Annotated in this window: 109 protein-coding genes, 1 tRNA gene, 4 pseudogenes and 1 riboswitch (2 of these 115 running past the window's edge); of the genes and pseudogenes, 27 read left to right on the top strand and 87 right to left on the bottom strand. The window is 41.1% G+C overall.

Annotated features, from left to right (window positions below; all coding sequences use genetic code 11):
- Window positions 1-404, top strand: the 3' portion of a protein-coding gene (locus tag B6A27_RS06165) for an ABC transporter ATP-binding protein (RefSeq protein ID WP_044742077.1). 403 nt of this gene lie to the left of the window's left edge; 404 of the gene's 807 nt are visible here — the last part of the coding sequence; its start codon lies beyond the left edge, outside the window; its stop codon occupies window positions 402-404.
- 560 nt (window positions 405-964) lie between these two features.
- On the opposite strand, the gene B6A27_RS06160 is transcribed toward B6A27_RS06165, so the two are convergent.
- The 5 genes from B6A27_RS06160 to B6A27_RS06140 all read right to left on the bottom strand — a co-directional run bounded on the left by B6A27_RS06160 (window position 965) and on the right by B6A27_RS06140 (window position 5,595).
- Complete coding sequence (locus tag B6A27_RS06160) at window positions 965-1,735, bottom strand: DUF817 domain-containing protein (RefSeq protein ID WP_044742119.1); 771 nt, start codon at window positions 1,733-1,735, stop codon at window positions 965-967.
- Window positions 1,736-1,868: 133 nt separating this feature from the next.
- Window positions 1,869-2,090 carry a helix-turn-helix domain-containing protein gene (locus tag B6A27_RS06155; RefSeq protein WP_044742076.1) on the bottom strand — a complete coding sequence of 74 codons (222 nt, stop codon included), beginning with the start codon at window positions 2,088-2,090 and terminating at the stop codon, window positions 1,869-1,871.
- Between the two features lie 10 nt (window positions 2,091-2,100).
- Entirely contained in the window at window positions 2,101-2,580 is a 480-nt protein-coding gene (locus tag B6A27_RS06150) for a DUF2975 domain-containing protein (protein ID WP_044742075.1), read from the bottom strand.
- A gap of 271 nt (window positions 2,581-2,851) precedes the next feature.
- Window positions 2,852-4,489, bottom strand: a complete 1,638-nt coding sequence (locus B6A27_RS06145) for a nucleoside recognition domain-containing protein (RefSeq protein ID WP_161491033.1) — start codon at window positions 4,487-4,489, stop codon at window positions 2,852-2,854.
- Window positions 4,483-5,595 carry an NAD(P)/FAD-dependent oxidoreductase gene (locus tag B6A27_RS06140; protein ID WP_080860776.1) on the bottom strand — a complete coding sequence of 371 codons (1,113 nt, stop codon included), beginning with the start codon at window positions 5,593-5,595 and terminating at the stop codon, window positions 4,483-4,485. The genes B6A27_RS06145 and B6A27_RS06140 overlap by 7 nt, the downstream gene beginning before the upstream one ends.
- Window positions 5,596-6,110: 515 nt before the next feature.
- On the opposite strand from B6A27_RS06140, the pseudogene B6A27_RS06135 reads away from it, so the two are divergent.
- A pseudogene (locus B6A27_RS06135) lies at window positions 6,111-6,731 on the top strand (IS256 family transposase); the annotation flags it as partial.
- 637 nt (window positions 6,732-7,368) lie between these two features.
- Here the strand turns inward: B6A27_RS06135 and B6A27_RS06130 are convergent.
- A complete protein-coding gene (locus tag B6A27_RS06130) occupies window positions 7,369-8,892 on the bottom strand; it encodes a hypothetical protein (protein WP_080860774.1) in 1,524 nt (507 codons plus the stop codon).
- Between the two features lie 120 nt (window positions 8,893-9,012).
- Window positions 9,013-9,489, bottom strand: coding sequence for a GNAT family N-acetyltransferase (locus B6A27_RS06125; protein ID WP_044741682.1), 477 nt, complete (start codon window positions 9,487-9,489; stop codon window positions 9,013-9,015).
- Window positions 9,490-9,694: 205 nt separating this feature from the next.
- On the opposite strand from B6A27_RS06125, the gene B6A27_RS19215 reads away from it, so the two are divergent.
- The 6 genes from B6A27_RS19215 (at window position 9,695) to B6A27_RS06105 (ending at window position 14,058) form a co-directional block, all read left to right on the top strand.
- The gene (locus B6A27_RS19215; RefSeq protein WP_255375072.1) at window positions 9,695-9,829 is read left to right on the top strand and encodes a hypothetical protein; all 135 of its coding nucleotides are present in this window, start codon (window positions 9,695-9,697) and stop codon (window positions 9,827-9,829) included.
- A gap of 78 nt (window positions 9,830-9,907) precedes the next feature.
- Window positions 9,908-10,498 (top strand): hypothetical protein, encoded by a 591-nt coding sequence (locus tag B6A27_RS19050; protein ID WP_236631803.1) that lies wholly within the window; start codon window positions 9,908-9,910, stop codon window positions 10,496-10,498.
- Window positions 10,458-11,054 carry a SagB/ThcOx family dehydrogenase gene (locus B6A27_RS19045; RefSeq protein ID WP_236631802.1) on the top strand — a complete coding sequence of 199 codons (597 nt, stop codon included), beginning with the start codon at window positions 10,458-10,460 and terminating at the stop codon, window positions 11,052-11,054. The genes B6A27_RS19050 and B6A27_RS19045 overlap by 41 nt, the downstream gene beginning before the upstream one ends.
- A 23-nt stretch (window positions 11,055-11,077) precedes the next feature.
- On the top strand, window positions 11,078-12,250 hold the full coding sequence (locus B6A27_RS06115; protein ID WP_080860771.1) for a SagB/ThcOx family dehydrogenase: 1,173 nt from the start codon (window positions 11,078-11,080) through the stop codon (window positions 12,248-12,250).
- A 12-nt stretch (window positions 12,251-12,262) separates the two neighbouring features.
- Entirely contained in the window at window positions 12,263-13,534 is a 1,272-nt protein-coding gene (locus tag B6A27_RS06110) for an MFS transporter (RefSeq protein ID WP_080860769.1), read from the top strand.
- A 152-nt stretch (window positions 13,535-13,686) separates the two neighbouring features.
- The gene (locus tag B6A27_RS06105) at window positions 13,687-14,058 is read left to right on the top strand and encodes a thiol-disulfide oxidoreductase DCC family protein (RefSeq protein ID WP_080860767.1); all 372 of its coding nucleotides are present in this window, start codon (window positions 13,687-13,689) and stop codon (window positions 14,056-14,058) included.
- A 115-nt stretch (window positions 14,059-14,173) separates the two neighbouring features.
- Here B6A27_RS06105 and B6A27_RS18610 read toward each other — a convergent pair whose 3' ends face one another.
- From B6A27_RS18610 to B6A27_RS06095, 3 genes are all read right to left on the bottom strand, one after another.
- Window positions 14,174-14,344 carry a hypothetical protein gene (locus B6A27_RS18610; RefSeq protein WP_161491032.1) on the bottom strand — a complete coding sequence of 57 codons (171 nt, stop codon included), beginning with the start codon at window positions 14,342-14,344 and terminating at the stop codon, window positions 14,174-14,176.
- Window positions 14,345-14,431: 87 nt separating this feature from the next.
- Window positions 14,432-15,736, bottom strand: a complete 1,305-nt coding sequence (locus B6A27_RS06100) for a competence protein CoiA family protein (protein WP_080860765.1) — start codon at window positions 15,734-15,736, stop codon at window positions 14,432-14,434.
- Between the two features lie 119 nt (window positions 15,737-15,855).
- Window positions 15,856-16,164, bottom strand: coding sequence for a hypothetical protein (locus B6A27_RS06095; protein ID WP_139788072.1), 309 nt, complete (start codon window positions 16,162-16,164; stop codon window positions 15,856-15,858).
- A gap of 1,356 nt (window positions 16,165-17,520) precedes the next feature.
- On the opposite strand from B6A27_RS06095, the gene B6A27_RS06085 reads away from it, so the two are divergent.
- Window positions 17,521-17,994: a VanZ family protein gene (locus B6A27_RS06085; RefSeq protein ID WP_080860757.1), complete on the top strand. Its 474-nt coding sequence runs from the start codon at window positions 17,521-17,523 to the stop codon at window positions 17,992-17,994.
- A gap of 300 nt (window positions 17,995-18,294) precedes the next feature.
- Here the strand turns inward: B6A27_RS06085 and fumC are convergent, their stop codons facing one another.
- Window positions 18,295-19,683 carry a class II fumarate hydratase gene (gene fumC, locus B6A27_RS06080; RefSeq protein ID WP_080860754.1) on the bottom strand — a complete coding sequence of 463 codons (1,389 nt, stop codon included), beginning with the start codon at window positions 19,681-19,683 and terminating at the stop codon, window positions 18,295-18,297.
- Window positions 19,684-19,835: 152 nt separating this feature from the next.
- On the opposite strand from fumC, the pseudogene B6A27_RS06075 reads away from it, so the two are divergent.
- A pseudogene (locus tag B6A27_RS06075) lies at window positions 19,836-20,356 on the top strand (alpha/beta hydrolase); the annotation flags it as partial.
- Between the two features lie 58 nt (window positions 20,357-20,414).
- On the opposite strand, the gene B6A27_RS06070 reads toward B6A27_RS06075, so the two are convergent.
- From B6A27_RS06070 to B6A27_RS05985, 16 genes are all read right to left on the bottom strand, one after another.
- Window positions 20,415-21,275, bottom strand: a complete 861-nt coding sequence (locus tag B6A27_RS06070) for a fructosamine kinase family protein (RefSeq protein ID WP_369815560.1) — start codon at window positions 21,273-21,275, stop codon at window positions 20,415-20,417.
- Between the two features lie 28 nt (window positions 21,276-21,303).
- Window positions 21,304-21,849 carry a hypothetical protein gene (locus B6A27_RS06065; protein ID WP_080860752.1) on the bottom strand — a complete coding sequence of 182 codons (546 nt, stop codon included), beginning with the start codon at window positions 21,847-21,849 and terminating at the stop codon, window positions 21,304-21,306.
- A 725-nt stretch (window positions 21,850-22,574) separates the two neighbouring features.
- A complete protein-coding gene (locus B6A27_RS06055) occupies window positions 22,575-23,906 on the bottom strand; it encodes a PTS galactitol transporter subunit IIC (protein ID WP_080860748.1) in 1,332 nt (443 codons plus the stop codon).
- Between the two features lie 21 nt (window positions 23,907-23,927).
- On the bottom strand, window positions 23,928-24,203 hold the full coding sequence (locus B6A27_RS06050) for a PTS sugar transporter subunit IIB (RefSeq protein WP_044741673.1): 276 nt from the start codon (window positions 24,201-24,203) through the stop codon (window positions 23,928-23,930).
- A 35-nt stretch (window positions 24,204-24,238) separates the two neighbouring features.
- Window positions 24,239-24,706, bottom strand: coding sequence for a PTS sugar transporter subunit IIA (locus B6A27_RS06045; RefSeq protein WP_080860746.1), 468 nt, complete (start codon window positions 24,704-24,706; stop codon window positions 24,239-24,241).
- A 902-nt stretch (window positions 24,707-25,608) separates the two neighbouring features.
- Window positions 25,609-26,556, bottom strand: coding sequence for a sugar-binding transcriptional regulator (locus B6A27_RS06035; protein WP_080860742.1), 948 nt, complete (start codon window positions 26,554-26,556; stop codon window positions 25,609-25,611).
- A gap of 301 nt (window positions 26,557-26,857) precedes the next feature.
- A complete protein-coding gene (gene lpdA, locus B6A27_RS06030; RefSeq protein ID WP_080860740.1) occupies window positions 26,858-28,240 on the bottom strand; it encodes a dihydrolipoyl dehydrogenase in 1,383 nt (460 codons plus the stop codon).
- A gap of 14 nt (window positions 28,241-28,254) precedes the next feature.
- A complete protein-coding gene (locus B6A27_RS06025; protein WP_080860738.1) occupies window positions 28,255-29,574 on the bottom strand; it encodes a dihydrolipoamide acetyltransferase family protein in 1,320 nt (439 codons plus the stop codon).
- Between the two features lie 17 nt (window positions 29,575-29,591).
- On the bottom strand, window positions 29,592-30,575 hold the full coding sequence (locus B6A27_RS06020) for an alpha-ketoacid dehydrogenase subunit beta (protein WP_080860736.1): 984 nt from the start codon (window positions 30,573-30,575) through the stop codon (window positions 29,592-29,594).
- A gap of 15 nt (window positions 30,576-30,590) precedes the next feature.
- Complete coding sequence (gene pdhA / locus B6A27_RS06015) at window positions 30,591-31,571, bottom strand: pyruvate dehydrogenase (acetyl-transferring) E1 component subunit alpha (protein ID WP_044741667.1); 981 nt, start codon at window positions 31,569-31,571, stop codon at window positions 30,591-30,593.
- Window positions 31,572-31,871: 300 nt separating this feature from the next.
- A complete protein-coding gene (locus B6A27_RS06010) occupies window positions 31,872-32,801 on the bottom strand; it encodes a sugar-binding transcriptional regulator (RefSeq protein WP_231883425.1) in 930 nt (309 codons plus the stop codon).
- A gap of 62 nt (window positions 32,802-32,863) precedes the next feature.
- Window positions 32,864-33,223 (bottom strand): PTS glucitol/sorbitol transporter subunit IIA, encoded by a 360-nt coding sequence (locus B6A27_RS06005; protein WP_080860730.1) that lies wholly within the window; start codon window positions 33,221-33,223, stop codon window positions 32,864-32,866.
- 20 nt (window positions 33,224-33,243) lie between these two features.
- Entirely contained in the window at window positions 33,244-34,275 is a 1,032-nt protein-coding gene (srlE, locus tag B6A27_RS06000) for a PTS glucitol/sorbitol transporter subunit IIB (RefSeq protein WP_080860728.1), read from the bottom strand.
- 52 nt (window positions 34,276-34,327) lie between these two features.
- Window positions 34,328-34,855: a PTS glucitol/sorbitol transporter subunit IIC gene (gene srlA / locus B6A27_RS05995; RefSeq protein WP_044741664.1), complete on the bottom strand. Its 528-nt coding sequence runs from the start codon at window positions 34,853-34,855 to the stop codon at window positions 34,328-34,330.
- A 25-nt stretch (window positions 34,856-34,880) separates the two neighbouring features.
- Window positions 34,881-35,306, bottom strand: coding sequence for a transcriptional regulator GutM (locus tag B6A27_RS05990; protein WP_236631801.1), 426 nt, complete (start codon window positions 35,304-35,306; stop codon window positions 34,881-34,883).
- Window positions 35,307-35,342: 36 nt separating this feature from the next.
- Window positions 35,343-36,590 (bottom strand): NAD(P)H-dependent oxidoreductase, encoded by a 1,248-nt coding sequence (locus tag B6A27_RS05985; protein ID WP_080860726.1) that lies wholly within the window; start codon window positions 36,588-36,590, stop codon window positions 35,343-35,345.
- A gap of 320 nt (window positions 36,591-36,910) precedes the next feature.
- On the opposite strand from B6A27_RS05985, the gene B6A27_RS05980 reads away from it, so the two are divergent.
- A complete protein-coding gene (locus B6A27_RS05980) occupies window positions 36,911-37,258 on the top strand; it encodes a hypothetical protein (protein ID WP_044741662.1) in 348 nt (115 codons plus the stop codon).
- 709 nt (window positions 37,259-37,967) lie between these two features.
- On the opposite strand, the gene B6A27_RS05970 is transcribed toward B6A27_RS05980, so the two are convergent.
- The 13 genes from B6A27_RS05970 to B6A27_RS05915 all read right to left on the bottom strand — a co-directional run bounded on the left by B6A27_RS05970 (window position 37,968) and on the right by B6A27_RS05915 (window position 49,414).
- Window positions 37,968-38,717: an HNH endonuclease gene (locus tag B6A27_RS05970; RefSeq protein WP_080860724.1), complete on the bottom strand. Its 750-nt coding sequence runs from the start codon at window positions 38,715-38,717 to the stop codon at window positions 37,968-37,970.
- 88 nt (window positions 38,718-38,805) lie between these two features.
- A complete protein-coding gene (locus B6A27_RS18605) occupies window positions 38,806-38,955 on the bottom strand; it encodes a hypothetical protein (RefSeq protein WP_156450539.1) in 150 nt (49 codons plus the stop codon).
- 278 nt (window positions 38,956-39,233) lie between these two features.
- Window positions 39,234-39,356, bottom strand: coding sequence for a transposase (locus B6A27_RS05965; protein ID WP_159719482.1), 123 nt, complete (start codon window positions 39,354-39,356; stop codon window positions 39,234-39,236).
- Between the two features lie 457 nt (window positions 39,357-39,813).
- On the bottom strand, window positions 39,814-40,560 hold the full coding sequence (locus B6A27_RS05960; protein ID WP_044746811.1) for an SIS domain-containing protein: 747 nt from the start codon (window positions 40,558-40,560) through the stop codon (window positions 39,814-39,816).
- A complete protein-coding gene (locus tag B6A27_RS05955; RefSeq protein ID WP_080860705.1) occupies window positions 40,557-41,282 on the bottom strand; it encodes a KDGP aldolase in 726 nt (241 codons plus the stop codon). The genes B6A27_RS05960 and B6A27_RS05955 overlap by 4 nt, the downstream gene beginning before the upstream one ends.
- Window positions 41,269-42,000: a creatininase family protein gene (locus B6A27_RS05950; RefSeq protein ID WP_080860703.1), complete on the bottom strand. Its 732-nt coding sequence runs from the start codon at window positions 41,998-42,000 to the stop codon at window positions 41,269-41,271. Before B6A27_RS05950 ends, B6A27_RS05955 begins: the two co-directional genes overlap by 14 nt.
- A gap of 20 nt (window positions 42,001-42,020) precedes the next feature.
- Window positions 42,021-43,013, bottom strand: coding sequence for a phosphotriesterase family protein (locus B6A27_RS05945; RefSeq protein WP_080860702.1), 993 nt, complete (start codon window positions 43,011-43,013; stop codon window positions 42,021-42,023).
- 136 nt (window positions 43,014-43,149) lie between these two features.
- Window positions 43,150-44,448, bottom strand: coding sequence for a PTS ascorbate transporter subunit IIC (locus B6A27_RS05940; RefSeq protein ID WP_080860700.1), 1,299 nt, complete (start codon window positions 44,446-44,448; stop codon window positions 43,150-43,152).
- Between the two features lie 27 nt (window positions 44,449-44,475).
- Window positions 44,476-44,739, bottom strand: coding sequence for a PTS sugar transporter subunit IIB (locus tag B6A27_RS05935; RefSeq protein ID WP_080860698.1), 264 nt, complete (start codon window positions 44,737-44,739; stop codon window positions 44,476-44,478).
- 26 nt (window positions 44,740-44,765) lie between these two features.
- Window positions 44,766-45,197, bottom strand: a complete 432-nt coding sequence (locus B6A27_RS05930) for a PTS sugar transporter subunit IIA (RefSeq protein ID WP_080860696.1) — start codon at window positions 45,195-45,197, stop codon at window positions 44,766-44,768.
- A gap of 26 nt (window positions 45,198-45,223) precedes the next feature.
- Complete coding sequence (locus B6A27_RS05925) at window positions 45,224-47,332, bottom strand: BglG family transcription antiterminator (protein WP_236631800.1); 2,109 nt, start codon at window positions 47,330-47,332, stop codon at window positions 45,224-45,226.
- A gap of 189 nt (window positions 47,333-47,521) precedes the next feature.
- Window positions 47,522-48,466 carry a pre-toxin TG domain-containing protein gene (locus B6A27_RS05920; protein ID WP_236631805.1) on the bottom strand — a complete coding sequence of 315 codons (945 nt, stop codon included), beginning with the start codon at window positions 48,464-48,466 and terminating at the stop codon, window positions 47,522-47,524.
- Between the two features lie 534 nt (window positions 48,467-49,000).
- A complete protein-coding gene (locus B6A27_RS05915) occupies window positions 49,001-49,414 on the bottom strand; it encodes a MerR family transcriptional regulator (RefSeq protein WP_080860694.1) in 414 nt (137 codons plus the stop codon).
- Window positions 49,415-49,561: 147 nt separating this feature from the next.
- On the opposite strand from B6A27_RS05915, the pseudogene B6A27_RS05910 reads away from it, so the two are divergent.
- A pseudogene (locus tag B6A27_RS05910) lies at window positions 49,562-50,423 on the top strand (aldo/keto reductase).
- A gap of 258 nt (window positions 50,424-50,681) precedes the next feature.
- On the opposite strand, the gene B6A27_RS05905 reads toward B6A27_RS05910, so the two are convergent.
- The 14 genes from B6A27_RS05905 to B6A27_RS05835 all read right to left on the bottom strand — a co-directional run bounded on the left by B6A27_RS05905 (window position 50,682) and on the right by B6A27_RS05835 (window position 69,390).
- Entirely contained in the window at window positions 50,682-51,548 is an 867-nt protein-coding gene (locus B6A27_RS05905; protein ID WP_080860693.1) for an RAMP superfamily CRISPR-associated protein, read from the bottom strand.
- Window positions 51,538-51,936, bottom strand: coding sequence for a hypothetical protein (locus tag B6A27_RS05900; protein WP_080860692.1), 399 nt, complete (start codon window positions 51,934-51,936; stop codon window positions 51,538-51,540). Before B6A27_RS05900 ends, B6A27_RS05905 begins: the two co-directional genes overlap by 11 nt.
- Window positions 51,923-52,972, bottom strand: coding sequence for a type III-B CRISPR module RAMP protein Cmr4 (gene cmr4, locus B6A27_RS05895; RefSeq protein ID WP_080860691.1), 1,050 nt, complete (start codon window positions 52,970-52,972; stop codon window positions 51,923-51,925). The genes B6A27_RS05900 and cmr4 overlap by 14 nt, the downstream gene beginning before the upstream one ends.
- 15 nt (window positions 52,973-52,987) lie before the next feature.
- On the bottom strand, window positions 52,988-56,311 hold the full coding sequence (locus tag B6A27_RS05890; RefSeq protein ID WP_080860690.1) for a CRISPR-associated protein Csx11: 3,324 nt from the start codon (window positions 56,309-56,311) through the stop codon (window positions 52,988-52,990).
- On the bottom strand, window positions 56,308-57,345 hold the full coding sequence (locus tag B6A27_RS05885; protein WP_080860689.1) for an RAMP superfamily CRISPR-associated protein: 1,038 nt from the start codon (window positions 57,343-57,345) through the stop codon (window positions 56,308-56,310). The genes B6A27_RS05890 and B6A27_RS05885 overlap by 4 nt, the downstream gene beginning before the upstream one ends.
- Window positions 57,346-57,472: 127 nt before the next feature.
- On the bottom strand, window positions 57,473-58,309 hold the full coding sequence (locus tag B6A27_RS05880) for an alpha/beta hydrolase (RefSeq protein ID WP_236631799.1): 837 nt from the start codon (window positions 58,307-58,309) through the stop codon (window positions 57,473-57,475).
- Window positions 58,310-58,650: 341 nt separating this feature from the next.
- On the bottom strand, window positions 58,651-59,781 hold the full coding sequence (gene cmr1, locus B6A27_RS05870; RefSeq protein WP_080860686.1) for a type III-B CRISPR module RAMP protein Cmr1: 1,131 nt from the start codon (window positions 59,779-59,781) through the stop codon (window positions 58,651-58,653).
- Window positions 59,782-60,299: 518 nt separating this feature from the next.
- Window positions 60,300-60,533, bottom strand: a complete 234-nt coding sequence (locus B6A27_RS05865; protein WP_139788071.1) for a hypothetical protein — start codon at window positions 60,531-60,533, stop codon at window positions 60,300-60,302.
- Between the two features lie 132 nt (window positions 60,534-60,665).
- Window positions 60,666-61,175, bottom strand: a complete 510-nt coding sequence (locus B6A27_RS05860) for a DUF4411 family protein (RefSeq protein ID WP_080860677.1) — start codon at window positions 61,173-61,175, stop codon at window positions 60,666-60,668.
- Window positions 61,172-62,323 (bottom strand): ImmA/IrrE family metallo-endopeptidase, encoded by a 1,152-nt coding sequence (locus B6A27_RS05855; RefSeq protein ID WP_080860676.1) that lies wholly within the window; start codon window positions 62,321-62,323, stop codon window positions 61,172-61,174. Before B6A27_RS05855 ends, B6A27_RS05860 begins: the two co-directional genes overlap by 4 nt.
- A 124-nt stretch (window positions 62,324-62,447) precedes the next feature.
- On the bottom strand, window positions 62,448-65,498 hold the full coding sequence (locus B6A27_RS05850; RefSeq protein ID WP_080860674.1) for a type III restriction-modification system endonuclease: 3,051 nt from the start codon (window positions 65,496-65,498) through the stop codon (window positions 62,448-62,450).
- Between the two features lie 15 nt (window positions 65,499-65,513).
- Window positions 65,514-67,376, bottom strand: a complete 1,863-nt coding sequence (locus B6A27_RS05845) for a site-specific DNA-methyltransferase (RefSeq protein ID WP_236631798.1) — start codon at window positions 67,374-67,376, stop codon at window positions 65,514-65,516.
- A 276-nt stretch (window positions 67,377-67,652) separates the two neighbouring features.
- Window positions 67,653-68,012, bottom strand: a complete 360-nt coding sequence (locus B6A27_RS05840; RefSeq protein ID WP_236631797.1) for a DUF4145 domain-containing protein — start codon at window positions 68,010-68,012, stop codon at window positions 67,653-67,655.
- Window positions 68,013-68,310: 298 nt separating this feature from the next.
- Window positions 68,311-69,390 carry a PDDEXK family nuclease gene (locus B6A27_RS05835; RefSeq protein WP_066149349.1) on the bottom strand — a complete coding sequence of 360 codons (1,080 nt, stop codon included), beginning with the start codon at window positions 69,388-69,390 and terminating at the stop codon, window positions 68,311-68,313.
- Window positions 69,391-69,594: 204 nt separating this feature from the next.
- Here B6A27_RS05835 and B6A27_RS05830 point away from each other — a divergent pair, with 204 nt between their 5' ends.
- A complete protein-coding gene (locus tag B6A27_RS05830; protein WP_080860673.1) occupies window positions 69,595-71,019 on the top strand; it encodes an ISL3 family transposase in 1,425 nt (474 codons plus the stop codon).
- Window positions 71,020-71,254: 235 nt separating this feature from the next.
- Here the strand turns inward: B6A27_RS05830 and B6A27_RS05825 are convergent, their stop codons facing one another.
- From B6A27_RS05825 to B6A27_RS05795, 6 genes and pseudogenes are all read right to left on the bottom strand, one after another.
- A complete protein-coding gene (locus B6A27_RS05825) occupies window positions 71,255-74,677 on the bottom strand; it encodes an ATP-binding protein (RefSeq protein WP_080860671.1) in 3,423 nt (1,140 codons plus the stop codon).
- Window positions 74,678-75,439: 762 nt separating this feature from the next.
- Window positions 75,440-76,586, bottom strand: a pseudogene (locus B6A27_RS05820) (IS3 family transposase).
- Between the two features lie 184 nt (window positions 76,587-76,770).
- Window positions 76,771-77,355 carry a PIN domain-containing protein gene (locus tag B6A27_RS05815; RefSeq protein WP_080860669.1) on the bottom strand — a complete coding sequence of 195 codons (585 nt, stop codon included), beginning with the start codon at window positions 77,353-77,355 and terminating at the stop codon, window positions 76,771-76,773.
- Between the two features lie 2 nt (window positions 77,356-77,357).
- Window positions 77,358-78,116 (bottom strand): ImmA/IrrE family metallo-endopeptidase, encoded by a 759-nt coding sequence (locus B6A27_RS05810; RefSeq protein WP_080860667.1) that lies wholly within the window; start codon window positions 78,114-78,116, stop codon window positions 77,358-77,360.
- Window positions 78,113-78,523, bottom strand: a complete 411-nt coding sequence (locus B6A27_RS05805) for a helix-turn-helix domain-containing protein (protein WP_161491031.1) — start codon at window positions 78,521-78,523, stop codon at window positions 78,113-78,115. Before B6A27_RS05805 ends, B6A27_RS05810 begins: the two co-directional genes overlap by 4 nt.
- Window positions 78,524-79,106: 583 nt before the next feature.
- A tRNA-Val gene (locus B6A27_RS05795) sits at window positions 79,107-79,179 on the bottom strand.
- A 218-nt stretch (window positions 79,180-79,397) separates the two neighbouring features.
- Between B6A27_RS05795 and B6A27_RS05790 the strand changes: the two genes are divergently transcribed.
- Window positions 79,398-79,934, top strand: coding sequence for an HD domain-containing protein (locus B6A27_RS05790; RefSeq protein WP_066148381.1), 537 nt, complete (start codon window positions 79,398-79,400; stop codon window positions 79,932-79,934).
- 137 nt (window positions 79,935-80,071) lie between these two features.
- Here the strand turns inward: B6A27_RS05790 and B6A27_RS05785 are convergent, their stop codons facing one another.
- Window positions 80,072-81,127 carry a polysaccharide pyruvyl transferase family protein gene (locus B6A27_RS05785; protein ID WP_080860664.1) on the bottom strand — a complete coding sequence of 352 codons (1,056 nt, stop codon included), beginning with the start codon at window positions 81,125-81,127 and terminating at the stop codon, window positions 80,072-80,074.
- A 324-nt stretch (window positions 81,128-81,451) separates the two neighbouring features.
- Here B6A27_RS05785 and B6A27_RS05780 point away from each other — a divergent pair, with 324 nt between their 5' ends.
- Window positions 81,452-82,354: a LysR family transcriptional regulator gene (locus tag B6A27_RS05780; protein WP_080860662.1), complete on the top strand. Its 903-nt coding sequence runs from the start codon at window positions 81,452-81,454 to the stop codon at window positions 82,352-82,354.
- Window positions 82,355-82,456: 102 nt separating this feature from the next.
- Here the strand turns inward: B6A27_RS05780 and B6A27_RS05775 are convergent, their stop codons facing one another.
- The 6 genes from B6A27_RS05775 to B6A27_RS05750 form a co-directional block, all read right to left on the bottom strand.
- Window positions 82,457-83,464 (bottom strand): YeiH family protein, encoded by a 1,008-nt coding sequence (locus B6A27_RS05775; protein WP_080860811.1) that lies wholly within the window; start codon window positions 83,462-83,464, stop codon window positions 82,457-82,459.
- 332 nt (window positions 83,465-83,796) lie between these two features.
- The gene (metC, locus tag B6A27_RS05770) at window positions 83,797-84,978 is read right to left on the bottom strand and encodes a cystathionine beta-lyase (protein ID WP_080860660.1); all 1,182 of its coding nucleotides are present in this window, start codon (window positions 84,976-84,978) and stop codon (window positions 83,797-83,799) included.
- A gap of 4 nt (window positions 84,979-84,982) precedes the next feature.
- Window positions 84,983-86,086, bottom strand: coding sequence for a methionine biosynthesis PLP-dependent protein (locus B6A27_RS05765; protein ID WP_080860659.1), 1,104 nt, complete (start codon window positions 86,084-86,086; stop codon window positions 84,983-84,985).
- Between the two features lie 79 nt (window positions 86,087-86,165).
- Window positions 86,166-86,273: riboswitch (SAM riboswitch) on the bottom strand.
- Window positions 86,274-86,344: 71 nt separating this feature from the next.
- Window positions 86,345-87,121, bottom strand: coding sequence for a 3-hydroxybutyrate dehydrogenase (locus B6A27_RS05760; RefSeq protein ID WP_080860658.1), 777 nt, complete (start codon window positions 87,119-87,121; stop codon window positions 86,345-86,347).
- 17 nt (window positions 87,122-87,138) lie between these two features.
- Window positions 87,139-88,458 (bottom strand): GntP family permease, encoded by a 1,320-nt coding sequence (locus tag B6A27_RS05755; RefSeq protein WP_201722546.1) that lies wholly within the window; start codon window positions 88,456-88,458, stop codon window positions 87,139-87,141.
- Between the two features lie 460 nt (window positions 88,459-88,918).
- Window positions 88,919-90,271 (bottom strand): sigma-54 interaction domain-containing protein, encoded by a 1,353-nt coding sequence (locus tag B6A27_RS05750; protein WP_080860807.1) that lies wholly within the window; start codon window positions 90,269-90,271, stop codon window positions 88,919-88,921.
- Between the two features lie 350 nt (window positions 90,272-90,621).
- Here B6A27_RS05750 and B6A27_RS05745 point away from each other — a divergent pair, with 350 nt between their 5' ends.
- The 3 genes from B6A27_RS05745 (at window position 90,622) to B6A27_RS05735 (ending at window position 92,376) form a co-directional block, all read left to right on the top strand.
- The gene (locus B6A27_RS05745; RefSeq protein WP_080860656.1) at window positions 90,622-91,350 is read left to right on the top strand and encodes an alpha/beta hydrolase; all 729 of its coding nucleotides are present in this window, start codon (window positions 90,622-90,624) and stop codon (window positions 91,348-91,350) included.
- Window positions 91,351-91,424: 74 nt separating this feature from the next.
- Complete coding sequence (locus tag B6A27_RS05740) at window positions 91,425-91,943, top strand: YjcG family protein (RefSeq protein ID WP_044744185.1); 519 nt, start codon at window positions 91,425-91,427, stop codon at window positions 91,941-91,943.
- A gap of 1 nt (window position 91,944) precedes the next feature.
- Window positions 91,945-92,376, top strand: a complete 432-nt coding sequence (locus B6A27_RS05735; protein WP_066148344.1) for a GNAT family N-acetyltransferase — start codon at window positions 91,945-91,947, stop codon at window positions 92,374-92,376.
- A 208-nt stretch (window positions 92,377-92,584) separates the two neighbouring features.
- On the opposite strand, the gene B6A27_RS05730 is transcribed toward B6A27_RS05735, so the two are convergent.
- Together B6A27_RS05730 and B6A27_RS05725 are read right to left on the bottom strand one after the other, a co-directional pair.
- Window positions 92,585-93,496: an MBL fold metallo-hydrolase gene (locus B6A27_RS05730; protein ID WP_044744183.1), complete on the bottom strand. Its 912-nt coding sequence runs from the start codon at window positions 93,494-93,496 to the stop codon at window positions 92,585-92,587.
- 14 nt (window positions 93,497-93,510) lie between these two features.
- A complete protein-coding gene (locus B6A27_RS05725; RefSeq protein ID WP_080860654.1) occupies window positions 93,511-93,753 on the bottom strand; it encodes a hypothetical protein in 243 nt (80 codons plus the stop codon).
- Window positions 93,754-93,872: 119 nt separating this feature from the next.
- Here B6A27_RS05725 and B6A27_RS05720 point away from each other — a divergent pair, with 119 nt between their 5' ends.
- Complete coding sequence (locus B6A27_RS05720) at window positions 93,873-96,080, top strand: UvrD-helicase domain-containing protein (protein ID WP_080860651.1); 2,208 nt, start codon at window positions 93,873-93,875, stop codon at window positions 96,078-96,080.
- A gap of 14 nt (window positions 96,081-96,094) precedes the next feature.
- Here B6A27_RS05720 and spoVIF read toward each other — a convergent pair whose 3' ends face one another.
- The 3 genes from spoVIF to B6A27_RS05705 all read right to left on the bottom strand — a co-directional run bounded on the left by spoVIF (window position 96,095) and on the right by B6A27_RS05705 (window position 96,914).
- On the bottom strand, window positions 96,095-96,355 hold the full coding sequence (spoVIF, locus tag B6A27_RS05715; protein ID WP_044744180.1) for a sporulation-specific transcription regulator SpoVIF: 261 nt from the start codon (window positions 96,353-96,355) through the stop codon (window positions 96,095-96,097).
- A 114-nt stretch (window positions 96,356-96,469) separates the two neighbouring features.
- Window positions 96,470-96,607: a YjcZ family sporulation protein gene (locus tag B6A27_RS05710; protein WP_080860649.1), complete on the bottom strand. Its 138-nt coding sequence runs from the start codon at window positions 96,605-96,607 to the stop codon at window positions 96,470-96,472.
- Between the two features lie 67 nt (window positions 96,608-96,674).
- On the bottom strand, window positions 96,675-96,914 hold the full coding sequence (locus B6A27_RS05705) for a hypothetical protein (RefSeq protein ID WP_080860643.1): 240 nt from the start codon (window positions 96,912-96,914) through the stop codon (window positions 96,675-96,677).
- A gap of 317 nt (window positions 96,915-97,231) precedes the next feature.
- Between B6A27_RS05705 and B6A27_RS05700 the strand changes: the two genes are divergently transcribed.
- Window positions 97,232-97,576, top strand: a complete 345-nt coding sequence (locus B6A27_RS05700; protein WP_304440073.1) for a thioredoxin family protein — start codon at window positions 97,232-97,234, stop codon at window positions 97,574-97,576.
- A 152-nt stretch (window positions 97,577-97,728) separates the two neighbouring features.
- Here B6A27_RS05700 and B6A27_RS18790 read toward each other — a convergent pair whose 3' ends face one another.
- The 11 genes from B6A27_RS18790 to B6A27_RS05650 all read right to left on the bottom strand — a co-directional run bounded on the left by B6A27_RS18790 (window position 97,729) and on the right by B6A27_RS05650 (window position 103,000).
- The gene (locus tag B6A27_RS18790; protein ID WP_172798647.1) at window positions 97,729-97,896 is read right to left on the bottom strand and encodes a hypothetical protein; all 168 of its coding nucleotides are present in this window, start codon (window positions 97,894-97,896) and stop codon (window positions 97,729-97,731) included.
- Between the two features lie 15 nt (window positions 97,897-97,911).
- Entirely contained in the window at window positions 97,912-98,772 is an 861-nt protein-coding gene (locus B6A27_RS05695; RefSeq protein WP_066148340.1) for a DUF421 domain-containing protein, read from the bottom strand.
- Between the two features lie 12 nt (window positions 98,773-98,784).
- Entirely contained in the window at window positions 98,785-98,991 is a 207-nt protein-coding gene (locus tag B6A27_RS05690) for a DUF1657 domain-containing protein (protein ID WP_044744176.1), read from the bottom strand.
- Window positions 98,992-99,002: 11 nt separating this feature from the next.
- Window positions 99,003-99,359, bottom strand: coding sequence for a stage V sporulation protein AE (spoVAE, locus tag B6A27_RS05685; RefSeq protein WP_044744175.1), 357 nt, complete (start codon window positions 99,357-99,359; stop codon window positions 99,003-99,005).
- A complete protein-coding gene (gene spoVAD, locus B6A27_RS05680) occupies window positions 99,356-100,372 on the bottom strand; it encodes a stage V sporulation protein AD (RefSeq protein ID WP_080860640.1) in 1,017 nt (338 codons plus the stop codon). Before spoVAD ends, spoVAE begins: the two co-directional genes overlap by 4 nt.
- Window positions 100,369-100,851 carry a stage V sporulation protein AC gene (gene spoVAC, locus B6A27_RS05675; protein WP_066148336.1) on the bottom strand — a complete coding sequence of 161 codons (483 nt, stop codon included), beginning with the start codon at window positions 100,849-100,851 and terminating at the stop codon, window positions 100,369-100,371. Before spoVAC ends, spoVAD begins: the two co-directional genes overlap by 4 nt.
- A gap of 18 nt (window positions 100,852-100,869) precedes the next feature.
- Complete coding sequence (locus tag B6A27_RS05670; RefSeq protein WP_080860638.1) at window positions 100,870-101,340, bottom strand: YhcN/YlaJ family sporulation lipoprotein; 471 nt, start codon at window positions 101,338-101,340, stop codon at window positions 100,870-100,872.
- Window positions 101,341-101,460: 120 nt separating this feature from the next.
- The gene (locus tag B6A27_RS05665; protein WP_044744172.1) at window positions 101,461-101,664 is read right to left on the bottom strand and encodes a DUF1657 domain-containing protein; all 204 of its coding nucleotides are present in this window, start codon (window positions 101,662-101,664) and stop codon (window positions 101,461-101,463) included.
- Window positions 101,665-101,784: 120 nt separating this feature from the next.
- A complete protein-coding gene (locus B6A27_RS05660) occupies window positions 101,785-101,988 on the bottom strand; it encodes a phage holin family protein (protein WP_044744171.1) in 204 nt (67 codons plus the stop codon).
- 30 nt (window positions 101,989-102,018) lie between these two features.
- Window positions 102,019-102,237, bottom strand: coding sequence for a hypothetical protein (locus B6A27_RS05655; protein WP_080860637.1), 219 nt, complete (start codon window positions 102,235-102,237; stop codon window positions 102,019-102,021).
- 310 nt (window positions 102,238-102,547) lie between these two features.
- Complete coding sequence (locus B6A27_RS05650) at window positions 102,548-103,000, bottom strand: GAS domain-containing protein (RefSeq protein ID WP_236631796.1); 453 nt, start codon at window positions 102,998-103,000, stop codon at window positions 102,548-102,550.
- Between the two features lie 202 nt (window positions 103,001-103,202).
- Here B6A27_RS05650 and B6A27_RS05645 point away from each other — a divergent pair, with 202 nt between their 5' ends.
- The 6 genes from B6A27_RS05645 to B6A27_RS05620 all read left to right on the top strand — a co-directional run bounded on the left by B6A27_RS05645 (window position 103,203) and on the right by B6A27_RS05620 (window position 109,427).
- A complete protein-coding gene (locus B6A27_RS05645) occupies window positions 103,203-103,919 on the top strand; it encodes a BMQ_0737 family morphogenetic spore coat protein (protein ID WP_044744169.1) in 717 nt (238 codons plus the stop codon).
- Window positions 103,920-104,237: 318 nt separating this feature from the next.
- Complete coding sequence (locus tag B6A27_RS05640) at window positions 104,238-105,023, top strand: hypothetical protein (protein ID WP_080860635.1); 786 nt, start codon at window positions 104,238-104,240, stop codon at window positions 105,021-105,023.
- A 163-nt stretch (window positions 105,024-105,186) separates the two neighbouring features.
- Entirely contained in the window at window positions 105,187-105,510 is a 324-nt protein-coding gene (locus tag B6A27_RS05635; RefSeq protein ID WP_052660982.1) for a hypothetical protein, read from the top strand.
- Window positions 105,511-106,036: 526 nt separating this feature from the next.
- A complete protein-coding gene (locus B6A27_RS05630; RefSeq protein WP_080860633.1) occupies window positions 106,037-107,326 on the top strand; it encodes a UDP-glucose dehydrogenase family protein in 1,290 nt (429 codons plus the stop codon).
- Window positions 107,323-108,279 (top strand): NAD-dependent epimerase/dehydratase family protein, encoded by a 957-nt coding sequence (locus tag B6A27_RS05625; RefSeq protein ID WP_080860632.1) that lies wholly within the window; start codon window positions 107,323-107,325, stop codon window positions 108,277-108,279. The genes B6A27_RS05630 and B6A27_RS05625 overlap by 4 nt, the downstream gene beginning before the upstream one ends.
- Window positions 108,276-109,427 (top strand): glycosyltransferase family 4 protein, encoded by a 1,152-nt coding sequence (locus tag B6A27_RS05620; protein ID WP_080860631.1) that lies wholly within the window; start codon window positions 108,276-108,278, stop codon window positions 109,425-109,427. The genes B6A27_RS05625 and B6A27_RS05620 overlap by 4 nt, the downstream gene beginning before the upstream one ends.
- Before the next feature lie 130 nt (window positions 109,428-109,557).
- On the opposite strand, the gene B6A27_RS05615 is transcribed toward B6A27_RS05620, so the two are convergent.
- From B6A27_RS05615 to fabI, 4 genes are all read right to left on the bottom strand, one after another.
- Window positions 109,558-111,087 (bottom strand): glycosyltransferase family 4 protein, encoded by a 1,530-nt coding sequence (locus tag B6A27_RS05615; protein WP_080860630.1) that lies wholly within the window; start codon window positions 111,085-111,087, stop codon window positions 109,558-109,560.
- Entirely contained in the window at window positions 111,084-112,184 is a 1,101-nt protein-coding gene (locus tag B6A27_RS05610; RefSeq protein WP_080860629.1) for a CotS family spore coat protein, read from the bottom strand. The genes B6A27_RS05615 and B6A27_RS05610 overlap by 4 nt, the downstream gene beginning before the upstream one ends.
- A 705-nt stretch (window positions 112,185-112,889) precedes the next feature.
- Entirely contained in the window at window positions 112,890-113,288 is a 399-nt protein-coding gene (locus B6A27_RS05605; protein WP_066148322.1) for a CotO family spore coat protein, read from the bottom strand.
- 615 nt (window positions 113,289-113,903) lie between these two features.
- Complete coding sequence (fabI, locus tag B6A27_RS05595) at window positions 113,904-114,680, bottom strand: enoyl-ACP reductase FabI (RefSeq protein WP_080860628.1); 777 nt, start codon at window positions 114,678-114,680, stop codon at window positions 113,904-113,906.
- 223 nt (window positions 114,681-114,903) lie between these two features.
- Between fabI and B6A27_RS05590 the strand changes: the two genes are divergently transcribed.
- Window positions 114,904-115,343, top strand: partial view of an FtsW/RodA/SpoVE family cell cycle protein gene (locus B6A27_RS05590; RefSeq protein WP_044745753.1) — the beginning only. It continues 736 nt past the right edge of the window; only the first 440 of its 1,176 coding nucleotides appear in the window; it begins with the start codon at window positions 114,904-114,906; the stop codon falls past the right edge of the window.

The following is a 115,343-nucleotide window of genomic DNA, read 5'->3' as shown; positions in this document are numbered from 1 at the left end:
TCGCCAATCATCCTATTGATGAACTTTCAGGCGGTCAAAGACAGCGCGTCTGGATTGCTATGGCTCTTGCACAACAACCGGACATTTTGCTTCTCGACGAACCAACAACATTCCTAGATATTACCTATCAAATCGAAATTCTCGACTTGCTTACTGACTTAAACCGAAAACATGGAACAACGATTGTCATGGTCCTTCACGACATCAATTTATCTGCACGCTATGCCGATCATATTTTTGCGCTCCACAAGGGCAGGCTTGTGGCCGAAGGGGAGCCATCTAAAGTGCTTACGAGCACATTGATCAAAGAAATCTTCGGCCTCGATTGTACAGTAATCGAAGACCCTCTTTCAGGCTCACCAATGGTGGTGCCGAAAGGTCGACATCATGTTCATGTCCATTAGTAGGCGTTCCCCTGTCTTAAGGGGAACGCCTACTATTGTCTAATACATTCTATCGAGAAGTCTGCCTCCTCTTAACAGAATATGAGCAGAAGAAATTCCATTAACAGCAATCACTACATGAAACAAACAGATTGTCAACATCATAACTTGGAATTGCTTATCTAATTTCCATCAATATAAAAAAGCAAAAACCCTAGTATCATAATAGTTGACTAGAAAAATTACGGTAAGGATTTCCGCTATGCATCATCTATCGAATTAATCCTGCCATTCTCGTCTCTTTGGATTTTCTATGCTCTCTGGATGAAGCTTCATCATTTTCTCGTCAATCGTTCCACTTGACACAACGGCATGTTTAAATAGAAAAATTTCTCCACCACTCTGCACAAATAAACTAGTGAATAGAAGCAATCGGTATGAGACAGCTAAAATTCATATTTTAGCGTAAATGCTAATCTCTCAAGTTACCTCTAAATGTCATAAGAATGAACGTTGATCGTTGGAAAAGGAAAGGATTCGTTTCGATCACATATAATTTCAAGTTTCGCGAGGACAAGCCTCTATTCTGATGGAAGATTTTCCTTCACTTGCTTTAACGTCGCTACGATCAAAAAGCTCACAATCACTAGTAAGAACCAAGAACTCACCTTTCCAAGATGAACAAGACTCCATGCCTCGGCCTGATTTGGATATTGCCAAGCTCCAAAAAACGTTGCGATATTTTCAGCGATCCATATAAAAAATCCGATAAGCACAAAGGAAAGGACGATCGGCATGCGGTAACGAGTGCCGCCAACCTCGTACGTGACCCATGATGGCCAAAAAACGATCATGACAAGTCCTGACAGCCACCAACGAACGTCCATCCAATAATGATGAGTGAAAAAATTCAAATAAATCGCGGCAGCAAGAGGCACAACGACGAAAAACGGCGGCCATTTAACGAGCTCCACCTTCAGCCTCCTCCACGCCTGACAAAGATAGCTCGCTACACTTGCGTACATAAATCCGCTATATAAAGGCACTCCGAAAAATTTAGAATATCCTTCCCCTGGATAAGACCATGAACCCATATGCACCTTGAAAAGTTCAAGAGCAAGGCCGATAAGGTGGAACAATGTGATCACCTTTAGTTCATCCATTGTTTCAAGCCTAGAACGCACCATCCACCACTGCATCAGAAGGCAAATAATGAGCAGCCAGTCATATCGCGGCAGAAAGGGAAGCGGCACGATTTTTGTAAAGGCCAAAGAGGCAAAAATCACAACGGGAAACAAACATGATAGGGCCTGCTCCCAACCGAAACGCACGAGTTGTTTGCATGCTCTCATAATTTGTGCCTTTATCATTTTTTTCTGGGTATCCTTTTGAATGGTTAAATTCATGAGCGACTCCTTTTTGATGAATTTGAATCATCGAAATGCTCCTCTTCCTTTCCACTTCACGTTACATAGTTCTATGAGCCTAATCTTGACTCTCTTCATCACTTCGGTATTCTAAAATATCTCCTGGCTGACATTCTAATGCCTTGCAAATCGCCTCTAAAGTGGAGAAACGAATCGCTTTCGCCTTTCCGTTTTTCAATATGGAGAGATTCGCCATTGTGATCCCAACTTTCTCCGAAAGTTCTGTAACGCTCATTTTTCTTTTCGCCAGCATAACATCAAGATTGATTATAATTGGCATATTGTCCACCTCAGATCGTTAAATCATTTTCTGATTTGATATCGATAGCCGTTTTTAAAAGTTTTTGCAGAACGGCAGCAAAAACGGCAATCACCATTGATGCAAAAGGAACCACCAATCCGATCAAGATGACACCTGGAGCGTCATCTTTCTCCGCAAAGAGATAGAAAAGCGGTAAGACGAGCACATGCAAACTGCTGATGGTGATGGCACAGTATTTGATTTTTTTCAAAGCGATGACAGATAACTCGGAAAAAGCTTCATTTTTGTCAATGTAGCGTAAAAGATTAAAAGCCTGATACAAAGCAAAGTAAAACGGTACCGCGGATGCATAAAAAACAATGAAAACGAGATATTTAATAGAAGCAAATTCCGGAAGCAATTTTGCTGCAACATTCCCTAGCACAGGTACCAAAAAGATGCACAAAGCAAGAACTGGAATCCCTATAAGAATAACAACAATCTTTAAAAAGAGAGTTTCTGGTTTCATAAAAAGCACCTCGCTTATTTATTGTCGATTTAATTTTAATAGATTTTTTATCGTTTTTCAATAAATTATTATCGTTTATTATTATTTTTTTGCTGCAAAAAAATATACTTCTTTGTTCAAAACAGACACAAAAAAGCATTTCTCATTATTATAGAGAAATGCTCTGTCACTTTTATATCCAAGCCTCCAGCTTCCCTGCGCTTTTTGCTTATTAATCTTTGGACTTCCTTAGATCTTTTATGATTTGCTTCTTCGAATGGCATCCAGTATTTTATTGGAACAACAGCGAAAGCAGCAGGGCGGACGTAAGAGATGTGACCATCTGCTTCCCGGATAATAACAGGGCCTCTTTCACCCCTAATTCCTTTGCAACCGTCCATAAAGTAACCGCGCACGCACTTAAAGTAGAAGCAAGATAAACGCTAAGAAATAATTGAAATGTCGACATCTCCGTTAACAGCAGCTGGTTCCCTTCATTAAACAATAAAATGCCATCTTTACGAATCATCGAAAAAACAAGGCCAACAGCGGCTTCATGCGGCAAATTCAGCCATTGAACAAGCGGCGCAAACACTCCAACCGCTTTTTTCATCCATCCGAACACGTCCATCAATCCAGCAATTAGGCAAATCGTAAAAAAGATTGGCATCGCCTGTGTTAGAAATTGTGAGACCGTTGCACGAACCCGGTATAATACTCCTGACCATGTTGGCAGCTGAATAAATGTCCGATGCGGGCGGATCATCCCTATATGCGCGAATGCCTGCCGATGCCATATTCTCGTATGAAGTGCTCCAACAAGAAAAACAGTAAATAAATACGGCAAAAATAAAGACGGCTTTTGTGCGCTATGAAAAATGGAAATCGTTGCACCAATTTGATAACTGCAAGCCGAACCAAACGAAATAAGAGAAACACACGATTTTCGTGTGCACGCACTGCATAATCTGCTCTGTTGAACGGCCACCACATTGCATCCAAATCCAGTTAATACTGGTATAAGATCTTGGCCATTTAATCCGATTTTTCGCAAATATGGATCAAGGGCATCCATGATCCGATCTTTAATCCCTGTTTCGTCCGTGATCGCCATCATAACACTTAACAAAAACACAACGGGAAACGCCCATAAAAAGGAATACGCTCCCAACGTAAGCAATCCATAATCTCCAACAAGTAACGCTTCAACCAGTCTCCCTTTCCCTTCAAGAGCCTGAATAACTCCAGCTAACGCCGCTTCTAAATACGGCTGTCCCCACTCTGCGATTTTATAGGCGATATAAACCGGAAAGAGAAACATCATCAAAATCGCCGCTACTGAAGCGAGAGGCCCTACGACGGGGCGTTCAAATAAAAGCGAAACAGGCTCTTGTTTAGGCAAACGAAGCGCCTGTAATAGCTTCATATCCTCTTCTGTCCATTTTCTTCCTTGCATAAACGGCGGAAGCGTACCATCAGTCTCCTTCCTTCCTTTTGTCAAAAAGATCGGGAATTTGTATTGCTTTTGGGCGTTTTCTAATACTGCTTTCGCTTGTTCATTCATTTTATCTACAAATGTAACGGCAATGGAGACGTCCATTTGATCGATAGAAACAATGGACAATAGTTCTTCTAATTCCTCTTGAAAATGGGTGCCCCGTATAATAAGCATCACATGATGGGCTTTTTCCACTTCTTTTTCCAGTTGCCGCTTGCCAAGCTCATCTCCTCTGCGCAATCCCGGTGTATCGACAATCTCCCATCCATCCAAGCAACGAAGGGGATGGGAACGAATCGTATACGTCGTTCCCTTCACATTGGTTTCTTCACCAATGCCAAACTGCGTCCATCTTGAAAATAACGTTGTCTTTCCAACGGATTCAAGCCCGATGAGCAAAAGCCGTTTTCGTTTCGCTTGTTCGGCTAGCACTCGCATTTCACCTCACAACAAGACAAGTCCGTTAAATACATTTGATTGTTGGCGTAGTGAGTGAATATTTCTTCATCATGAGACAGTCTGAAACGGTCAACCAATTGTTTGGCCACAACAGCAAAACGCTGCCGAAATTTATAAATAAAGCAGAAAATCGCCTGATCGTGAGCAACACTTGGCCCAATTAAAAATAAATTCGGCGTAATGGTCGATTCATCATGAACCGTCAGTTTCGGTTTTCCATTTTCCCCCCATTCAAACAACGGACGAATTTGTTCCGCACCTGAACGAAATCCTGTGGCTAGAATCGGTTGGAGTTGAGTCAGCATTTGCTTGCCATTCGAAAGAAATAGCGTATAACCGTTGTTATCCTTATAAATCTTTTCCACTTTTGTCTTTTCGATAACGGTTAGCCGCTTGGTGCGCTCGGCTATTCGCAAGCGCTCCCATGTATATGGGGCCAGCGACAAACTCGGGTCCGCTTCTTTTTTTCCATTTAGCTCTTGAGCTGAGATCACGGTCACCTCATTGCCATAAGCCACTAAATTCACAGCCGCATCCATCCCGCTTTCATAACCGCCAATGACCACATAGTGACCTTTTTCAAGCTTTCTCCAACTATCAATATATCGGTTATGTAACGCATGTTCCGCCCCCGGGAATGGACGTACATTTGGAAACTGAAATTCCCCCGTCGCCCAAATGACAGCATCTGCTTCATAATCGCCTTCATTTGTTTTTAAAACAAAGCGGTCTCCCCTTTTCTCAACGCTAGTCACATTTACTTCTTCTCGAATCGGCAAATCATAATGTTCAGCCAATAAATCAAGATATAGTGCATAATCTTCGCCGCTTAGCCGCTCTTTTCGCAGTGTGAATGCAGGCGATGTTGTCGGGGAAACAGCATTTAAATCTAATGCGCCAAATCCTTGTCCTGTAAATGACGGAGTAATAAAGCGCATTTCCTTCGGCCATTGCATAAATGACGAACCAATGCGATCGCGCTCTAAAATCCCGAAATTCTTAATTCCTAATTGCTTGAATAATATCCCCATTCCAATCCCAGCAGGTCCCGCCCCTATGATTAGAATAAAAGGGTTCATTTCCTCTTCACCTCTCGATAATAGTAATCATTACGTTTTATAAACTATACCACACAAAAAGGAATTTGTGAATTCTATAGAATGGAATACATCAAAACATTGTGGGTATTAATTTCATATTTTTTCACAAACGTTCAATAAGGATTCGTCTGTATAGTCCCCCATCCTTGTGCGATTCTTTTAGCGATGATAGACGAATCATCCAAACAGCCCTTTTTATGAAGTTCTTTCTAAAAGCTTCCTTCCTCGTCCAGCATTCATCTTTTCCCATTCCAGACTTCAATATATATACTCCCCAGTTTGTCTTTGCATTTACAAGCGAAGTATGTTTAAATATTATTTAAATCGTAATGATTACTATTTTCGTTTTATTTTCTTATCTTTTAAGAGTGTTATCAAAATCAGGACGGAGAATTTAAAAAAGAATTTTTAATAACGGGGAGGAAAATGACTAATGAATCAAAAAATACCTGTAACTGTTTTAAGCGGCTACTTTTTATTTTGCACTAAACAGTCGAGATACGGTAGAAAAAGAGGTCATTTATGTCGTGTTAGGTGTAAACGAAGAAGGGTTTCGTGAAATTCTTGATTTCTTTGTGGGAGGACAGGAAAGCGCCCATGTATGGCAGGAGATTCTTCAACAACTATACAACAGAGGCGTCAAGGAAGTCCTTCTAGGCGTATTCGATGGACTACCGGGTTTAGAGGAAGCCTTTAAGACGGTTTATCCGAAAGCCGATGTGCAGCGCTGTGTCGTTCACAAAGTACGTAATACCTTAAATCGTATTCGGAAAAAAGATCAATTTGAAGTGGCAGAGGATCTCAAACTGATTTATCGCGCACCGAATAAGGAGATGGCGTTACAGATGTTTCAACAGTTTGAGTCGAAATGGTCCAGCAAGTATCCGAGAGAAGTTCAATCTTGGGCCAATGAGCTGGATGTCCTCCTCACCTTTATGGGCTATCCAAGCAGTATTCGAAGTGTGATTTACACGACCCATGCCATCGAACGAACGATCAAGGAGATTCGGAAACGTGTCAAACCGATGAACAGTTTGAGCAGTTTAGAAACCGCTGAAAAAGTCGTGTATTTGACCATTCAAGATTTTAATGAGAAATGGGCAGGGCGAAAGTGACGAGGATTTGCTGAAGCACAGGAGGCGCTTCAACGAATGTTTGAAGAACGTTACAATTAACCAAATACTGTAAATGTCAAACCAATAAAATAAGGGGATTCTCCCTTTTTGTGCAAAAAAACTGAATATTCTGTCGTTTTCGTGAAGGAAACTAGTCCCCTATCCATTCCAAATCCATTTCAGAGATACCCTATCTATGTTGCATTACACAAAATTCTTGACGGTACCTAGTATTCTAACTAAATTATACCAATTTTTTAATCTATCCGTCTATAAATATTCGTTAAACTATAGTTTCGCGCAAATTTAACTATATAAAAAGAAATAAATTACAAAACAACCGACTGCTCCCCCTATATTGGTAGCAGCCGGTATATATGTGTTCCCAACAACCTTTGTAATCTTCTCTTCAATTTCCTCCTTGATATTTACTGTTTGTACCCCCTCATCGCTTAAATCTCAAAGTTCTAGTTAGATTTAGAACAATGATAATTGTTCGATTTCTTCCTTTCGCACTGTTGTACTTCTTCTTTAGGTTTTTCTGATTCATAAACCTCTTGTTGAGATGTATTATGGTGTCGTTGGTAGGCGCTGCAATAGTTTTTGACTTCACTATTCTTGTCATCATAATAGCAAGTCAGCTCATTAATCTGTCCTGTAGTTCACCGTATTGCTCTAATCGCATGCTTTCGGATCTTTGTTGCGGGTCACCAGATCCTCGAACTTCCTGCGTGCCTAGCGGCACGGAGGCAATCACTACACTACCCGAGTCGGTACGGCAAACTAGTTCTATGCGGTCATACCGCTCCCAGTCTGGGATCGCGTTCTTGACAATCAACGCGACCTCATGCAGCAGGCGGGTCGCTGGGTATTCCGGGCCACACACGCCTAATTCTACGCGGTCTGCTGCTTTCGCCGCCAAATCGGCAATCGCGGTAGCGCGAACCACCTTGGTGTATTGGGGCCAGCGGACAAACTTGGCCACCTTGTTCTCGAGCATCAGTTGGAACAGCCGGTGCTTCTTGCCACTGTCAGTCGACCGAACTAGGATGTCCTCCATGACTTCCACAGGCAACCACGCCCAGTGCTGGTTTCGTTGAGCACGTACGGCGCGCTCGTACAGTTCGGACTCGGAGGGTACTCGCACGGCGCCATTCGTCAGGCCATTAGAGTACATTGGCACCGTGGTGAACGGCCACTCCTCAGACTGTCGTATTAGCACCGTGATTAGGACCACGCACGCGAGCATTCCCACGGCGGTGAACAAGCCCCCCAAGGAGACAGCGGAGGTGGTGCTCGAATGGTCGGTCAGGCTCGGCACAATCAGAAGCAGGTAGCACCACATTTGTACCAAGTACATGGGACGCATCACGCACAGGATGCCGATATGCAACCAAATCCAGCATACGACCAACGGAACCCGCCACGATGGAACGAAGATCGCGACCGGGGCCGACAGTTCGATTAGCACGGTCAGAGATGCTAACACCCGGCATAGCACCGGGCTACCCACCAGTAGTCTGGTCATGAAGGGCCAGCGGGACGGCGAGTACTTAATATAGAACCGCAATGCGGCGCCATTTAACCACCCGAGGCCACCGTAGAGGAGCTTGGACACACCGCCGGCGAACATAGTGTAAGATAGGAATAATAGCAGCAATTTCGGGGCAAACCCTGAGATGAACGCCGATTGATCGGGCACCAGCAGCGGCCAGTTCACGTACTGGGCTAGCAGACCGTCTAGCGAGAAGTCGTAGGACACCGAGAAGCATATGGCTAGCAACGCGTACAGCGCCGAGTGCTTCGAGTGGTGGGCGCCTAGCGCACCAGCATTTACCATATGCAAGAATGCGAAACCCAGGAACGTCAGTACACCAGTGACCGGCTGGACGAACCCGGCCGCGGCCGCTACCCACATTGCGATTGTCAGCTTGGCCACAACTGACAGCACGCGGGGACTAACCCAGCGGAGGCCCAGCAGCCGCATCGCCAAGACCGGGGTGTAAAAGGCACGCTCGGTGCTGCCCATAATCTTCGCCGCCTGTAGCGGCGACGGAAAGTCAACGATACACAGCACAAGCAAGCCAGTGTAGAAGACCGCCCGCAGCACCCCGGACACCGGTGCCATCTCGAACAGCCACCAATGCGTGACAATGTTCATCGCTATACCCCCCAAGGATAAATCCTCTCCATTGGCATATTATTAAGAATTCCTGAACCCATAAAAAGAAAGCCTTTCTCAAGTGCTAAAGTCTAGTAAAATCGAGATACGAGTTAGTTTTCATTTGCTTCTGAGATATTTTTTCATTTTAATGCTTGTTGGAATATACCCCATCTTGGTATATAACTGATATGCACGTTTGTTGTGCCCGAAAACATGTAACCCGATTGAACTTACATTCATCGAGGCAAGGTCAGTTTCAAATGCAATAAGTGACTGCTTTCCATATCCTTTGCCTTGAAATTCTTCGTATATCTTAATGCTGTATATAAAAGCTGATTTCTCGCCATTATTTTCTTTGACTTCATACCAAATCGTGCCTATTGCGCCTACTACTTCGTGATGCAATGAACACAAAAAATGACCATTCGTATGAATCCCTTTAGATAATAGTTCATTTGTTTCTTTGATCGCTCGTCCAATCGATTCTGATGGTGTCCATCTGCCTTCCTTTACATTTTCTTCGGCATACTCTCTGACTGTCTCTTCGAAGAACCTTTTATATTGTTCTTCGTTCATTCGAACCAAAGTTATCATGGATATTCCTCCTAGATTAATTCCTGTCGGCCAAAATAGACTATGGTGTCGGCTTCAAATGCAGATTTACACAGCAATTTAGTGGAAAATTATTACTAATATTAACTTAATATTATCATATTTCTAATAATTTTCAAATTTCGAACTTGACTAAATTGCTGATCAAATTTAATATAAACTTAAGTAATGTAAGGAGATGGAAAAATTGGATAATGAATCAAAAGATAATTCAGTAAAAAATAATACAGTAAAAGAAGAAACAGTTATTACAGTAAAAGAAGAAACATTTATTTTTGAAGAACAGGAAGCACTGATACCTATTATGCACCCGGCCGACTAAGAATTGGCATGAGCGGAACCATCTGAAACTCAATCAGGTGGTTCTTACTTTTATTCTGTTGGGAAAGGGTTTGAGAAAATGTCACGATTGAACCGTTATTATTTAGCACCTGATTTAGTCATTACTTATCCTGATGGACAACCGCACTTGCATCTACCTTCTGTAAAACGCACTTTTAAAGTTGATTGGAAGGTATGCGAGATTATCTCCATGTTTTCGAGTGAAGACACAAGCTTACAACCGATTTTTTCAGAATCAATGGTAACAAGTATTGTCGAGCACTTGGTCAAAAATGGAATTCTCATCGAAAAGGAAACAGATTACAATTTGACCATTGAGCAAATCGTAGCGGAATGGCAAGATTGGGATGAATCATCTTGGTTCCTTCATCTACAAACAAAAGATACAAAATTTGAAACCACTGAAGAAGGTAGATTGAAAAATGTTGAAGAATTCAGAAAAAAATCATCTCCTGCACCACAATATTTCAAGTGCAACTGCGCAACATCTAGCATCAAACTACCGACTCCTAGTAAACTTTTAGATCAAACTTTGGTCAATTCTTTTATGAAACGTAGATCCTGTCGACGTTTTTCTGAAGAACCAATTTCACTACAAAACTTAGCCGATGTTCTATTTTACACTGGGGGGGATTCTTTTCACAAATGACACACACTCCTATGGAATCGTAGCCAAAAAGCCCTCTCCCTCTCCGGGTGGACGACATTCAATAGAGTTATATCCGATTGTGAATGCATGTGAAGGTTTACGAAGTGGTGTGTACCATTACTGTCAAAAACACCACGCTTTACATCTTATTGAGACAGAAGAAGACGTGAAGCCATTTCTATACGATGTCCTATATGGGCAAGATTATTTCCTGAATGCCGCAGTTACAGTTTTTTATACAAGTGTTATAGATCATTTAAAATGGAAATATAATACTAGTAGAGCCTATCGGCTCATGCATCTAGAAACAGGCCATTACGCGCAAAACTTTTTACTTACCTGTACTGCTCTTGGTTTGGGTAGTTTTGTTACTGCAGCTTTCAAGGATAGTGCTATAGAAGAGAAATTGGGGGTTTGTGGGGTTCATGAAGTTGCGATGTACGTCTCCGGTATGGGCCATATTGTGTTTGATAAGACTACGCGATCAGATATTGAATATGGACAAGTACTGCCTGAAGGAATCGAGATTCGTCTCCCTATAGGAGACCATAGCTAACGAAAAGGGGGAAAAAGGAGTCAATGGAAGATATTTATAAATACAAACTAACATCAGACTTGGTTATTACTTACGTCAACAGGAAGCCTCAATTGAGGATACCCTCGCAACATCGTCGTTTCGAAGTTGACTCGAAAGTCATGAGTGTCGTCTCTGCACTCACAGGGAACTCAGAAGAGACTTTACATAGGCTAGAGAAGACCATTTCCAAAAACACAATACAAGCTATTGTTAATAAGTTGATTGATGTCGGTGTTCTCATTTCCGCGAACGAACAAAAACAATCACGAACCTCAGAAATAGTTATGGAATGGGCAGAGTGGGGAGAATCCACTTGGTTTGTCCATCTGGAAAGCCGTGATGCCAATTATAAGTCGTCCGATGAAGTGGGTGAGGAATTTATGGAATCTTCCGGACCACATCCTCCTACATATAAATGTAACTGTGAAAAATCAAATATCACTTTGCCTAAACCTAGCACCTTATCAAACATGACCCTTTCCGATGCTTTAACACTTCGAAGAACCTATCGAAACTTTTTGCCGGAATCAATCAAGCTACAAGAACTTTCCGATCTTCTGTATTATACAGGCGGAATCCTCTTCACAAATTCGACTCGGTTCTTTGGACGAGTTGCAAAGAAGGCCGCTCCTTCGCCTGGAGGTCGGCATGCAACGGAATTATATCCAGTCATAAATAATTGTGAAAGTCTGGAAAGAGGCATTTATCATTATTGTCAAAAACATCACGCCCTGCATCTTCTTTCTAAGATGGATGATGTTAAATCATTTTTGGATGAAGCATTGTATGGCCAAGACTACTTTCTGGATGCATCCGTTACAATTTTTTATACAAGTGTTATAGATCGAATTAAATGGAAATACAAAGGCGCACGCATTTATCGACTTATGCATTATGAAACCGCTCACTACGCGCAAAACTTTTTGTTAGCGGGAACAGCACATAATTTAGGCGTTTTCATGACGGCAGCTTTTAAGGAAAGTTTAGTAGAATCAAAACTCGGTATTGACGGAGTACATGAAGTGGCCATGTATGTAACAGGAGCTGGACAAAAAGATGAAATAGGTCCATATGCTCGCGCCGGCATTGAGCTAAGTGAAAACGTACCGGCAGATTTTAAAATTGTCCTGCCAAAAGCTCTTTCTTCTACAGCTGAGCAAAAGATACTAGGGTAAGGTGGAGATGGCATGAAGTTCCTAGTTTCTCAATATTCGAAAATAAAGAAAGTAGTTCATTCACAACCTTGGAGTGCGCCCTTTCTAGGGGCATTGTTTCTAGATTCGTTCGGATCGGGGTTAACCATGCCATTTTTAGTTCTTTTTTTTCTAAAGACGAGTGGTCTTTCGTTGGAGCAAGTAGGTCAAATGCTATCGATTAGTGCATTGGCTGGATTACTTGCCATACCTGTCTGCGGTATGATAGTGGATCGATTAGGTGCAAAGCCTGCTGCTCTTGCAAGTTTTTGGTTACGAGGAATCGGAACTCTTGGATATTTGATATTCCATAATATTTGGGGATTGACAATCGCAGCGACTATTGTTACCTGGGGACAGCGGGCATGGCCAGTTGTGAACCAAACGATCATCTCACAACTTGTCCCCAGCGAGGATCGAACGATGTGGTTTGGAAGTTCTCGAAGTTTACGGAATTTGGGGAATTCTTTAGGAATGCTCATAGGTACAGGTATCATAGCAATATTTAATACACCATTTGCTTATGGGACGTTAATATTCATAGATGCATTCAGTTTTCTTATTGCAGCCGTGTTGATTGCAAAAATTCCATTGCGCAACCAATCAATTATAAAAAAAGAACCGATTTCCAAAAAAGTTTGGGCTATTCGTTTTTCATACGACTCAAACTTAATGCGTTTTTTGGTAGCAGTTGCTCCGATGACCTTTATGTACGTCGCTTTAGGTTTCGCAATGCCTGCTTTTATAAGGGAGATAAGTCCAGACCTTAGCTGGATTTCTGGTGTGTTATTTACAGTAAATAGCCTTTCCGTTATTGTCCTTCAGGTTCCGCTGTTGTTTTTTACACATCGCTTGAACGATTTGCAAAAAATAATCGTCGGTTCGGTTGTTTTAGGCTTATCTTATATCATTTTCTTAGGAAGTACATTTTTAGTATCTGCACACTTGAACTTTTTTGTTCCACTTCTTTTCGTCGGAATTCTTCTCTTTAGTTGTGGAGAACAACTTTTTTATCCAGCGTCTGCAACAATTGTGGGAGAAATTAGTCCGGCTGAGAAAAGAGGGAAAAGCATTTCGAGCTATCAGCTTCTCTATGGAATCAGTAACGCGATCGGTCCCTTCATTGTAGGATATTTATTAACAAGAAATATTCCCCTTTCTTGGTCGTTTTTTGTGGTGCTTGCTTTTGTTGGAGTATTCCTACAGTGTATGTTATTACCCAATATAATTGGACAATCGCGTTCTCGTGAATCAACAATATTATAGGTATAAAAAATGCTAAAAATAACGAGACGTAAAGCGTGATAAGTGTATTTGAATATTCAAATCCTTTCAAAATTAATTAATTTGATGATTTTGATATCACCCCTTATTATAAACATAAGATTTGAAAATTTTACAAAAAGGAGTAGCATAAGGTGAGTAAAATCTTAGTATTGTATGATAGCTGGTGTCCAATCTGTATGAGAGTTAAAGAAAATATTCATAAGCTGGATTGGTTTAACCTTATTGAACTAAAGAGTATTAGAGAAGAAAATAATCTAAATATACCTATCACTGACCTTGAAAAAGAAATGTATTGTATAAACGTAGAAACAGGAAAAATCACAAAAGGTATTGACGCAATCGCTTCTATTTCAGCAAGACTTCCGTTGATGATGTTATTTTGGTTACCTTTAAAATTATCAAGCTACTTTGTTTTTGGTCATAAACTCTACAATTATATAGCTAAAACCAGAAGAATTATTCCGGTTAATAACTGTGATGGAGACACCTGCAATATAAAATAAAGTGAAGTGACCCCTGTCAAGTAGACAGGAATAAAAAAGAACATTTAAGCAAGGGGCTGACCCAAAACGCATTCGCGTTTTGGGTCAGCCCCTAATAGGGTTTGGCTGTGTTTGATTAAACATTTAAGTCTTTCCCTACTTCTTTAGAAATGTAGAGGAGAAACTCTCTGATCGGGTATATCACTAATTTTTCGCTTTGATTAAATGTTACATTGTTCTTTTTTAAATAATCAAGCAGCTGCGGCAAGGTCATTTCATGTCGATAAACAGCATTAAATTTATACAAAACGATTTCTTTCCATTTTCGGGGATTCCCGTTAATATACGTTTCTCCGGCTATCTTATAGTTTAGAATTTTTTCTTTTTGCTCTTCTCATTTTTTCATTGCGACCTTTTCCTCCGTTGTCATGTCGGATGGTTCGGGATACGTATTCACCGTATGGTGTTGAAGAATATGTTGTCGAGCGGATTGGATGAGCAACTCTGCTTTTCTCTTCATATAAGAGCTATTAAGAGCTTTAAATCGCCTTGATAAGTCCTCATCCATTTCTTCCTGGCTTCTAATTTTATTGTTGGTCGATGCTTGTCCCCACTCTTTTATTCTTTCTTCCATGGTTTGAATATGTTCGTATATCGCCTCTTGCAACCGTTCTTCCGCTTCACTTCGGTGTTTTTCTTCAAAAAGTGATTTTTCTTTCAGTTTCCGTTCTTCTTCCGCTAATATTTGATAGTATTTAGCTAATAATTCCTCTTTAAGAAGGACCATTTGTTTATTTTCCTCGTGAGAATACAGTTGAAACGTTTCCATATCGGGTGTAATACTTAATGCCTGTTCTAAGCTAATCTCCAAAGGAGTGGTTAATACAAAAGCATGTCTTTGATTCGTCATCAAAAAACGTAAAATTTTACAGGTTCGATCCTCTGGATTCACATACACAATGCTTCGCGTGTCAAACGGTTCATATTTACTTGGTTGTTGCAATAACAGGTCGAGTAAATGAGGATCTAAATCTAACAAAAATAGGTTCCAATCGATATCTTGCGGCCGCTTTTCTATGATGTGTAACTCTGATTCTACAAATGTAGTATAAGCTGAAACCTTTGGATTAAAAGCTAACCACACTTCATCTACAAGGAAAAATGGTCTGATTCCCTGTGACTGATACGTTTCCTTACGTTTAGCAATGTGAGTAGCATAGCCTTTGCTCCCTTTAAAGCCAGTGAAATAGTCAATTGCCCATATTTTTTCTTGATTAGGAAAGGTTAAGATAAAATCCGGTATAAATGATAACGTTCCTTTATAGTGGTAGCCGTCTTGAACAGTGATGCCATAAGGCTTTAACTGTCCTTCTAGGAGTGTTCGTAGGATGGTCTTCCCCAGTTCATGTCTCTTGATATTCTCGTATTTTTCTTTTTGTTTCTTGTATTTGCGGTAATTCTCGCTATAGGAACATTCACTGCCGTCTTTATGACGAAAGTGAACACTGCGATCGAGCGGGAGAACCATTTCAACCGGTTTCCCGCAACAAACACAAGTAAACGCTTCTTTTTTAGAAAATAGGCGATAATCGTGATTTAACTGTTGAATGATTTGTTTCTTATCGAGTCCATTGGTACTGAGTTGATGAAATTCATAGCAAATATTAACCAATCGACCATGAAACCAAGCCGACTCCATTTTACTCGCCTCACTTTACTTTTCTTCTCTATATTCCGCTAATGGTCACTTTCATCCTTTTCCCTTCTGTTCGAAAAGTGTACGGTACACCTTTTTAAAAAAGTTATCTATTGATTTTCCTACTCTATATGTATTGCAAGCCCATTAATTTCTCTATTCCCTTTACGGATTAACACTACCTGTAAGAACACCTTGAATAAAGCGTCATCCCATGTTCCTAGTGCATCCATAAGATTGAAGTCGTTATGTCTATTAAATAAATTCGTTGCAAGATCAACCAATTTACGGTAACCGCTAGAAAGTTGGTAGTATGCTTCGCTCCGAATTTCCTTCCCTTCTTCATCCACTTCTACTTCACAGTCGATTACTTGATACTCTTGCCCTGTTTCCTCATCTGTTTCAAAATATGAGGTATCTTTATATTTCACTGTCCATAGAAAAGGATAAGTTTTTAAAAAGCTGTCACTAATGCAACGATTATAAATGTCTGGAAGTGCTAATATATAAGCGACAACATGGTATTCCTTATCGTTCCGTGCGTGTGGATACACTTCGGATACTAAATATTCATAGTTTGATTTATGCGGTTCGTTAAGAAAGTACGTAAAACCACCTCTTGTTTAATTATTTTTTATTTCTTTCAATAAATTAGGGATTCAGATTTTCGATTCCCCTTTTTTGTATGTTTATTATTGGTGCATAATTCTTCTAACAGGCGTTCAATGTATTCTGGCACATCGCAGTTATTCTCGAATGTTAGGTCTTTTAACTGTTGGTGCAAGTGTTCATCTAGATGAATCAAAACCGACTTTCTGTTATTGGATATTTTTATAATTCGTTCATTTTTGTATAGCTTCCCTGATGATGTATAAAATTTTGTGTCAAGCATTTGGCTAGACCAAAAGAAAAAGGAAACTTCCATAGCCTAATGATTGACATAACCAATAGCGAAAGAAAAAGAATCACATTCGGTGCTAAGCAGGCGGCAACGGTGGAGGCAGTTACCGCCCCTCCTCCATTTTTTTTCACCATATGGAGAGGCAGTTCTCTTTTGTATCTTGTCTTCCTCATCTCTATCCCAAAAGCGCGATCGCCCCTAGTATAGGATGACTGCCAAAAACAATGGGACGAATCGTCCCATTGTTTTTTCAATAGCGGAACGGTGCTTTAACCGCCTAGTGATAGATGATTTCGAAAATTGTCTTTATCTTATGGTAACGTAAGGCATGTTTTAGATTAGGAAAGCCAATGAACGAATTCCTCCTGCAGCTCTTCAATCACCGAAATGCTGACATCGAAAAGGTTGATCATCAGAGGGGAAAGCTTCCTCCACGCTCGTTTACAAATATCGAAGGACATGTAAAGATACCGCCTAAACCAATATGAAAAATATTACTATAAAGTAAAATTGAACAAAAATATATACAATATATTTCTTTTTTATAGTATAAAATTTATATAGAAATAAAAATACCTATACAGTACCTAGAGGAAAGAAAATAGCGATATTAAAAAATGGTTTCTGCAGTTGCTGGGCTAGTATTTGTTCCGCTTTCTACTTTTGCTGCACTATCTATTTAAATTAGACGATGGGGTTGATTATGCATAACTGGATTAGCTGCCTGACCACCCCTCTTGATTTATCTTGAAAGGAAAGAGTTTATGATTACTATTAAACCTATATATTTTATTCTAGCTACCATTTTATTTGTGGTCGTTCAGGCATTTATGGTCAGAAGAAAAAAGGAGTTTAATTTTTTTAGCATATTGGCAAATATATTTTTGTGAACTACTGTCTGTACGTTATGTTCTTACTCTTTTTCCCTATTTATATTGATCCGAAAGCAATAGATACAAGTCAACCGATCGCTCATAATATTAATATAATTCCCTTCGCTTCGTTAATCGATATGGCCATATTCGCTATCAAACACGGCTATTATATGTCTTTAGTTACAAACATTATGGGAAACACTTTGCTGCTTTTCCCATTGTCCTTTTACTTGACAGTCCTCTGGGATCGGCTTAAAAGCGTGAAAACAGCATTTATTTCCTCCATTTCCATTCCTATTTTAATCGAATTGATTCAATTAATTGAAAACATTTTTCAAGGGACTGGAAGAAAAGTAGATATTGATGATGTCATGCTAAATGGAATCGGCTTTTTTATCGGATACCGGATTGCTGTTCAACTTTATTCACCACTTAAAGAGATCCTTTCACAATCGAGTATCCGTTTAAAAAAACATCATTTATAACTTCAGCGATTTACTATGCAAAATTTTGAACCCCATCCGAGCGTTGCAACAAAAGCTGGAATCATTCTGTTTTGTTTTTTGGGGATATGGTGATCATTTTATATTAGCTGATCGCCATTCTAAGCATGGATAAATGGAGCGGCTTTTATTATGGAAAATAAAAGCAATAAGTTGATTGAGTTTTTTAGCTTGCTCATGGCCTAAAAAGACCATGAGCGAGCTTTCATAAGTTAAATTGGCGCGAACGCGATAAAATAAGTGAGGCTTGGACTTTTAAGACGTTAGAAAGCTACTTTTTGATCACTCTTTTGGATGAATCATCTCTTCAGGACGAACATATTGATCGAATTGCTCCTCCGTTAGCAGCCCTAATTCAATGGCCGCTTGTTTAAGGGACAAGTTATGTTTATGGGCATGTTTGGCGATTTTCGCCGCATTTTCGTAGCCAATGTGAGGATTCAAGGCTGTTACTAACATTAAAGACTGATTCAAGTATTCTTGTATCACTTTTTCGTTTGGCTGAATGCCGACGGCGCAATTCGTATTAAAGGAATCCATCGCATCGGCTAACAGACGGACGGATTGCAAGAAATTATAAGCAATGACCGGTTTAAAAACATTTAATTCAAAATTCCCTTGACTTGCGGCAAAACCAAGCGCCGCATCATTTCCCATCACTTGAACCGCTACCATGGTGAGTGCTTCACTTTGTGTAGGGTTTACTTTTCCAGGCATGATCGAGCTGCCCGGTTCGTTTTCAGGGATGGCAATTTCCCCGATTCCGCAACGAGGGCCGCTTGCCAACCAACGAACGTCATTTGCGATTTTCATTAAATCGGCAGCTAAAGCTTTTAAAGCACCGTGGGCATAGGTGATTTCATCATGGCTTGTTAAAGCATGGAACTTATTGATTGACGAAGTGAACGTTTCTTTTGTATAAGCCGAAATCTCTTCGGCAACCATCTCGCCAAACTTTGGATGAGCATTAATTCCTGTTCCTACAGCCGTTCCCCCAACCGCCAAGGCTTTCATCTTTTCAGTAGATTCCATAATCATCTCTTTGGAACGCTGCAGCATATATGCCCAGCCGCTAATTTCTTGCCCGAGTGTAAGCGGGGTGGCATCTTGGAGATGAGTACGACCGATTTTTACAATATGTTGAAACTCTTTTTCTTTCGCAACGAACGTTGTATGTAAGCGCTCTAATGCCGGAAGCAAAGTGTCTTTGATCGCAAGGACACTCGCAATATGCATGGCTGTCGGAAAGGTATCGTTTGAGCTTTGGCTCATGTTGACATGGTCATTCGGATGAATCTTTTCATCCATTCCTTGTTCTTTTAACCAGGCATTTCCGCGATTCGCTACCACTTCATTCACGTTCATATTCGACTGCGTTCCACTACCGGTTTGCCAAACGACAAGCGGAAAATGGTCATCTAATTTCCCAGCTAAAATTTCATCGCAAGCAAAAACGATCGCCTCTTTTCTAGGTTTGCTTAGTTTTCCTAGTTTTTCATTAACGATGGCGGCACTTCTCTTTAGCACGGCGAAAGCGCGAATTAATTCGATTGGCATTTTTTCTGTTCCAATTTTAAAATTATTCTTACTTCTTTGTGTTTGGGCTCCCCACCATTTATCCGCTGGAACTTTCACTTCACCCATTGTGTCTCTTTCTATCCGATATTCCATCGATCGAATTCCTCCCATATATTGATGATTTCTATGTTTACTATAAAGGAAATGAGCCTCTGGTTTCAAATGATTAAGATGTAGCTTACAAAACAATTTGACAAATAGGGAATAATCCGTCAATATTACTCTGAATTTGAGATATCTTAATTAACGAACAAGCTCTCCTGCCATTAGCTGAGCATATCGATCCACAAGCGAACATACTCAGTGTTGGAGGAAATGTTTTAGAAAACGGAATGCCGCGATTTTTTAAGCGCTTGGCGGAAGGAGTTTTTGATGAGGCCGATTTGATTAAGCGGACGAAAGAACGAAACGACTTTTTAGATGAAGCAGAGGCAAACTATCAATTGAACCGCGGAAATATCGTGGCATTTGGATATTCCAACGGAGCTAATATAGCAGGAAGTTTATTGTTTCATTTTAAAGGGACTTTAAAAGGGGTCTTGCTGCATCATCCAATGATGCCAAGAAGAGGAAACAAACTTCCTGATTTAACCGGTACGTCCGTATTTATTGCCGCGGGTGTGAATGATCCGCTCTGCCTCCGGTCAGAAACGGAGGAACTAGAAGGCAAAGGCCAAGGTAACCATTCATTGGATGAACACCGGCCCATCAGCTTACATGGCAAGAAGTCCGGCAGGCTGCTGAATGGGTATCAACATACGGTTAAGCAATAAATAAGAAAGGTAGAATGAAATCGTTGACGAAATGTTGTTAGGTGAACACGGTTAAACATAACGGTTAACGATTCTTTCTACCGCATTTACATAGCTTTTTCCAAACAAATTGAGATGAACAAGCAGATAAAATAATTGATAAAGTTCTTTACGATCTTCATAATCTTTGGATAAAGGATTTACTTCTTGATAAGCATGATAAAAGCCGGCTGGAAACCCGCCAAATAATTCGGTAAAGGCGAGCTCAAATTCATCATGTCCATAAAAAACAGAAGGATCGATGAGATACGGTTCGCCATTTTCCCCCGCCATCCAATTTCCGCTCCATAAATCTCCATGAAGCAAAGAGGCTTTTGGTTTTTCTGGTATCCATTGCTCTAACTCTTGCATCAGCTTATTTAATTTTTTGAAAATCGAAAGGGGTAACAATCCCTTTTCTTCAGCAAGACGAATTTGAGGTTGCAGCCTGCATGTTCGATAATAATCGATCCATGAATCCAACCATTGATTCGGTTGCGGCAGCTTTCCAATGTAACCATTGTTCGCAAAACCAAATTTTTCTCCTGTATGGTTGTGCATGAGGGCGAGCAGATTTCCAAGTTTTTCGGCGGCTTGTTCAGTTTTCTTCCCGGATATCCATTCTAAAATTAAACAGCCAATTTCGCCATCTTCATAAACATGAAACACGTTTGGAACAGAAATCGTCTTCGTTAAGCGAATCGTATCTAATCCGCTTTTTTCAGAATGAAAAAAGCGTGGAGGCGGCGCTGCTTGAATTTTTATGAAATAGGAGCCGGAAGCTGTCCGAATGTAAAAAGATTCATTGATATCGCCGCCATAAACTTGTTTCCATGTAACGATTTCGCTTGTATCGAAATACGTTTGGATGGCTTTGGATAACATAGAATGCATATGGACCATATCCTTTGCTATTCACGATTTATCCTTCTTCAGGCTTTTTTCTTGGAAAGATAAAATAGGAGATCGAGATGAGAAAATCGACGATGAGCACAATTGTCCAAACTTTTGCAATTTGAACGAGGGCAGCCGTTCGTTCGATATCGTCAATCAACCAATCAATCATTCCTATCATACCACAACCGATCATATAAGATAAAACATGCCGAATCCAGCCTTTAAAATAATGCTTTGCATAGTCGAGACCGTAACGCTTCACTGGTTTTGGCCCTGTTTTTGCCACGTAATATTGAAATCGCTCATCCGCCCAGCGTACCATGCTTTTCCCGAAAGCGATCGAAACGCCAATGTATACGGCAGCCAAACCGTGGGCAATGGTGGCTGTTGCCCCGCGATATAAATCAAAACTCGTAGCGATAAGTAAAACGAGATCGACGATAGGTGACATCGCTAATAGATAGATTCCTAGCTTTTGTTGCTTAAAAACATATCTTGCAAATAGGCCGGCAATAATGAATACCCAAAATCCGATTTCACAGGCAATAATGAACCATGCGATCCAATTCATCTGTTTCTCCTTTTTAATACAATCGTACTAAAAAAGTACAGATTAAGCAAATGGTTTGAAGACCATGACAGGAAGCCTTCTCCATTTTCATAAAAAAACGTTTGGAACACATGAACCAACAAATGTGCGAAGAACGCGATAAAAAACGAGATCGACTGCTCCATCAACATACATTCGGAATCAATAGCCTTTTTGATGAAGAAGAAAAGGTGATCTCCAGAAGAGAAAATGAGCGCTTACATGCAGAACATCTATTTATTGCAGCTTCCTCACCTTCGCCCCGTTAAGAGGCGGGAGAGTTCTCGACGAATGAGGCTACAATCATTTGAAAAGAAACCAATATTAAATTGAGAGATTGGATTACAGAGGGTTTACTGATAAAAGGCATAAAAAAATAGCTTTCCCCCAAGAATGTTGCTCACTGTCACTTTTGAAATGGGGTACAGAAAGTTTTCCACCCCGCATCATCCGTTCAGCACATATGTCTTTCAATCCATTGTCCGTCTGCTTATAGGTTCCTTCGCTATCCATTCATTTGTTATCATATGTAACTGCTTTTTGATGAGCTGTTGCAAAACGTTCTATGCTGATTGTTTTTTAATTGAGTAGCAACATAGAAACCGCCAAAACATTCCGCAAAAAAAACTTCAACTTCGAAACTGAATCGTTTGGAAGTTGAAGCTGCATGTTTTCGTTTGCTGTAAAAAGCAAAGGATGAACCCCATTTATGATTCGTTTGTTTTATTGGGCCTTTTATTGATGTAATAAGCGGTTGCTAGAGCAATTAATGCAATGATAATCAAGCCAATGTACCCTAGCTTTGCCCCGAATAAGAAGATCGCAGTCGTTGGAACCGCCCCGTCAACAAGCGAGGATATGGAGTTCGCTCCTTCTGGAAAAGAAAAACCTACGTTTTTTGCTGCTTGTGTGAAAAGAGGGGAAATATAGGTTGCTAGCAATAAACCAAACCCTAATGCAATCGTGCTTGCTACCACGGTTCGAATAACATTTCCCCGGAAAATCGGAACCATCATACTGACAATGAATGGAATTGTCGCCAAGTCACCGAATGGCAATACTTTGTTGCCAGGTACAATAATGGCTAGTAATAAGACAATCGGCACCATGATCAAAGATGAGGCGATTGCTGCTGGATGTCCTACTGCCAAAGCACTGTCCATCCCTATAAATACTTCGCGGCCAGGAAATTTTGATTTTACAAATTCGCTGGCAGATTCTGAAACGGGCGCAAGTCCCTCCATTAAAATGGAGACCATCCGCGGTAAAAGAAGCATAACAGCTGCAGTCGATACTCCTAAATTCAACACTTCTTTTGCATTCCATCCTGCTAAAATACCGATAATAAGACCTAATATCAGCCCTAATACTGTCGATTCACCTAAAATTCCTAATCTTTTTTGAATCGATTCAGGATCAGCTTTTAAATTTTTAAACCCGGGAATCATGTTGAAGAGCTTTTCTAAAGGCCAAGCAAACAAAATATACGGTGTAGACGTTCCATGGGGAAAAGAAATGTTTGGATAGCCATAAAATTTCTCTACATGTTTTTGTGACATATCAGCAAGGACTAAGAGGACAATGGCATGTACAGAGGCGGTTACAATTCCCATCGCAAAGCTGTCGGTCATAATGCTGACGAGCGCACCTGTGAAGGCAATATGCCATAAATTCCACAAATCAATATTCAGCGTTTTTGTCAAGCCTACAATGAGTAAAATGAAATTGACAATTAATCCGATAGGGATTGCCAAGGCACCTACAGTTGATCCGAAGGCAATGGCAGAAGTAGCTGGCCAACCCACATCAATAATACTTAAATCAATCCCTAGCCTTTCAACCATATCTTTTGCGGCAGGTCCTAAATTATCCACGAGCAAGCCGATAATTAAATTCACACCGATAAAACCAATTCCGACGGTTAAACCTGCCCGAAAGGCACGCCCCGGTTTCATTTTTAAAACAAGACCGAATAAAAAAATGATGACAGGCAATACGACTGTAGGGCCTAAATCAACAATCTTTTGGATGAAATCCATATACTCCCATCCCCTCATTGATTATTTTAATGCTTCTAATATATCGTTAAATACCTTTTCCTTTCCTATTCCTGTTAGTAAAGGAACGGCATTAACAACCTTTGTTTTAATGCTTGGCGGAACAACGGTTGTCGATATGATGACATCATAATCATTTCCGGTTGATAAAATATCCGAAACTTTTGATTGATAAAGCTGAACATCGATTTGTTTTTCTGCAAAAAATTCCTTTAGCTTATTGATCACCATTGTTGATGTTGCAACTCCAGTTCCACAAATGACAAGCACCTTTTTCATTTTTATTCCTCCCTTAATCATCATTTTTTTTATTTTCAAAATATTTCAGTTTCTAAATAGGTAGCGATTTCTTTCTCGTTTTTCATGTCTTTTAAAACAAGCAATTTTTCTTCTTTTTGAAAAAATTCCATTAAACGTTGCAGGAGTTCGATTTGTTTTTTGCCATCGTTCATCGCAAGCATCAAAATAATAGATACATGTACTTTATCATCAGGACTTCCCATTACAGAGAACTCTACAGGTTTCTTTAAGATGGCAACTCCTATGCCCGTTCGAGCAACATGGTAAGCATCTGTGTGCGGAATGGCAACACCGATTGAAACTAATGGCAATCCAGTCGGAAATTCGGCTTCCCTTTCTAAAACAGCATGCTTAAAGGTATCCTTAACAAAACCTTGTTTATATAAAGCATCCGAGAGTTGAGAAAGAATGTCATGTTGATCATACGCTTCGACATTTAACAACACACAATTTTCGTGAATGATTTTTTCAATCGAATTCATGAACCTTCCCCCTAATTAGGTTGAAACACAATTACGTAAAAAATGATAATTCTGACTTTTTACATTTGTTCTGTTTAGTTAATTTTGTTTTAATTATATTTGTAATCGCTTTCTCATGTCAATACATAAAACCAAATTCACAGTTGAAATGTTAAAAAAACGATAGATTCGTATGTTGACATCGAACAGCTTTTTGCTGATATCAATAGGACTCGCTTGTTTCGCTTCACTCATAAGGGCAATAGCTCTTTTCCTCACGACAGAATGCCAGTCTGATCGCAAAATTTTGGGTGCCTTTTGAACATGGCGATGACAGCTTTTTTCAAGCAAGCTGCTACAATCGTTTTCCAACAGATACCATGATTGCCCGGAAGCTTTGTCGTAAAGCCGAAACACTAATGGAAAGGCTTGTTTCATCATATGAACCATGAGCCGGCAAGCAGATGTCTCAGACGAACGAATAAACCATATGCGAGCAATGGAAGCCGCCTCCTTCGATCATGAGATCAAGCGATATCGTCGCTCAAGAAGGTCTTTATTTAGGCTTGACCATTGAGACAACGGAACATCCCCTATTGCCTTTTCCTACAGAAGAATGGTTTCATCCCACAGATTTTGGCTCATTGTCGCCCAATGTTTCGGATAAAAGCTGAGCGGATGAAGCCCCCCGTTAGCGTTCCGGCCATTCCTTCATCAATGATACGGTTGTGATCCCTCATCATCCATGTTGAGTAATAGAGTCTCAGCCCTTCTATCTGTAAAAACTTGATGAATCATTAGTAAGCTGAAGCCTGATACATGAACCTCCTCAATCGTTTGGTCAAATCTCTACTTTATGAAGGTTTTTTGTAAATGTATATTAATGAATGGACCCAAGTAAAAATGGTTTTCCATGAAATTTTTCACCAATTTTCAACAATCGCTGCAGCAGTCTGCTCATCAATAATTAAAACATTGATGAAGCCTCCGTTCAGTGCTCCTTTTATACTTTCAAGTTTATGAATTCCTTCAACAACCGCTATCACTCGGTTCACCTTTTTTAATTCGCTTAAGGAAACGCCAATCACTTTATTGGTGAATGAATTGATAATGACATTACCAGATTCATCAAAAAATCGAAATCCGATATCACCCACGACACCCAGCTTACGCAAATAGTGCAGATCATCATCCTCCAAGTAACCTAGCTTACGCAAGGTGGAGGATTTATGCGGATTGCCGATTCCAATGATAGCTACATCGATATTCCGACCTTCTTCAAGCACGGCTTCGATATCTGGCATGGATAACAATCTTTCCCTTAATTCTTCTGTCTCAACAATGGCTGGAGCATATAAATAAAGACAGGTACAGCTCATTTTTTTAGCCAATTCGTGGGCAAGCTGGTTTGCATGAATTTCCACGAATTTTCTTCCCATCCCTCCTTCAAGCGGAACAATTTTTAACTCTTCTTTGCGAATATACGGAAATTCTTTCACTAGTTCTGCAAGCGTCGTTCCCCATGAAATCCCTAACCTTTTCACCGACTTTAAATTTTTAGAGAGATAATAAGCGCCCGCACGCGCTACAGCCCGCTTCACCATATCAGGCGTCAATCCTACTGTCGGTACGACAACCGCATCCTTCAATCCGTAATGCTTCTCCAATTTTTGCTCCAATTCAACAGTATGGGCACTTTCATCTTTAATAAATATTTCTACGATTCCTACTTCTTTCGCGCGCTGCAGCATTTTGGAAATAATCGGTCTTGACACTCCTATTTTTTTCGCGATTTGTTCTTGCGTCCACCCCTCCATATAATACAATGTAGCCACTTTAACAAGCTGCCTTCTTTCTTCCCACTCTAACATTTCCTCACCTCTTCTTTTTTCATACCATTTCAGGTGTGTTGATACCCCAATAAAACCCCATTGACATTGCTTGATTCCTAGCTCAATCATTCCACATTTTTCATAAAGTAATGGATTATCAACACTTGCGATGTCATTTGCTCTATCTGATTACTTACATAATTCTATAATAAACATATCATCAGATGAATAAAAAGCTTTTATGTTCCATTTACTTTTTTAAAAACAAAAAATAAGAGCTTATTTACATTTTGTTCGATCCATAGAACAATTGTAAATAAGCTCTTTTTACATCCCGCTATTATTTTTTACTTTTATCTATAATGTTTTTTGCGATGTCAAAAAATGATTCAGAAATCGTTGGATGCGGGTGAATCATACGGGCCATTTCTTCGACCGTGCCTTCTAGAAATATGAAAGAAGACGCTTCGGAAATCATTTCCGTTACGTGAGGGCCGACCATGGTGACGCCGATGATTTCTCCATATTTCATGTCATAGACGATTTTGACAAATCCTGATGTGTCGCCGGAAATCAACGCTTTCCCATTTCCGGCAAGATCGAATGTTTCCGTCTTCACCGCAAGCCCTTTCCGTTTCGCCTCTTCTTCCGTCCATCCGACGCTGGCCACTTCCGGAAGTGTAAAAATGCAGCGCGGAACCACTTGATTGTCCATTTTCCGCTCGTACCCTGCTGCGTTTGAAGCAGCAACGATCCCTTCCATATAGGCGGCATGCGCCAGCTGGTACCCCCCTATGACATCGCCTACAGCATAAATGTTGGAAGCGCTCGTCTCCATTTTTTCATTTACTTGAATAAAAGGTCCGTTTTGCTCCAGGTTTAACCCCTGAACCGCAGATAAATTAGGCTTCCTGCCAACGCTTACGAAAAGCGCCTCTCCTTCGACCAACACGGATTCGCCTTTTTCATTGAGACATTCCGTCATGATTTTGTCTCCATTTTTTTGCACACGTGTCACTTTCGCATTTGTTAACGTTCGTACTCCTTTTTTTTGCAGCGATTGAGCAAGCGCTTTGGAGGCGTCCGCATCTTCGGTCGAGATCATCCGTCCAGCCATTTCAATAATGGTCACTCGTGTTTTAAAACGAGAAAAAACCGTCGCCAGCTCCACGCCAATCACGCCGCCGCCAATAATGGTGAGGGAGCTTGGGATGTTGTCGATTTCAAAAATGGTATCGCTTGTATAAAAAGAAACATCGTTTAGCCCGGCGATCGGAGGAATGGAGGGAGATGAGCCGGTCGCCACAATGATTTTATCCGCTTGAACACGTTCCTCTTTTTGATCTGCAATCAATTGAACCGTATTTCCTTCTTCTAAAAAGCCTTCTGCCTGATATACGTCAATTTTTCCTTGCCTTAACAAAAGCGCAATCCCTTGGCGGAGACGGGAAATGACATCATCTTTCCGCTTTTTCATCTTGTCTAAGGAAATCGTGAGGTTACCCGTTTGAATGCCCCATTCTTTGGACAACTCAATGGATTCTATAATTTCAGCGTTTTTCAACCATGTTTTAGAAGGAATGCAGCCTCTATTTAAACAGGTGCCGCCTAAAAACTCCTTTTCCACCAGCATGACTTTTTTTCCAAGACGAGCAGCATGAAGAGCCGCCATATAGCCTCCCGGACCGCCGCCGATGACCGCGATATCATACGATTGTGCCAAATGGAACCTCCTCCTTATAAAATCATTTCATACGGGTTTTCGAGAATGCGTTTGACTTCAGCTAAAAATTCCGCCGCGGGCGCGCCATCGATGACGCGGTGATCAAAAGACAAGCTGACGGTCATGATTGGGCGGATGGCGATGTTCCCATTGACAACCACAGGTTTTTCTTGGATTCTGCCTACGCCTAAAATCGCGATTTCCGGCTGATTAATAATCGGGGTGAATGCATCAATCGGATACATGCCTAAATTGCTAATCGTAAAAGTAGAGCCTTTCAGCTCATCGGGCCGGAGTTTTTGTTCCCTCGCGCGCTTGCTTAAATCTTTTGCTTCCGCGCAAATGGCCGCCAGCCCTTTCTGTTCCACTTGTTTAATGACCGGCACTATTAAACCGTCTTTGACCGCAACGGCTACTCCAACATTGACATTCTTTTTATAAATGATTTCATCATGCTCCAAATGGACGTTTACTTCAGGGAAGCGTGATAAAGCCGTACCAACCGCTTTGATGAGAATGTCCGTATACGTTAAACGAAATCCTGTTTGTGTTTCGACAGTCGGAAGGAGGGCTGTTCTCATTTCGCTTGCTTTTGTCATATCCACATCGCTGGTTAATGTAACGTGGGGAGCGGTAAAGGCGCTTTGTACCATGCGGTCGGCCACCACTTTCCGCAATCCAGATAGCTTCTTCCGGACTTCATGCTGCTCCTGCTTTTGTCCTGACGTTTGAGCTGGAACGGCATGGATCACATCCCGGCTCATCACCTTGCCGCCTGCTCCTGATCCTTGAAGCGTCTTCCAATCGATATTCTCACGTTCGGCCATTTTTCTTGCCAGCGGCGATGCTTTTGGCTGTTCCTTTTCAGTTTCTAAATATTGCTGCACATCTTTCAGGTGGATGCGGCCTTTGGGACCGCTTCCCGAAATCGTTGGCAAATCGACTCCCGCTTCTTTGGCTAAGCGTCTGGCGGCAGGTGTGGCTCGTACCTTTCCATTCTCATTGCTTTTCCCTTCGACAGCGTCCTCGCTTATTGCAGACGGTTCCGCCGTCGCTCCTCCCGATAAAGTCGGCGGCTCTTCGGGAACGGTCTCTCCCCGTTCGCCGATATAACCAATCACTTGATTGACCGGGACTTGATCATCGGCTTGGAAATATTTTTTCAACAGGATTCCTCTGTCATAGGCCTCCACTTCGATATTGATTTTATCGGTCATAATTTCAAAGAGCGGTTCGCCGATATCAACAGGTTCACCTTCTTCTTTCAACCATTGAAGGAGTGTGCCGACTTCCATCGTACTGCTCAGCTTCGGCATAAAAATTTCTTTGGCCATCGGTTCTTCCCCCCTTTTTATTTAAATTGGACCGTTTCTTTTACGGCTTTGATAATATCTGGTACTTGCGGGACAGCCGCTTTTTCTAAATTCGGGTTATAAGGAATCGGAACAGGCAGCCCGCCAAGCCGTTTAATAGGGGCGTCGAGATAATCGAGAGCCTCGCTCTCTGCAATGATGCTTGCGATTTCACCGCCATATCCTCCACGTTTGACCGCTTCGTGGACAACGACCACTCGTCCTGTCTTTTTCACCGATTCGACGATCGTCTCTTCATCAAGCGGGACAAGTGTTCTCGGATCGACAATTTCGACGTCAATCCCTTCCTTTTCAAGCTCTTTTGCCGCTTCTAATGCCTTATGCACCATCATCGCTGTGGCAACAATGGTTACGTCCTTTCCTTCCCGTTTCATGTCTGCTTTTCCTAATGGAATGGAGTATGGTTCTTCTGGAACGTGGCTTTTCGTTTTGTAAAGGAGCTTATGTTCGTAGAAAATCACGGGATTATCATCATCAATCGCCGCCTTCAACAATCCTTTGGCATCATAAGCGGTTGACGGCTGTACGACCTTTAGCCCGGGAATATGAGCCATCCATGCTTCTAGGCTTTGGGAATGTTGGGCAGCTGCGCCTGTACCTGATCCAGCAGGAGTTCTTACCACCATCGGAACCTTCCCTTTTCCTCCGTACATGTATCGGAGTTTTGCCGCTTGGTTCACAAGCTGATCCATCGCGATCGTGATAAAATCGGAAAATTGCAGCTCCAAAATCGGCCGCATCCCTGTCAACGCTGATCCGACGGCCGCACCGGCAATAGCTGCTTCCGAAATCGGCGTATTTCTCACACGTTCCGGTCCAAATTCTTCAATCATTCCTCGCGTGACACCAAATGCGCCGCCGTAAACCCCGATATCCTCTCCTAATAAATAAACATCTTGATTTTTTCTCATTTCCTGACTCATCGCTTCGCGAACGGCTTCTAAATACGTGATCTCTCGCATCGCTTTTCTCCCCCTTTACGCATAAACGTCTTCCAACAATGTATCGAGCGACGGTTCTGGACTTTTTTCGGCAAACGCAACAGCGTCTTCAATTTCCCGGAACGCTTCTTCGCGCAGCTGTTCGGCCTTTTCTTCTGTTAATACTCCTTTTTCCATCAAGTACTCTTTGAATCTTTTGATCGGATCTTTTTTTCTCCATTCTTGTTCTTCTTCGCGAGTGCGATATTTTTTGGCGTCGCTTTTGGAGTGGCCCTTCCATCGATAGGTTTTGGCTTCAATCAGTACAGGCCCCTTTCCTGATCTGGCATATTCAACCGCTTCATAAACGGCATTCATCACTTCCAGCATGTCATTTCCGTCGATGACCTTGCCGGGAATGCCGTAAGCCTGTGCCCGATCGGCGATATGTTCAATATTGAACATATCTTTGACAGACCCGCTCATTCCATATTGATTGTTCTCGCATATGAACACAACGGGAAGATCCCAAATGGAAGCAAGGTTTAGGGATTCATGGAAGCTTCCTTCATTGGCTGCACCATCTCCGAAAAAGCACAAGACAACATAGCCTTCGTTTTTCATCCTGGAAGTTAATGCCGCGCCGACGGCCAACGGGATGCCGCCGCCGACAATTCCGTTTGCGCCAAGGTTTCCTTTTTCCACGTCGGCAATGTGCATAGAGCCGCCTTTTCCTTTACAGTATCCGGTCACTTTGCCAAACAGTTCGGCCATCATTTTATCGACGGATGCCCCTTTCGCAATGCAATGACCGTGGCCTCGATGCGTGCTCGTAATTTTATCTTTCTCTTGCAAAACCGCAATGGATCCAGCTGCCGTCGCTTCTTGTCCGACGCAAAGGTGTGTCGTTCCATGAATCATCCCCTTAGCAAAAAATTGGTCCACCTTCTCATCAAAATATCGAATGAGCCACATTTGTTTATACAATTCAACTAATTTTTCATCTGTTATAAATGCTGGAAGTGCATGATTGCTCATTTTTACACTCTCCCTTTACATTTGTTCTTTATATTTACTTTTGTAATAAATATAAAGTTTTTTCTGAAAATAGTCAAGGAATATCTACGTGAGTTTTACTAGAAATTTCAAAATAGAAAACGTATTTGAGCTTGTTTTTTCGCGCTGAAAAAATCAGGAGATCTGTTATCATATTTCGTGCAAAAAAAAAAAAAGCGGCTGTCATGTTTGCAGTTACGACAGCACAGCTACTGAGCAAAGATGAAAAGCATATAAAATTGATGTGTTGGACACCCTCGTGTTTTACACAGAGGATACGTTTTAGGACCCGAGCATTTCTGCTGTTTTTTCATCTGTGATCAGCACATTGATTAATTTCCCATTTAAAACGGCTTTAATGGCTTCGACTTTTTCCACCCCCGCTGCTACTCCGATCACAAACGGGATTTTTTTTAATTTTTTAATGTCGAAAGAAATAATTTTATCATTCCAGCTATTCGAAGGAGCATTTCCATTTTCATCGATAAATTTATAGCAAATATCACCGACCGCATCGAGTTCATTAAAATATTGCCGATACTTTTTGCCAATCTCTGATCTCGTAATGGTGGAGTGTTTAGGTGAACCGCCGATTCCCACAAGGATGATATCCGCTTTTTCAGCAAGTTCAAAAACACTTTGTATCGATGATTGGGACATAAACAATTCCTTATCTTTTTTACTGTCGGCTATTACCGGAGCATGAAGGAATTTATAATGGGCTTTTAATTTTTCGGCAAACATAGAAACAAGAACATTGGCATGGATATCTACCCGTTCATCTCCCATGCCTCCTACGATCGGAACAAAGGTGGTAGAGGCATAAGGGAGCTTGGCTGACAGCTGCTTTGCTACGGAGAGCAAGGTGGTGCCAGAAGAAACTCCGACAATTTGCCCATTTTTCAAGATCCTTAATAAATAACGGCTTGCATATGTTCCAATACTGTCTAAATCTGTGCCATTTCCCAGGTTAGGAACGCAAATGACCTCCCGAAGCCCATACTTTTTCTCAATCCTTGCTTCTATATTCATAAAAGGATGGTGTGAGCCGTCATGAATTTTTATTTCCACAATTCCTGCTTCTCTCGCCTTTGATAAATATTTTGAGATTAATGATCGACTTACACCGAACACTTTGGCGATTTCTGATTGGGTCGCTCCTTCCAAGTAATACATATGGGATATTTTCACAAGCAGCCTTCTATCTTCCAACAGTCCCCCTTCTTTCTATCAAAAATTAGACTGTATTTTGTTATAATCAACGAAAGAATTGGTTATTTCTCAAAGCGAATTTCTTTCCCGACTTCGAGCGATGGGAAGGCGAAAGGCTCAACAAAAACCGCTCCAGGAAGCACATGTTCATTCGGCGCGGAGAAATAGATAGAAATATGGCCCAGTTCTTTTAAATTTTTGTTTGCTGCTGATCCGACCGCCGTGATGGAATATTCTTGATCGTTCCAAATGATTTTTCCGCCTTCAACTAGAGGTTCATCTGGCACTTCACCGGCAAATTCGTGAATAACCGATATCTCTCTTAGCTCTGGAGGAGCGTGAAGTCCAAAGAGAATTAATAGGTTTTCTTCTTTAAATGATGAGACGAGTGCGCCGATTTCACGAATAATGGTTTTTGACATCTTTTATCCTCCTTGAATGATTAATACATGCCAATGCTTGCGGCATATGCGATTAAAACGGCAAGCACTCCCGTGATTAAGCGGCTGTACAAGACCGCTGGCACGCCGTATTGAATCGTTTCCGGCTTTGCTTCGCCAAGAGACAGACCGACAGGGACAAAATCCGCACCCACCTGGCCATTAATAGCGAATAGAGCCGGCAAAGCAAATTGCGGCGGAATATGGCCTGCTGCAATTTGGCTTCCAATTAACACCCCAACGACTTGCGCAATCACCGCTCCGGGACCTAATACCGGCGACAGAATCGGAATGGTGCATACGATAACAATGATGATCAATCCCCATAAAGAACTGGCGAGAGGAGAAAGAGTATTGGCAATCACATCACCGATTCCCGTATAATTGATGATGCCGATTAACATACTGACAAAAGCCATAAATGGAATAATATTTTTAATCAGCATATCAACAGAATCGCGGCCCGCCTGATAAAAAGTGCCGGTTACTTTTCCTATTCCCCTTGAAAACCTCATAAATAGATTTTCATTATGCTCACGGGATTCTTTTTTCACTTGTTCATATTGAGAGCGAAAGGCTTCCTTATCCTTCACATCGAATGCCGGTCTTTCTTCCAAGTTTTCTGCTTCCAAAGCATCCGCCTGAACCGCTTGTTCTTCTGCTTCATCCGCTAGATAAATGTCCTTCACGGTAACGCCTGATACAAAAATATCTTCTGTAATGTGTTTCGCTAACGGACCAGAAGGAGAAGACGGAAGAATATCAACGGTCGGGATTCTTTTCATTGGATACAGGCCGATTCTCGCTGTTCCGCCGCAATCAATCACCACGCACATTATTTCATCTTCTGGAACGGAATGTTTAAAGCCATCTATCGCTTCCGTGCCAGTTAACTCTGCTATTCTCGCTGCTACAGGATGGATGCCGCCGCCCGTAATCGATACAACTTTTTGTTTTTTTCCTTGCGGCTCAATGCGCAAGCCTTTTCCCCAGCCGCCTGAACCTTTGGCAACAAAAACAGCTTGTTTTGACATCATTTCTCCTCCTCTTAAACATATTTGAATTCGCTTTCATCTTTGCCCTATGTTAAGATTTTGCTTCCATTCTGCGCGCCAAGAATTTGGTAATATATTCGGTAATGATTCCCCGCAATAAAATGACAACAATCCCTACGAGAAAATAGCGGACAGCAAGCTCTGACATCGAATAGCCGGCCTCTTTGATCCCATTGGCAATTCCTAAATAGACAAATAGCTCGCCTGCGTTCGCATATGGGAATAGCGCTGTTACCGGATGAACGAATGATACGGCAGAATCATAAAACGCCGGTTTTTGTTTCTCTGGCAAAAATCGTCCGAACGTATAACACATCGGGTTTGTTAATAGCAATACGGACAATATCGGCATGACCGTATATCTTAACAGCATATACTTTGAGGCAAATTGAATCGCTCGATTGACCCGCTCTTCCCCAATAAATTTAATAACGGCATAAGTGAATGTAAGTAAAACAATTAAAGTCGGGATAATTCCTGTAAACATTCCCATAAACGTTTCTCCGCCGGCCTGAAACATTCCGATAAAATGTTCACCAATCCATTTTAACCATTCCATCTTTCACTTCTCCTTTCCGGACATTTTATATGGAAAGCTTTTTCTTAGAAATGGAAACCGTCGCGTTTTCGGCTGCCATTGACAAAGCCGCCAAAAATGAAGGGATTTGCTTCTTCCTTCCTCCAGCCCTTTCTACACATTCATGATGATCATCCAAAATTTTCGCTACGTGATGCCCAATGTATTTTTCATATTTTTTAAACTTCGAAAAAACGGAAACCCCTTTGAGAATATAGCAATCTTCTATCACATAATCGTTGTTCACCACAATCATAGCCACAGCGCCGGGACTTAATTTTCGTCTGTTCATACCAGAGTACAAAAAATAGCCTTCTTTGCCTTTGTAATGGCTTACAATTTTGCCGACATATTTTTGATAATGTCTGACTTGTATGATCGTTGCCACATATTGAATCAGCAAAATCATCGACAAAATGATGGCAAGCTTCAAAAAGAATCACCTCCTTTGCGCTTGACACATGCATTTTTAGTTTGAAAACAAACGATCTTGTAGAGCTCTTAATTTCCAAACAGTGGTGGATGGATCTAACTCGACATCATCCAATGTTAAAAATTGGCCTTGTCTAATAGGGCGTTTGGCGATAATTTTTCCGCTGATTAAACCGATGGGGATGTGCGAATATTTCTTCATCTCTTGATGAGTTTCAAGCACGCCTCTTACCGAGTAGCCGCCAATGCCATCAATGGCTTCCCCTGCCTGGATATCGCGCTTGGCGACAGCGACTGTTTCTGAAACGGGCGCGCCTAATGGATGAATCGACGTATCGTGATGCAATACGGCTTTGGCAATGGTGATCGGAGTTTCTAAACTTGCGAGATGATAAGGCCGGTAAAGAACGTAATGGGGACCTTTGCCAACTTTCAAATACCTTAATTCGGCATCCACAGGTTCTAATTCGCTTTTCACGATGACAAATACGCCCGGTGCCAACCCTTTTACATATTCAACGACTCCGAATTGGTTTAAAACACCGCCGTTTTCTTGTAAATTCAGCTTGTCGGCAACCGTTTCCAAATGGGCCTCCACGCCATGCATCCCAATTTTATCTGGAATGAGGCCTGTGGCGTTGCTTAACAAATTCATTTCCGCCATTGTTTTTGTGCCGTCCTGGAACGCCGCAAGCATATGGGCGCTCATCCGTTTTTGAAGAGCTTCTTCCTTGCACGTATCCGGATTGGCGTTTGGAATAAACGGGTTGTTTTTCCCTTTTCCAGCAACCAGTACTTCAAAGCCCATCGTCTTTGCAAACTCATACAGTTCCAGCGTGGCTGCCGGCTCATCTCCCGCCGATCCTGTATAAACTAACCCAGCTGACGTAAACCAATTGTGCATGATAGAACCAATTGTAATATCTACTTCGACGTTAAGCAGTACTAAATGTTTTCTCGATCTCAATGCTTCCAGCGAAATATTTGCGCCGACTTCAGGAATCCCTGTCGCATCGACAATCACTTCCACTTCATCCGATTGAATGACTTTGCGGTAATCACTGCTGACAAGAACAGGATGTTTGTTCGTTACTTTCGATTGATAATAGCTGCTGGCTCTTTCTGCCGCCTCCATATTGACATCGCAAATTCCTCTGATCTCCATGCCAGGTATGCGCGAGATTTGCGAAATCAGCCCAAATCCCATTTGACCTGCGCCAACCACTCCTACTTTAATCGGCTGACCGTCACGTTCCCGCGCAAGCAATTCTTGATAAATGGACATGTTTCCAGCTCCTTCAAAGCGTTTTTTAACGTATGTGCACGCACTCGTAACATTTGTTACGGTATATAACATTTGTTAATAGATTGTTATCATCATTATATCCCAATTGTTCAAAAAGTCAATAAATTCTTAAAATGATTTTTTAAACTTTTTATACTTTGAAATGCCTATTGAAATTTGGTTATAATGATTTCAATCCTCAAGGAGTTTTTATCAATTGTGAGTGTCGGAAACATTTTACAGAAGGAAAAGAAGCCAGACTTGAATAATATACTTAATATAGAGAAGGATTTGATCCTTCATAAAAAGAGGTGAAGAACGTGGAAATTAAAGAAATAGAAGCGGTGTTGTTTTGCATTCATTGCAACGAGGAGCAAGACCACGTCATTACTTACATTAACGATAAAATCTCAAAGATTGAATGTGTTCACTGCCATCACTCTGTTGAAATAAAGATTGATTTATTACATGAATTTTATCATGAGGTATATGAAAAAATTGTTCATAAACCGGCAGAGATCACAGAGGAATATCGAAGCGACCTCAGTAAATTTTTGCTTTCCCTTCCGGTCCGAATCATAAAAAAGCCTTACAGCATTTATAAATATATGAAGCAAACAAGAGATGTTTTTAAAGCCTTTAAAGAGCAGCAGAAGCGAGAAAAGTAGCTTGTTCAATCTTCATCTCCCTCTTTCCTGCTGACCTTCTCGATAAAAAGAAAAAGCGAAATTTCCTGCAAGGTAAAGGTGTTCTCCACGGCTACCAAACAGGAAATTTCGCATTTGTCTAACAACTGTATTTAGTAGATACGATTAAATACAAGCAGAGTGTTAAATATATATCCATAATAGGATCTAAAATCCTTATTGAAACATTTTTTCGAGGTACAAGTATTGGATATTCATATTCTGAAATCATTTTATCTGTTTTAAGATCTTTTATCCTTAAACAGCACCATTCGAATGGTGACAGGCGCTGAAACAATCTGTTGGTTGAATTGATCAATATATTTTGTGATAAAAAAAGTTTGTAAAAAATGCAAATATCAATCCGAGTGGAAACGAAAAAATAACAGACCAACCGTTGACTTTTCCGGTTTCTGCACTTATTTTTATAGCTTCTTTATATCCATATGCAAAATGGAAAACAGATAAAACATAAGTAATAATGAAGAAAGCAAAATCCATTTCTATCCCCTCCAGCTTTTGTCTTCCCTAAATTTCATATATTCACGCTTGTCCATTTTTAATACAAAAAATAAATAGTATGAATGCATCAACATCCTGTTTTTAATTGTATCTAGATACATCGTGTCTTTTTAGTTGGGGGAAACTATTGTTTTACATCATCATATTTCAACTTAGAGAAAGACCATATTTATCTTAACGAACGAGTCGAAATCATGCGTCTTAATTCTTCAATCGAAACATTCGCTTTATGCAACATGGCGTGGCAATTCGGACATACCGGCCGTAAATCTTCAAAAGGATTAACTTTGTACTCTTCATTGATTTCACTTAGTGGTTTGAGATGATGAACTTCGATAAAGTGTTTACCGATCCTTCCATAGAACTCCTCAAAATCAAAGTCACAAACCGAACATCGGTATCCATATTTTGATAAACACAACTGCCTTGCTTTCGCATTCCGTTCATAGCGATTGACGGCTACTAATTTTTTACTGCCTTCATATAATTCCATATGGTCCAATTCCTGTTCTTCTGGCATCAAAAACATTTCCTTCTGCTCCGTTTCTTCCTCAAACTCATAAAGACGGACCGCTTCTTTTAATTCAGGTCTCACTTGCCAAAAGCATTGATTCCGATATTCTTCTCCTAAAAAGGGAATATGCCACCATCGAATCGTACCATCTTCTCTTTGCGGAAACGTTATCCCTGGCAATCGTTTGCGTATCCTCCTTCCAAGACGACCCAATTGAGAATTAAATCCCCGATGGTCTACTCTGTTTAAAAGTTTTGCTACTTGTCTGCCTGTCGCTTTTGAATCCTTCTGTTTATAAACCGTCAAGATGAGCACTATATCTTCTGTGCGAAAAACTTCCGGGTCTTTCAACAATTGAAGCCACTGATGAACGGAAATATCAAGTGGATCATTATATACCTTCATTCTTTTCTCCCCCTCTCTCTAGAAAACAAACGACATGCTTGCTAGCGACTTCCCCATCTCCTAAATGAAGGCTTGTCCTCACCTTCTCCTACATATGGTAACCAATTCCTTCATAAAGCTTCTGCAAGATTTCTTCTTGATACCCGGCTTTTTTTATTTTTCGCATTTTCTCTTTGATCGGCTGCAATTCTTCAAGCGTAACCGTCTCTAGTTTCTCTACCCGGTCAAGCGACAGCAAAACAAGGCATAATCCAATAGATCTTGAAAATCTTGAATACCCATGTAACCGACGGGAAAAATTGAACCGTTTTCTCTAAATAAGAGTGAACACTTTTCTGGAAATTCCAGCGTAATCCCTATCACTTGACATGGAGCCTCTGCGTACAAGATATTTCCTAAAAGCGAGCAACAACAAGAATCAGCCGCATGAAACGAGGCTATCATGTACGCCACTCCATGTAAAGTGCACGCTTCTAAACTGTTCAATTTAATCAGTCGAATTCTGTTCAGTTTTATTTAGCGGTCACAGTTGTAAGCCAATCCTAACTCTTTTGCCACTTGGGCGATGGACTTGTCCCCCTCCAAGCATAAATCAACGGCTTGAATCTTGTATTCTTGATCAAATGTTCTCTTTTTCATGATTGGACACCTCGAACCGATTGTCATTAAGTTGATTATCATCTCTCTGTTCTCCGTGTCCAATTTTTAGACTCACATCATTTTTATACAAATAGAAACTGAGAAATTAAAAATTCCGTAATTATTTATCGACATAGCTTCGTGAAGGATCCTAATGGATGGAGGAAGTAAAAAGGTAGAATCTGAATGACTGATAAGTTTTCTTAATAAAAATACTCAACAAAAAACTGATTCAAAAAGTTTACAAAGACCATTTTGAATCAGCCGGTTATTAAAAGTTAACGGAACGATTTTAGAATAAAAAAAATTCATGAAATATTATCTAAATACTCCGATCTAAATACAAACTTTTCTAATGAAACATAGATTAAGTACTTTACAGGAAATTATGTGACTCCTTACCTTAATAAAATTTTATATCAATTTGTACAGTTAGGAGTAAAAGCCGGAAAATTCTTTAACCTAATCCTTTTGTCAATAGAGGAATTCTTTCTTTATATTTATTAATGAGTAACTGATTGTGTTCATCTGCCCCCTCTATATTTCCACTTAGAAAAACAGGTGGAGTGAAACCTTCTTTCGCCATAATCACAATTGCTTCAGCAAAAATGCCATTTAAAATAACGGCTCCTGAAACTGTAGATGTTGGCGAGAACGGTATAGCCACCTTTTCATGTTTTAATATAGCGTCTCCGATTACGGAATGATTATCAATCACTAGGTCTCCCACTTCATATAACCTCTTTCCACTTTCATGTCTTGAAGGTTGACTGTTCGAGTACTCCATAGAAGTTATAATAATCACAAAGGCTCCCTTTTCTCTTGCATGGAGTGCAACGTCAATTGGAACGGCATTTCTTCCGGATGTGGAAAGGACAATAAATACATCTCCTGATCGAATGTCTTGTCTGCTCATAAATGTATGTGCATAATTGTTTTTACGTTCTAACATCGATGAAAGAACTGCTCCTTCATGAAGCATTAAAGGCTCATGAAAAATGGGTTTAATCGGTACAAGTCCGCCCGCTCGATAAAACACTTCTTCCGTTAAAATATGGGAGTGTCCACACCCAAATAATTGAACAATTCCTCCATGTTTTATAGCTTCTGCCACTTTTTCCGCTGCCTTTTTCATCGAATCTGTCTCTTCATTTTTTATTTTTTGCAACAAATGTTCAATTTTTTGAAAATATTGAGCGATCATAATGTTCCCCCTTTTAACAACGTCAATAGATCCCTAACTTTTTCATGATTCGTTTTACCAGGTTCTACTAATAAATCTCCAAAAATATGGGGCATAAATAATTCAATATGGGTCTGTTGGATGGCTTTAAACATTATTGGTACGTGTTCAATTTTAATACCACCTGCCGGCTCAATCCCACGAATACCTCTTTTCACTGCTTCTTTTGCAATAAAGACAAGTTCTTCCAAATGAGTTAACCCCTTTACCGGCATCACTTTGATTGAATCAATATTAAGAGCTGCTGCTAAATCTAAGCACGATTCAACATCAACTGTAGCTCCAGTGGACAATCTCACTTTACCGATTATACCAGTTGGCATTACTAAGGCATTAATCATTGGTTTGACATTATTCGCCTCTAAATATCCTTTGGCGTAGCTAGCTGTTTCATACGGTTGATTAATATGCTCGGATTTTGCCTCAACTGCCATTTGAACAACACGTTTCCACTCTTGGAAGTTTCCACCACCTCCAAGACCAATACTAACTACAGGAACAGCTTTTTTTAATTCGCGTAATTTCGCCACACCCTCATCTATAGTAGAATAGTCTGCTGCTGCAATTCCTGGAACGATATATCCTTCTCCAGCATCATAAATTGCTTTTGCGTTTTCTTCACCACTTGCCAATACATTGATTAATAATTGATCCCTAAATTTTTTCATTTCAAGCAATTTCATCTTTTGCACTCCTTAACATTGCTGCCATTTTTTCAATGGCAGTTTCAACAATTTTCTCTCCCTTTTCTTTTGTGGCAAGAGTTGCATCTCCAAGAACAGCAGTATTAGTAAATTTCTGCCAAGTAGTTGGTGTGAAATCAGCACTTTCCGGTATATTGGGGATGTCGCAGATGGCCTTATCCATATTCGTGTGTTCTTCAGCTAAATAAAGCATGATTGATGTTTCGATTTCACAAGCATGAAAATAAGTGGAATGGACGGATTGAGTTTCTCTTACATCTTTTAAAATTGCATTCATCCCAGGATAAAAGAAATAAAAAACTTTAAAATCCTGAAATCGATCATAAAGAACTCGTGCAGCATCTTTTAAAGCCGATTGATTCCCTAAATGACCATTTACGATCGCCCAAATTCGAAAACCTTGTTTATATAAACTTGTTCCTATATCAACGAGGACTGAAATTAAAGATTCATTTGAAATATTTATGCTCCCAGGAAAGTCTCGTAAACTCCATACTTGTCCATAAGGTAAAGTAGGGAGAACAAATGCATGAACCTTTTCAGCAAGCTTTTCTGATAACCGTTCAGCTAAAATATTATCTGTCGATAGAGGCAGGTGTGGACCGTGAGCTTCAATAGCTCCAATTGGCAATATGGCTATTTTCCTTTCCTGAATTTTATGTTTCACTTCAAAAGAGTTTTCATATTCAAATTTCATCTAGTTCACCTGCATTCAACTCATTTTTTAAATGCAAAACATTTTGCCGGATTTTCCACAAAGAAAAGATAAACTAATTTTTCACCGTCAAAACCGGCTTTGTTCGCTTCATCAATAAATCTCGGCACCCATTTAGCGATAATATACTCTAAACCTAATCCGTCATCATAATGTTTGTAATAAGTCTTTCTTGCTGTATCTCCACTAACTAAAATTTGTCCCTCATATCCTTTACGAACTAATTCTAAAATACAATGAATCCTCGTACTTTCTGGTGCATACTTAATTTTTGCTATTCCATCAAAGCAAAGAAAAGCTCCTGTCTTTGCGATTTGCTCATGATAATACGGATCGGGATTTCGATCCATATGACCAAAGCTGACGTATGATAAATCAACACCCTCACTCTTTAATATTTCAATTTGCTCTAATGCCATCGTGCCAACTTCTGTATGTGAGTGAACAGGAGCTTTCGTTTCATGATGAGCTCGCGCAACAGCGCGTATTGTTTTTTCTTCTAAAGGAGTAATGCGATTATAGCCTGTTCCAAACTTCACTTGTCCTCCTTTATAAGAAGTTCCTTCCAATCCTTCTTCAATTTCTTTTACAACAAATTCTGTTAACTCATTAATCGATGAATGGTCAATCCATTGTGCATAAGTATCAAAAGGTCCTATTACTTTTCTTACTTTTTCTTCTATTTTCGCATCCCATAAAAAGCTTTTATTAAACCCAGCCGTTCCAATAATAAAAATTCCGGCTTCTTTCCCTATTTCTGCAACTGCCTCTACATCTCGACCATAATCAACTGCAGTTGCATCTACAATTGTTTGTCCACCGTGTTTTTTAAAATCTAACACATCTTTTAGGGAAGCCTCTTTATTATCTAATAATAAGTCATTCTCTCCTTTTTCAACCCAATACGGAGGACGACAAACAATATGTTCATGAGAATAGGTAAATCCAAGCTGTTCCGGTTTTATATCACCAAAAAATGTTCGGATGAAAGACATGCTAGACACCTCTTTTTTCATTTTTTATCCTAATTGGAAATGTCCACACTTGTGCGGGAAATATATAATTAAGACCAGGCTTCCCCAATCGTGAAAGACTTCTAACCTAATATATTCCAACCATCTTATTCAATCATTAGAAAAATAAACCTGATAGAAAGCGAATAATCGGCCCTAAAATAAACATGTCAGAGTCTGCAGCCCACATTGCTGTGTCAGGAACAGTACTTGCGATTAAGTTTCTTACCATGAAATATTGTCCCCAAGCAACTACCGTCGCCGTAATAAATCCACCGATTAAGGCACCGCGTACACCACCTGTCGCATTACCAAACACTCCGGCTGTGGCCCCATGGAAAAATAAAACGATCATGGTAGGTACAAAAATGTAAGCAGCTGTATTCCCTAACACAACCAACCATAATAATGCCCCGACAAACGCACCAACAAATCCTAAAATAACAGCATTTGGAGCAAACGGGAACACAACCGGACAGTCTAATGCAGGTTTTGCACCTGGGACTAATTTGGTTGCAATACCGTTGAAAGCAGGTACAATTTCACCAATGAACATCCTTACCCCCATCAACACAACTGCAATACCACCCGCAAATGTAAATGATTGAATAATTGAATATACGATAAAGTCTTGTCCACCTGTACTTCCTATTAATTCTTTGGCCCCGGGGGTTGTTTTTAACGAAACGACAATGGCCCCAATAAGAAATAGAATTCCCATAGTCAGCGCCGTAATAACGTTTGAATCTCTTAAAAACTCGAGGCCTTTAGGCAATTTTATTTTTTCTGAATCGTTTTCCTTATTTCCTAAATATTTACCTGCAATAGCTGCCAAAAGTGATACAGATGCAGAAGTATGTCCTAGAGCAATGTTATCATTCCCTGTTATTTTCCTCATGAACGGCTGCGTCAGTGTAGGTTGGATGGTCCAATAAAGCCCCATTACAATTGACAAAAATGTGACCAATCCCCAAAATGACAATTTGTCTCCCACTGTATGAACAACAACTCCTGCAAAAATCGTTGTTGTCCAGAACATCATATGGCCCGTTAAATAAATATACTTAAAAGGTGTCATTCGAGCTAAAAGTACGTTGATCAGAAATCCTAATGTCATGGCTAATGTTACAGCGCTACCAAACTTCGCATTGAAAACATCTTGCCCCATAAAGTTTGATAATGCTTCAGCTTCTAAGTTAAACACTTCTTTCCACATTGGTTCAAATACGTTCAGTGCCCCGACAATAATCCCTGATCCAGCACTAATGATCAAAAAGCCAATAATTGCTTTAAATGTACCGCTGATTACTTGACTGGCCGTTTTCTTTTGAAGCAATAAACCGATTAAAACGATAATTCCTAATAAAATTGCCGGTGTCCCGAAAAAGTTATCGGCTAACCAATACAAAAATTCCATGCTTAATCCTCCCCCCTAAAATAAGGTTTATAAATTTTCTTTTAAAGCTGAACGAATTTCGTCCATATCAAAATAGTTATTCACTATAATGACCTTAGAGGGTGTTCCTTTTAATGATTGAGCTAGTTCATTACTAGTAATAATGATATCCGGGTTCAGACTGGAAGCTGAAGATACATCCGTATTATCCACATCAGCCGTAATCCCCATTTCCCTTAATGCCGTTTCGACGTTCATTCGCAATATTAAACTTGTTCCTTGACCTAAACCACAAACGCATAAAATTTTCATCGTCACCCAACTCTCCTTTTGATCCATTAATTTAATAACGATTTTATTTCTTCGTAATTTTTTGCCGATTTTAACTTTTCTGTATTTTCAACATTCCCTAACACCTTCATTAACATTTTTAAAACGTTTAAATGTTCATCGCTGTTTGAAGCTCCTAACGCAAACACTAGCTTCACCGGATCATTTCCGGTGCTTCCAAATGAAACAGGTTCCTTTAGTTGAATCAAAGAAACACTTGCTTCTTTTACTCCATCTTCCGGACGAGCGTGCGGAATTGCAATATTAGGGGCTATCACAAAGTACGGGCCGTTTTTTTGAAACGAGCGAATCATCGCATCGATATAAGATTGCGTGATATATCCTTTGTCACTCAATAAATGCCCGGCTTTTTTTATTGCTTCTTCCGGAGTAGATACTTCTACATTAAGTGCTACAATGTCTCTCTCTAAAAATTTCATATCCAATCTCCTTTAGTTCCCAACTTTTATGATGTCGATAAGATTTGAAGCACACTTTCTTTCGTTTTACATTCCATTAATTCCACTACTGTTTTTCGTGAAGAAAGCAATTCTGATAATTGCGATAGAGCTCTTAAATGGAGTTGGTTATCAATAGAAGACAAAACAAATAATAAACGGACTTGATGGTTTTCTTTACTTGAGAACGATACAGGTTTTTGTAATATTAGTAGACTCATTCCAAGTTTTAGTGCACCATCCTCCGGTTTCCCATGCGGGAGCGCGACATTTGGTACAACAACATTATATGGGCCCAATTTTTTAACATATTGGATCATTGCATGAACATAAGATGGTTGAATCACTTTATCCTGCAATAGCGGATGAGCTGCCTTCCTTATAGCATCTTCCCAATCATTTACTTCATTCAAAAATGTTACATATTGACTCTTTAAAATATCTAATAAATTTGGACCTTCCCCCTTTTCTTTAGTCATGATTGGTTGATGTAAGTATTCTTTTAATGCGAGTTTTAACGATTTTTCATCTTGTATACTAGAATATTGTTTAATGATGCCCATTATAGAATCAACGGAAACTCGAAAAGCACTTTGTTCAGTCCCCGTTAATGCATGGACCTTTTTAATTAATCTTTCTTTGTCCTTATCATTTAAGATCGGATTTACAATAAAAGTCGGATGTTTCGCCTCCTTAATCGGGACTGTTGATACTATAAAGTCTACATTCGAATATGACCTGTTCTCATATTCTCTTGCAGAAATAATGTCTATAAAATCAACGGTTGAAAATAGTCCATCTAATTGATGTTTTAAAATGGTTGAAGTTCCAATACCGCTTGGACAAACTATGATTGCTTTTTTTCTTTTTTCCGGTTGTAGCCCTTCTTTTTTCAACCAACCTCCAAAGTGGATTGCTATAAGAGCAATCTCATCATCATGAACCGATTCACCTACAAGCGTTTCAAAATGATGAATAACTTTTTTTGTAATTAAATACACATCTTTATATTTTCGTTTAATTTGATCTGCTAATGGATTTTCAGCTTTTAATCCATATTTAATTCGATAGAAAGCAGGTTTTAAATGTAACACAAGATTGGCTTCAACTTCTTTTTTATTTGAGAACGATACACAGGCAAATGCTTGAAAATCAGTAACCATTTTCTCAGCAACAAGCTTTAATGTTCTTGTTTCATCATCTTCATTTGCTTGAGCTGAATATTGCACTTTTGCACTTAACAAGTGGGTTGCTAAGTAATAAACTTCATCTTCAGGTAATAAAACGTGATAAATCTGTTCTAGCTTTTTGCTAGCTATTTTCGCTGCTTGAAATTCTTTCGTTTGATTAATAATCTCTTTTTCTATTGAATCCATCGATATTTCTTTCCCTTGAACAATTCTTTTACCGAATAACCAAAACCTTAAAACTAAGCTATTTAATGTATCATCTGCAAATTGTATATTTAACTCCTGTTCACATTCATTCAATATCGTTTGAATCTGTATGAGTTCTTGGGAAAGAATCGTTTGCTTTTGTCTTTCTTCGGAAAAAAGTGCCCGGGTATTCGATAAAAATGTATGCCAATCAAGCGGCTCCGGTATAAGTTTTGATAGGTAGTAAACAATCGCTTTTCGTTTATCGCCTTCACTCCCTTGAACTATATATCCTTCCCCACGCTTTGAAAGTAATTGAAGAGAATACAGCTCCAGTTCTTTTTTTAGCTTCTTCAAGTCATCAATCGTAGTATTTCTACTTACTCTTATTAACTCTGATAAATCCTCAAGGAATAAAGGTCTGTCTCTTGTTAATAAGTAAATTGCTAACCAAGCTAAGCGTTCATCTGCAGAATATTCATATTCCCATTTGTCAGCAACCTCCAGTTTTTTAGCAATTTTTTCCCGTTCACCTTCCGGGATATAATAGCCTTTTCCCCTAAAATATTGAACAATTTCTAGGCCATTCGATTTCAGCCAATCATTAATTTTATCCAGGTCGTAGTAAACGGTCCTACGAGATATGCGGAATTTTTTAGTGATCTCCTCAACGGTAATACTGCTATCCCGCCAAATTAACTCTGATAAAATCGCTTTACTTCTTTTATCCAAATACATCATTTTGCCCTCCCTGCACTCTAGTGCATCACATTGGATGGCTAGTATTGATTAATGCTATAGTAAACAAAATTAGTAATAAATATAAGAACAAATCTCTCACACTATAACTGTGCAATGTTGGACTTTCTATTCTAGATAGTCCAATACGTCCCTCAATCTTTGTGCTTGGCTTTCTCGTAAAATACTATCCTAACGCATTTTTTCCTCCGCCTGCTTGCCAGAACGATATAAAATTATATCCTCTTCAAGCTTTATAGCATTATATATTCCGCTTCTAAAAGTGGATGCAGCACAAGGATTGACTTCCGCTAACGGCCCTGAATTTTCAACCATATTATAAACATATTGTTTTTTGTCTATGTTCTCAGCTGTATCATCTATTGTCTTTTCTGTAACCCGGTTCATCGAAAAATCCATTACGTTTGAGTGTCCTTTTGTAGCCTCTTGTATCGTTTTCCCGAAAATGGATCCAACTCCGGCATACGCCGGCTGTCGTGAAACGGATGCAACACTTTCCACTAAATCTTCCCATTGCTTTTTAAACAGGCGAGCGGTTTCAGCGAATGGCGCTTTGACAACTTGCCGGTAAATCGTTTCGAAGATCGCCTTTATTTTATCATCGCGCACGACATGTTTCATTTTAGATAAGACGGATGCCGCCTTGATCGCTTTAGTGCCCTTGATTGCCGCTTTTCCCGCCATTCCGGCCCCTTTAGCGGGAGGAAAGATGGACGCAAGCAGCATTCCGCCCGCCAGCAAGCGGTCTCCTACAGAAAGGCGCTCGCCGGTAATCGGATCGTACTCGCCAAACACGCGCTGCACGTCATACCAACCAAGAAGCTCCAATCCGAATTCCTTCATGTTGTCGGCAATCGTTTGGTCCGCTTGGCGCATCGCCGCGGCGGTGCGATACAACAGTTCTTCAGCTTCGTTCAATTTGTCTTCATAACGTCGCAACCAATGAACGAGTTCGTCCCGCATCGCTTCCATGTCAGGCGTGCTGACGCCAGGGAGGTCCATGGCGAGAGAAGAACGTTCCCGCGACAGCGTCGTCCGCGCCCGTTCGCATGCGTCTTCCGCATCAGGAATGTGCTTTGCGATTGTTTCCAGCTCTTCAGGCTTCAGACGGATCATTGTTCGCACTGCTCCCTCATCGTTGCAATGTCCCGGTTCGTTCGGCCAACTTGTCCATCCGAAAGCACCTCTATCCCCCATTTTCTTGTATGCACCTCGTCCGACACGCTCGACATTTTGGTTCACTCCTCCATTTATTCTCTTTATAAATGGTAATATAAGTAAAAATAGTATAATTTTTATACCATTTTTCATAAGATGATTCGTGATATATACCTATTTTTTACACAAAAGACTGTTACCCTTTGCTGTATGAACTGAAACGAGTGAAGGATCATTCCTTGGGAGGAGCCAATGTGAACCCATAACGTTGCCGACAATAAGTGGACAAGCGATATAAAACGGCTTGCTTATGTTGGAACATCCATCTGTACTTCTATATCCCCCTCCCATTTTTACTGGGGATGTAGTAATTAATCATCTAAACGGTCTTCAATTTTTCTAAATATCTGACATCCTATCATTATTTTCACAGACGATAAGCGGTTCTATTGACGCATAGTCCTTACTCTAATATCGAATACTCAAGCACCATTACAATTTAAACGGACTCGGATATTTTCTTTTTTTCAGTTCCGCTTCGGTTCCAGCTTTGCAGGCAGTTTCATCGTAATCGGCCTTGAAATAGATATGTTCGAGATGTTGCTGCAGTTTTGCGATTTTTAATTCCACATTCTTCTTATGGGCGAGAACCATTTGCTTTCTCTCTTCTAATGTACAGTCGCCCAATGCGCAAAGGGCGACAAATTTTTTAATATCCTTAATCGACATATCGGTATCTTTTAAGCATGTAATCACGACCATCCATTCGAGATCATCTTCCATATACATTCGAACTCCTGATGGATTTCTTTGTATTTTCGGCAATAATTGTTCAGTTTCATAGTATCGTAGTGTCGATGATGGCAATCCTGTTATCTCGGAAACTTCTTTGATTGTGTAATGCATAAAAATCCCCTACAAAAAGTATTGTCTTAAAGTATACTTTAAAGATTAAAGTGATTATATCAAAGTCCATACATATTCAAACAGAGGAGGATGCGATGATGAAACAGATTGATCCGGGAAAATCGGGATGAGATTGTATTAGGCTGCATGAGAATTGGCAACATGAATGTGCAGGAGCTACCCAGCTACATCGGTCATGCGTTGGAAGAAGGAATTACCCTTTTTGACCATGCGGATATTTATGGGAAAGGATACTGCGAAGAGCTTTTTGGCCAAGTGTTAGCTTCAAGACTTGGACTTCGTGACAATATACAAATTCAAAGCAAATGCTCGATTCGAGATGGCTATTACGACCTTTCGAAAGAGTATATTCTCACATCGGTCGATGGAATGTTGCGGCGGTTGCGGACGGATTATTTAGATTTATTGATTCTGCATAGACCGGACACATTAATGGAACCGAAAGAAGTGGCCGAGGCGTTTGATGTTTTGCAAGCGAGCGGGCAAAGTTCGTCATTTTGGCGTCAGCAACTCCAACAGCCTGCAAATAGAGCTATTGAAATCATGCGTGAAACAGCCGCTTCTTGTAAAACAGCTGCAATTCAGCATTATGCATTCCGGCATGGTAAACAGCGGCATTCAAGCCAATACATTATTTGAAGGGGCCATCGATCGCGACGGCAGCATCCTCGAATATTGCCGGTTAAAAAATATCACAATTCAAGCTTGGTCGCCATTTCAATACGGCTTCTTTGAAGGAGTTTTTATCGATAACAACCAATTCCCGGAATTAAACCGTGTACTAGCACGCATCGCTGAAGAAAAAGGCGTAAGCAAATCCGCCATTGCCGTTGCTTGGATTTTGCGACATCCTGCCAAAATGCAGACAATCGTCGAAACGACTAATGTGGAACGTTTAAAAGAGATTTGCCAAGCGAGCAAAAAAGTAGAGTTAACAAGAGCGGAATGGTATGAAATCTATCACGCAGCGGGCAATCGATTGCCATAATGAGGATTGGATTGGGGGAATTTTTATTTAGTAAAAAAACGCGAGCCAAGTTCGATTTACTTAGAAAAAAGTCCTTTACCCATTCACTTAATACTTTTCTAAAAAAATATTAGTTAACCACAGGAATCTATCCTTGATTTCTTCACCAAAATTGCGGAAAGAACCATTTTATCACCATTGCCTACAATATAAAAAAAGATAGCTGCTACGCTATCTTAAAAAGTGGCTATCATCCTTTTGTTCTCTCAAATTTCTATTCTATTGGTCTTCGAGAACAAACAAACCTTTCTTTAGTACAAAGGACCGTTGCTTCTCATCCTCATTACTGACGGATATCTTGCTTCCCGGGACAAAACCATAATGTTGCGACGCAATTGTCGGGAAGGATTGAGTAAAATCATATTGTACAATCAATTCCATCTTTCCATTTATTAATGTGATGGCGTCTGAAAAGCATATGTAATTTCTTAGTTTTTGGCTCATATTGTTACCAACATCAATGGTTCCATCCTTTCTAAAACCCCAGTCTTCTTCAAAATTGGTTACCTTCTCTACATTTTCTACCTTCATCTTCCCAAACCCATAAGAAATCTCGCCACCGACATACCATTCTTCGACTTTATCAATCATGTCATTAAACCCTTTTTCATCTTCAAGCTTGATCCCGATCAAACCTTGCCAAAAAATTGGCTCTCTTTCATCCGTTTTTGCTTTTGGTAAGATTACTTCCAGTTCATGTAGAGACGTATCTTGCGCTGAAAGGTGGGCAGGATTTATGGCTGTGGATACATATACATCCGTATACTTTGCTCGAAACATTTGCTCGGAAAAATCACCCAAGCACAAGCTTCCTTTTTGGAAATTCGGAAACCAGACATCGTTGACACTGGTGCACGGAAAAAAACAGGTGATCTTTTCAAATAGCCGCTTTCCATTATTAAACGCGTCTTCCGTTCCACCATTTAGTTTTCCGTAACCATTCACAAACGCTCCCCAGATCGTCCAGCCAGGAATAAAAATTCGGGTTTCTGACAGAACACCGTAATTTTTCTTTCCAATATGGAGGGGACTTAACGGTTTAAGAACAATCCGATACCACTGTAATGTTTCTTTTTTACTCTCCATCATGTTCACCAATAGCTTTCGCATGATATCTTGCATAAATCAATATTCTTTCCACAATTTCTTTGAAAAAGAGCAGTGAGTGGATATCTTTCGACAGGTTAGAAAAAAAATGTTCGTAGCGATTTTCCCCGTTTTTTGAATTACGATCAAAACCAAATGTTTCGCCAAATTCATCTACAATTCCCTTGATAAAAATACGCTCTACAAGATTGTTTTCATTTTTGTCTTTTGATTTTTTATTTTTAGATTTACAATAGACATAATAAGCGTAGACACCATCATTCGCCAAAACTCCAAGAGCCTTATCTATTAAATTCAAAACCTCTGAATGTCCATCTTTTACCATTTCATAACTATATTGATGTATACGGGCATCAAGATTTTCCATTAGACTCACCACCATCATTCTGATCATTAAAATCGAATAATTTCATCCGTCCAAATCCTCTCGTCACCATCCCACCAATCCCCAATGTCTCAAAATATTTTTTACTATCCTTCAATGCTTGAGCCACCATTTCTTCAGACGGCTGTTCGGATAACGGGCGCTTGTCGATTCGCACACTGCCGATAAAAACCGTTCCTCTTGGAATCGCTTCACTTGTAAATAACGCCCCCTTTTTCGCAGCTCCTGTCAGTGGATCAATCGACACAGAGGTTCTTGTTTCCAAATTTGAATTTATGATTTGCGATATAATATGGTCGGATACAATGACAATTTTTTCTGTCAAACCATTGATGCCGAATTTGTTTTCCGACAAAAAATCCTCCAACTTATTTTTTGTTTCTTTATTTATTTCTTTGGCTTGAAAGTTTAACCAACCAAGATTGATATTTTCCCTTTGTTCAAACGTTATTACACATCGTTCATCCGTGTTTTCGTTTATGGAAACTCCCGCCATTTCCAAAAGATTCTTCGACGTAATCCATCTCGTTCCGAAAATCGTGTATACGGGAAAGAACAAAATATGTAAATCTGAAAAATAGACTTTTCCTCTTTCCGATTTATTTTTCTTAGAGAAACCGAAAGTCTTACAAACAATGCAACGTCCGCAATGACCCGTACTATCCCTTTCAACATCCTCATAACTTTGATTTGGCTGGTCATCCTGTCCGGCACATTTTATCGCGGCAAATTGATTTCCTTCATATTCTTTGACCCAACCTGGCGCATTCTCCAGATACAGCTCATCTTTAGTTTTTTCGTTTCTTTTTTGCCTGTCCTGTTTAAATTCATCTCGGAAATACGAATACAAATTCAAGGCTGTATAATATCTCCAGGTTCCTGCTACACTCGTTCCCGGTATTTTCGGAATTCGCGTGATCGGGTCACGGACAATGGTGTTATCGACACGGCCAATGGTAAAGCCCCCGGTTCCAATATAAACCGGATCTTGCGTAATGCTATAAAGTGGTATATTCATGATTTCATCTCCCTTTTAAATTTCCTTGAAGCAGTTATGCCAGAAGTCAAACATATCCAAAAACATCAACAATATAGAATGGAATTCTTCTTCGTCTTTTGTTTCTAAACGACTCCAACTTTCCAGTCCAAAAAGAGCGGCGAACTCATTCTTCCCGCTTGCATTGTCTAAACCAAATATGTTGATAAAAGCCGAGAGCATGAAAATCTTGATTTGTTCTTTCTCATTGTCCCAATCCTGCAACTTGGCATAAATTAAGCTTACAGCGTTTTGTAGTTTAGTTGTTTTGGTGCTATCATTTTTGAAATAGTCTTTAAATTTAATAAAACATTCCCACTCCTCCAATGTATACGGTCGATTTTTCAGCCATTTGTCCAACCGTTTGGTACGCTTCTCGCTACTATAGATGATGTCGTTTCTTCGAATATTCGCATCCATAAATTGAAAATCGAACGTATTCGGATATACGACATATTTCTTCTGCTCGTCCAGTTGGGTGACATCTTTCAAAAAAAGCTGTTTTCCCTTTTGTCCATCTGGCAAATAAAACTGGCAGCCATCGACTCCTGCTTCTCCCTCACATTGTTCAAACAGACTGTAATGTTTTTTCTTCTCAAAATCCATATCTTGTTTTTCATGTACTTCTTCATGTATTTCGAAAATTTCTTTCAATTCCTTCCCAGTCTTGCATTCTTTTATTTCATTCAAATGGTCGATATCTCTTCTGATATTTCTTAATGCTTTAATCCCTATATAGAGTGGGCTTTTATAATCTTGGACGACCACACCAATATGGAGCGGCAGTTTCCCTTTCACGTATTGAAAATGCTCATCGTATTTCTTTTTCACATAATTGACAATCCCTTCAACATATTGAGCAGGAATAATAAATTGCCAGGAGATGGGTGTAGGGTCAATGATCGATATCATTGGATGGTAGGGAATATACTCAACTTTCTCACTTTCTAAATTGATGTCAAAAAAATCCTCTTCGCCCCTACCGTTTTTGGTATCATCGACAACAACCAATCGAATCTTTTCCTCTTTTATCCACTTTCCCTTCTCTTCTTCGTTTAGAAAGTCAATCCTTTTCCCTGTCTTTTTTTGACCATTTTCTTTGTCTCGTTCATATTCTTCATCAGATAAATAATACTCCTCTTTTTTAAGTAAAGGAATCGCTTGCTCGATAGACGATATTAATTCCAAATTCCCATCGTTATCTGAAAGAAAATTCAATCCCCGGTATTCAAACTCTTTATTCTTATATTGTGCTTCTTTAATAATTTTTTTAAATTTTATTCGTTGGCACCGCCATGACGGAACATTAAAAAACGATTCCGCCGCGCCATCTGTTTTCATTTCTTTTTCAATGTTTTCGAAGAAAGTTAGCGTGGATTCCCATATTCTTCTGAATCTCGCCGGCGACGGATTTTTCCGGATAATAAATTGAAGCAGAATTTTCGCCAAAAAAGTTTGCGCTTCTTCATTATTTTTTAATTTTTGCCAAACGATTTTTTGATTCTTAAAATCAATCACATCTTTCAACCGGTCGCTCAGAAAATCTTCCCAGCGGTCGCCAATGGTCCGTTGGAGTAACAGGGATTCGAGATCTTTCTTGCTAGAACGGTGTACAATTTTTGGAAGATAAGAGTCATTCATATTGATAGACTCTCCATTAATAACTTTTTTGATTTCATTAACTAAGTCTTTCGCATTCTCATTGATTAACATCGTATTCAGCATATCACCGTTCAGCCATTGGGCGAGTTCGAATTTTAATGTAATCAAAGCGATTTTCCCGTTTTTATCTTGGAGTTCACCGGTCCAAACCGTTTCCTTTCTTGAATCACAGCCGGTCTGTTCGTCATCCTTAGAATTAGAAGTTTGTTTTTTCTGTAGAACAGCGTCATGTCTGTTAAAACAAACCGAACACAGTTTTAATTGCTTTTTCTCTTTATCCGCCAGCCTGAATCCACAAACATCGCAGATTAATTTAAAACTATTATGCTGGACAACTGTCCCAATATATTTTTTAAATCGATCTTCCGGATATTGTGACCGAATAAAATTGTCCTTGGCGGTTTCCAAGAGATAGGCAATGTTCATCGTCCCCCGGGAAGGAGCAGTCAAGAAAATGGCCGGAAAAACTTCGCCTTCAAACTCCATAAAGCAATCCAATATCTTATCCTCAATCTCTTTCAGATCTGGGTGCAAACCAGACAGTCTTTTCGTTCCATATTTTTTCTCATTATCTTTAGCGCTTTGTTCACACCATGCGTTTTCGGGAACAAGGAAATAGATGCCTGTTTCATCTCTGTAAATTTCATTTCCCAAGGCATATTCTGCTTCTAGCACATCTTTAATCTTTTCGTCTACATCTTTTACTTTTTCTCTATACCATTTAATAAAAACCGGATTCATGGCTTTTTCCGCCAAACCTAATTTATCATATTGGATTCCTAAAATAGACCATTTAATTGATCTCGGATTGTCCTTATAATAACGATTATATTTTTCTCCTTCCAAAGCCATCGCCGCCAATGCCGCTTTAAAAAGAGAAGCGGTCATATACGCTTGATCCCATAAGGTAATATCGTTAATAGGAAATCGCGAATCGCTCAGAAGGGTGCTGTACCAAGCCTTTATTTCCTCTATAATATAATTTCTAATATCTAACCAATCCATGTCGAATGAAAATTTATTATCTGATAAATTTTTATCCTCCGATAATTTTTTAAAAAAATTCAATCTTCTTGTGTCAAATCTACTTTTATCTACTAATCCTTTTTTTCTATTTGTAATCTCATCCATGATGCTGCCGAACGCATTCACGATGTTTAAATTTTGCAGTTGCTTTCTTGGCGTCCCTTTATCGATACCAGAATTGACATTCTCGCATCCTTGCATCAAAATCTTATCTACAAAATTGTTATAGTACTTTCCTCCATCTTTTATTGCTGTATCTCCATTAATAATATTTTTCAAGTCAAGTGTTATTTTCTGTTCTTTACCTTTGTCATATTTAAACGTTAGCGTTACATCTGTATTAAAAAAATTTTCAAGCTTTTTGTCTGATGCCTCAATATCAAAGGGGCTCTGACCGTTGTTACTTTTTAAATAATCGCGATACTTATTAAACTTAGCGTATCTGTAGCGAGCAGAATCAAAATCCAAACCTTCGAAGTACACTATCCTATCATCTTCGTTTTTTTTCTTCCCCCTTTCTTTCTCCCAAAAGCCTATATGCGTTTTCCCCAAGTTAAACAACAAAGCGCCGATTTCCGCTTTTAAAATCGCTTCTCGATTTTTTTTAAAATTATCTAAATCTAGCCCGCTCATTTTTTCCCTCCAAACTTGCTATCATAAATATTGACTGGTGTTATTTCTGCCAATCCCCAGCCTAATTTGGTTTTGGCGCCAATGCCCATATTTTTCAAGCCGTATTCCAGAGACTCTTGCAACAGTTTTTTATCTTGTTTGACTTCTGTTTCCAAGTCCGTTCGACTGGTCAAGATGCCGTTAAAGGGGATATATACGCATTGGAAGATTCCTTCTGTGCCCCTTGGAACGACCTCAAAAAAAATCGGGTTTTTGCCTGCTCTTTTTTCGCGATCATGGGGATTTATTACTTCATAATCAATTTGATTGAAATACGTCGGATAAAAAATCGCTCTTCCTTTTTGAACCGTTAACTTTTGATCCATGCTGAAGCGGTTTTTAATTTGTTGAAGCAATTGCTCTAGAATACTTTTTCCATTTTTCACAATTTTGATATTGACCCCTAAATCCAAAACAAAGTATTTGATAGCCGCTTCTATCAGTTTTTTTTCATCGGTTGTCCTATGTAATATATTTTTTATTTCATCTTCCATTTTCCTAAAATGCTCGGAGCCTGTTCCGAATATTCTGATGTAGCTTATATAAAATGCAAAGATATCATGAACATTTTCGATGTCTTTATTTAACTTTTCGTTGAAAATTTCTAATGCCGCGTGGGAAAGGAGTCCTTTCCAAGCGCTCCCTTTTATCATCGGAATTTTAGTTGTCTTTTCTTTTAATACCGGATTGGAAACCGCATATAGTTCATCATCATCCTTTGAAAAATATAGGGACTGAAGCGTAAACTTGCAAGTCATTCCGAAAGAACCAGGTATTAAATCGCTTATATAATCCTTGAATTTTTCTTGATTATGAAATATGCCAGAAACTTCACTGATGTCATTCAGATCGAGATCTTCTTGTCTCCTTAAATCGAGCTTTTTATCCTCATTTTTTTTCTTAACAAAATTCTTGGACTTGAAATACCTGTTTTTTTCACATAAGTCATCATCTAAAATAATCTCACGAATTATCTCTTGATTACATTTACTCAACTTTTCCCTTCCTCTCTATTCTTTGTAGATTAACGGCTTTTCTATGGCCTATCGTTATTTGAGATTGAAAATAAACTCGTCATTAAGCCATGTGGACAAACACGTTGAATCATGACTTAAGAGGAGTCTATTCACCGGACACCATCATGCGCCTGATTTCGTCCGCAATCAGTTGCGGTTGCTGATAGATCACCATATGACCAGAACTCTCAGCCGCAACCCAGCGCCATCCATTGATCGCCGCCGACTTTTGATGCGCCGCAATCAACAAAGGACGAATGCCGCGTTCCATGCGGGTCACATGCGTTCCCGAAATAATAGTCGCCTCGATCCCTACCAGTTGCAGCGGTCGATCGCGCAAGGTTTTTAATTCTTCAAGAAAAATTTTTCCTTCAGCCGCCATGGTGCTAGCCGCCTGGATGGTGAAGTCCTCACGGCAATGATCTTGATAGACATCCTCTGGTAATACACGACCGGCTCCACTCCCCATCCGTCGATACATTCCAATACGAGCCAACATTGGAATCAATAGGTTCATCAAACTAAAATGAATGCGGGAGAGGCGCCGAAAATAGAGCTCACAGTGCTCATCTGTAGGATCGACCAACACCAGTCCATGCACTTGTGCAGGCGCAAGCGCAGCTGCCAGACGCACGATCGGTCCACCCCAACTGTGACCGACCAAAATGAACTTCTCCCCTTCAAAATGGTGGAGCAGCGCAAGCAAATCCTCAGCCATTCTGACGAGTGTTCGCGGAGCCGGGTCGGGATCACTCCTGCCCGACCCCGCTCGATCATAAACGACCACACGCGCAAAATGAGCCACAAGTGGTTGAACAAGTCCCCACGCCGAGCGCGACATGCCCATCCCTGCTTCAAAGACAACTGTAAGCGAGCCTGTTCCCTGTTCCATGTAATGCAGTTTCCGTCCATCCGCAGTGTGCATGTAACGGCTTATGCCCAACGTATGGCCCCTCTCCTCCGGCATTGCCATTCTCCTTTCGGCTTTCATTTATCTATTCCAAAATTGACGCGAAAATAGATTGGCCAAACTTGATATCAGCATTTTCAAAAGATATCTGGCACGGAGTTTTTCATTTACACATCCTCGACGTATTCAATCGCTCATATCATTCGCAAATTCTTTTTGATCATGAAATATGCCACTAACCTCTCTGGTGTAATCCTGATCTTCTTGTCTTGCTATAAACTTATCATTAAAGTATTCGACTTTTTTGTTTTGAGTTTTTTTCTTGACAAAACGCTTCGACTGAAAATACCTGTCGTTTTCGCACAAAAAATTATTCAACTACGACCAGCAATATATTGATTGATTATGTCATTATCCGTTAATTTTGTATAATTTGCTATTTTAACCTCATTGTATCTGTTGTAGGTTTCGGAAAATAAGTTTTTATTTAGATTTAGATATTTTTTAATCACTTCCTCTATTCGTACAAACAATTCATTGTCGCCATATCCCCAAATCCGAACTTGCACGGTTTTTTCATTTACTTTATAACCATGGGAAACCAATATTTTGGATCCCTCACCTCTTTCTCCAAATAACTTATGCCTTAAGTTTTTATCCCTTTCCATTCTCCTAGTGGTATCTCTGATATGAAATCCAATCGGGATAAACCCATACTTTCTCCAATTATTTTCCCATGCTAATTTTGCTATTTTCCCGCTATTCTTCAACCCCCAAAACCCTTCTTGTTTGATGATCGTAGCTATGCTTTCATTAAAAATGAGATTAAATTTTATAAAGAAAAAGCTCTTTGTTGAGTTACTTAAATTTTCTTTTAAATATTGCGGATTCTCAAAAGCTAAATTCCCATCATCTTCCGTCATCACTTGTACTACTCCGTTTCCTTGTGAAGTTCTTCCACCTATCGCCGCATAATCTGATATCATTCTGATGGTCAGTCGCAACATATCCTTTTCTTGAAGCGATATTTCCTTTCTTTTGTAAAAATGGAGCACCAGTCGATCTTCTCCTGCAAACATTTTCCCTGATAGGCTCCTCATAAGTGGCTTTTCTTCTTTGTTTTTCTTTGTTCTACTTGGTACTCTAATGTCTTGGATTTTTCTTCCTCCTTTTTCCTCAACAACTAATTTGAGTTTCCCACTCCAACCCGCGCAGCCAAATAGCTTACACGCAGGACAGATCTCTTGATTATCTAAGGCTTCATCCGCTGTTTTTCCAGCTATTAGGTCAATCCAAAAATTCTTATGGTTTAATTGGCATTTTTCTTTCACTGTGGGATCGCATACTTTTTTGGCATACATGCGGCTTATATTTTCATACCACCATCGGATATTCCCCCATATGTTGCTTGTTTTAATGTCTCCAGTATTTCTGTCAGCATTTCCCGTCCAAAGTGGGGTTCGTGTTTGTAGTTTAATACTTATAAATGGTTCTTTCTCTATCATTTTTATCACCTCAAGTACGCTAAAATGGCTATACTTCTTGCCATAGGCCTTTTGATAAAAACTTATTTTTCTATCGCATCTAATCAATTAGAGTCATTTTCAATTGGTAAAGAAAGATGTTTTTAATTCACATTTTTCCATATACAAAAAACACCTTTATATGGATATCTTAGGTTATATAAGTATATATGGATTACAGGTGGATGGATCGAGAAGTTCTTATGAGGGGCAATACAATGTTGTGGATTCGATTTGGAGGAGGGCACCCTCTTTCTCTTAGATAACATTCAAAAATCAAGACGACGATATTCTCGTCACTACTCTCTTTTAAACTAGTGGCGGTGGAGTAAGTTTGCTATAGTCTTCTTTCATTATTAAGCAAATTTTTCATTATGTAAAGAGATAGGGCATCTTTTACTTTCGTCCTTAAGATGCCTTAACACCGAAGAAAAACAAAATCTATTGAAATATTGGCAATAAGCCGAACAGCTAACTAGATACTACAAAGAACGTTTTTATTACACCCCCACAATATCTTCTGAATTGCGGTTAATCTCATCGATGATATTGATGCGCGCGGTGTCCATGTCTTCTTTAAACAGTTCGACAATGCTGCCGACAGTTTTAAACGGTTCTTCCTGGAGCACCCGCTTGTCCATAATTCCGTTTTTCACAAAGTAATCGACGTCAGCTTTTGCATCCGAAAAACTAACAGAAGCTTGGTTACAGTGATTTTTCCGTCTTCGTGACAATACCAAACCCACAAGAGTAAACTTGCCGTTATTTATGATACAGTTCGACGTATCGGTTAACTTGGTCAACTAAACAGCAAAGGAGAGGGCAAAATTCGCCCTCCCTTAAATTACTTGTATATATATATTTCATTACTCTCCAAGGCTAGCATTTAGCTTACGGAGCATTTCAAATGTGTTCATATATTTAACCCCCATAGCTCTACAGGCATTAGGGATCAAAATTCTTCTCTTAGCATCCCTGTTATACTGTTCTTGAGTGACTACAACATAATTATACGCTTTAGCAAAAGCAACTACCCAGCTGTCCGCAACATCCGCAAACTCCGTTTTGGCATAGGCATAATATTGATTCGCCCCCATAGCCCAGTTAATTACCTCGCGATAGGCTTCGAATACTTCTTCCTTATCAGTCGAGGCAAACCAGTGATCGAATTCCGAAAGAGCCCACTTATTTAAGGCATCTTCTTGACCTGATTTCATCAGTTCATCTTTAACTCTGTCGATACTTATGATATGACCCTTACTGGCTAACTCTACCAAGACACGCCAAAAGCAAGGGGCGATATCAAAGGCATAGTATCTCCTATGTGCTTCGACTAGAACATTAGTATCTAAAACAAATCGTAATGATTCGGTCATGAATACACCTCAATTCCAAGGTGTTTCGCATACTTTACAAACGTATCTCCTTTAAGACCTGTCAGTCTGTATGCTTCGTTATATGACACACGCCCTTCCTTTGCACTTGTAAACACAGCTTCCGCAAAACGCCGGCCAATTCGGAAGTGTTGGTTGGAATAGAAGTTACCCCTACCTTCACCATCTTGAGCTTGTTTACGCTCAATTTCCATCCATGCACGATAAAAATCAAAAAACTCTTCTTTAGTTATTAACATCAAGTCTAATGCTCTTCTGGCTGTCACAATGCTACTTACCTTGAAATGTCTTGCCAGAAGGTTGAAACGATCAGGGGCGTTGAGGATACTTCTCCATACCACTTTCAACTCATCTTCTGGCACGAGAAATTCTGCTGCTGTTTGATTGCAAACTTGCTCAATTTCTTGATCAGAAGGCTGCAAGTTAGAGAGATCAAAGGCTGCACTTGCTCCGAACCAGATGTGAGCTAATTCATGTGCAATAGTAAACATCTGAGCAGCCTTGCCATCCGCTCCGTTAATGAATATTAGCGGGGCATATTCGTCCACAAGTACAAAACCCCTGAATTCATTCACATCCAGCTTCCTGTGAGTGTTATTCCCTACTATTCCATTTCTAACAACCAAGATACCTATATTTTCGATTTTAGTCAGTAACATTTGGAGAGCTTCCTGCCAACTTCTACAGTCTGCTGCCCAACCATTTTCCATTCCCAGAGTCTTTCTAATCGCTTGCGCTACGTTCTTCGGTTTATCCGTCAATCGGCAAGATCCAACATAGGATAGCGGCTCTTGACCCATATCCAATAAATAATCACGCATCCATGCTTGCCGTCGCTGCATCATCTGAACCGTTTCCAACAAGTCAGGACTTGGTTTAGAAGCATGAGTATCGTCAATTGTCCGATAATGCGGAATCGGCAACTCGATTTGCGGTGGTTTAGATAAAAAGAAAAAACCGAGTGGAGTGGAAGTGGCTTTAGCAAGCTGCTCCAGTTGTCTTAATGTCGGTTGTGTTTCATTTTTCATCCAACTCATCAACTTCGGAAACTTCTTTTCAATCGTCTCAGCTGCATCTGCACGTTGTAAAGCCCACCGAATCACGTCCGGGTTCACTGCGACTCTAGCCACTTCCACCACCTCCTTTATAAATTCATTTTATGCTATTTCGCCGGTATTTGAAATTACTATTTTAATTTTAGTTCGTGGCTATTTAACTAATTTTACTAATTCAACAATAGTATGCCCCAAACATTCATCCCTTCACAATCTCCAACAATCTCTCATAACTGTTTACGACATCGTACTTCAACTTTCCAGTATTCAGCTTAGCAAAATGTTTTCGGGCACACTCGATCTTCGCTTTTTCCACTTCCCGAAGTTCCATGGATTCCATGGAGCCTTTCGTTTCCGCGATGAAGTAAATATGCTTCACTTCACCTTCTCTGAAAACAATCGCCCAGTCCGGGTTGTAATTGCCCATCGGTGTCGGGATGAAAAATCCCCGCGGCAGTTTGGCGTACACTCGAACTTCATCGCTGACATCAAGCTCTTTGGCAAAAGCACGCTCGATCTTGGAATCCGTGACGACATAGTCGTAAACGTGCTTCTCCACTGGAATCGCATTTTCTCCCAGCTTCCCTGACAATGTGTTTTTGGTGAATATCTCTTCTTCAAACGTATCATTGAGAACATCATACGTGATGGATTCAATGATCGTCGTCGCCTTCTGCTCGTTGATTAGCTTAGCAGCACGAAACATAAATTCCTCCGGGTTTTTACGGAATTGCAGAAAGGTGGATTCTTTGATTCCTGTTAAAATAGCCACGATCGTTTTTCTCGTCAGCCGCGTTTCATCTACGAGCTTTCCAACCAAATCGTATTTCACCCGAAATGCCGGTTTCACTTCCACAACCTCCGATTTAGTTTCTTGCACTTGGAAGGCTTCGCCCGACTTTAGCTGTTGCTGGGACTCTATGCGATTCATCTCGCCATGCCTGATGGCATATTGGATCACAGGCACTTGCAAATGATGGTCTAAAGCCCTTATACACTTCTGCACAAGTTCTTCGGAATCGAACTTGACGGTGTACACGGATTTGCGATTAATTTGCTTCCAGAGCTCCTGGAACTCCTTTTTATAAAAATTGCTGTTGACCGTAACGGAAGCAATATTACGGTTCCGTTCATTATCTGCCAGATTCGATTTGCCTTCTACATAAATCGACTTCACCAATTCAACTAGCGGTTCCTGAAAGTTTGTCAACTCCTCAGGAAGTTTTAGGCACTGGTTTTCTACCGCTTTAAAATAAACATCCGTCAAATGGTACTGATCATCGACATAATCATTTTTAATAAACGTGAATAGCAATTTGCTCGCCAAACTATCTTCTAATTTTAATTGCTCGCCGCGCGCATTCTTCAACACCTTATCTAAGAAGAAGTCGCGATCAGCTTTGCGTGGACGATCAGACAGCGTTTCAGCGATTTCGCTTTGCAACTGTTTCGCAAATTGCTCGTATGATTCACTGGCAACGACGGTCAACACGTTGATTTCATGAACGTCGATACCTGGTACACTCGCATCCATACGTTCCCCGTTCTGATTGACACAAAGCCGCAGTCCCCGCCCGACTTCCTGGCGTTTTTTAATGGCGGAATCGCTATATTTCAAGGTGCAAATCTGGAACACGTTCGGATTATCCCAACCTTCTTTAAGCGCAGAGTGAGAGAAGATAAAGCGGGTGGGTTCCGAGAAGCTAAGCAAGCGCTCTTTATCGCGCATAATCAAATCATACGCGTCCACATCATCGGAGTCGGTCTTTCTTGCCAATACTTTCGGATCGACATAACGGTTGCTTTTCTTGTCGATCGAAAAGTAGCCCTTATGCGTTTCGTTCACTTGTATTCGTTTCAAATATTGGATGTACGGATCATCGGCAAACTGCGACAATTGCTCATGAAGCAAAGACACGTACTCTTCTTCGAACATCTCTGCATAAATACCATTAAGTTCCGAACCATCTTTGTCATATTGTCGGTATTTCGCTACTTCGTCAATGAAAAAGAGCGAAAGCACTTTAATTCCGTGATGAAATAAGACGCGTTCTTTTTCAAAATGCGACTTGATCGTTTCCCGAATCTGAATGCGGCGGAAATGCTGTTCCCCCACATCTCCATGGACATCACCAGCGTATAAGGTGACACCGTTTATGAAGCTCACGCTGTTGTTTTGACCATTAATCTCGGACACTTTGTAGCCCTTGTACTGCTCAAGCTCTCCTGATAATTGATACAGATCATCGTTTTGCCTAATTTTACGCGTCTTCTTGGCAAGACCCGTTTTCGTCTTTACTTCGAATTCCATCCGGGCCACCGGAGCCTGCTTCATGCTCACATCAATGCCTTCCAGATACAGATAACCGCCCGTGCCGGTTGTTCCTTTGGCCGTAATTCCCTTCACGCTGATCTTCTTCACCAGCTTCATGTTATATGCATCCAGAGCATCGAGTCGGTACACCTTGTTGTAATCTTCACGGTGTGTCGCCGAGTAGCGCAAGGTAAATAGTGGATTAAACGCCTTGAGCGCTTCTTTGGTTCGTTTGCCTTCAACGGATTGCGGCTCGTCAATGATCAGAATCGGATTTGTGCTCGCCAGAACGTCAATCGGCTTGCGGCTATTAAAATCATCCAGTTCCATGTAAATGCGTCTTGCATCTTTCCCTCTTGCATTAAAAGCTTGCGCATTGATAATCATGACATTGATTCCGGCGTCGCTGGCAAACTTCTCAATGTGGTGCAATTGTTTCGAATGATACACAAAATATCGTGCCTTCGTGCCGTACTCGGACATGAAATGATCTTCTGTGATCTGAAATGTCTTAAGCACCCCTTCACGAATGGCGATAGAAGGAACGACGACAATAAATTTGTTCCAACCGTACTTTTGGTACAGTTCAAACATGGTACGGATATACGTGTAGGTTTTGCCTGTCCCGGTTTCCATTTCAACCGTTAAATTATATTTGCCCTCCAGTTTTTCAGATATTTTTAAACCGTTCTTCCGTTGCACGGTTTGGATGTTTTTCAAGATTTCTTGATCCGTCAACTGGATAGCATAGTTCTTGAATCCGATATTTGCAAGTTCGGCATTCGCTAGATCATCCATGACCATCTGTTCCGGCTTCTGTCTTCTGCCGCGGTCAAGGGGAAAACGGGACAACTCATTCGGTTGCCCCTCAAAGCAATCGACGATACTTTTTACGGCGTCCAACTGAAACTGCTGATGTTTGAATTTGATTTTCATTTTGAGCTCACCACCTTACAGTACATGGATGTCTGTGCCCGGAGAGAGCATCTTGAACAATTCTTCTACATTAATGCGTGCGACATCGTCTTCAAAGGAACTGTCGCGGAATACAACCCGAAGCGGTTTTTCCGCTGCAATTTGTTTCATAACAGATTCCGGAACGTTGTCATCAAAACATGCGATTAAAGAGTTCCCAGCGACATAGTGGACGGTCCTCCCGTCAAGCTGCTTCGTTTCCATTGGCAACGAAAGCTCAAGACCGAGTTCCAACATGACTTGGATAAGCAAATCTTCCCCGGTACGATCTTCTTTAATATTGGATTCGAGATGGAATAGTTCACCCTGCTCCAGTTTGTCTGGTGTGTAGTAAACGTCCTTCATGTTCGAAGAATCCACGCGGAACACACGGAAGCCATAATCAATGTCCGCTCCCGTTTCTTCTTTAATCTTCTTCGCGGCACGGCGGATGCGTTCTTTGCCGATTTCGCAGATGTTTTTTAATCCAAGATTTTGAGCTTCAGCTGTCTCATCAATTTCTTCAGGTACTTGAACCATAATAAACTTACGATTAGCATTATCACTTGAGTTCAGTTTCAAAACAACTTCAGCAGTAGTGGCAGAACCAGAAAAAAAGTCAAGTATTATATCCGACGTGTCCGTTACTTGCTTAAAGAGTTGTTCCAAGACAGAGATTGGTTTAGCATAATTAAATATAGGTATATCAAAATGCTCTTTTATTACTTTTGTGCCTTCTGAATTCATTCCAACATCCGTAAGTAATGTGGAAATTGGATCAACATCTTTTTTCAATTCATTCATAAATCTTTTTAACATAGGACGCTTACTTTCATCGTCAGGAAAATAAATTCTATTTTCTTCTATCATTTTTTGCATTGATTCAGGAATATAGGCCCAAACTCTATTAGGATTTGCTTTGAAAACCCTTCCTGTTTTAGGATCTACTAAATCATAGAATTGGTTTGGTCTTTGATCTTTTGTCATACCTACAGTTAAATCACCAAGTGTCCAAGGCCCTCTTGGATCATTATCAGGATTCTTATAAGTTGTATAATTTTTTTCTTTTCCTCTAAATGCTACCCCACTTTTTTTTCCATATGCTAGTACATATTCATGATCAGTAGAAACAAGATTTGCAGCTAAAGCTGAAGAAGTTCGTCTTTTCCAAACAAAACATCCAATAAATGAATATTTTCCAAATATCTCGTCACATATTTTTCTCAAATTATGTAGCTCATTATCATCTATACTAATGAATATAACCCCATCATCTTTTAGCAAGCTTCTAGAAATCTTCAATCTTGAATACATCATCGTCAACCAATCACTATGAAAACGGCCGTTCGACTCTGTGTTCTGAAAAAGACGATTACCTTGTTCATCTATCTGACCGGAATCCTCTAAATATTGGTTGGAAGGGGCTTTGAAGTCATCTTTATAAACAAAATCCTTACCCGTATTATAAGGGGGATCAATGTAAATACACTTAACCTTGTTCAAGTAAGATTCCTGAAGCAACTTTAACACTTCAAGATTATCGCCTTCAATGTACAGGTTCTGCGTATTATCCCAATCCACGCTGTCTTCCTTAACCGGACGCAACGTCTTGTCAATCGGCGTGTTCGCATTAAGGATCGCCTGTTTCTTTCCTGGCCACGTCAATTGATACCGTTCTTTTTCTCCTTCAACCAAGACATCAGAAAGTTCCTGTTTCAACAAATCAAAATCGACCGCTCGTTTGATCTTTCCTTGCTCATCTCTAGCCTCCGTAATCACATTAGGGAATAACTCTGCGATCTTATCAATATTCGCTTGAGTTAAATCGACCGACTTCATGTTTAATTTGTTCAAATGCATCCACTCCTCCGATCAATCATCAAGTAATTGTTTCAGTTTTTTCTCTTGCATTGTAGTTCCATATGTAACCTCTTACTGCATTTTTTGCACGGTTGAGGCTCTAGTCGCGGGCATTCTTGTACCAGCTGTCTAGTTTTGGTTTGCCGCTCTAAACGGCTGTAAGCTCGATTTTCGGCTTCACCATCAGAAGCAATTGGCAGATGACGGTCTCTTAGTTTCAAATAATCAAATTTTTCTCGTCGCGCAACAGCTACTCGGTACGCTCAATATCTTTTTCTAAACCCACACGCCGATTCTAAACGCCATTTGCAATAATGCTTTCGCTTCATGCACTTCTCCATAACTTGGTTCATGCACCGCTTTGTTCCCTTTTTGGCGAATGACATTTAACAAATCATAAATTTCTTTTGGGATGATTTGATCATAAAAGAGCGCTTTTAGACGTTCTTGCTGGTCCGTTCCCCGCTCTTCGCGAATGTCTTCCAACGCTAAAATATATTTTGTAATCGTTTCCGCAAATTTTCTCATTTCGCTAATAGCGACGTTTGGATTTTGATACACATTCCGTTCCGCCGTTTCCCCCACCTTGGCGAGAACTTCCCATTTTTCCTCAAGAAAATGAAAGTTGTGCGGCATATGGACACCTCGTTTTTGCATATTCCTTATCTCTATTACTCTAATCACAATGATAAGAAATACCTTTATTTTTCTAAGAGATTCTTAGTTCTATTTTACCACAAAATTAACAGTATACCTTAATCATTTCCAATGGAATTCAACGCAAAAAAACCTAAATAAAACATTGCCAGGTTATTCACCTTACACCAATCAATTGGATTCGAAACTTCATGTATGTTGAAGTCATCATATATTCCCTAAGTTGCTGCCATCGTGAAAAAATTACAAAGACGTTCCAAATCAAATGGATCGTCTTTTAACTTTCCTCTAATCCAAAGAATTTTAAAACTTTTTCAATTGTATACTGGCTTCTTAATTTGTATGCACTGTTTTGATTCGCTTTTAATCCCTTTGTCCAATATGCTTTCTCCTTTGGAACAGTTTCCACCCATTCGACCCGTACAACATGTTCACATAGTTCATCGTTCTCTAAATCATGTTTCATATTTGGGGCGTTTAGCGGTAAATCAATAAGTTTTTTCCTTTCCTCGTTAATCTCAATCTCGACATCCCGCATCGGCTTTGCCTCTTCTACCACTTTTCCGATTCCTACATATCCATGCTTCGGGATCATACAAAATATTCTTGCGCCTACAAATAATTGCTTTAGAGTCCTGCTGTACCATTTGCCATTTCCAGCAGAAATAAAACCATATTTAGTCGCATCTTCCCAGCTTCGATACTGTCCGTCATCAAAATTAACGACAAAGTCTTGTTTGTTCCATTTCTCTGTTTTGCTCTCATTCCTTGTATTACTTGATTTTTCTTCCACAACATTCGGGTCAATTAACCAGCTTCTCGTAATAAACTCTTGGTTTCCTTCTTTAAAATATCTAAAAAACACAGCGTTAATGGGAACACCAAAATTATCGGACAAATAGTTGATAATTCTTTCCGTTTCTGCATCTAATTGCGACGAAACAATAATTATTTGGTGGGACTCATTTAATTTTTCCGGCAAATCGGTCCCAAATTTATCTACAAATGCTTCCTCTAAAGGAATCCCTTGTTTATCCTCAAAAAGTTTTAAAATTCGTTCGTAAGATAAATTTTGTACCCAAGAAGCATAGTCAAGAGCTTGGGCTACAACTTCTCTTGGGGTACGATTTTTCTTTAGTTCGATAATTGAGATGTTTCCCTCTTGATCTAATGCAAACATATCAATAAATTTCCCGTAATCAGTCTGAATTTGCCGACCAATTAAAAGCAAATCATCCGAAAGAATCGATAAATCTTTTTCTAATATATCTTCTAGCTTTTTTTCTGATTCTATTGGTGAGTAAGACAATTTTTTAACTTCATTATCGATCTTCCAAATCCCTACTTCAATCGGCATTCTGTCTCCCTCCAATTCATTTAAACAGATTGTTCTATGTTTTTCCCTAAGATTTTAACATAAAAATCCAATAGTTAACTATATTGAAGAACGCTTTTGTATGCACTATCGTCACCAACGGTGATAAAATGGTTCTGCCACAATTTTGGTGAAACCCTCTCGTAGTCATTATAGTAGTAAATTATTATCACGGGAGGGTTTATTTTGGAACTGCAAACATTCTATAAGGATTGGAAGTTGCTATTTTATTCTGTTGATCGTTCGTGCGTCAAGTTGTATGTCCAATCTCAACAAAAATTGAATCTTTGTCCATCATGTAACATGCCTTCTTCGCGTGTCCACAGCCGATACTGGCGTGTGATTCAAGATGTAACTATTTTATCGTTACAAGTATTTCTGTATGTACGTGCAAGGAAATTCTTTTGTGATCATTCTGCCTGTTCACAACGTATTTTTACGGAGCGAACTCCAGATTGGTGGTCTCCTTATGCTAGACGTACCAGTCGCTTGACCGCCTTTCTCAAGCATCTTGCCTTTACCCTAAGTGCAGAGACTGCTAGTAAAGTTTCTAAGCAGTATGGGATTCCTACAAGTGCAGATAGTTTTCTGTATTTGATTCGTAAGGAAGAAATACCTCCTATTACAGAACCTACTACCATTGGAATTGACGACTGGGCCATGAAAAGAGGGCAACGATACGGAAGTATCGTTTGTGACTTACAAACCCAAAAGCCGATTGCGTTATTGGAACATCGAACGGTACAAGAGGTGTCTAACTGGCTGCGAAAGTATCCTTCTATTCAAGTTGTAACTCGTGATGGTTCCACGGAATACGCGAAAGGAATTCGTGAAGGATGCCCTCATGCGGTACAGATTACAGACCGCTGGCATCTCTTTCACAACTTAACGCAAAAGGTGGAGCAGTTTTTAAAAAAGAGCTTTCCTCGTCCTATTTCTATTTGTGTTGCAAAGTCGGATGACTACAGACCTTCTAGACAAGAGTGCCATTCTCTCACTGCTAGTGAGAAGAAAAGATGGGCGCTGATTCAGCAAGTACAACTACGGTATAAGGAAGGACAACGTAAAGCAGACATCATAAGGGAGTTTGGCATGGATAGAAAAACATTAGACAAATACTTACAGCTGAAAAAGCCCCCGAAGCCTATACGGCGTGGTAGACATCGTGCCGATCTCTACCGTTCGGAAATCCTAGAGCTTCTACAAGCACAGGCAACGGTCAATCATATCTTTTCTGTGATACAAAAACAGGGATATGATCAGTCATTGTCTACATTACAGGACTATATTGCAAGGCTAAGAAAGCGGGAGATGAATGAAAAAAACACAAACAACATTCGTATTTCTAGATATAAACTACAAGCATACTTGTGGTCCCAACTTCTCCCTACGCAGGAGGAACCAAGCCTCTTTGACAAGTGCTTCAAACAACATCAAGCTTTGCATCGGCTAAAATCCGTTATTCAGGCCTTCCAGAAGCTGATGAACGAACAAAAGAATAAACAAGCACTTCAGGAACGACTCTTACAGGCTGAAGACAGTAAGATACATGAAGTACAACAATTTATCAAATACATACGATCAGATATAGAATCGGTCAAACACGCATGATCCTACTCTTGGAGCAACAGCATTGTAGAAGGACAAGTAAACCGTCTAAAGGTCATCAAACGCCAAATGTATGGGCGAGCCAAGTTCGATTTACTGAGCAAAAAAGTCCTTTACCCATTCGCTTAATACTTTTCTAAAAAAATATTAGTTAACCACATGAATCTATCCTTGATTTCTTCACCAAAATTGTGGGAGAACCATTTTTAAATCGTTATTGGCACCTATTTATAATTGTTCAATTTATGAGTGAAAAGTCTTTCTTTAAAAATCGTGAGTAGATCTGCTCAATTTTCTCTATAAATTTATAAATTTGATCGTAAACACCCAGTTCCTTTAACATTTCCATATCCTTTATTTTATAAACATATATCTTCGTACCGTCTTCTCTTTTACATATTTCTTCATTTTTCTGAAGTTCCCTTAACAAGCTTTTCGGTACTTCTTTTGGAAAAACATCGAGCCCTTCTGTTATTCCCAAATGATCGATCATAGCCAGCTCATCATCAATGACACTAATTGAATATTTAGGATTTCCGACTTTAGTATACTCAAATGTAAACTTACAAAGAGAAACATGGTTTAATATTTTGCTATTGATGTCCCCGGTACCTAATTTGTATAGATAACTTTTGAGTTTTGGTGCTACATAAAATTCATTAAAATGAAAAGGCGCTAATTCTTCAAACATTCTATACATGCACCCTTCCCAATCGAAACGTTTGAAGTAATATGGCCCAATGTCCGCATATAGAATGCTAGTTTTATATTTCTGACCATCTTTAGCAATAATCTTTAATTTATTAAAATTGTCCCCCCATAAATCCTGATAATACTCTTCCAAGATTCCATCTTCATCCTGGCTTTCCATAGAAAAAATCAATGCGTTGCAGAAAATAAACAATGGAACATGAAGAAAACGTACCCATTGTTCATCTTTCAAAAGTAATTTTTCAAAAACGACATTCCGGAACTCCACATCATTCTTTAGATACAATTCATAAACTTCACTTGATAAAAATTCAGTTAATCGTATGACTGGCTGCTCCTGATACATAAATAACACTAAAGATTCAGCACAAAAACTAATGAGCTTCTTTAGCAATTCCGGATTATTTTGACCTATATGGTGAAGCAACACCATCATCATACGGCTTTCTTTATCAGGTATTTCAATATTGGTCTCGGAAAACGCCGCAAGTAATAGTTCAATTGATTCCCTTGTACCCATACATTCGTATAGATAATGAGGATCAGTCGTTTTCACTACCTTTTTCAGCTCTGCTTTTAAAGATGGATTTAGCTGGCTTCTTGATATAAATGCCATTATCTCTTTATCTTCCAATTCAGTTTCTTGTGGTCCCAGTAACCAATTTTCAGCATCCTCTTGAACGACCTTGAGTTCAATTTCTTCCTTGTCAACAAAATTTTCATCTTTTTCATACTTAACTTTTTGTTTTTTTACTATATGCGGTCTGCTTCCAGTCAAGTCATAAATCTTGTCACCAAATTGTTTAGTATAACGCAAGCCAAATTCCTTAAGGACATTTGGAATATCATCGATTAGCAAATCAAATTCGACCACCATATCATATTCATACAACCAATTTAATTCATTAAGAATGATATCTCTCAAATTTCTTTTAATTTTTTCATAATGAATCTGATGAAATTTAAAATATTCTTCCGGAAACACCTCATTAAATTCTTCCATCGCCAGATAATGATACACACTGAAAGCTTCTTTATAGTATGTATCAATGATATCTTTCCCATTAAAGGACATCCCTTTTTCAACGCAGTGGACAATAATATCCGGCAGATTGTGCAAATCATTATATTGTGCTATTCGATCTCCTCTACCCATCGATAAACAGTAATTTTTTATTTTCATTTCTAAAAAGTTAAATAGCTCACGGTGTTTTATCGGATCACAGCAGCGGAGTAAATGAAAGAGCCTATCTAGTTCATTCTCTTTTAAAAAAATTTCAAAATCCATATCCCAATTCCAACTTCCATCATAATCCACAAAACTAATGTCATAATCATGATAATGCGAAATACATTCTTGAATTATTAGATCTATTACACTGTCACTACAATGTGACGATATATATTCGAACAGGAATTGAAGCTGATTGTAAAAAGCGCAGCATTGTAAAATCAACGGGACATACTGTTCGCTGTTTTCAGTGATAAATTCATATAAAAAATCCTGAACAGCCGGCATAGTGAACTTTAGCATAATCTCTTCCATTTCTTCGCTAAAGTATGACTTAATCATCGTTTTCTCCAGTTCAGCTATGCACTCACTCAAATTTTTAAGCGTAGTTTTATGAGTACAATTCCTGATATACTTTCGATAGCAGCACTCCATATCCGATAAAAGCATAGGGGTCGATGAAATCAATAAAAGCATAGATAAAATTTTTGCCTCATCAGACAGTTCTAAAAATACATCTTTCCAGAATTCGGTAGGGTTATCTAGATAGATGCAAAGTTCGTCAAAATAATCTTTGGGCGAGCAATCCATTTCCTTATCCAAAAACAGCGCTATCACACGTGGATTATAATTCACATGGTATACTATCTCATCGAATCTTTTATATAAATAATCCACATATTCATATTGAAGCTTTGATGTGTAAATATGGCTGAACAAAATTCTGGCTTTTTCATCATATCCGTATTCTTCCATCGTACAAACCAACGAATATCGCTCTAATGTTTCTTTTAACAAAGGATTTTTTTGAAGACCTTGCTGCAATACATACTCCCTTGTTGTAAGGATTAGGCGTTTATAGTTCTTAGACTCTAAAATAAGCTTTATTAGTTTATTTAATTGATTTTCCTGATTTCTTCGTTTGTACCCATCTGGAAAGATGCTGCCCCAAAAATCATCTAAAATGAAGACTTGTTTTTTGTCTTCCTCAAACATGTCATAAACATCCTTAATCGAATTCGCCCAAACAAAACCATCAAAATTATCTGGTTGTAGATAACCTAATGCCAGTACATAAGCCATGGTTGTCTTTCCGACGCCCGGCTCTCCTGAGAGGATAATGACATTATTCTGTTTCCATTTTTGTAAGGCCTTACGATAAACTCTTGTTGAAACAAAAGATTTCATTTTTTTAATAGCTTCTTTAAATTCCAACTCAGATTCTTTGTATAGGCCTCGATGTACTGTTTTGTGTAGAGTATTAAGAAACACATTCATACTCTGAAACCAGAGCTTTGGATAATTAAGCTCAATGTGCTTATATTTGGGGTTTCCTAGAATGCTATTCATAATTTTGGGAGTAATAATATCTCCACTTCTATGAATATATTCTTTAAACAATTTTCTTATTTTCTCATGTTGATCTTGGCTAAGATCCATTGAAATACCTAGAATATATCGGTCAGGATCCAATTTACGTACCTTTGGCAATTCAATATTTTTTAAATCACGAAACAGTCTATTAAATGATCCAGGTTTGTAGCGTTTTGCTTGAACAATGGTTTTTTTCTTTCCATCAGTATATAACCCATCAATTCCCAGATCTCTCCCTTCCTTATAGGTTTCCAGCGTAATATTTTCTCGAAGCTCAACAATATCACATACTAACGCTTGAAATTCCAACGGTTCTAACAACGCATGAAAATCATAATTAGGCATTTTTCTCACACCTCACTTTGGACAGAAATAGAAATACAAAAAATCAGGCCATTTAATTCAATAGGATGGGCCTGATCTAGGTGACGCTTTTTTCATTTTTTCGGTAATAAATGATTCATGCTTACTGATTTCGCCATTTACTTCTATTAGACGATTCAAAGCAAAAGTAGCACAGCAATTATTCACGATCGGTTTGATACCCCGACATTTGAATAAAGGGAAAAACTTTCATTTTTCTGGTCTCATTTTAGTTAATCATAAACGATTTAGTTGTTTAATGCAAAATAAAAGTAGCGCATGATGCAAGATAAAAGTTTAGCAGTTTGCAAAATAAAAAAATCATTGTTAGCCCCCCACCACTAACCTTCTAATTGGATAAAAAACAGTTAGAAGGGGAAGAAAGGATACTTACAATGATCTAACAACATCATATCAAATATTTGTATATGTCCTTGCGAGCCATTGCCAAAGAGACGAGACATAGCTTTCAAACAATCAAAAAACATGCTAATAGAGAAGATGAAAATCAACTTCCAGCTTAAGGAAGCCAAAACAGTCAAAGTTAGATCCATATAAAACTCAGATTGATGAGTGGTTAGAGAAAGACCGAAAGAGGCCTCGAAAACAAAGCAATACAGGAACTAGGATATATCGTCGGCTGCTTGGCATGTACGGTGAGGAATTTTCCGTCTCCTTGGGGACAGTACAGTATGGTATTATGTCAAGAAAATGGACACGTTAAACAGAGAGAAATAGCTGAACTTAGGCAGCTACTTTTCTCTGGTTAGCGTAGTAAGCAGCCTCAAATTCACATGGCGATACATATTCAAAAGCGGAATGACTCCTTTTTCGGTTGTAGAAGCATTCGATGTACTCAAAAATGGCTTGTTTCGCTTCTTTTCGAGTACGGAATCGATTGGGATCAATGCATTCTTTCTTGATTAAGCTATGAAACGACTCCATACAAGCGTTGTCGTAACCGTTTCCACGTCTCGACATACTGACTTGAAAATGATGCTCTTGTAACAGTTGTTGATCATCATTCGACGCATACTGGCTTCCACGATCCGAGTGGTGAATCACTCTTCCTGTTGGTTTCTCGCTGTTTAACGCTCGCTGTAACGCTTTGATGACGAACTCTTTGGTCATTCGATTATCGATATACCAACCTACGATCTTTCGTATATATCAATCCATGATGCTGGCTACATACAACCATCCTTCGTCGGTAGGAATGTACGTGATATCGGCCATCCATCCTTCATTCGGAGCCGTTGCTTGGAAGTTCTGGTCTAACAGATTCGCATACACGTTGTAAGGGTGATTACTATTGGTCGTTGCCTTGTATTTATGCACCGTAATCGATCTCAATCCTTCTTCACTCATGATACGAGCGACTGTCTTTTGAGACACACAAATCCCTTGTTTGCGTAGTTCTTGCGTCATTTTCGGACTTCCGTAAATCTTGCGTGACTTGAGATACTCGTTCCGAATCTGTTGGGTCAGTTGTTCTTTTTTCTCTTTTTGGGCGTTTCAACCATGCATAATACCCACTTTTAGAAACACCGAGAACTTGGCACATCTTCACCACACGAAATTCATTTCGATGTTGAAAAATGAACGCGTAAATGACTTCTGGTGAAGATGCCTAACGCCTTTTTTAAAATCACTAATTCCTCTTCCAGCTCTTGATTGCGACGGCGTAGCTCGATGATTTGTTGATTTTGTGGCTTGATGCTGCCTGAACCTACAAAGCTTGATTGCTTTCTTTGTATTCTTTGACCCAACGGTGAAGAGTGTTGTATGCCAATCCTAACTCTTTTGCCACTTGGTCGATGGACTTGTCCCCCTCCAAGCATAACTCAACGGCTTGAATCTTGTATTCTTGATCAAATGTTCTCTTTTTCATGATTGGACACCTCGAACCGATTGTCATTAAGTTGATTATCATCTCCCTATTCTCCGTGTCCAATTTTTAGACTAACATCAGTACCTCCTTGTCATTTCCAATTTTCATTATATCATGAGGGTGCAGTGAAGCTTATAGGTTTTTTTATGGCATAAAACAACAAATGAGAGCCGTCAAAAGACTCTCATTTTAATCCTAAAAACACATGCCATCCTTTTTCACGAATGCGGAAAATAGACTTATCGTAGCTTTCGTCAAATGTATATTTCGAACGATACGTCAGATGATCATTTATTTTATTATAATAGCTTTCCGCATCGGCTTTTGGCAAAAGTCCGAAAAAAACAACTAGTGCCAATACATCTCTGAAAGTCAAAACGATAAACTCTTGTTCCATAATTGGATGATCTGATGTATTGTCAGATATAATGATCGGGACGCCAAGCGCCGCCGCGTAACCACAACACTCGGCCTCGCCAGCATCAATATAGTCGATAAAACGATGGAAATGGTTATCAACTTGCCGTTTTAACAACCTGTCTTGGTCTTTATCGACAATCTCGAAAATGGTATGCGAGCCGCTGCTTATTGCTTTTCTAATTTGAAAAATGGTCTCCTTCCCTTTTCTCTGCAACTCCCGTTCAATTCGCTTCGGGATCATGACTTTATCAAACAACAAATCGAGCACATGCAAACAGTCTGCTTTGTGCAAATGAATCAAAATATCGGTATCGGAAATGGAAACTTCCCACTTTCTAAAAATAGACACCTTTATACCTCCGGTGGTGCATATCCCAAGTCTTGAGGGGTCTTATCAATAAAGGAAAGGAGCGTGGCGAATTTGCCGTAAGAGATTCTACCTTGCACATAGTTATCAATAATGATCTCAAGGAACCGATCTGGTATCGTTTTTTTGTATGAAGGTAGTAGAAGTGTCGGCTCATACCCTTCATGAATCGTTAATTGCTTTAATTCTTCTGCGCGTTCAAGTTCACAAATTGGTTTTAGTTTTTCATATTGCGGTTCGCTAATAAGCCGCAATTCCTTCAATCTGCGAAGCATCGCACTGTAACTGACCTTAAAATGTTGTTGGATGCGAACAATATGTTTTTCTTCAATGAGGGAGGTTGTACATCGCTTGTAAAAAAACTCTTTGACCCCCTCTTCCGGCATGAGAAATTCTGCGGCAAACAAATTCGCTTTTGTTTCACTATGCTCGTCAAACATTAGCCCTTCTCTCATGAGCGCTTCTTTATCAAACATCAAATGATATAACTCGTGAGCAGCTGTAAAACGTTCATGTCCTAGTGAAAACATCGTATTGAGATAAACAACAAAATGGCCTTCAATGTATGAAGAAAAACCTGAAAATTTGTTCCCATCCTGATCTTCAAAAGGCTGGCGAATAAGAATGGCGATGTCGTCGACAATATCAAATATGTCAGTCATTCCTTTTTTCGCAAATCTGTATCGTAGTTCATCCGCTTTTTCTTTTATCTCAAGCCTAAGCATCTCTTTTTCGTCGATCACTTCCTTTCCATCCCCTTCCAAAACGGTTCCATCGGAACAAATTGTTTGCGCTCCTTATACAATTTCTCCTGCCCTATCAGCGAAGAAACCATTGCATGAATAGAGTCTAAAAAAGCTTCCTCTTCTATTGAAAGCGGTTTCTTTTTTCTGAAAAGAGTTACAAGAGACTTTTCCTCTTCCGCATCTTCGAAAAAGATGTCCACGCTCACATGAAAAATGGAGGCTAAAGCGCGAAGCTCGGCAACCGAAATCGAGCGGTTCCCGTTTTCCATTTTGCTAATCGTTTCTCTTTTTAAATGAATACCATGCTCCTTCAACAAATCTGCCAATTCACTTTGGGATAAATTTGCATTTTCGCGAAGCATTCGAATTTGGCTACCCATATACACAAATGGATTAGGTGTCATGTTCATCCTCCCTTTGTAACTTATTATTACATTTTATTTTATTATCGTCAATTTTATTTATTAAAATGTAATAAATCGTTACAGATTGATTAAATCTCCCTGGCATCCCCCTTTGCAACAAGGTGCAGCTGATAACCGCGCCCTCAACAACTTGTAGCATATATTGTTGCATAACCTTCGTGTTTGCTAATGATTTCTTTGAATGCATAATCTGGTCCATCAAAGATGTGAACTTTCATTATTAGCAATCCCAGCAAGTATTACATCATCAATACTTAGCATGTTTCCATCTTGGTCATTCCCTGTTCCTAAGGGATTTTCTTATTCTATTATGCTTTCAAAGGCGTTTTTATTGTTTTTTTGGTATCAAGGTGAAAGGAAAAATAAACATAAAATGCAACTATTTAAAAAAACAAAAAGACGCATCATCATGCGCCTGTTCGTTCCATATAGTTGCTATATCTGGTATTCAGTTAATTTCTTATATTATTTCGACCATTTTATGACTAGATAAGCAGAATTAGAGTATATTAAAAAACCATAAATCCTTGATAGATCAAGAATTTACGGTTTCTTATTACGATGATTCCGACTGGGCTCGAACCAGCGACCTCTACCCTGTCAAGGTAGCGCTCTCCCAGCTGAGCTACGGAATCGTATGTTGTTGCAGTGCTCTATCGAACACATATCTTATTATATAAACGCACATGGGGTTTGTCAAATACTTTTTTGAAAAAATGGAGGGACATTTTGGTGGAGTGGTTGTGTGAGGTTTTTTGACATGCTTTCGCATCAATCCGTGATATCTTCCCATTGCCGTTATTTTGTGGGATGTGTTATGATAGGAAGAAATATTTCGGACGGAGGGAAGCTTATGAGATACGTCACGTTAACAGACGTGTTTGTCCATCCGGTTGCGCAAAAGTATTTGAAGCGGTCTGGCATCGCTCATGCGATTGCTACGGCGTATCATGCGTATCGCCTCGCTATTCAGCATGGCGTCAGCGCTGACTTGGCGACGAAGGCCGGGCTGCTGCACGATATGGGCCACTATGAGTGGTACTCCAACGGAACATGGGATTACGAACAATATAAACAAAACGATATACATGCGATCAAAGGTGCCGAGCGTGCCCATAAACTGCTCATTCGCTTGGGCGAGCATCCGCAAAATGCCAAGGAGATCGCTTTGGCGATTCTACTGCATACCGATTCTTATTTGCCTGAAGGCGAATTTAAACGCAAACCGCTGCAGACCATTATCAAGCTGGCGGATGAGGCGGATGAAGAACCAGGCGGCAAGCACCATTACCGGCAAATCGATGATGCGCTCGCATTGAAGAAAATTAAGCAGCTTGATGAACTTGTCAATCGCCAGCTGCAAAAGGAACGTCTTGATGATATCATCTAATAGGATTTTTTATTCGGAATCTGCCTAAACAGCCTTTCCCCGCTCCGGCGCAAGGAAAGGCTGTTTGTGTTTGCTGCCCTTTTCAACAAGCCGGCACAGCCATCGAACCGCGAGTGATTTTGTTTTTTCACTCGGATTCAGAAAAACAGCTCCTTTTGAAAAGGCTCCATAAGCAGCGGCCGGTAAAAGCTTCTGTAATCGCTATACTGATGGACGATGTGCTGACGGTTTCGGTTCACTAGCTCCAGCTTTTGCAAAAGCTCCTCTTCCAATTCTACCGCATCGGTCGATACGACATATCGCTCCAGACCGAGCGAAGCGGCACAATCAAATACTTTAAAGCGATAACCGAGCAGCACCGGCGGCACGCTGGCAGCCAATGAAAGCAAATTGGCATGCAACTTTAAATTAATCGTGGCCGAAAAACGGGATAAAAGCCGAATCAGCTGTTTTTCTGAATAGAGCTTTTGATCCCAAACAACGCGGTACGGGCAGCTGATTTTATCATAAAGCCGCTTGCACGCTGCCCGATCATTGTCCCAAACGGCGTAAATATAAATATGATATCCTTGCCTCATCAGCTTTTTTGCTACTTTGGCTAAAGCATTTTCAACTATTTCTTCATTTTGGCCGAATAGTCGATTATAAGTGGTTCCCCAATTAATGCCAATGATTTTTTCTTCGTTTCGTTTTTGGCGAGGGCGTTTCGTTTTCAATAGCAGAGCCGGATCGCTGACGGTATAGATATGGTCATGATCGGCAGCTAACGCTTCAAGCAGTTTTTGGCTCAGCGGTCCGCAAATCCCGGCAAAAGCAGCTGCGGCCATCGCATGCTTAAGCACAAATGAATCTTGCGAAGAAAAATATTTTGTAAGATCGGGCAGCTCGTTGGCGAGCAAAAGATCGACATCTCGCTTGTCAATTCCATCGATTCCGCTTCCCCACACTAACACCTTTTTTTCCATCTGCGTCGCTTGTTGTAAAATTTGCATATATTCAGGCTTTATCAGCGATCCCCCGCCCAGCACAACCACATCATAAGGAGCGATCTGTTCGGCGCACACCAGCGGCAGAGAAAAAGCGATTTTTTCATATTGGCCGTATTTCTTGCTAAAACGCTGAAACAAGCGCCATGACAATTCGTCTCCTAAATTTCGAAAGCCTACCCATCCCAAATACAACACCTTCGTCATAGCAACACTCCTTATAGCGACAGCCTTGACCGATCCGCTTTTCTATTCGTTTCTTTGTAAATGTATATTCCAACCAGCTTTATCGACAGTCTCCCTTTTCGTGAAACAACCGCTTTTTTTATCTTCTTTTTGCGGGTGATGACATCGATTCATCAGCTAAGGAGGAAATTATAGGCATGAAGGACAAAAACGGATTTTCTCCATGTATAGCATATTAAGGAGGATTTCTAGTGGTGAACTTTCTAGGGGAAGTGAGCGGATGATAAACAAGCCAAATCATGATAAGATGAAGCATAAAGCGGGATACGGACAGGAGGAACTCAAGTGGATCCATTATTGCAGGTGTTTGTCAAAGTCGCTGAAAAACAAAATTTCACTCGCGCTGCGGAGGAGCTGCACATGACACAGCCAGCAGTAAGCCAGCACATTCAGGCATTAGAGCGCCTCACAGGAACAAAGCTGATTGAACGAAATAATAAGTATGTAAAGCTGAATAAAGCGGGACAGATTGTCTATCATCATGCTAAAGAAATATTGGGGCTTTATACCCGCATGAACCATTTGCTTGATGACTTAATGAACCGGGCGAGCGGCACGCTCGCGATCGGTGCCAGCTACACTTACGGCGAATATATTCTTCCCCATCTGATAGCACAATTGCGTGCACAATATCCGGACATTCAACCGACCATCACTATTGGCAATTCTCATGAAATCACGGAATTAGTAAGCAATCATCAATTAGATATCGGCATTATCGAAATGGAGATTGAACCGAAAGATGTCTATATCGAGCCATTTGCCGAGGACGAAATGTTCATCATCGCCTCCGCCCATCATCCGTGCGCTCAAAAGCAAACGGCGACAATGGAGGAGCTTTGCCGCGAGACATGGATCATTCGCGAAAAAGGATCAGGCACGCGCAAAGCAACCGATCAGCTATTTGCAAAATCCCACTGTTATCCACGCCAGCTCATGGAGTTTGGCAGTACCCAGTTAATCAAAGAAGCGGTAGAAGCAGGGTTGGGAATTACCTTTCTTTCACAATGGACGGTGAGAAAGGAATTGGCGCTTGGTTCTTTGCGGCAAATCCATATAGATGATGCACCTTTTGTGCGCCAATTCTCCTTTATTACGCAAAAGACGCCGTTTTACACAAAAGCGATGGAAGTGTTTATCGATATTTTGCGGGAGCAGGGCGCAACCAAAAGCTTTTTGGGCGGGTGATCATAGAAGGACATCCCGCCCATTCCTTCGAACGAAAAAATATGGAGCGGCTGCTTGCCAATCCGCTCCGCTATAAGCTCCATCCTCTCAACTATATATGGGCTAAACGACAAAAAAAGAGAGGAAGGATAGCAAAATCGATGTGATACATATTGCAGCCAACGGGCGCAACGCTTTTGTCCGCAGATCGCGAAGGCTGACATTTAAGCCGAGGCCTACCATCGCCGCTGTCAGCATAAAAGAAGTCAAAGAAGAGAGGCTGTTCAAAAGCGGCTTCGGGATAGAAACGACGCTGCCAAATAAGCTCAACAGCATAAAACCGAGTAAAAACCAAGGAAATTCGATTTTCTTTTCCTTCGTGTCAGCGTTCTTCTTTTTTCGCTTCATCCAATACATACATAACAAGCTGAGCGGTAGAAGCAATAGAACCCTCCCCAGCTTCGCCAGCAATGCAAAAGCTAATGCATCCTGTCCGGCCGCCGCACCGGCTAGCGCCACATGCGCCATTTCGTGCAAGCTGATTCCGCACCAAATTCCGTAATGCTTATGAGAAACGGGCAGAAATGGCTGAATGAATGTATAAGCCAATGAAAAAACCGTCCCAACCAGCACAATGATTCCTACCGATATCGCCGTATCTTCTTCCTTCGCCTCTACAATCGGAGCCACAGCGGCAATCGCAGCGGCCCCGCACACCCCTGTTCCAATTCCAAGCAACAGCGATAAAGAAGCGTTCGCTTTGACGATTTTGCCGAGTGACATCATCATCCAAATGGAAAAAACGATGACGGCCGCATCGCGAAGAAGAAGCCCTAAACCTTGATGAATGACAACAGCCATATTCAGCTTGAAGCCAAACAAAATGATCGCCATCCTTAATAAGTGTTTGGCGGCAAATTGAATTCCAGACCGAAGCGCTTCCGGATAGCCAAAAAAGTGACGATACATAACGGCCAGCACAATCGCACAGGCGAGCGGCCCTAAATGCTCCAAGCCAGGAATGGATGCGAACGCAAAGCCGAGCACCGCAAACAAAAAAGAAAAGGCAACTCCTCCTATCCATCTCCAAGCCAAACGGCGATCCGAAGACGGTTGCTTGAAAACAGCCATGATGTCGTTTTTCATTGATGCTTCACCTCTTTTTATAATGGATCGTCCAGATCGCTGACCAATGGTCCTCTTCAGCATATCCCGGTTTCTTTCATAAGTGAAATAATAATTTTCAATAAATACCATAAGTAAATTTTATAACAATCGTCATCTGCGCTTGTCTCCGGTCGTGACAACGATGGGTCGTCTGCCGAATAATAAAAAATAGACCTTCCTTCATGCAACAGCACATGTTTAGAAAGGTCTATTTTCCACAGGCGGTGGTCCATATTCAATTGAAAGAGGCTACCTTCTCGCATGCTCTTATCCTAAGAAAAAGCGGACGTTGGCTTTTAGAATGATGGAGCCAAGCTTTCTTTCGCGCTGACATAGGACAATCCTCGTTCAAAGTCGGCAATCAAGTCTTCTGCGGCCTCCAATCCGACACTTAAGCGCAGCAAGCCATCTGTAATTCCTCTTCGTTCTCTTTCCTCTTTTGGCATCGCCGCATGCGACATTTTAGCCGGATACGATAAGATCGATTCGACCGCTCCTAAGCTGACGGCAAACACCGGAATTTGGACATGCTTGACAAACGTACGGACGGCCGCTTCATCTGCTAAGCGAAACGAAAGCACCGCGCCAAATCCCTCTGCTTGGTACCGTTGTACCGAATGTCCCGGATGATAAGAAAGTCCTGGATAATACACTTCCTCTACCTTTGGGTGCTTCGCTAAAAACGAAGCGATTTTCAGCGCCGATTGACTTGATTGCTGTAAACGGACGTGAAGGGTTTTTAAGCCGCGCAGAACGAGCCAAGCATCTTGCACTCCCAATATGGCGCCAAAGGCATTTTGCAGCTTATACAGCCGCTCAGCCAGCCCGCGATCTTTGACAACCGCTAACCCGGCCACCACATCGCTATGTCCTGATAAAAATTTTGTCGCGCTATGCAACACAACATCGACGCCGAGCTCAAGCGGCCGCTGCAATGCCGGAGTCATAAACGTATTGTCTAAAAAGGTTAAACAACCGTTCGCTTTTGCCAGCTTCACAATGCCGCAAATATCCGTAATTTTTAATAGCGGGTTGGAAGGGGTTTCTACATAAATCACTTTTGTATTTGGCCGGATGCGGGAAGCGACTGCATGCAAATCCGTCATATCGACAAACGTGTACTCGATGCCAAAACGGCTTAATACCTCGGTAATCATTCGGTACGTTCCGCCGTATACATCTTCGGTCACGAGCACATGATCCCCTTTGGAAAGCAGCAAAAACGCGGTCGAAATCGCCGCCATTCCCGAAGAGAAGGCAAAGCCGCGGATTCCTCCTTCCAGCTCCGCTATCGTCTCTTCAAGCGCCTCGCGCGTCGGATTTCCAGATCGGCTATAATCATACTTTCCAAACACATCAAAATCCGCTTGATGGAACGTCGAAGCGTGCTGAATGGGCACGCTGACCGCTCCTGTCTGCTCATCCACTTTCCATTTGTTATGCAATAAGTTGGTTTGAAATGAAAATGATTTTTCCATTGCGCTACACCTCTTTCATATTTTCCAAGGCCTGCGACAAATCAGCGATTAAATCCTCCACATGCTCAATGCCTACAGAAAAGCGCAATAAGCGGTTGCATACCCCATTGGCAATCCGAATCTCTTCAGGGATATCGGCATGTGTTTGCGTCGCCGGGTATGTAATAAAGCTTTCAACTCCTCCTAAGCTTTCAGCGAATGTAATGACATTTAAGCTTTGCAAAAAGCGGTTGACCCACCGCTCTTCACGCAGGCGAAAGGACAGCATGCCTCCTCTTCCTGGATACAGCACATCCGTGACCGCTTCGTGTGATGCCAAAAATTCGCTGATTCTCCGCGCATTTTCTTCATGCTGCCTCATTCGCAGCGCCAGTGTTTTCATGCCGCGAATCAACAGCCATGCATCAAATGGCGACAGGACCGCGCCGATTGCGTTGTGATACTCGGCCAGCCGTTGACAAAGAGGCTCACCCTTTGCGACGACGAGACCAGCGAGCACATCATTATGGCCTCCTAAATATTTTGTTGCGCTATGGATGACGAGATCCGCTCCGTGGCGAATCGGCTGCTGGATCACAGGCGTATAAAACGTATTATCCACAATCAAAAGCAGCCCGTGGCGTTTGGCCAGTTTCGCCACCTCGTCGATGTCTGTCTCCTGCATAAGCGGGTTTGTCGGCGTTTCTAAAAAAATCGCCTTTGTGTTTTTCGAAATCGATTTCTCCACTAATTGTATGTCGCGAAAGTCAACATAATGAAACGCTAAGCCGTACTTTCTCCAGCCTCTTTCAAATAGCCGATACGTTCCTCCATATAAATCGGCAGACACTAAAAATTCATCACCGCTTTCAAACAGGGAAAGCACCGTCTGAATCGCCGCCATTCCCGAACTGAATGCATACCCTTGATCTCCTCCTTCAAGCTTAGCAATGGCTTCTTCTACAATTTTGCGCGTCGGGTTTCCGGTACGGATGTAATCAAATCCTGTTGATTGGCCAATTCCCTCATGGCGATAAGCGGTGGAAAAATAGACAGGCGGATTGACGGTTCCTGTCAGCTTCTCGCTTCTGTTGCCAATCTGCGCCAGTAAGGTTTCTACTTTTTCCATCCTTTTTTCTCCTTCCTTTCCTCCAATAAAAAAAGCCTTCTTTAAGAAGAAGACTTTTACAGATCAACAAAAGCGCTTCTTCTTATCTTTCGAATTGAAACCAATTCGCTGGATTTAGCACCTGACCGATATCGGCTGGTTGCTGAAGCTTCACTGGGCCAGTTCCCTCCGCTTCTCTTGATAAGAATGAACGACGATATGGAATTTTCTGATTTTCTATCAATTTACATGATTTTCTGATAATTTGCAAGCTTTTTTTTACTGCGCGGTATATCCTCCATCGATCACAACGGCCTGCCCGGTAATTCCCTTTGCTTTTTCGCTTGCTAAAAAGAGCGCATAATCGGCCACTTCTTTCGTTGACAGCAGGCGCTGCTGCGGCACAAGCGGATAAATGACTTCCTCTAATACATGCTCAAGCGGCACGCGGCGTGTTGCGGCCAAATCGGCCAGCTGGTTGCGTACAAGCGGCGTATCGACATATCCCGGGCATAAAGCGTTCACTGTAATACCATGAGCGGCTCCTTCTAGAGCAGCTACTTTGGTTAGGCCAATGACCCCATGTTTCGCGCTATTATACGCCGCTTTGCCGGCAAAGCCGACCAAACCGTTAATCGAGGCCATATTGATAATCCGGCCATAACGCTGCTGCTTCATGATGGGGAATACATGCTTTATCGCAAAAAACGGCGCGATAAGCATGACGAGAATCAGTTTCTCAAACGATTCGGAAGGAAATTCTTCAATCGGCGCCACATGCTGCAGCCCAGCGTTATTCACTAAAATGTCAATCCGGCCATAACGAGCAACGGTTTGAGCCACCATTTGTTTGATTTCCTCTTCTTTTGTTACATCACACTTCAGTCCCCATGCATCCCAGCCTTGTGCACATAACGATTCGGCTGCTTTTTGGACAGCCCTTTCATTGATATCACTAAGAACGACTTTCGTGCCATGCTCAGCAAAGCATTTGGCGATTTCAAAGCCGATTCCTTGCGCCGCTCCTGTTATGAACAATACTTGATCGTCTACCATTTTTCATTCCTCCTCGTTCATATCCCTAGTCCTAATGAGAAAAGAATAATCGCAAGAATCGTCCCAAGCGCAGGTACAATAACCGTTAAAGCCCCAACCGCGCCATATGCCTCGCGGTGCGTTTCACCGCAAATCGCTCGAATCGTTGTCACGACATAGCCATTATGCGGCAAAGAATCCAAAGCTCCTGACGAAATCGCGACCACCCGATGCAGCGCTTCAGGATGGACTCCCATATCCAAATAATGCGGAGCGAGCAACGGAAGAGCAATAGCCTGACCTCCTGATGACGAGCCGGTTAGGCCAGCGATGACACTGACAGCGATAGCGCTGCCAATTAATGGACTGCCTGGAATACTGGTAATCGCGTGCACGGCATCCGTAAACGCTGGAACGGCTTTCGCCACACCGCCAAACCCGACGACGGCCGCCGTATTTCCAAGCGCGATCAATGCGCCTAAAGTTCCCTCAGAAACAGCCCCGCTAAAGTTTTGGAAATAGCGGCGATTGAGAGCATATACCGCAATGACTCCGCCAAGAAGCGCCACAATTAATGCCGATTGCTGCAACGAATGATGGAAAACAAAAGCAATCACCAACACGACAAGAAGCGGAATAAACCCCAAAATAGGAGGCGGCAATTCCCTTGTACCGTCCAGTGGATCTCCCTCTTTTGCTACAAATTTCTCTCCTTTTGCAACCGCTTTCATCACCATGCGCTTTAACCACCAATACCCGAAAATCGCCATGAAAATGGAGACAATGATGCTAACTTCCCAACCTGCATACGGCGATGTTTTTAAATACTCAATGGGAATCCAGTTTTGAATTTCCGGCGAACCAGCTGATGTCATCGAAAACGTCACGGACCCAAACGCTAATGCCCCCGGAATAAAACGCCGCGGCAAATTCGCTTGTTTAAATAAACTGACAGCCATCGGATAAACGGAAAACGCTACGACAAACAGGCTGACACCGCCGTATGTCAGTACGGCGCAGGCAATTACAACCGCCAAAACCGTCCGCTTCATGCCAAGCTTTGCGACAATCCATTGTGCTACACTTTCTGCCGCTCCGCTATCCTCCATGACTTTTCCAAAAATGGCGCCAAGTAAAAACATTAAATACCACGATTGAATAAAACTAGAAAATCCCGCCATATAATTTCCGACAAAGCTGGCTTCCCCCTCGCCAACCTGCTGCGGGAAAAGGGACAATCCGCCCAGCACCGCCACCAAAAGGGCGCATAACGGCGCGGCAATAAATAAATTCATCCCTCTCATGGTCAAATAAATTAATAAAGCCAATCCCCCAATGAGACCGATCATACTCCACATTTCCTCAGCACCCCCTATGTTTGTCTCCAACACAACAGCGGTCAACGGCTTACAGCTTCACGCAGAAAAAGGTAAAAACGATGCGTTTCCCCATCGACATCTCGTCACCAATTGACCTCGCCTTCTTTTCTCCCCTCCTTTTTAGAGTGGTTCACTTGTTTTTTATTGCAAAAAACATGCCAATAAAAAGGAATGAAACGAAAACCGTTTAATGGTCCTCCTGTCCTTTCCATTCCGTTCCTCTGGAAGCTTTTTCGTCAGCATTTGAATCACGGCAATTAGAAAAGCGCAAAGCGCCCGCCGAGGAGGCTATGGCCGCCGCAGTGCGGGACGGAGCGACTGAGCCGATGGCGCTTGCAGTTAAACAGCACCTTACTTAAAAAGGACAAGACATACATCCCAATATGACGAAAAGATTCCGCTTTCCCGGAATGATTTCCGAAAAAGCGGAATCTTTACATTATGATAAACCGTATTTTTTGATTTTTTCATACATGGCTGATTTGCTGATGCCCAGTTCTTTCGCGGCTTTTTGTTTATCACGGCCGCAGCGCTGCAGGCTTTGTTGAATCGCTGCTTTTTCTGTTTCCTCCAGCAGTTCTTTTAGTGTTTTTCCTTTCATTTGATAAGATGAATTCGCTTTCAAATATTCCGGAAGGGCATCCACTGTAATCGTTTCGCCATTGGCAAAATGAACCGCCACCTCCATGACATTTTCTAATTCACGAATATTCCCCGGCCACACATGCTGTCGCAGCAGCTTCATGACCTCTGCGCTGATTGCATTCACTCTTTTCCCTGATCGCTTGGCGATTTTTTTCATAAAATGATAAGCGAGCATTTCGATATCCCCTGGCCGTTCGCGCAGGGGCGGAATCACAAATGGAATCACATTAATTCGATAATAAAGATCTTCGCGAAATCGTTTTTCCTCTACCATTTTTTCTAATGGGCGATTGGTAGCGGCAATGATGCGGACATCGACAGCTACCGTCTTTGTCGAGCCGATCGGCTCCATTTCTTTTTCCTGCAGCACACGCAGCAGCTTGACTTGCATATGCAATGGCAAATCGCCAATTTCGTCAAGAAAAATGGTGCCGCCGTCAGCGAGCTGAAATTTGCCTTTCTTTCCGCCCTTTTTGGCGCCTGTGAAGGCTCCTTCCTCATAACCAAATAACTCGGATTCCAATAAATGCTCAGGAATGGCGCCGCAATTGACTTTAACAAACGGTTTTTGGCTTCTGCTGCTGAGCTGATGGATGCTGTGAGCGAACAATTCTTTGCCGGTGCCGCTTTCCCCGCGGATGAGCACAGAAATATCGCTATCAGCAATTCGTTTGACTTTTTCCTTTAATTCTTCCATTTGCTTTGAACACGATATTAAATCCGTCAGTGTATATTTCGCTCCATTGTTTTCCGTCCATTCTTGAAAATAGGTTTGCAGCTGCAACAATAAACTTTTAATATGGCTATTCATTCGCTTCCATTCATTTGTATCTCGAAAAATGACCGTACCCACCGCGCCAATAACCCTTCCGTCCACCACGATGGGAATGCGGTTCGCAATCATATAATTTCCCTTAATGTAGTGCAAATCAGCGATCTCTTCTTTCCCTGTCTTGACTACAATATGCATTCGCGTATTTTCAATGACCTCTGTCACATGCTTTCCGATTACCTCTTCTTGTTTCCTCTCCAAAAATTCACAATAATTTTTATTCATATAAATAATGTTCCCTTTCTCATCTACCACAACAATCCATTCATAAGCGTTATTAATGACCGCCTCTAAAATTTGATGCTGAAAAATCACATTCTCCACCTGTCGCTCCCCCTTCCGTCCCCATAAAACCGCTTTTGTAATCATAAGTTTGACAAAGACAGCCAAACACCTTCTCGATCGCTCTCACTTGACGTATTCATACTCAAATGAGCAGGTAAGCGATCCACATAATCGATGGAGCTGTCAGTATCCTGTTGTTCGAGCGCATTTTTTGGGGGACAAAAGCCGGAGCAACGCCGCTTTCAGACCATTTGATTGCTGAATTCCCTATCGTTCCCATTGTGAAGCGGCCACTATATAAATGCTTGAGCATGACATACTTTGTCGAAAATATGTTACAATATTGATGAACCTTTATTTTATGATGGAGGATGCAAGCAATGATGATACAAAAAGGAGTAGTCAATGAACAAACGATTTACAGCCGGGAACTCGATGAGGAAGTAAAACTGTTGATTTATGTGCCAAGCACCTTTTCTCCACTTTATAAATATTCTCTTTTAATCGCCCAAGATGGAAAAGATTATTTCATGTTTGGAAAAGTCGGGCGCGTGATTGAGAAACTGATGGAGGAACAAAAAATTGACCGTACGATCGTCGTCGGCATTCCATATAAAGATGTCCATGACCGCTACGAAAAATATCATCCAAACGGCAAACAGCATGCCGCTTATCTGAAATTTTTAACGACGGAGCTTGTGCCTTATTTAGATCAAGAGTTTCCTACCTATCAAATGGGAATGGGCCGCGCCTTAATCGGCGATTCCTTAGGTGGAACCGTTTCGCTGCTAGCTGGTCTTACATATCCGCATACGTTTGGAAAAATCGCGATGCAATCACCGTACATCAATGAAGCGATCATCGAGAAAATGGAGCATTTTTCTGATCCGCATCTGCTTCATGTCTATCACTCCATCGGCAGCGAGGAAACAGCGGTAAAAACGACAAACGGCAACATTGAAGATTTTGTGACACCGAATCGGCAGGCACATGATCTTTTTGTCCAAAAGGGTTTTTCTTATCAATACGAGGAATTTGCAGGCGATCATGCGTGGACGTATTGGCAGCCTGATCTTCCGAAAGCGCTTGAACATATTCTCTCTCTTTAGCGCAATGTTACACTATAATATTTTTCAAAATTTTGTTATAATTAAATAATACCGCAATATAGGGAGGGATTGAGTTGAAATACGGGATTGCTCTTTTTCCATCAAAACAGATACAGGATTTTGCGAATTCATACCGAAAACGCTATGATAGCCATTACGCACTCATTCCGCCGCATATCACGCTGAAAAACGTATTCGAAGCGGACGACATTCAAGCGCAAACGATTATTAAAACGCTTCGCCAAATTGCTGCGGAAACCGATGTAATTCCGTTAAAAATTACAAAATTCAGCTCGTTTTATCCGGTGAACAACGTCATTTATTTAAAAGTGGAGCCAAACGAGACGCTTCAGGAGCTTTATAAAAAATTGCACAGCGGTGTTCTTACAGACCAATCTGATTATACGTTTGTCCCGCATATTACGATTGGCCGCAATTTATCGGACGCTGAGTATTTTGATGTATTTGGGCGGCTTAAAATGCAAACGGTGCATTTTGAAGAAACAGCCGATCGCTTCCATTTGCTTTATCAGCTGGAGGATGGCGCTTGGACTGTGTATGAAACCTTCCTGCTTGGAAAGGACCGAGAATAGCATGGAAGTGGCATTCGGCAGAAAAGACGATCAAGAGCTGTACAGCGACGCTCTTTTTGTGCGGAGAAAAGTATTTATTGAGGAGCAGGGCGTTCCTGAAGAAGAGGAAATCGATTTTTTTGAAGAAGACTCCGTGCATTTCGTTCTTTACGCACAAAACCAGCCGGTGGGAGCGGGAAGGCTCCGCATGATCGGGGATGGCATCGGCAAAATGGAGCGCATTTGCATTTTGCCCCATTATCGCAACAAAGGAGCCGGTCGCCTGATTATGGAGCGCATCGAGAAATTTGCCAGAGAAAGCGGTTTACTGCAGGCGAAATTGAATGCGCAAACACACGCTGAACCTTTTTATCAAAAGCTCGGCTATGAAACCGTTTCCGGCGTATTTATGGATGCAGGCATTCCGCATGTGACGATGATAAAAACACTCTAGGACCGTATGATCATACGGTCCTTCAAACTGCGTCAGTCCGCTTATGAACGCTTTCATTCGCTTCTCGTCTTTGCTCGTCTATGCTCCTTGTCTGCCAATCATTTTCAAGCGAGTCCGATGTGAAACCATCACCATCCATAAAGGATATAAAAATGGTTGTAGACAACGTCAACATGGACGTTGTCTACAACCATTGGGACCGTAATCATCATACGGTCCTTTTTTCATAAGGCGCAATCCACAATGCATGCCGCTGAATGGAAAGCACAGCTTTTTCATCCTTGACCAGCTTTAACAAGTAGCCGGTTATAGCGGTGCGATATAGCACCCATGAAGAAAGGCGGCTTGTCTCGATCTCCCAGCGCGTACACATTTCGCGAACCAATTGTTCATGGCTCAATCCGTCTGGCGCGTTTTTGATCACATCCTCCATGCTTTCGAGTACGCGCTGATGCCAAGCGATATTCTGGCGAATTAGCTCCTCAGCATCTTCTTCATAGGCCCCATGCCCAGGAACGGCGCGCTTTACAGGCCATTCAAGCAGACATTTAAGGGTTTGCAGCGTTTGATCGGCATCCACAAGATAAGGGATTTTATGCTTTTGTAATGTTTCTCGTCCAAAAAAGGCATCGCCCGCATACAGCACATCGTGAATCTGATAGCCCAGCTGATAATAGCTATGTCCTGGCAAAGCGATGCTGTTGATTTGGATGCCTTGAATGTCCCATACTCCTTCGCTCACTACCTCATCAATCCGGATCGCTTCTCCTTCCAAAAATTTATTTCGCATATCCAGCGTCGGCCAATTTCCTTGAAACAAATAGATCGGTTCAAGCACTGGATTGCGCAAAATCGCTTCTTCTAAAACAGGAGCCATCGTATAAATGTTTCGCTTGTTTTGCAAATACGCTGCTCCTCCGTAATGATCCGCATGAGCATGAGTGATAAGAAGGTGAGTAAGCGGCAGACGTTCCTGATCCAATTGATTCAATACCTTTCTCATCGCTCCTTGATCAAGCCCCGCATCAATCAAAATTCCTACCTCTCCATCGCAAACATAGCCAATGTTCACAGCTCCTTGAAAATAATAGCAATGATGGTTAATACGAATCAGCTTCATGAAACTCCTCCAGCTTAAATGGATTGATTCAACCGTTGTCCTTTACCTGTCAGCTCTGCTTCAAACCGAGCAGCGGCTGTTTGTTTTTCTTTGTCGGGACGCCTAGATCGGGAACGCTGATAAGTAGCCGCGTTGTTTTGCTCCGCTATTCGGCTACATGCTGTAATCGGAAATGCCGCCGGCACCCCCGAATGCGTTCGTCCAGGTCGATTCGCATAATAAAAAAAGGCGTCATATGGAAATCCCACTGTATACATATTGGATTCCTCCTTTTTATTTAAATTCGCTCCTTCACAAACAAATCCTTTTTTTCTCATCTTATGTTTTGTTAAGATAAACATTGACGTTCGCAAAAGACAAAAAGGAGCTTTCGATAATGGATAAAGCAGTTTATAAAGGAAAAACGCTGCGGCTTGCGTCACTGCCCAGAGAAAAATATGAAGCATTATATGAGGCCGCCTTGCGCGGACAGATTACCTGTACGATATGCGGCGATCCAGTTCAACTATATTTAGGCATTCAACAACAGCCACATTTTTACCATGAGGAGAGACACGTTTGCTCCCCTTCCTCTGCAATCAAACCATTCGAACATCCAGAATGGCGAAAAACGCTCGCTTATCAGGCTGCGTCACCTTTTTTGAAAACCCAACCAATCCCAAGCGAGCAGCAGGCGCCGGCCATTGCATCGCTTCCTTTAGACGCCGCCCAGCTGCAAGCGGTGCAAACAATTGAAGGACCGCTGCTTGTATTAGCGGGAGCCGGGAGCGGAAAAACACGTGTACTAACAGCACGAACAGCTTATATGATCGGGGAGCGAAACATCCCTCCTTCTGCGATCATGCTTGTAACATTTACGGCAAAAGCAGCAAATGAAATGAAAGCGCGGCTTCTTACATATCAAAATATGAATCAAGCAATCTTATCCCGGCTTGTAGCTGGCACATTTCACAGCATTTTTTACCGCATGCTTGTCCATTTCCATCCACAGCGCTGGCATTCGAGCCGTCTGCTAAAATGGGAATGGCAGAAGGAACAAATGATAAAAGAAGCGGGACGCGAGCTTGATTTAGATGAACGCGAATTTGCCTATGATCAAGCGCTACAACAAATCTCTTATTGGAAAAACACACTTGCCACTGTGGAACGTGTTCGAAGCAGCGGCCAATGGGAAGAGCGAGTTCTTTATTTGTATAAACGCTACGAGGAGATGAAGCGGGAACGAGGATTATTCGACTTCGATGATATGCTGTTAGGGTGCTACGAAATGCTAACGGAGCAGCCTTCTTTGCTTGCGCGCTACCAGGATCGGTTTCGCTATTTCTTAATCGATGAATTTCAAGATATTAACCGCGTGCAATACGACATTATCAATATGCTATGTGCTCATACGAGAAATCTTTGCGCCGTCGGCGACGATGACCAAGCGATTTATTCATTTCGCGGTTCTGATCCCTCGTTCATTTTAGAATTTGATCGTCACTATCCTGAAGCGAAAGTCGTTGCCCTTACTGAAAATTATCGTTCGTCCCATCATATCGTAGAAGTCGCCAACACTGTCATTTCGCGAAATCGCTTCCGACGCAGCAAACAAATGAGGGCGCAATTTGCCGATGATGAACCCGTGCTTTTCTTTTTTCCGTATGATGAAGAAGAAGAGGCGACAATGGTAGTGGAGGATATTAAAGAACGGCTTCAGCACGGAGCTAAACCTAGCGATTTTGCCATCCTCTATCGTACTCATACCACATCGCGTGCGATTTTTGAACGTCTCGTGCAGGCCGGACTTCCTTTTGTTGTGGAGCAGGACGGCGAATCTTTTTATCAACGCCGCTTTGTTCGTTATTTACTTGCTTATTTGCGGCTTAGTCTGGATCCCAATCATGAAGAAGCCATCAACGATCTGCTTGTGTCTCTCTTTTTAAAGCAGTCGCTTCTTCAAGAAATAAAGGCCGTAAGCATTCTTGAAGATTGTTCGCTTTTGAAGGCTTTAACAAGCTTATCGTCGATTTATCCATTTCAAAGAAAAAAATTAAAAAACATTTTTCCTTTCTTCAAAAGCTTAGCGAAGTTGAAGCCAATTGAGGCGATTGAGATGATTGAGACGGAAATGGGATTTTCAGAGTTTCTTAAAAAACGAGGAAATGAAGGCAATGTGATTGAAAAGGGGAGCGATGATATTCGGGATGTAAAGGTAGTAGCCAAAAAGTTTAAAACCATTCCCGCGTTTCTCAAACATGTGGACACGATGATGGAAGCTGCCAGACAGCTGCCCAAGCAAAAGACAGCCCCAAACGCCATTCAGCTCTCGACGATTCATCGGGCCAAAGGATTGGAATATCCGTATGTATACGTGTTGGGAGCAGTGGAAGGAAGTATTCCACATGACTATGCCATGGAAGCAAATCGCAATGGAGACCCGCTTCCCTTAGAAGAAGAGCGACGTCTCCTATACGTTGCGATTACAAGAGCGAAACGTTCACTTCATCTATCTGTTCCAGCACATAGACGAATGAAAACCGCTCAGCCATCACGCTTTTTAAAAGAATTGGTTCGGCAAACGACCGAGGGAGCTCCCGTATAGAGACTCCCTCCTCGTTACTTTTTGTTGTTGTTCAGCATATTCGCAATGGTATTAAAATCTAGTTGTTTACCGTTTTTGGTGATCATCTTCACAATTTGGTCTTCTAATTCTTTCGGCACTTTTCGATTAGCGATTTGCGCTACTCGCTTTACAACCCCGCGCACTGTTTGCTCATCTTTAAAGTTTGCGTTTTGTAATGAATTAGCCAGTTCAAATATATCTTTCATATTCACGCCTGTTTTCTTTTCAACGTTTTTAAAAAATTGGTTATCCATCTTTCCATCCTCCCTTTTACTATTACATCGTATGAAAAAACGAATAAGAAGTGCATCCATTCAAAGAAAAAGTACGAGCTGCTCTTTTCTCAACCAGCCCGTACCTTCGGTTCATTAACCTACAAACGCCGCACCCACGATAATTAACAAAATAAACAACACGACGATTAACACGAATGTAGAACCGTAACCATAACCGCCGCCGCCGTAGCCATAACCACCATAACCACCGTATCCACAATATCCAAACATTGCGTTGCACCTCCTTGCATGTTGGTAGTTCTATCGTATGCAGGAATGACGAAAACGGTATGGGCGCTTATGATTTAAAATTCCGGAAAATTCGCTCCATTTGTTTTCCTTTTTTCCCAAACCAGCTATTGATATAGCCGATATTTCCTTCAATATCTTTTAAAAATTGGCCGTTCATTTTTTCAAATTCCTTTATTTTTTGTTCAAATTCCTGTCCCCACTTTTCAAATCGTTTAATAAATTGGTCATGTCCTTCATGCTTAGATTTGGCGATATCCCGCAATGCTTTTTCAAATTTTTCGCTCATCCCTTCACCGCCTTTCTATCAGATTATTTATGCAAAAAGCCAAACAATGTGCGTGATAAATTCGGAAGATTAAAAAATGGGCATAAAAGTAAAGATGTTTTAAGAGCGGAAAGAAGCACTGACTTGCCTTCGGTTGTGGGAAAAACGGGGATTCTTCTTTTGAAATGATAATAGGTTCAATCTTCTGTTTGTTGAGCATGACGCATAAGTAGTGTAGATACCTCTCCATATTTAATATTATCAACACCTGTGATAAGACATATCGATTCTTTTTTACAAACGAAATATGATAAAGTAGAAGCGGATGAATTCAACATGTGAATAAGGAGGAATTTCGGTTGAAAGAGTTGCAAACCATTGATCAATTCCAAGAGGTCATTTCCGGGGAACAGCCGGTTATTGTCAAATTTTATACAACATGGTGTCCTGATTGTGTGCGCATGGATATGTTCATCGCTGATATTGTCAATGAATATTCACAATACGATTGGTTTCAAATCAATCGTGATCATGTGCCAGAGCTGGCTGAAAAATACCAGGTAATGGGCATTCCTAGCTTGCTTGTGTTTCAAAAAGGCGAAAAAACGGCTCATCTTCACAGCGCTAATGCTAAAACGCCTGAGGAAGTAAAAGAATTTTTACGATCCGTTTTCTCTAAATAAAGCGGAATAAGCCAGTGGAATTCATTCGTTTTCCCTCGCTCTTTCCGAGACCGCACGCATTATGCAACTACATCGCCAAAAAATAGCGTTTCGATCTACTTAAAAAGGGTGTCCCGAGGTTTTGCTAAATCGGGCACCCTTTTTACAAGATCCTAGTAGTCAATCTCTTCATACTCCTTTGGATGAGGCGTCACATGCTCGTCGTTGTATGTCCATTTAATGTCGATTTCTTCATCGGTCGTATAAGCGGGCTGTTCCGTCTCTTTTTTCTTTAACGATATTTTTATATCCTCATCTGTTGTTGTCACTTTTTTCTTCATTCAGGCCACTCCCTTTTAATTTTTTAATAACGGCTCTACTTTTGCCAACAGATTACGAATTTTTTCCGCATTTTTCTGATACATCGCCTTCGCTTCCTCTGCTTTTGTCTCTAAAGCAAAGATCTCAAAATCTGCCTCGACCTTTTTCAGAGCCGCCAGTAGCAGTTGCTTTTCTGACGCTTCCGGTATTTGAATTTTATCATCATATAAATCGACGGTTAGCTGGCCGTATGAATCCACTTGGGCAATAAAAACATTTTCCAACGTTACCCCTTGCTTCTCTAACTCCATTTGGAGCCATCTGCGATTTAATCCGGCAGTTGAGAGCGGTTCGTCTAGAATTTTTCCATCCATAATCACCGTCTGCGGTTCTTTTTCGTTTGGAGCATTTGGAAAGACATCGCCAACCGCTAGAGGCTGTTTTTCCCTTTTCAATAAAACGTTTAAATCTCCATTCGGTTCTAATACGGCAAATTCGACGTCTGCCAAGCGAAATACGTCTTTTTTTCGCAGCTGCTCCATCAATTCATCAATCGTGTATTTTTCCTTTTTCAAGTTATCTTCTAATACTTTTCCGTTTTTAATGAAAACCGTTGAATTCCCTTCGACAAAATCGCGGAACTTTTTATTTTTCAATGAAATATACGAGACGGCAACAGGAACTAAAGACCATATTAAAATGCTGGGGATTCCTTCCCTTAGATTAATACTGAGGTCGACCGACATAGCTGCCGCAATATCGCCGACCGTAATCCCGACAATATATTCAAAAAAAGACAGCTTCGATAATTGTTTTTTTCCTAACATTCTTGTAATGATAAACAATCCGATCAAAATGGAAGCGGATCGTATCGATGCTTCTAACCATATTGGCATTGATCATGCTCCTTACTTTCCATGATATTGTGGTTCTTCTCGCTCTAATTGGCTAATGCGCTGCTTTAAATCAGCAATGATTTCCTCCGTTTTCATCATCGCCTCATGAAATGTTCGCTGCGCCTGTTCATCCCTTGAAGAAAGAGCGAATTGCTGAAAAGAAGCGCGAATACTTTTTAGGCTGGCCAAGCTTTGCTTAACTTGTGAAGCAACAGTCATAGCTTTCCTCCTTATCCTTTTGGGCGAAACAATAACGCGCCAATAAATCCAAAGACGATCGCGGCTGAAATTCCTGCGCTTGTGACCTCAAACATGCCCGTTAATACACCAATAATGCCGTGCTGTTCCCCTTCTTGAAGCGCTCCATGAACGAGAGCATTCCCAAAGCTTGTAATCGGAATGGTGGCGCCAGCTCCGGCAAAATCAATTAATGGCTCATATAAGCCAAAGCCATCCAAAACCGCACCAGCGACTACAAGAATGCTTAATGTATGAGCTGGGGTCAGCTTAAACACATCCATCATAATTTGACCAATCACACAAATGATCCCACCAACAACAAACGCCCAAAAAAACATTCCCATCATTCTTCATCCCCTCCATATTCAATCGCGACTGCATGCGCGATACATGGAATCGTTTCACCTTGCTGAAACGATAACGGCGATAATAAGGCTCCTGTTGCTACGACGAGGATTCTTTTCAATTCTCCTCGCTTCATGCGATTGAGCAAATGTCCATATACAACAGCTGCCGAGCACCCCGCACCGCTCGCTCCCGATAATACGGGCTGACCTTCACGATAAATCAGCAAGCCGCAATCTTGGTATTTTTCTTCATCAAGATTCAATCCATGCTCCCGCAATAAATCGAGCGACACTTGCCGTCCAATTTTTCCTAAGTCTCCAGTTACAATTAAGTCGTAATCCGAGCTGTCCATTTGCATATCGCGCAGATGCGCTTCAATCGTATCAACGGCAGCGGGCGCCATCGCTCCTCCCATGTTAAACGGATCCGTTAATCCCATATCCACCACGCGGCCCATTGTCGCAGCAACGATACGGGGTCCTGCTCCGCTGCTGCTGATTAGCGCTGCCCCGGCCCCTGTTACCGTCCATTGAGCCGTCGGCGGTTTTTGTCCGCCGTATTCAGTAGGGTAGCGAAATTGCTTTTCTACTGCTGTATTATGGCTTGACGCGCCCGTTAAAACATATTGCGCTCCGCCATGATTCACAATAAAGGCTCCAAGCGCAAGCCCTTCCATTGAAGTAGAGCAGGCTCCAAACACGCCAATATAAGGGGCGCCGATTGTTTTGGCCGCAAAGTTGGACGGTGTCATTTGGTTAATGAGATCACCGGCAATGATAAATTGTATATGTTCTTTTGTAATGTTGCCTTTTTCCATAGCTTTAAAAAAGGCTTCTTCCAGCAGCACTTTATGAGCCTTCTCGTATGATTCTTCCCCGATCCAAAGGTCTTCATGCAGCAAATCAAAATCATCGGCAATGCGTCCGTTTGCTTCAAATGGCCCTCCGACTGCCGCTGCGGCAACAATGGCAGGCTTGTTCTCAAATATCCAGGTGCGATGTCCTTTCATCATCCGAGCCCACCCCATTTCACGGCAATCGTTTTAATTAAGGCAATGACAAAAGCAGCAAAGGTGCCAAATAAAATGACAGAACCCGCCAGCTTAAACATGTTGGAGCCGACTCCTAAAACAAATCCTTCTGTCCGATGTTCAATCGCTGCGGAAATGACGGCATTTCCAAATCCCGTTACCGGTACGGCTGTTCCAGCTCCAGCAAATTGAGCGATTCGGTCATAAATACCAAATCCAGTTAAAATCATCGACAAAAAGACCATCGTTGCCACGGTCGGATTGCCGGCTGTTTGTTCAGTAAAATCAAAAAAATACATATAAAAATAAGAAACGGCCTGGCCGATTACACAAATCAACCCGCCTACGAAAAAAGCGCGAATACAATTTTTCAACACTGGACGCTTCGTTTCTCGTTCTTTTGCAAATGCTTGATAATCCTGCTGTACCGCCGTTAAATTTTTCCGTTTCTCATCTGCCATCTCGTTCACCCCTTTGGATTATGCGGTCTCTTCGCTCAGTTTCTTCAGTTTTTCGATTTCTTCATTCAGCTTGCATTCTCCCATTCGCGTTTTTTGCAGCTGCTTTTTCAGCTCGTTCGTCTTCCAAAACAGCTTTAAATCGCTGGAGATTACGACTTGATGCTGTGGAAATCGTTCTTTCAGCTGCTTCTGCACCTCTTTTTCGATTTGTTTTTTATGAAAACGCTCCATGTGTTTGACTTGATAAGCAAGGAACAGTTTATTTTTCGTATTGACGGCCACTGCATCGCGAATCGCTTGTTTTTGCTTGATATCGTTCACCGCTTGTTGAGCGGCAGACTGGTCCATCGTTGCCGAATGCGCTGTTCCATCCATATTTAATCGAATCATATTTTTTCCTTGGAGCGATTGGTCCTTCACTTCTGGCTCTCTTGCGCAACCAACGACAAAGAGGCTGCAAATCAGTAATAATGTCACCTTTTTCATCATTCTTCATCAACCCATTCATCTATGTATTTCGTTTGAAAAAAGGTTGGTGCTTAACCAACCTTTTAATCCTTGCAGGCGTGCTAACCTTTGTTGCGGAAACAAAAAACGCCTGCCACAGCTTTATTGATTATATTGCGGCTCTTCTTTTTGGATCTCTTGAACACGGGCGTTCACTAAATCAACAATGGCTTGCGTTTGTTGAGCTGCTTGCTGATAAAGCTGTTTTGCCGCTTTATTCTCGGTTTGAAGTGCAAATGTTTCGAAGCTTGCTTGAGCTGATTTTAATCCGGCAAGCGTTTGCTTTACTTGAGATGCTACTGTCACGTGCACAACCTCCTAAAAATTTTGATTACACTGTTAGAATGGGTTTTTGTAACAAAAATATAACTTCCATTTTTTTCTGAAATAAAAAACTGCCTCTTGACTATAGAGGCAGGATGTTGTTCATTCTTTTTTATCGGTTTTATCCAAATAACCACGTCCAATTGACGGATTATTGATGATTCCGGCTACAACCAAAATTCCTAGCAACGTTTCATACAGCTGTTCGTATTTTCCTAAATCAAGATCCACTCCGAATGTTTGCAACGCCAGTAAAATAAACGAGCCAAGTGCTACCCAAAGCCCATAGTTTTTAAATCGTTCCATTTCTCCTCAGCTCCATTTTCACTTATTCAATTAAAACCATGAAAAAGGTCTTCTGTTTTCGTCGCCATCATTCTCTTCTGAATGATGGTCTTTATGCGTTTCCTCCGCTTCCATCTCGCCACTCTCTACATGGCGCGGCGGCGAGAACCACGGATCGTGGATGCGGCCCTTTGGAGAAATAATGACATCATCAGCGTGGATAATTAATTTATCAACGTGGATGACACGAGGCTTTTTATTTTCGGACATCTTCGCTTCCTCCCTTGTAATTTAAGCTTTTTGCATTGTTAGACTATGCAACTGTCACGCTTATGGTATAGGCGTTTTTCATAAAAAAGGATGATCTTTCCGATAATCCTTGCAGCTTCGTTCATTTTTTTCTAATCGTCTTTCCACATCCGCATCCACCAGATTTTTTTCCTTTAGATGATGAGTGGATCGAATAGGATTTCGACCCATTGATAACAATCGGCTTTTTCCCTTTCATCGCTCTATGACCTCCAAGTGTTGGGTTGTTACTATTCTATGAAGGCAGCAGAGCGTTGGTACCAGGCAAACTTTATTTTTCTTCCGTTCCTTCACTAAAGGAAAAAGGAGCTGAAGATGGAGGAGAATCATTTTTTTCCTTTCTTTTGATAATCGCATTTTGTTGTCGCAGCGTGTGGAAAAACCAATTCTCTCCTTCCTCTGTTGGAAAATGGATTTTGGATTGTGCTAAACGCCGTTCCAGCTCTTCTTTTTCTTGCTGAAGTTTCGTTAACTCTTCGTACCGTTTTTCACTTTGCCAAGCAAGCTCTTTTAAAATGATATTTTCAGCCACCACTTCTTCTATTTGCTTTGTTAACTCTCCTACTTTAGCTTCTGCCCTTTCCAGTTCCTCAGTGAGTCGTTTATTTTCCAGCTTGAGCGCGTTAGAATCGTTTCGCTGCGCTTCATATTGCGCCAGTTTGGACTGCAAATCCGCCATTTTTTGCTTCAATACCATAACATCCTCTTGTGGTTTTGAGTTCACCGCTATTCTCCTCCTTAAAAAATCATGTGATTCTAATACATACAAATTCAACCCGTTCTCCTTTTAGACCAAAAAAATGAAATTTCCGCTTTTATCACGGCACATTTACCCAGCTTTTTCATAGTATACAGTAGTCGTAACCTCCGCTACGATTTATTTCATTCATTACAGCGGAGAAAACTTTAAATAGGAGGAAAGAGTTATGAGTCACTCTCATCATAAAGAAAAAGTATGTATTAAAACTCGCAAAGTGTATGACTGGGTTACTCGCCAGGTCGATGTGCCGCTAAGAAGCTTTAACGATGATGAATTAGAAGCCGTCTTTCCAGAAGATCGCTGCCCGCGACATCATAAAAACATTTGTGATTTCTTGGCTTCCAATGATTTGAACGCTCAAGATTTCATGATCCGCTGCTTCTTATCCGACGAGGATGGAAACCGAATCGATCCTGTAGTGGATAACGATGCGCTTATCTGCCAAGAAATCATCCAATCCAATGGCCGGCAGCCTGTCAATGTTACTCTGCCATCTGGGGATCAAGTCACATTGCAAAAAGTGAAAGTGCTTGTGAAAGGGCACGTTGTTGTACAAATTTTAAATGCGAACGGACATATTGTCGGCGAATCAGCCCCTATTCCGTTTGCTACTGCCCAAACCTTTATTTTATGCGCTCCTGAAGGAACATCGCTTGACTGCCATATTTCCTTCTTCGAATGCGATGCCAGCTTGATCTGCACAAACAACTTTTCACAATTAGATGTTTCCATCACATTGTGCTTAGAAGTGCAAATTGAAGCGGATGTGAAAATTGAGGTAGAAGGTCGTTTTTGCAGACCACGTGAAGAAATTTTGGAAGCAACACTTTGCCCTACTGATAACTTCCCGCCTCAATGTCCTGAAGTATTCCCAAGTCATTAAATCTCTTTGCGAGTTAGGCTGTTGCTCCATACAACAGCCTTTTTTATTTGGAGATTCACAGCAGGAAAAACAGGGAGAATGTTTGGATCCACGATCATATAAGGTGAAGCTTCCCCTTTTGATTTTTATAAGACTTTAAGTAAGCCAGCCTTGGAAACATCCTTGTGGCATTCTATTACAATTTATACAGTCGTATTCATTTTCTTTTTTCATATATATATATCAAGAGTACAAATGAATCCATTATGACGGATTCGAAATGCCTGTCGAACCAAGGACTCGTTTGACGTATTCAGCCTGTTAAGGAGGGTGGAGATCATGGGACAAAACCCCCCGAACCACCAAATTCAATTGCAGCAAAAAATTATCCATTACCGTTCAGAAATTGCTAAATATGAAACTCAGTTAAAAGCGCTCGAAACAGAGCTGCAAAAAGAAAAACTCCGCAATGAATATTTGCTCGACAAGCTTCATTTGACTGAAACGACGCATATTGAGCCTTACGAAAAAAAGATCGCTCAGCTCGAACAGCAAATGTTATCGTACGAGGTAGCCCTTGAAGAGGCTGAACGGCAAATTCAGCATCTAAAGCAATTGAAGTATACCGAACAGGAAGAAAAAACGGTTCCTGCGGTGACGAAAGCCCAAGCCTTTTTTGCCTACTCGCTCCTTCTTCCTGAAACAAGCGAAGAAGAAATCATTGTCATTGGCGATTTTGTTATTCAAAATATTGGAAATGAACCACTAAGTAATTTGATTGTTTGCATCCGCTCTTCCCCAAAAAGAGCAGGTGAACTTAGCGGTAAAATCGCAACGAAGCCTCTTCCGGCTGACTCTCATGCTTCTGACGCAGCGAATGAAACCATGTTGGAATGGACATTTGCCTACGAGGATTGGAAAGAGAAAATCAAAGAGGGAGAATACTGGCTGAAGCCGACCCATATGAAAAAGCTGATGCCAAATGAAGAACTGCGCTTTTCCCACTTCGAAATGAGAATTAACCAAATAGAAGATATCCGCTCCGTTGTCGTAAACGGCTTCGTTTACTGCAATGAAATACCGCGCGGGCTGGCGTCATTAAATCATATCATTATTAACCTATGATCCCCTCTGTTTTCCATCAACAGAGGGGCTTTTTATTTAAGTTCTCTTTTCATCTCGAATATCAGAGCAAGCCGCATTAGGCGTTGGTCTAAACCGTTTTTCCCTTTCAGTCATATAATGTCACTAGCTATTTTTACTATCGTCCACAAGGGAGTGACAGAGCATGTATCGGGTATTCATTCATCCGCAGCTATTAAAGAAAAAAACAAAGAAAAGCCACGCAGTCTCACCAGTCGCCAATGAAGCAAAGCAGCAATTAGTCGGCTTGCCGCCAGGAACAGAGCTTAACGTTCATACTGCCGGCCAAACCTATTATAACGCCCTCTTCCAGTCATTTAACGAACAGACGGAAGAAGTTTCCTTATTAATCGATCCATTTTATAAGGACGGCGGCCAGATTATATGTGTTAAAAGCAGCGACATCCTTTCTCTTGATTTTCCTGTTTCGGAAAATAAGAGTCATTTCGCGGACAAAGAAGACGAATAATTGTATGCAGCCAGGTGGTAAACCTGGTTTTTTATTTGCTGTTATAATGGCAATTTTTCTTATAAAATAGGCTTTTGCCATATTTCCGATAAAGAATGTCCTCACATACACTATCACAAATAGTGCTCATCCTGCCCATTCGCACTTGGATCGGTGATTTTCTAATTCAATCATCACCCGTCACAACTAGCTTACGCTTTCATTGGCACATATTCACTCAGCAAAAGCAAGGCCTCGTCATCAAGGAAACGCTCAAGCACAAGCGATGACGGTTTTATATATGCTTGATCAAACGTTATTAAAAAACGGCCTCATACTAACGCAAAGATGCAGCAACTATCGAAAAAGAAAGTGATTGATGTTTTTGACCATCAGCAATAAGAATACAATTCGCCTAATTCGCCTCCATCACATACGTGCATGACGAAATAACAAGTCGATGACTTGCCCTCATCCCACTAACCAAACATCAATTTCTCGATTGTGGCTTCAAACAGATTCATTTGTTAAAAAAGGGGTGTTTCTAATGAATGTATGCATTGTCGGAACTGGATACGTCGGATTAACAACAGCGGCGGTTTTAGCTGAACTCGGCCACCAAGTATACTGTGTCGATCAAAACCATGACAAAATCGAGCAGCTAAACCGCGGATATATTCCGATTTATGAACCCAATCTAAAAGAAATAATAGAGAAAAATCGCGACCGTCTCACTTTTACAAACGGCCTTGATCTAGGCATCAAACACGCTTCTATAGTTATCATTTGTGTCGGTACTCCTTCTTTAACAGACGGACGGACGGATTTAACCTACATCCAATCAGCCATTGACCATTTAGCGCTCCATATCGACTCCTATAAAACGATTATTATTAAAAGCACGGTGCCTCCTGGAACAACCGAACAGCTCTATATCCAATTATTGGAGAAAGGAGTGCCGAACCATTTATTTTCTATTGTTGCAAATCCTGAATTTTTAAGGGAAGGCTCATCCATCTTCGATATGCTGCACGCGGACAAAATTGTCATTGGACTCCGTCCGAATGACCAGCGATCGCTCCCGATTATGAAAAGCTTATATGCCGGGATCTCTTGTCCATATGTGATTACAAGCCTCACAGGGGCAGAAATGATTAAATACGCTTCCAATGCCTTTTTGGCGACAAAAATTTCTTTCATAAATGAAATGGCACGCATCTGTGACGCCGTCGGCGCGAATATACACGATGTCGCCAAAGGCATTGGATATGATCCGCGGATTGGCCCCCATTTTTTGCAAGCAGGACTTGGGTACGGCGGATCATGTTTTCCGAAAGATGTAAAATCACTCGAGCAAGTTGCTCATTCCCAAAAGATTACCCCTCATCTTTTACAAGCGGTTCAGCTAATTAATGATTCTCAAGTGGATCTTTACATTCAAAAGCTGCAACAAGCAGTCAACCATTTATCTGATCAAACCATTGCGGTTCTAGGAATCGCTTTTAAGCCCAATACCGACGATACTCGCCACTCTCCTGCAGAACACCTTATTCGAAAGCTTAGCGAAGCCGGCTGCATCGTCCGTGCCTATGATCCGAAAGCGAAGCTAGATAGCAGCCATCAGCCAAACGTAACGCAAACCGATACCCTCCAAGAAGCAGTTGAAGGCGCAGATATCTTAATCATCGCCACTGATTGGCAAGAGTTTCAGCAATTAAATTGGCGAGAAATAAAAGCGCGAATGAACGGCCCCATTGTGCTTGACGCAAGAAATTGCCTCAGACGTCAAGACATTGAACAATGGGGACTACAATATATAGGAGTTGGTTGTGGATGAAAATCGTGGTCACGGGAGCGGCAGGCTTTATCGGCTCTCATTTATGCGAAAAATTATTAGAAGACGAGCAAAACATTGTCATAGGCATTGATGGCTTTATCGGCCCTACTCCCATCCATCTAAAATCCTTTAACATGGACTCGCTTTATTCGCATCCAAGGTTTACGATGCTTGCTCAAGACCTTTTCATGATTGATTTAGAGGCTCTCTTAAAAGATGTAGACATCATTTATCATTTAGCAGGGATGCCAGGTGTTCGCACAAGTTGGGGAAAGGAGTTTGAAGCATACATTCTTCATAATATTTCTTCGACTCAACGGCTGCTGGAAGCATGTAAAAATTCGCCTATCAAGCAATTTATTTATGCTTCCACCTCCTCGGTATATGGAGAAAAAACCGGAAAGCTCTCAGAAACAGCAGAGACGGCCCCTCTTTCTCCCTATGGTATTACAAAATTAACAGGAGAGCATTTATGTCGCGTATATCATACCTCATTCGGAATTCCGACCGTTGTTTTACGCTACTTTACTGTTTATGGTCCGAGGCAGCGTCCTGATATGTCATTTCATCGCTTTATTAAACAATTGTTAACGAAGCAACCGATCACGATTTTCGGCGATGGAATGCAATCGCGTGATTTTACTTACATTTCTGATTGTATAGCAGGAACCATTTCAGTCTTGGGCAAACGCCATATCATTGGCAAAACATTTAATATCGGGGGAAAAGAAAAAGCATCCATTAATGAAGTCATTGATTTGCTTGAAGAATTGACAGGAATAAAGGCCGACAGACATTACTTCCCTTCAGCGCTTGGCGAACCCAAACATACTTGGGCCGATCTTTCAATGGCAGAACAAGATTTGCATTATTCCCCAAAAATAACGCTAAAAGAAGGATTAAGACGTGAAATCGAGTATATTCGTTCCATCTATCAGGTGGACCTGCCATGAATATCGCTTACATTTGTACAGAAAAGCTGCCTTCCCCTGCCATAAAAGGGGGAGCGATTCAGCTTATGATCGACGGAATCGCTCCGTTTATATCACAAACAAACAAGCTTACGATTTTTTCCATTACCGATCCGCTTTTACCTGTAAGAGAATGTAGAAATGGAATCGAGTATATTCGTTTTCCGAAAGAAACATATGAGCATGATGTGGCCGCTGAACTAGCGAAACATTCATTTGATGTGATTCATGTATTTAATCGTCCAGCCCATATAGCCAAATATAAAGAAGCCGCCAAACAAAGCTCATTTGTTCTCAGCCTTCATAACGATATGTTTTCTCCACTCAAACTATGTAAAGAAAAAGCGAAGCAAGCTTTGCAGAGCAGCACACTCATTACCGCAGTTAGCGAATATATCAAACAAACGGTGATTAGGAGATATCATGTTCCGGAGCAAAAAATTCGTGTTGCTTATTCAGGGGTCGATTTAGAAAAATATGTCCCTATCTGGACAGAGGAAGGCGAGCGCATTCGCCGCCAGCTTCGCCAAACATTCGGCATTGATGATCAAAAGGTAATCGTGTTCATCGGAAGGTTAAGCAAAACAAAAGGGCCGCACTTGCTTATTCAATGTATGCCTGATCTCCTTTTGCGTCATCCGGATGCACGATTGGTCATTGTCGGCGGAAAATGGTTTAGCGAAAACACGTGGGATGATTACGTAAGCATGCTTCATCGCTTATCTGCTCCGCTTAAAAACCATATTATATTTACAAACTATATTCCCTCTGAGCAAATTCCTCGCATGTTTTTAATCGGTGATGTATTTGTTTGCAGCTCACAATGGCATGAACCGCTTGCGCGTGTCCATTATGAAGCAATGGCAGCAGGAATCCCGATTATTACCACCAATCGCGGCGGAAATCCGGAAATTATCCGTCATCTGGAAAACGGATTTGTCATCAATCATTATCACGACGCCACTGCTTTTTCAAAAGCGATTGATTATATGTTCACTCATCCGGAAAAAGCACAAGAAATGGCGCGCATCGGCAGGGAGGAGGTGGAAAGACAGTTTCAATTTCGGCATGTCGCCCAGCGCTTTGCGGCGATATATGAAGAAGCGTTTACAAACCATTGCCTTCATTAGCGAATGCTTCTCTTTTAATAATCCATCAAAAAGCCACCCGCCTCTTAACAGAGTGTAAATAGGAAAGATTCGTCTTGCCTCATGAAATCATCAAGAAAGGATGCCCCTCATCGGAGCATCCTTTCTCTTTTCATTTGCCAATGATAAAAGCGCGAAACGGTTTGTCATTGCTTCCTTTCCCTTTCCTGCGAGGAAATACAGGAAGCTCATAAGAAGAGGACGATAACACTAAAGATTTGTGATTCGCAGCAGCCGGCGAATTAGGTTGTTTTTCTTCAAGCGTTTTCTTCCTTTTCGGTTCGCTTGCACTTACATGCTCACCAGTTGAGTTCTGTTCTTGCTTTGCTGGACGGTCCGCTTGTAACGTTCCTTTCCGCTTTCTTCCCTTTTCTTTCCTTTTGTTCTTCTGTTCAGTTTTGCTTTCCTCTTGATTTAAGTCTGCTTCCTCCAGTTCAACCGCTGTATGTTGTTGCAGCGGCTCAACTGCATATTCTTGGTGCGTTTGTTCGTGCTCTGCTTGCTGCGCATGGGTCCAAACATCAAGCAACTCAGAAGCCACCCGATTCCATTCATAGCGAGAAACCGCTAATTCTCTTCCTTTTTCCCCCATTTTCTTCATAAGCGATCGATCTGATATAATTTGCGCAATTTGAGCAACAAACTCGTTCGGATCTTCCGGATTTTCTACAACAAGACCGTTTTCTCTTGGCACGATCACTTCGGAATTGCCTCCTCGAGCAGTCGTTACAATTGGAAGGCCAGCAGCCATCGCTTCATAATGCACTCGAGCCAAGGGCTCCTGCCATTGGGATGTACAAACAAAGAGATCAGCAGCCGCAAACCAATTTTGAATTTCATCTGGAGCAACAAAGCCGGTTGTGACAACGGGCACTGGAAGTCTTTTTGCCAATGCGCGTACATAAGCAATATAATCATTTACATCATTTTGGCTAAACCATCTGCTTCCAATGATCACTAAGGCAAGATCTTTAAATTTTTTTGCTAGCTCTGGAAGCGCCCTCACTAATTGATCGACCCCTTTATTGCGAGAGAGTCTTCCGGCAAATAAAATCACCGTTTTATTTTCCAAGCCGTTAGCTCGGCGGATTTCCTGGCGTATTTTCTGCATTTTCGGATGGTGGCCTGGTACAAACCGATTCGTATCCACCCCGGAATAAATTGTGCGCACCTTGGCAGCCGCTTGTGGGTAAAGGTCGCTAATTACATTTCCAACATAATCGCTGACCGTAACAATATTGGATACTTCTTGTATAACGTTCTCTGCTTCTTGAGGATCCATTTTTTCAGGATGAAACATATCGTTATGCATGCTTAGTGTAATTTTCGCTAACGGAGCTGCCTGCCTGACAGGAAGGACAAGACGCGGGCGGTTAAAAATATGGATCAGATCAAATGGATGTGCTTCAATGTAGCGAACAACACTTTCCCGATAAATCTCAAACACTTTTCCCGGAACTCGCACATAATGAATGCCGTCCAGCGTTTCTTCATCTGGCAGAGATGGATCGCTCACGCCTAATACCGTAATATCATGCTCTTTTTTTAAAAACGGAAGAATTCCCTCAATATAAGTTTGGATCGCTCCGCCTAATACTGGGGGAACAGGAAGTTTTTCCGTGCAAATCATTAAAACTTTCATTCGTATCCCCCTTTTTCCCAATCATGTTGAATCTCTTCTAAAACAGGCCATTTCGATTGATCCGTATCAACAATCGTTTGGATCAGCTGGGTCGTTTCTTCGTTTAGAAATAGTTCCGGCTCATATACAACTTCTTTTATATTTTTATAAAATTCATTCGGCATGGACAAATCAATCATTAAAATTTCATATAGCTCAGCCGAGATTGGATTTGCTTCATGGTATGATCGGATCATTTCCCTCACCCATTGCGCATCCCAGCGATATAAGTCAGCCATTGTGCCGCTAATCAGCTTTCTTAAATCACGAATTGGGAGATCAAAAGCAACACCGTCCAAGTCAATAATCCACATTCCTTCGGCTCCCATTTGACCATTGGACCAGCCATAGTCCTGATGGACAAGCCCCCAATACTCGTTTCCCTTCGCCGCCAGCTCAAAATAATGAGATTGATTTAGTCTGTCAAATCCTCTTTTTGCCTGCTCTTTAAACTCGTCGACAGTATTTAATAAATGCGGACTCGCCGGCATCTCTTGATAAGCCGTAGCAATGGTCCGAAACCATTCCATTTTTTCAATCATTTTTTTATAGCTTTTCGGCCACTTATGCAGTCTGGAAGCGACTTCTGCCTGCTGTGGCGGAATGTAGCCTTTGCTTAAGTGATGAAACTCGCCAAGAGCGTAGCATAGCTGCTTTGCTCCTTCTAAATCTTTAGAAACGGGCGCCAGTGGTTCAATCCACTCAGCCACAAACCATAACTTTCCCCCCGCTTCCACATAATTTTGTCCATCCTTTGTCTGGATAATGGCTGGCACCCTTGCTTTCTTCACATTCACTAAATACTCTTGGGCGCCTAAACTAAACAAGCTTCTAGTCGGTCGGCGATGCAATAACTTTAGGCTTTTGGGGCCTGATTTTGTCTCTAGCTTCCAAATAGCTCCCCCTTTATCCGGCTTTGTCGTCACAACCTGACGGCTCTGTACAGACAAATCATAGCTTTGCAGCACCTCTTGCGCTATTTGCTCGATATAGTCAGGTACATAAAATTCATGATCTAGTTCACTGACCACCCACGGCCCGATTCCACTCTTCTCCACACTATCCCTCCTGTTGCCATATAAAGCGATTCACATCATTAACTGAATGAAGACAGCCTTTATAAACGATTCTCCTGCATTTGTTGCAAAAGTGTCTCCATTCTTTGAATAAAAACCCAGCGTTCCATGGAACATGCTGATGCACTAGATAAAAAGCCTCCTCTTTTCATATGGAGCATATGCTGTTGTTCAACGGCCGAATGTCCAAGCCCCCTTGCTTTCAGACTGATATTTCGCTAAACCGTTCGTTGTCCGGTTCATAGGTACCGATTTTTGTGCTGAAGAAGAGTCTATGACCGTCAAGACCATCCGGCTGCTTTTTTCTCAAACCTGTTCGCTTGACCTTCAAAATGGCAGTTATTATAGAAACCCGTATAATGGATGACGCTCTCTCTTTTCCTTTTTGTCTGCATGTCCTAAACTCCTATTCTCGATCTTTTCACTTTATTGAGCCAGCGGATGAGAGAGGCCACTCAGAAACAGAGGATCACCTCTTTTGACAGCGATGAGGCATCCGCCTGAAACCTACTATAAGGTATGCCGCCTTAGGAATAAGGTATAGACAAATATAACAAAGGGAAACATTTTTTCCTCTGAGCAGCCGTTACCGCTCTCCCTTTAACAAAAGAACGCAAGCTCTTCTTTATAAAAAATGCCCCTGCCAGCCGTTAAGCTGACAGAGGCGATTTCTTCGCAATTTTCATCTTATGCATCTTTGCTAAACCCGATTAAGGTTACAGAATCAATTTGGTTAAATGGAATAGTAAATTTGTTTCCTCGGTCCGTTTGAAATTTCACATGACCGTTTCGATACTCCAAAATAAAGCCTTTATATTCCCCTTTTCTCGTAACAAGGTGGCATTTGATCCGTGACATTTGGTTAGGTAGCTTCACAAGAAATTGAATTTGCTCTTCCAAAGTCATTTCTTGAAATTGCTTCTGTTTTCCTTGTTTCTGCGCATCCTCCCCCCATTCTGCTATTCCTGTCTGCTGAGATGATCGAGGCTTTTTGGCTTGAAAGGACTGCTGCATATATGAAACCTTTGGTTCTAAATTTGGTTGGACAATATAGAGAAGCGGCTCGTTCGGAACGCTTTGTTTCATCGGCTTTCCCCCTTTATTCAAAATGTTCTACAACATAATGTATGCTTTCTCTAGGCAAAAGTACACTCGCAAACAAGAAATGCCCGAGCGTGACAAAGCAGATTTCATAAAATAAAAAATGACCAAACTGCTTGTTTGGTTCTATCGCTGCCATTTGTGATGTGAATATTGGAGTTTGAACCTTTTCCGCGGTTGGGTGGACGAACGACACCGCTTCCCAGAATGTCATGGAGATCTTCTGTCGTCCATTGCTTTCCTTGTTACGTTTATCAAAAAAAGAAGCAGCCCGCGGATATCACCCACAGACTGCTTTGGATTTCCTATGCGATTGCCTTCTTGCAGCATCCATCGTTTCGATTGCAGATGGACTTTCTCATATACCCCATCTTTCGTCGTTTTTTCATCAATTTATAAGCTTGTTGCTATGGGGCTATGGATCCATAATTATAAGAGGACAGGACGCCGAACAACCAGCCGCTTTCAGGTAAACGAATTTGTCTGGAAGCGGTATTGTTCGACCGCCCGACCGTTGAAATCCCCACTCAGGAACAAAGGGTGGAGGCATCCGTATCTATATATGCCGCTCCATCCCGTTTTTTTGAAAAAGCCATGATATTAACGGGCCAAAATATGATAGCCGGAATCGACATGAATGCATTCGCCGGTAACACCGCGAGACAAATCGCTGAACAAAAACAGCGCCGCATCTCCTACTTCCTCTTGTGTTGTTGTCCGGCGAAGCGGGGCTCTCTCTTCGATTTCTTTTAAAATAGAGTTGAAATCGCTGACCCCTTTTGCTGATAATGTGCGAATCGGCCCAGCAGAGATCGCGTTGACGCGAATGCCGTATTGGCCTAAATCGTTCGCTAAATATTTGACACTCGCATCTAATGAAGCTTTGGCAACACCCATGATATTATAGTTTTGTACAACGCGCTCGCCGCCAAGATACGTCAACGTAACAATGCTTCCGCCTTCAGTCATAAGCGCTTTTGCTTCTCTTGCGACAGCCGTTAATGAATAAGCGCTAATATTATGCGCTAACAAAAATCCTTCACGGCTTACATTCATGTATTCGCCGCTTAAATCTTCTTTGTTGGCAAATGCAATGCAATGCGCTACTCCGTGGATGACACCCACTTTTTCTTTGATGTCTGCAAAGCATTTGACAATGTCCTCATCATTTGTCACATCGCAAGGAAGCAACAAAGCGGTCTCATCTTCAAGCGTTTCAACTAATTTGCGCACTTCCGCCTCAAAACGCTCTCCCGCATAGGTAAAAATCAGCCGGGCGCCTGCTGCGTGAAGCGAACGGGCAATTCCCCATGCAATGCTTCGTTTATTCGCCACTCCCATCACGACATATGTGCGACCTTTTAATGATAACGTCATTCGCCATCCTCCTAATGATCATAGCTTTTATTTTTATTATTTGTTATTAGTACCAAGTATTAATTTCATTATAACAAAAAAAATAGCTCGACAAAATAATAATTTTCTCGAAAAAAAAGAATCGACAAATTTTTTCCGCTTGATTTACGCACTTCCCTTTGCAAAAATAATAGAATTAGCTAATATGGATATGGTAAGTTTTTAACACGGAGTTGAAAAAACGATGGAACAAGATAAATTATCGCAATCAAAGTTAGATTATAATTTGTTGTTTGTGCTATTTTTAATGGCGATTGTCAGCGCGATTGCCATCCAGAGCGCAGAACCGTCGCTCCCTGAAAAGCTGCAATCGGTAAATTTTTCATTGAAGCAGCTGCAGTGGTATGTCATCGGAGCCTTTGTCATTGCGGCTACGCTGATTATTGACTATGACCGCCTCTTTCACTTAGCTTGGTACCTGTACGGATTTGGAATGCTGCTTCTGCTCGGTCTTGAGCTCAATGTTCCCGGAACGGTGACCCTCAAAGGAGCAACAAGCTGGTACCACATCCCTGGTGCCGGTAACTTTCAGCCGTCCGAATTAATGAAAATTTTTATGATTATTGTCATAAGCCGTATTATTATGAATCATCGCGAAAAATATCCGGAACCAACGGTAAAGGA

It is taken from the genome of Anoxybacillus sp. UARK-01, from assembly GCF_002075365.1.
In the GTDB taxonomy this organism is placed as follows: Bacteria; Bacillota; Bacilli; order Bacillales; family Anoxybacillaceae; genus Anoxybacteroides; species Anoxybacteroides rupiense.
The sequence above is the reverse complement of the archived record's forward strand: the minus strand, read 5'-3'. Positions and strand labels throughout refer to the sequence as shown.

Coding starts and splice junctions, on each gene's coding strand:
- B6A27_RS06160 (WP_044742119.1), bottom strand. CDS start 1,735: ATGAGAGCATGCAAACAACTCGTGCGTTTCGGTTGGGAGCAGGCCCTA.
- B6A27_RS06155 (WP_044742076.1), bottom strand. CDS start 2,090: ATGCCAATTATAATCAATCTTGATGTTATGCTGGCGAAAAGAAAAATG.
- B6A27_RS06150 (WP_044742075.1), bottom strand. CDS start 2,580: ATGAAACCAGAAACTCTCTTTTTAAAGATTGTTGTTATTCTTATAGGG.
- B6A27_RS06140 (WP_080860776.1), bottom strand. CDS start 5,595: ATGAACCCTTTTATTCTAATCATAGGGGCGGGACCTGCTGGGATTGGA.
- B6A27_RS06130 (WP_080860774.1), bottom strand. CDS start 8,892: ATGAACATTGTCACGCATTGGTGGCTGTTCGAGATGGCACCGGTGTCC.
- B6A27_RS06125 (WP_044741682.1), bottom strand. CDS start 9,489: ATGATAACTTTGGTTCGAATGAACGAAGAACAATATAAAAGGTTCTTC.
- B6A27_RS19050 (WP_236631803.1), top strand. CDS start 9,908: ATGTCACGATTGAACCGTTATTATTTAGCACCTGATTTAGTCATTACT.
- B6A27_RS19045 (WP_236631802.1), top strand. CDS start 10,458: ATGTTCTATTTTACACTGGGGGGGATTCTTTTCACAAATGACACACAC.
- B6A27_RS06115 (WP_080860771.1), top strand. CDS start 11,078: ATGGAAGATATTTATAAATACAAACTAACATCAGACTTGGTTATTACT.
- B6A27_RS06110 (WP_080860769.1), top strand. CDS start 12,263: ATGAAGTTCCTAGTTTCTCAATATTCGAAAATAAAGAAAGTAGTTCAT.
- B6A27_RS06100 (WP_080860765.1), bottom strand. CDS start 15,736: ATGGAGTCGGCTTGGTTTCATGGTCGATTGGTTAATATTTGCTATGAA.
- fumC (WP_080860754.1), bottom strand. CDS start 19,683: ATGGAATATCGGATAGAAAGAGACACAATGGGTGAAGTGAAAGTTCCA.
- B6A27_RS06070 (WP_369815560.1), bottom strand. CDS start 21,275: ATGCATTCTATGTTATCCAAAGCCATCCAAACGTATTTCGATACAAGC.
- B6A27_RS06065 (WP_080860752.1), bottom strand. CDS start 21,849: ATGAATTGGATCGCATGGTTCATTATTGCCTGTGAAATCGGATTTTGG.
- B6A27_RS06055 (WP_080860748.1), bottom strand. CDS start 23,906: ATGGATTTCATCCAAAAGATTGTTGATTTAGGCCCTACAGTCGTATTG.
- B6A27_RS06050 (WP_044741673.1), bottom strand. CDS start 24,203: ATGAAAAAGGTGCTTGTCATTTGTGGAACTGGAGTTGCAACATCAACA.
- B6A27_RS06045 (WP_080860746.1), bottom strand. CDS start 24,706: ATGAATTCGATTGAAAAAATCATTCACGAAAATTGTGTGTTGTTAAAT.
- B6A27_RS06035 (WP_080860742.1), bottom strand. CDS start 26,556: ATGTTAGAGTGGGAAGAAAGAAGGCAGCTTGTTAAAGTGGCTACATTG.
- B6A27_RS06025 (WP_080860738.1), bottom strand. CDS start 29,574: ATGGCCAAAGAAATTTTTATGCCGAAGCTGAGCAGTACGATGGAAGTC.
- B6A27_RS06020 (WP_080860736.1), bottom strand. CDS start 30,575: ATGCGAGAGATCACGTATTTAGAAGCCGTTCGCGAAGCGATGAGTCAG.
- pdhA (WP_044741667.1), bottom strand. CDS start 31,571: ATGAGCAATCATGCACTTCCAGCATTTATAACAGATGAAAAATTAGTT.
- B6A27_RS06005 (WP_080860730.1), bottom strand. CDS start 33,223: ATGTCAAAAACCATTATTCGTGAAATCGGCGCACTCGTCTCATCATTT.
- srlE (WP_080860728.1), bottom strand. CDS start 34,275: ATGTCAAAACAAGCTGTTTTTGTTGCCAAAGGTTCAGGCGGCTGGGGA.
- srlA (WP_044741664.1), bottom strand. CDS start 34,855: ATGGAATGGTTAAAATGGATTGGTGAACATTTTATCGGAATGTTTCAG.
- B6A27_RS05985 (WP_080860726.1), bottom strand. CDS start 36,590: ATGTCCATTTATCAAGAATTGCTTGCGCGGGAACGTGACGGTCAGCCG.
- B6A27_RS05970 (WP_080860724.1), bottom strand. CDS start 38,717: ATGAAGGTATATAATGATCCACTTGATATTTCCGTTCATCAGTGGCTT.
- B6A27_RS05965 (WP_159719482.1), bottom strand. CDS start 39,356: ATGAAAAAGAGAACATTTGATCAAGAATACAAGATTCAAGCCGTTGAT.
- B6A27_RS05960 (WP_044746811.1), bottom strand. CDS start 40,560: ATGATCGCTCAATATTTTCAAAAAATTGAACATTTGTTGCAAAAAATA.
- B6A27_RS05955 (WP_080860705.1), bottom strand. CDS start 41,282: ATGAAATTGCTTGAAATGAAAAAATTTAGGGATCAATTATTAATCAAT.
- B6A27_RS05950 (WP_080860703.1), bottom strand. CDS start 42,000: ATGAAATTTGAATATGAAAACTCTTTTGAAGTGAAACATAAAATTCAG.
- B6A27_RS05945 (WP_080860702.1), bottom strand. CDS start 43,013: ATGTCTTTCATCCGAACATTTTTTGGTGATATAAAACCGGAACAGCTT.
- B6A27_RS05940 (WP_080860700.1), bottom strand. CDS start 44,448: ATGGAATTTTTGTATTGGTTAGCCGATAACTTTTTCGGGACACCGGCA.
- B6A27_RS05935 (WP_080860698.1), bottom strand. CDS start 44,739: ATGAAAATTTTATGCGTTTGTGGTTTAGGTCAAGGAACAAGTTTAATA.
- B6A27_RS05930 (WP_080860696.1), bottom strand. CDS start 45,197: ATGAAATTTTTAGAGAGAGACATTGTAGCACTTAATGTAGAAGTATCT.
- B6A27_RS05925 (WP_236631800.1), bottom strand. CDS start 47,332: ATGATGTATTTGGATAAAAGAAGTAAAGCGATTTTATCAGAGTTAATT.
- B6A27_RS05920 (WP_236631805.1), bottom strand. CDS start 48,466: ATGATCCGTCTGAAGCCTGAAGAGCTGGAAACAATCGCAAAGCACATT.
- B6A27_RS05915 (WP_080860694.1), bottom strand. CDS start 49,414: ATGCATTACACAATCAAAGAAGTTTCCGAGATAACAGGATTGCCATCA.
- B6A27_RS05905 (WP_080860693.1), bottom strand. CDS start 51,548: ATGGAGAGTAAAAAAGAAACATTACAGTGGTATCGGATTGTTCTTAAA.
- B6A27_RS05900 (WP_080860692.1), bottom strand. CDS start 51,936: ATGGAAAATCTTGATGCCCGTATACATCAATATAGTTATGAAATGGTA.
- cmr4 (WP_080860691.1), bottom strand. CDS start 52,972: ATGAATATACCACTTTATAGCATTACGCAAGATCCGGTTTATATTGGA.
- B6A27_RS05890 (WP_080860690.1), bottom strand. CDS start 56,311: ATGAGCGGGCTAGATTTAGATAATTTTAAAAAAAATCGAGAAGCGATT.
- cmr1 (WP_080860686.1), bottom strand. CDS start 59,781: ATGATAGAGAAAGAACCATTTATAAGTATTAAACTACAAACACGAACC.
- B6A27_RS05860 (WP_080860677.1), bottom strand. CDS start 61,175: ATGACCGAATCATTACGATTTGTTTTAGATACTAATGTTCTAGTCGAA.
- B6A27_RS05850 (WP_080860674.1), bottom strand. CDS start 65,498: ATGAAAATCAAATTCAAACATCAGCAGTTTCAGTTGGACGCCGTAAAA.
- B6A27_RS05845 (WP_236631798.1), bottom strand. CDS start 67,376: ATGCATTTGAACAAATTAAACATGAAGTCGGTCGATTTAACTCAAGCG.
- B6A27_RS05840 (WP_236631797.1), bottom strand. CDS start 68,012: ATGCCGCACAACTTTCATTTTCTTGAGGAAAAATGGGAAGTTCTCGCC.
- B6A27_RS05835 (WP_066149349.1), bottom strand. CDS start 69,390: ATGCCGATTGAAGTAGGGATTTGGAAGATCGATAATGAAGTTAAAAAA.
- B6A27_RS05825 (WP_080860671.1), bottom strand. CDS start 74,677: ATGCCTAATTATGATTTTCATGCGTTGTTAGAACCGTTGGAATTTCAA.
- B6A27_RS05805 (WP_161491031.1), bottom strand. CDS start 78,523: ATGACACCTAATCCATTTGTGTATATGGGTAGCCAAATTCGAATGCTT.
- B6A27_RS05790 (WP_066148381.1), top strand. CDS start 79,398: ATGAGATACGTCACGTTAACAGACGTGTTTGTCCATCCGGTTGCGCAA.
- B6A27_RS05785 (WP_080860664.1), bottom strand. CDS start 81,127: ATGACGAAGGTGTTGTATTTGGGATGGGTAGGCTTTCGAAATTTAGGA.
- B6A27_RS05775 (WP_080860811.1), bottom strand. CDS start 83,464: ATGGCTGTTTTCAAGCAACCGTCTTCGGATCGCCGTTTGGCTTGGAGA.
- metC (WP_080860660.1), bottom strand. CDS start 84,978: ATGGAAAAATCATTTTCATTTCAAACCAACTTATTGCATAACAAATGG.
- B6A27_RS05765 (WP_080860659.1), bottom strand. CDS start 86,086: ATGGAAAAAGTAGAAACCTTACTGGCGCAGATTGGCAACAGAAGCGAG.
- B6A27_RS05760 (WP_080860658.1), bottom strand. CDS start 87,121: ATGGTAGACGATCAAGTATTGTTCATAACAGGAGCGGCGCAAGGAATC.
- B6A27_RS05755 (WP_201722546.1), bottom strand. CDS start 88,458: ATGTGGAGTATGATCGGTCTCATTGGGGGATTGGCTTTATTAATTTAT.
- B6A27_RS05745 (WP_080860656.1), top strand. CDS start 90,622: ATGATGATACAAAAAGGAGTAGTCAATGAACAAACGATTTACAGCCGG.
- B6A27_RS05735 (WP_066148344.1), top strand. CDS start 91,945: ATGGAAGTGGCATTCGGCAGAAAAGACGATCAAGAGCTGTACAGCGAC.
- B6A27_RS05730 (WP_044744183.1), bottom strand. CDS start 93,496: ATGAAGCTGATTCGTATTAACCATCATTGCTATTATTTTCAAGGAGCT.
- B6A27_RS05725 (WP_080860654.1), bottom strand. CDS start 93,753: ATGTATACAGTGGGATTTCCATATGACGCCTTTTTTTATTATGCGAAT.
- B6A27_RS05720 (WP_080860651.1), top strand. CDS start 93,873: ATGGATAAAGCAGTTTATAAAGGAAAAACGCTGCGGCTTGCGTCACTG.
- spoVIF (WP_044744180.1), bottom strand. CDS start 96,355: ATGGATAACCAATTTTTTAAAAACGTTGAAAAGAAAACAGGCGTGAAT.
- B6A27_RS05710 (WP_080860649.1), bottom strand. CDS start 96,607: ATGTTTGGATATTGTGGATACGGTGGTTATGGTGGTTATGGCTACGGC.
- B6A27_RS05705 (WP_080860643.1), bottom strand. CDS start 96,914: ATGAGCGAAAAATTTGAAAAAGCATTGCGGGATATCGCCAAATCTAAG.
- B6A27_RS18790 (WP_172798647.1), bottom strand. CDS start 97,896: ATGAAGAAAAAAGTGACAACAACAGATGAGGATATAAAAATATCGTTA.
- B6A27_RS05695 (WP_066148340.1), bottom strand. CDS start 98,772: ATGCCAATATGGTTAGAAGCATCGATACGATCCGCTTCCATTTTGATC.
- B6A27_RS05690 (WP_044744176.1), bottom strand. CDS start 98,991: ATGACTGTTGCTTCACAAGTTAAGCAAAGCTTGGCCAGCCTAAAAAGT.
- spoVAE (WP_044744175.1), bottom strand. CDS start 99,359: ATGATGGGAATGTTTTTTTGGGCGTTTGTTGTTGGTGGGATCATTTGT.
- spoVAD (WP_080860640.1), bottom strand. CDS start 100,372: ATGATGAAAGGACATCGCACCTGGATATTTGAGAACAAGCCTGCCATT.
- spoVAC (WP_066148336.1), bottom strand. CDS start 100,851: ATGGCAGATGAGAAACGGAAAAATTTAACGGCGGTACAGCAGGATTAT.
- B6A27_RS05670 (WP_080860638.1), bottom strand. CDS start 101,340: ATGATGAAAAAGGTGACATTATTACTGATTTGCAGCCTCTTTGTCGTT.
- B6A27_RS05660 (WP_044744171.1), bottom strand. CDS start 101,988: ATGGAACGATTTAAAAACTATGGGCTTTGGGTAGCACTTGGCTCGTTT.
- B6A27_RS05655 (WP_080860637.1), bottom strand. CDS start 102,237: ATGTCCGAAAATAAAAAGCCTCGTGTCATCCACGTTGATAAATTAATT.
- B6A27_RS05645 (WP_044744169.1), top strand. CDS start 103,203: ATGAGTCACTCTCATCATAAAGAAAAAGTATGTATTAAAACTCGCAAA.
- B6A27_RS05640 (WP_080860635.1), top strand. CDS start 104,238: ATGGGACAAAACCCCCCGAACCACCAAATTCAATTGCAGCAAAAAATT.
- B6A27_RS05635 (WP_052660982.1), top strand. CDS start 105,187: ATGTATCGGGTATTCATTCATCCGCAGCTATTAAAGAAAAAAACAAAG.
- B6A27_RS05630 (WP_080860633.1), top strand. CDS start 106,037: ATGAATGTATGCATTGTCGGAACTGGATACGTCGGATTAACAACAGCG.
- B6A27_RS05625 (WP_080860632.1), top strand. CDS start 107,323: ATGAAAATCGTGGTCACGGGAGCGGCAGGCTTTATCGGCTCTCATTTA.
- B6A27_RS05620 (WP_080860631.1), top strand. CDS start 108,276: ATGAATATCGCTTACATTTGTACAGAAAAGCTGCCTTCCCCTGCCATA.
- B6A27_RS05615 (WP_080860630.1), bottom strand. CDS start 111,087: ATGAAAGTTTTAATGATTTGCACGGAAAAACTTCCTGTTCCCCCAGTA.
- B6A27_RS05605 (WP_066148322.1), bottom strand. CDS start 113,288: ATGAAACAAAGCGTTCCGAACGAGCCGCTTCTCTATATTGTCCAACCA.
- fabI (WP_080860628.1), bottom strand. CDS start 114,680: ATGACGTTATCATTAAAAGGTCGCACATATGTCGTGATGGGAGTGGCG.